This window comes from Snodgrassella sp. M0110 (genome assembly GCF_016101465.1).
GTDB lineage: Bacteria > Pseudomonadota > Gammaproteobacteria > Burkholderiales > Neisseriaceae > Snodgrassella > Snodgrassella alvi.
Genome location: NZ_JACFQM010000002.1, coordinates 1 through 115,343, shown reverse-complemented (window position 1 = coordinate 115,343; position 115,343 = coordinate 1). Strand labels below are relative to the sequence as shown.

Sequence of the window (115,343 nt, the reverse complement as noted above, 5' to 3'; positions counted from 1 at the left end):
ATTTACACGATAAATACCAGATTCGTGTATAAGTATTTTCATATGGGACTTTCTCAATATTATTAATAACAATACTATTTTTATTCGAAAGACAATACAAATTTAACAAATATTAACCAGTTATCTGGTTAAATTATAAATTTGTATAATCGGGAAATAGTGATATAAAAAGCTGATTTGAATGGGAATAGGATTAATCTAATTAGAGCAGGATTTATTATTACTGATAATGTAAAAATCTATATTAGCGTTTATATATTCGGGAATTCTTCGTGATTTAAAATGCACAGAATTGGCTTTTATATGGCTGATGCAATGAATAAAGTAGTAATATGGTTCGATTTTTAAATAAAAATATGCTGGCAGATATTATTTTCTTTATTCATATTCTTCGCATTAATAACTTTTTATTCAGAAATATTAGATTGCTTTGCCGTAATCTTTTAGTATTTCTCTTCTTTCTTTTGCTAAAGTTTCCAGAATAGTGATAAAAAAGTCTTCAAAGTCATAATGCTCATAACTGTCATGATATGGTTTACCGAATTTCATATAAAAATATATATCTTCTTTAATTATTCGGTTTTCAGTAAATCTTATGCAGAACTTAAAATATGTTCCTGAACGACGAAAGCTTTTTATATGATCAATAAATGTAATTGATTTAAGATAAGATATGTCTATTTTTTTGTCTTCTATATAAATTGCTTTTGGTGTGAAATAAACCTGTTTAAAATTTTTTCTTTTAGTTTTAAAACGCTTCCAGCCAAAAAGTGTACATATTGCTGCAAGTAAAATTATTAATGTGCTAATAACTTGATCTTTAATTAATATGTCTAATAGTTGGCCTTTAAATAATAGTATATTTAATAGAAATATAAAACAAATATAAGCCCCCGTACCTACAAAAAACAATTCATGAAATGCATAGAGTCTTGAACAGCAACTCCATTCTTGCATGATTTTTAAATATTCGGATCGATCATTCATAAAATTTGAATATACAGTTTTTTAAATTAGATATGGAATGTTAATAATGCCTGCTCATCTTAATACAGCAATATAAATATAATTTTAACATAATTTAACTTTTTTGTCTCTAGTTAAATTCAGATGGTTTGTATGCTGAAATTGGCTGGTAAACTATACTTTATAAAGTACGGATTTAAATATGATTAATTTGATTTGACTTATATGAAATATGATTAATTTGATTTGACTTATATGAAATATGATTTTTTCTGAAGTTCTTTGGCTGTTTTATTTTAACTGAAGAGACGAGCTACTTTTATTAGCTTAGTTTTAATTTTTATTCAAACGGGAAATTAATGAATTCTATTTCCCGTTTAAATATTTTAAATTTTGCCAGGATTTAGCGTGTCTGTTTAAGCAGGCGTTGTTTTTCACGGTTCCAGTCTTTTTCTTTGCTGCTTTGGCGCTTGTCATGCTGTTTTTTACCTTTGGCCAATCCCATATCAATTTTTACATAACCATGGCTGTAATGCATGTTAACAGGCACAAGGGTATAACCACTGCGTTCTACTTTGCCTATCAGTTTGTTGATTTCTGATTGTTTCAGTAATAGTTTTCGCTGCCGTACCGGATCGGGTTTTACATGATTGGATGCAGTGGGTAGTGCAGTAATATGACTGCCAATCAGGTAAAAAGCACCTTTTTTCCATTGAATATAGCTTTCTTTGATTTGAACTCTTCCTGCACGAATAGCCTTTACTTCCCAGCCTTCAAGAACAATTCCGGCTTCTATCTGTTCTTCGATAAAGTAATCGTGAAATGCTTTTTTATTGTTGATAATGCTCATTTTAGATATCTGCTACATAATATTTTTGTGTCTATTTTAGCAGAAAGATTTATTATGAAAAGAGATTGAAGTAATAATAATGTGAATTAACTGCAAAAATTAAAAAAACCGATTGGTTAAATCGGTTTTTTATCTGCTTTAATTTTCAATTTCCTGTTTATGTGTTTCTGGTAGCAGTAGTACTGCAATCATACTCAGTATACAGGCGGCAATCAGAAACCAACCTATATATACTGTACCCTGTAAACCATATGTTTCAACCATCCATGCGGCAGCAAACGGGGTCAGTGATCCGCCCAGAATACCTCCAAAGCTAAAGGAGATAGCTGCACCGGTATATCTTACGTTGGTAGGGAATATTTCAGGTAAGAAAGCCGCTAAAGGTGTCCACAAGATACCCATTATAAACAGTGCAGAGGATAAGAAAATGGTAGTTGTAATGGCACTGGCTGAATTGATTAAGTCGCCAAAAAAGAAACCGATTATGATTGTGGCTATACCACCAATCAGAAATACCGGGCGACGGCCGATTCTGTCTGAAAGCCATGCAGATATCGGGGAGCCGATTGCCATAAATACAATGGCACCCATGAGAATAGATAAGTAATCAATTTTATTAAATAATGCTGTACTTTGCCACTCATGCTTTGTAGTAGCATATTGCAAAGAAAATACGGTTGTTAAAAAGAATAGGGTAAAACACGACGTGGCGGCCAAAGAGCCTAAAATAAGCTGATTGTAATGTTTGCGTACAGTGTCAGTCAGAGGGATTTTTACAGCACTCTGTCTGGCAACCATAGTACGAAAAGCATTACTTTCAATAATGGACATGCGAACATACATACCCAGACCAACCAGAACAATGCTCAGTAAAAATGGGATACGCCAGCCCCACGACATCATTTGTGCTTCATCAAGATTTTTGGATAAAACAATGAAAATCAGGCTGGCAGTGATGAATCCGATAGGAGGCCCGATTTGCGGAAACATGGCAAAAAGAGCACGTTTACCTCTGGGCGCATTTTCGGTAGCCAGTAAAGCGGCTCCGCCCCATTCACCACCTAAGCCAAGACCCTGACAAAAGCGCAGGACGCATAAACAAACCGGTGCAATAATACCTGCCTGCTGATATGTCGGCAGAACACCGATCAGGGTTGTACTGATACCCATTATCAGTAATGATGCTATCAGGGTAGTTTTACGGCCAACTTTATCGCCAAAATGTCCGAATAGTCCGGCACCAATAGGGCGGGCAACAAAGGCTATTCCAAAAGTAAGAAATGAGGACATGATAGCAATTGCCCGATCTTCGGTTGGAAAAAACAGGTCGCTTAATACGAGTGCAGCAGCAAGCCCGTATATGTAGAAATCGTAAAACTCTACGGCTGTACCTACGAGGCTGGCAATCGCTACTTTGGTAGGGGAGTTCTGAGTAATTTTGTTTGCAGATTCAGACTGCTGAGCGGGTGGAGTAGTCATATTCTTTCTTGAATTCGGGGTTTAAAAAAAGCTTGTATATGAAAATGCATACACAAGCTTTTTGCTTTGTTACAAACAGACTTAAGCAGCTATATTAGTTTTTATCCTGATCAACCAGTTTGTTTTTAGCAATCCATGGCATCATGCTGCGTAATTGGTTACCAATGATTTCGATCGGATGATCAGCATTCTGGCGGCGGCGGGCAGTCATAGACGGATAGTTGGTTGCACCTTCTACGATAAATGATTTGGCATAGTCACCATTCTGAATGCGTTTTAATGCCTCACGCATAGCCTGACGTGAATGTTCATTTACGACTTGCGGGCCGGTGAAGTATTCGCCGTATTCGGCATTATTAGAAATAGAGTAGTTCATATTTGCAATACCGCCTTCGTAAATTAAATCTACGATCAGTTTCATTTCATGCAAACATTCAAAATAAGCCATTTCCGGAGCATAGCCTGCTTCTACCAGTGTTTCAAAACCGGTTTTGATTAATTCAACCAGCCCGCCGCACAATACGGCTTGTTCGCCGAAGAGGTCGGTTTCAGTTTCTTCTTTGAAGGTTGTCTGAATCACGCCGCCTTTGGTACCGCCATTGGCTGCAGCATAGGATAAAGCGATGTCGCGGGCACGACCGGTTGCATCCTGATGTACTGCAATCAGGCTGGGTACACCACCACCTTTCAGGAATTCACTGCGTACTGTGTGACCGGGGCCTTTGGGTGCAATCATCACTACGTCAAGATTTTTGGCCGGAATAATCTGGTTGTAATGAATATTAAAACCATGAGCAAAAGCTACTGTGGCATTGTCTTTCAGATTAGGCGCGATTTCATTCTGATAAACTGTCGGCTGAAATTCGTCAGGTGTCAGAATCATCACTACATCGGCTGCTTTTGTGGCTTCTGCAACTTCCCGTACGTCATGACCGGCATTTACTGCTTTATGCCAGGAATTACCGCTTTTGCGCAGCCCGACGATTACGTTTACACCTGAATCTTTCAGGTTGGCAGCGTGAGCATGTCCTTGTGAGCCATAACCGATGATGGCTACGGTTTTGCCTTTGATTAATGAGAGATCTGCGTCTTTATCGTAATAAACTTGCATTGCTATTCCTTCAATTTAATGTGTTGATTTTTAAAATCAGGGTTTTAATATGTTTTTAGGTCGGATAATGCTTTAAAAATGTCCGGCTTAAATACGTAACATGCGTTCGCCGCGACCTATGCCTGCTGCACCGGTACGTACGGTTTCCAGAATAAGTGTTTTGCCCACGGTATCCAGAAAGGCATCTAGTTTGCTGCTGGTGCCGGTGATTTCTACTGTATAGGTTTTGTCGGTTACATCAATGATGTGTCCGCGGAAGATATCGGTCAGACGCAGTATTTCATCGCGATCCTTGCCGGTAGCACGCAGCTTAACCAGCATTAATTCACGTTCAACGTAGTTGCTATCGTTCAGATCGATAACTTTGATAACTTCTATCAGTTTATTAAGCTGCTTGGTTATCTGTTCCATTACTTTGTTATCGCCGCTGGTGACAATTGTCATTCGTGACAGGGTTTTGTCTTCTGTTGGAGATACGGACAGGGAATCGATATTGTAAGCACGGGCTGAAAACAGACCAACAATACGGCTCATAGCTCCGGCCTGATTTTCCATCAGAATGGATAAAATGTGTCTCATGATGTGCTCCGGCTATCCTTCTCTCATATGTGGCGGTAATACCATTTCATCCAGACCTTTACCATTGCCTACCATGGGATAGACATTTTGAGTACGGTCGGTAATGAAATCCATGAATACCAGTCTGTCTTTGAGTGCAATGGCTTCTTTCAGTGCACCTTCGATGTCGGCTGCTTTTTCTACTCTGATGCCAACATGCCCGTAGGCTTCAGCCAGTTTGACAAAGTCAGGCAATGATTCCATATAGGTTTCAGAATAGCGGTTGTCATAATAGAGTTCCTGCCACTGACGAACCATGCCAAGGAAGCCGTTATTAAGATTGATCACTTTAATCGGCAGACGATACTGATAACAGGTGGAAAGTTCCTGGATATTCATTTGTATAGAACCTTCACCGGTAATACAGAATACGTCTTCTTCCGGTTTAGCCAGTTTAGCACCCATAGCATAAGGTAATCCGACGCCCATTGTGCCCAGCCCGCCGGAGTTGAGCCACTGGCGCGGGCGTACGAATGGATAGTATTGTGCTGTAAACATCTGGTGCTGACCAACATCCGAAGTGATGAGGGCATTGTTGTCGGTCAGTTTTGCCAGTGTCTGGATTACTTGCTGAGGTTTGATAATTTCATCTGAACTTTCAAACCAGAGGCTGTTACGGCTGCGCCAGTTTTCGATGTTTTTCCACCATCTGTCCAGTGCATTACTGTTAAAGTTCAGATTCTGCTTCTGCCACAGGGCCAGTAAATCAGCCAGAACGTTTTTAACATCACCAACAATGGGTACATCTACTTTTACACGTTTGGCAATGCTGGACGGGTCGATATCAATATGGATGATTTTTTTGCCATCGTCAGTGAATTTATCGGGTACAGAAATAACACGATCATCAAAACGTGCACCGACAGTAAGTACCACGTCAGCATTTTGTAAAGCAATATTAGCTTCGTAGCTGCCATGCATACCTACCATGCCAAGAAATTGACGGTTAGTGGCAGGAAATGCGCCTAATCCCATCAGCGTAGAGACGCAGGGTGTACCGGTAGACTGAATAAAATCGGTAAGAATGTTGCTGGCATTGCCCAGGATTACGCCTCCGCCGTACAGTACAATTGGTCGTTTAGCTGCAGCCATCACTTGTGCTGCTTTTTTTATCTGACCTGTATGTCCCTGCGTAACGGGCTGGTAGGAGCGGATATTGATGTCTTCCTGCGGATAGCTGAATTTCGCCATTGCCTGGGTCACATCTTTAGGTACATCAATCACTACGACACCGGGTCGGCCGGTACGCGCAATCTGAAAGGCTTTTTTAACTGTTTCTGCCAGCTCGCTTACGTGGGTAACCAAAAAATTATGTTTTACACACGGGCGGCTAATGCCGACGGTATCGACTTCCTGAAAGGCATCAGTACCGATAGCAGGTGAGCCAACCTGACCGGATATGACCACGAGCGGGACAGAATCGGAATTGGCGGTGGCTATGCCGGTTATGGCATTGGTAGCACCCGGACCTGATGTTACCAGAGCGACTCCGATTTTTTCTCCGTTGCTGGCGCGTGAGTATGCATCAGCAGCATGAACTGCAGCCTGCTCATGACGGACAAGTATGTGGCGGAATTTTTTTAATTGAAAGATGGCGTCGTAAATTTCGAGAACTGCTCCGCCGGGATATCCGAAAACATATTCTACATTCTCGGCTTTGAGACTCTGCACGAGTATTTGTGCACCTGAAAGTTGCATATCAACCTCTTATGTTCTAGTAGTCCGACTGATACATTGCCAATGCATCTTCATCCGGTAAGATTAATAAGTGTAAACGGCGGTTTAGGGTACGCGAATATACTTATTGTGATGATCTGTTGGCTCTGCATCCGGTAGTCGGAATAGCAGGTTTGGGTTAGCTAAATGAGTGTTTACGATAAAACAGGTATAGATGTTAAGCAAGTGCTAATTTTGAAAAGAATACTAGTTACATGATTCTATTAATTTATTTTATGCTAAAAATTTATTATTTGGCACAATATTATACTTATTTTAGACAAATTTAACATTATAAATGATTAAATTTGTCTAAATTTATAAATAATATATGTTTTTGTAAATTTATTAGTTTTGGACTTATTGTCCAGTTAATGTATGACAATATGAGCTCCTGCAGCTTGTGCCAGTTGCATAAGTGTTGCACTGTCCATATAGGCATGAGCGAGGCGGGAAATATTGGCCACAATGGGCAAATGAGTAATCTGTCTGGCTTTAACAATGGCTTCTACATCAAGCCGATAAGGAGCGTTTCTCTCCAGGCTTAATGTGCCTGCTTCACCCAGCATCAGATGATGATTACCTTTTAAGGCAATATGCTCAGCTGCAATCAGCCATTCATCTACCTGATGATGTTTGTCTTTACAGAGTACAACCGGAATATTTAGACAGCCTACTTCGTTAAGGAGGGTGCGATTAGACATTAACTCTCCGCCCAGATAGATAATATCTGCTTCTGCCTGTAAAGCTGGTTCTAGCTGGCGCACATCCCTGATACGCAGCCAGACGGGTTTGTTGTCTGCATGTGCTTGCTTAATTTGTTGTTGCATGCTGATATTGGTTTGCGGCACTGTCGAATAGGGTGAAAATGCCTGATAAAAAGGATCGATAAAGACATTAGCTCTTTCCGGAAGCCGGGTGCCGCTCATGCTGTCGACTATATGAAAATGGTTGCCGCCAAAGTTCTGTCCTCGTACGGTAATGACTGTATCCTCCGGCTGACTTTCACGGCTGATGATGCGCCAGTCTTGTAGTATGCGCATGGCTTTTTCAACGCCGGCAAGTGCTTCAAGTTCGCGTGGCTCGAAGACTCTTTCATCACCAACAGCTCCGATGATGGTGCGTTCTGCGCCACGGGATAAATGTTCGTGCAATCCGCGTCCACGGATAAAACTGATGACATTGCTGATCTGTGTTTCGGTTGCCTGACGCTGCATTACGATAATCATATCCAAATTCCTTGAAAACAGTATTCTGATTGTCAGAAAAAAACAGAATGCTGACAAGTGGCAATTATTTGTTCAACATTCAGAATTTGCTTGGCGCAATTTTCGCAAATATGTAACAGTAATAGTAAACTATTGTTATTGATGAAATGAATGGATATTTTATGTGTTAAATTATGTGAGCAGGATATGGCGAGTTTCGTGATGCGGAACCAATAAAACAGTTTGTTCAGGGAAAAATAAATGAAAACAAAAAAACTGTTGTTTGTGTTGGTGGTACTGGTATTAGCCGGACTGGCGGTGTGGATTAATATGCGCAGCCATACTGATTTACCTGATGGTTTTACCGGCGGTAATGGCCGTATGGAACTCAAGCGGCTGGATGTGGCTACTTTATATGCTGGTCGTGTCATTGAGATGAAAGTGGATGAAGGTGATGTAGTTGCTAAAGATCAGGTTCTAGCTGAGCTTTCATCTGATCAGACCAGTAGCAGGCTGGATGCTGCCCGTGCAGATAAACAGCGTGCACAGGAAAATGTCTCTAAAGCAGAAGCAGAAATTGCCGCTCAGCAGCAGATACATAAGGTTGCTCAGATGGATTTGGATAATGCGCGTCAGCTTAAATCAGATGAGCTGGTATCCTCACCTGAATTACGCCGGAGACTGGCTGAACGTGATGCTGCAATAGCCAGAGTTAAATCTGCTCAGGCAGCCCGCGCTGAAGCTCTGGCAGCAGTACAACAGGCTCAGGCTCAGATTAATGCTACTTCTTCTGCTAATAACGATATGCTGATACGTGCGCCTAAAGCCGGGCGTGTAGAGTATCGTATTGCCGAGGCCGGTAATGTACTGGGTGAAGGTAATAAAGTTGTGTCATTACTTGATCCATCTGATGTAACGCTGTCGGTGTATTTACCCACAGATACTATCGGTAAATTGAAGCTTGGGGATGAAGCAAGGATTATTCTGGACGGAATGAATGCAGTCTGGCCGGCTAAGGTGGATTTTATTGATTCCAATGCTCAGTTTACGCCTAAATTTGTAGAAACTCAGAATGAACGGCAAAAGCTGATGTATAAGGTTAAGCTAAAAATTCCGCCTGAGATTGCATTAAAATACAGTGGACTGCTTAAGGGCGGGCTGACAGGTAACGGATATATCCGTTTTGATAACAATAAAACATGGCCGCAGCAATGGCAGGTAAATTTACCCAGTATAAAACAATCTGCCAAAGGTGCCTGATATGGATAGTACGGCCAAAGCGCAGGCTGTAACAGGAGAGGAATGGGCTGTAGATTTACGCCATGTTTTTCATCAGTACCGTCAGACGAAGGCACTGCAGGATGTATCATTGCAAATCAGGCGCTGTGCAACGGTAGGTCTGATTGGTCCGGACGGGGTGGGTAAGTCTACTTTGCTGTCTCTGATAGCCGGTGTAAAAATTATTCAGCAGGGCGAGGTACTGGTATTTGGCGACAGTATGGCGGACAAGCATAGCCGGCAGTCGCTAAGCCACCGGATTGCGTTTATGCCGCAAGGGCTTGGTCAGAATCTTTATCCAACATTGTCGGTTAATGAAAACGTAGATTTTCATGCTCGTTTATTCGGTTTGCGCGGACGTATGCGTCACGAACGCATTGCGCGTTTGTTGCGGGCAACAGGATTATCACCTTTTGCTAACCGGCCGGCCGGTAAGCTTTCCGGAGGCATGAAACAGAAATTAAGTTTATGCTGTGCACTAGTGCACAACCCGGAATTACTGATTCTGGATGAACCAACTACTGGGGTGGATCCGTTATCGCGCCGACAGTTCTGGCAGTTGATTGATGAATTGCGGGCAGAAAATCCAGATATGACGGTGATTGTGGCCACGGCGTATTTTGATGAAGCAAAGCGCTTTGAATATCTGCTGGCAATGGATAATGGTCGTCTAATTGTCAATGCGCCCACTCAGCAGGTTTTAGATGATACCCATACGGATACGCTGGAACAGGCTTATGTAAAACTTTTGCCCGAAAATAAACAGAATAAATCGGGCAGTCTGCAACTAACGCCGTTTGTTCCGGATAAAGACTCTCCTCCGGCGATTGAGGCAAAAGATTTAACCAAACGGTTTGGTGATTTTATTGCTGTCAATAATGTTAGTTTCAGAATTGAGCGAGGCGAAATTTTTGGTTTTCTTGGTTCAAATGGCTGTGGTAAATCAACAACCATGAAAATGCTGACGGGGCTGTTGGATGCCAGCTCCGGTTCTGCTGAGCTGTTAGGTCATACGGTTAATGCCAATGATATGACGACACGGATGAAAATCGGTTATATGTCGCAGTCGTTTTCTTTATATGAAGAGTTAACGGTACGACAGAATCTGGTACTTTCAGCCCGATTATACCGTATGGATGCTGCCCAGATTGATTCTGCTGTTCAGCAGTCTTTGCAGGAATTTGATCTGCTTGAATTTGCAGATATTCAGCCCAGTGAAATGCCGCTGGGTATCAGGCAGCGTTTGCAGCTGGCAGCAGCCTGTCTGCATCATCCTCAGGTATTGATTCTGGATGAGCCTACATCCGGGGTTGATCCGGTAGCCAGAGATATGTTCTGGCATCATCTGCTAAATTTGTCGCGAAATCATCGCACTACTATTTTTGTCTCTACGCATTTTATGAATGAAGCGGAGCGTTGTGAACGGATATCATTCATGCATCAGGGGCGGGTGCTGGCTATCGGGACACCAGAAGAACTGTGTGAAAGTAAAGATACAGATGATCTTGAAACCGCATTTATTGATTATTTGCAGGAAGCTTTAGATAAAAATCAGCCTAAATCTCCGATATCTACTTCGAATACAGGAGAAAACGCAAACACCGCGCAAGAAAGCGGATTTGGACAATCTTCGGGTAAAACAACGGATGTTGATAGCCTGGCTTACTGGCTACAGACTATATGGACATTTGCCGTACGCGAAGGCAAGGAATTACTGCGAGATAAGATTCGTTTATTCTTTGCTCTGTTCGGACCGGTGGTGTTAATGATGATGGCTGCATGGTCAGTATCGTTTGATGTTGAGCATGTGAAATTTGCGGTAATAGACCGGGACCAGACGGTAGAAAGCCGCGCTTTGATTGAGCAATTTCAAGGTTCACGATATTTTACTTTTACCGGTAATCTTCACAGTGCTGCCGAAATTGATAATACGCTTAAGGTTTCCAATGCCAGAATGGTAATTGATATCCCGCCGCATTTTGGTCGTGATCTGATGCGTGGCAATCAGCCGGAAGTGGGCTTTTATGTTGATGGCACGATGCCGTTTATGGCAGAAAATATTAAGAGTTTTATTTTATCGATACTAAATAACTATACAGCGATGAAATGGACTGAAACAGGTTTGCCGATATCTCTTAAACCGGCTGCTCAGATTGCGCCACGCTATGTTTATAATCAGGATTTTAAAAGTATCTTTGCAATTACTCCCGGTATGATTATGATGGCAATGATGCTGATACCGGTAATGATGACGGCTCTTGGGGTAGTCAGAGAGCGGGAAATCGGTTCAATTACTAATTTGTATACTTCTCCTGCATCAGTAAGACAGTTTCTGATTGGTAAACAGCTTCCTTATGTTTTTGTTTCTTTTCTCAGCTATCTGATTCTTGTATGGCTCGCCGTAGTGGCATTGGGTGTGCCGGTGCGTGGTAGTTTTCTGGCAATGAGTCTTGGTGCGCTGGCATTAATATTTGCAGCGACAGCTTTCGGCTTATTAATTTCCAGTTTTGTAAAATCGCAGGTGGCCGCCATTTTCGGTTCGGCAATCTTATCATTAATTCCGGCGCTGAATTTTTCCGGTCTGCTGTATCCGTTGTCTACACTCAGCGGGTTCAATTATTGGTTTGGCTGGAGTTTTCCGACTGCATGGTATCAGTTAATCAGTTTAGGCGGTTTTACTAAAGGCTTAGGCTTTCTGGACTTTATTAACTATTATTTGGTATTGATGGTATTTTGTCTGGTATACGTTTTTCTGGCCGGCTGCTTGCTGAAGAAGCAGGAGGTATAGATGCTGCAATGGTTTAAAAATGTATGGGTGCTGAGTGTAAAGGAACTCAAAAGTCTGCTGAGTGATGTGGTTTTAATTGCATTAATGGTGGTCGTGCTGTCTTTAGCCATTTACTCAGTTGCAACCAGTATTACTACCGAAGTGCGCCATGCTTCAGTTGCCATTATGGATGCTGACCACAGTGTCTTGTCATATCGGATTCGTGATTCTTTGCTGGAACCTTATTTTAAACCGCCGGTAGAAGTAAAGCGTGAAGAAATTGATGCGGCTATGGATAAAAGCAATTATGTCTTTGTACTGGATATTCCGGCCAATTTTGAACGCGATGTGGTGGCAGGACGTTCTCCTACCATTCAGGTGCTGGCTGATGCGACGTCAGTAACTCAGGCCGGTATAGGTTTTAATTATTTAAGCCAGATAATTGATGCACAGACGCGTTCTTTTTTACATCAGCAGTCTGCAGTGAAGTTATCTCCGGTAACGCCGGTGTTTAATATACAGTTTAATCCTAACGGCGAATCCTCATGGTTTATCGCTACGATGAATGTGGTATCTAATCTGACTTTATTGGCGATTATTCTGGTCGGAGCAGCGGTAATCCGAGAACGGGAGCACGGTACGATAGAACAGTTGCTGGTTATGCCGGTACGACCCAGTGAAATTGTGATGGCCAAGATTTTTGCTAATGGCGCGGTTATCTCAATTGCTTCTCTGCTTTCTTTATGGCTGGTTATTCAGGGCTGGCTGCATATCCCGATAAACGGCTCAATATTTTTATTTAGTATGGGCATGTTTATTTATTTGTTTTCTGTGGCGTCTCTGGGTATCTGGTTTGCAACGCTGGCTCCGACTATGCCGCAGTTCGGTTTGTTATGTTTGCCGATTTATGTGGTAATGCGTTTGCTTTCCGGTTCTGAATCACCATTGGAAAGTATGCCGGCATTTTTTCAGTATATAACTTGGTTTTCACCAGAAACTCAATTTACCCAGTTTAGTCAGGATGTGCTCTTTCGCAATGCCGGTCTGGATATTGTCTGGCCAAAAATTATGATGATGAGCATAATGGGTGTGTTGTTTCTGGCTCTGGCGCTATCGCGATTTCGTGGCATGCTGGCACAGCATTCCTGATGCTTACACCGGATTTTAGGGAAGTATGGTGATGAATAAAACATGGTTGTCTGTATTACTGGCTTTAGGATTGGTGGCAGGTTGCAGCAGAACTGATATTCAGGTGAAATCTACTGTCGGTATGCCACAGCAGTTTGATCAGAATGCGGCAGCACGCGGCTCAGCTGATATCAGCCGCTGGTGGCAAAGCTGGCCGGATCCGGTAATGAATGATTTAATCGAAACCGGATTAAAAAATAACCGGAATCTGGCTAAAATGAAAGCAAATATGCTTGCAGCTCGAGCCAGTGCTGCTATGGCTGAGTCTGATTTAGGACCGCAGGCAGGTGTGGAAAGTAGCGGAGGATTACATCGTTACAATGGTGATAATTCACTTAAAGATTTAAATTTACCGGCAATTGGTAATGCAAAGGATTACTTGCAGGCAACTGGTTCGCCTCTGGGTAATAATCGCCGGCATGTTCATGGTAATACGGTTCAGGCAGGTTTTACTGCCAGCTGGGAGCCGGATGTATTCGGACAAAAACGCAGTGATGCTGATGAAATGCATTATCTGAGCCTGAGCGAAACAGAACGCTGGCATGGTGCGCAGATGATGCTTAGCAGTGAAATTGCCGATAATTATCTGAAAATGCGTGCGATGCAGCAACGGGTAAAAGTAGGAGAGCACAGTGTTGCTACTCTTAAGCAATTGCAGCGATATACGGAAGGGCGTTTTCGTGCAGGTCAGGCATCCGCTTATGATGTAAAAGAAGTTGCAGCAAAACTTTCAGCTATGCAGGCAAAAATTGCTACTTATCAGGCACAGGCTGATGTTTATCAGCGCAATATAGCAGTATTGACCGGTCAGCCTTCGCAAGGATTTGTGGTTGCGCCTGCGTCTTTGGATATTCTTCAGCATTTACCTTCTGCTCCGGCGGGACAGGTTCCACTGGATCTCATTACCCGGAGACCGGATATCCGTACCCAGGAAAATCTGGTGAAAGCGATGAGTGCCGGTTTAGCCAGTGCTAAAGCTGACCGTCTGCCACGATTTTCGCTTAATTTTTTATGGCAGACCGGACAAATACATTTAGACAGCAGTACTTCATATTTAAAAAATACGGCCGGTTTGCTGAATGCAAGTATGACTATTCCTGTGTTTACTGCAGGCAGAATCAAACATAATATTGAGCGGGCTGATGCTCAGTTACAGGCAGCTATTGCCGGATATGACCAGATGATTTTACAGGCTCTGGCTGAAGTAGATAGTGCATATCAGATGCAGTTTAGTCTGAATAAACAAAACCGGTTAATGCATCAGGCTCAAATGCAGGCTGCCAGTCAGGCCGGAGCGGCTGAAAAACTGTTTCGCTATGGCGATATGACCCTGGACCGCAGTTTACGGGCACGCCTGAATGCCGAGGATCTGGATGATCAGCAAATTCAGGGCAAGCTGGAAGAGGCGCGTAATCTGGTTAATCTGTATAAGGCATTGGGTGGTGGCTGGCAGATTAATGATGAAAACTGATTTAAGATAATCAAGCTGAAAATTATGTTATCGTTTAATTTTCTGTTTCTATGAATGAATGGCAGTAATGGTACATTGATAAATTACCTGATAAATAGCAATTATTAATTAATCAATTTATATCAGGTATCCTGATATTTTCTGCTCCGGGAGCTGTAATGCCGCTAAGTATTACGAGATCTGTTAGATGGTACCTGCTGACACTGATTGCTGTATTGGGCCTGAATGCCTGTTCTACCTTGCAATATCAGCCTATAGACACAATTGATCATATTGATGAAAAGCAAGGTTATCGTTTACAACGTGCATTGTTAAACAATAATGCGAATAAAAGAGACGATGTAATCGGTATTGTGATGCTTTCCGGTGGCGGAACCCGTGCAGCTGCGTTTGGTTATGGGGTTTTGGAATCTCTGAAAAAGCAGCAAGTAAAAATAGACGGTAAACAGGTAAGTCTGCTTGATACGGTTGATGTGGTTTATGGTATATCCGGAGGCTCAGTTTTAGCTACTTATTTTGGATTACACGGAGCCGATACAATACCGAAATTTGAGCAAAATTTTCTCAATTTAAATTTGCAGAAAATGTTAGTTGGTCAGGTTTTTTCGATGGCTAACTGGTCGCGGCTGGCTTCACCTGAATTTGGGCGTGGTGATTTATTACAGGAACAGCTGGATTTACATTTATATCACGGTGCCACTTATGCAGATTTAAATAATAAACGTAAGGGGCCGTTTGTAGTAATTAGTGCTACAGATATGAGTTTAGGTAGCCGGCTGGATTTTACGCAGGAGTATTTTGATTTACTCTGCATTGATTTAACTAAATTACCCATTTCCCGTGCCGTAGCGGCATCTAGTGCTGTGCCACTGGTTTTTGCACCAGTAACTCTAAATAATAATGGCGGTAATTGCCATTATCGGTTACCGGATAATCTGGTTGATAGTAATAATGCTGATGCTACCGGCACGACAGCTTTCCGTGCTCAGACACGCTCAGCTTATCGCAATAACCTCAAGCAGTACCAGGATAGTCAGAAAAGACCTTATATTCATTTGCTGGATGGTGGATTAACGGACAATCTGGGATTACGCAGTTTACTGGATGCTACTGAGCTATATAGTAATAAAACTTTGTATGACCGGCTGGAATCAGCGAATATTCATAAAATTATTATTATTAATGTCAATGCTCAGACACAGCGCAAAAATGAAATTGACCGTAGCGCCAGTGTTCCCGGTACAACTGAAGTGGTGAGGGCATTAACCAGTATCCCGATTGAAAAATATTCAGAAGATACTCAGAATCAGTTTCAGAAATATGTAGACTGGTGGAATGAAAATCGCAGTGAGGGTACACCGCGTGTTTATTATGTAAGTGTGAATTTACTGGATTTACCTTCTTCCCCTTTAAGGGATAAAGTAATTCATATACCAACAACGTTTTATCTGGCACGCAGTGAAGTAAATAACCTGCGCAAAGCTGCAAAACAGTTGTTAGCTCAATCTGCAGAGTATCATCGGCTGATTAAGGATATCGGTGTATCTTCACCTGAAAGTGAAGTAAATACATTTTCTTTATATGATGATGAGACTGATGATGCTGATACAGACTCAACAGATCCTGCAGATTCTACTCAAGATCCGGATGTTGAAGATAATCCACAAAATAATTTAAATAATGCAGTTAATTTTATCAATACCGAATCAATGCCTTTATTTCGCTGAATATTTTATAGCTGAGCCTCGACAGGTATATTTATCTGTATGTAAGTTTGAAAAAAAGCCTGAATAAATTTATTCAGGCTTTTTCTATAATTTTTTTTAAAGATAAGCTGTTTTAATAAATAAGCTTTTCTAATTGCTTTATATTTGATTTATAAATAGTTTTAAAAAATATTGATACAAATACAGCTTAAATAAAATTTTAATCTTTAAATGCAAACTGTTTGTATTCAGTTTTCAGGTATAAAAATATTTATGTAAATGTTGTGTAACAAAATGGATTAATTAGTCATTTTTTTGATTAGATATTTTAATTAGTAATTTATGTTAATTTCAATATCATTTTTATTTTAAAAAAAAGGGGAGTTTGTTGTGAAATGGCTACAGAATTTTTAATAATCGGCTAAGTTGTTAAACAGGATTCTTATTATCATTTCAATATGTTAGAAATTATCACTTGCATTAAAAAAATATTTATTTAGCTTAATAATTAAATATTCAATATGAATAAATATATTCAGTTAAAAATAAATTACTTCAATGATGGTTTGAATAAGCTAATATCAGGATATATTTCAATATTTATTCATATTGAATTTTTTATTATTGTATTTGTTTATGTATTAATAAAAAAATCTAAACATAATCTTAACTTTTCTCTTTTAAATCAGAGGAAAAACACCCTAAAAGCTGCTTATTACACTAGTGTGAAATTAATCTTACATAGTAATTAAACGTGGTTAATTGGATTAATTAAATGCCAATGTTGTTAACAAAATACCAAAATTATCATTAATTTTCGAACATATGAATATTTAGACAAAAATTAAAAGCGCATAAGCGCACACTAGCCTTCGTTCTTTCAGGAGAAGGTAGACATATGTTGAATTGGGTATTGACTAATATTAAGGAATCACCGGTTATTCTGATGTTTCTGTCGTTAAGTCTGGGATATTTGCTGGGCAATATACGCTTCGGTAAGTTCCAGCTTGGCGGGGTTGCCGGTTCCCTGCTGGTGGCAGTGGTCTTAAGCCTGCTCAATGTTCACATTGATTCTGGCCTTAAGGCATTGCTGTTTACTTTATTTATTTACGCTGTGGGTTATGAAAGTGGTCCTCAGTTTTTCCGTTCACTGGGTGTAAAAACTCTGCGTGAAATCTTTCTGGCATTGTTTATCGCCATTACCGGCTTTATTACGGTAATGATTATGGCACGCCTGTTCCATCTGGATAAAGGTCTGGCCGCTGGTCTGGCTGCCGGAGGTTTAACTCAGTCAGCAATTCTGGGTACGGCTGCTGATGCTCTGACACATATGGGTCTGCCTGCCGATCAGTTACAGCAGTTACAGGCTAATGTAGCTATTGGTTATGCGGTGACATATATCTTTGGTTCTCTGGGCGCAATCATAATTTGTATGAATGTGTTACCGAAAATCATGGGTCGGGATATTCGCGATGATGCGGTAGCTGCAGAAGCTGAACAACTGAAAGGTGCTATGGCACTGGAAGGTAATCAGGGGATGGCAATTACGCAGATGGTGGGACGTATCTATGTGGTTGAACATGATATTCAGAAATCTATTAAAGATATTGAATTAGAAAATCTGGGTATTACGATCGAACGCATTAAACGTCACGGTAATCTGATTGACTGCACTCCGTCTACGATTCTGAAACCGGAAGACATCATCCTGATTGTTGGTCGTCGTGAAGCTGTTACTTCTGTCAGCACTTTATTCGGCCGCGAACTAGATGCCGAGCCGGGTCTGGAAGTCATTGTTGATACTAAAAATGTGGTTTTCCGCAATCCTGAGTATGCGAATAAAACCATGGCTGAAATTCGTTCCAAAGTTCATATGAGCGATAAAGATTTTGAAATTCAGCATGGTATCTATCTGATTGAACTGCATCGCAATGGTGAAAAACTGGATCTGACACCTGAGACAGAGTTCAAACTGGGCGATGTAATGACCATTTACGGTTCTACCAGTGATATTAACCGTGTCGTACACATCATCGGTGCACCTATTACGGTTAATAGTAAAACCGACTGGGCTTATCACGGTCTGGGCGTAGTACTTGGTCTGATTATCGGCTGGGTAGTAATTCGTATCGGCAATATTCCGATTACGCTTGGTGCCGGTGGTGGTGCATTGTTATCTGGTCTTTTCTTTGGCTGGCTGCGTGCCCGTAAACAGACATTCGGCAATATGCCTGCTGCGGCTTCTCAGTTTATGAAGGACTTCGGTCTGGCCGGCTTCGTATCTGTTGTGGGTTTGCAATCAGGTTTACAGGCAATTACCACTATTAAAGAACATGGTCTGACTCTGTTCCTGATCGGTGTGGTGGTTACTCTGGTTCCGATGATTCTGGCTATTTTCTTTGGTCGCTATGTGCTTCGTTATGACAATGCAGCTGTATTTGCAGGTGCCTTGGCTGGTTCACGCAGTGCCAATCCTGCATTTGGTGAAGTTCTGGATAAAGCAGGCAATGCAATTCCGACTACTCCATTTGCCGTTACATATGCATTAGCCAATGTGTTCCTGACATTGTTAGGTCCGTTGATTGTGGCTCTTGTTTGATATGTGCTTTAACTTCTTGAGGAAACTATTATGACTTCAAAACATGATTTTGAAAAATATGCTAATTTAAGCCCGTTTGAGTTGAAAAATCACTTGATTGATCTGGCACAGAGCCGCAACGATCGGATGATGCTGAATGCCGGCCGTGGTAACCCTAATTTTCTGGCTACTTTACCACGCAATGCCTTTTTTGAATTAGGTTTGTTTGCTGCGGAAGAGTCTGAAATTTCTTTCTCTTTCCTGGATCAGAATATCGGTGGTATGCCGTTTAAAGATGATCTGATGGCACGCTTTGACGACTTTATCCGTCGTAACCGCCACAAACCAGGTGTTGATTTTCTGAGCAAAGCCATGTCCTATGTACGTGACCAGCTTGGCTACAATCAGCATCAGTTCCTGCTGGAAATGACCGAAGGTATTCTGGGTTGCAATTATCCTGTACCTGACCGTATGCTGCGCTTGTCTGAAGAAATCGTTAAAACCTATATTCTGGAAGAAATGGGTGCTAAAACGATGTCTAATGACGATATCGATCTGTTTGCAACTGAAGGTGGTACTGCTGCTATGGCATACATTTTCAGTTCTCTGAAACAGAATGGTCTGATTCGTCATGGCGATAAAATTGCTCTGGGCGCACCAATTTTCACACCCTATCTGGAAATTCCTGAACTGAACGATTATGAACTGGAAGAAGTTCTAATCAATGCTGATCCGAAACTGGACTGGCAGTATCCTGAAAGCGAATTGCGCAAACTGGAAGATCCTTCAATCAAAGCATTCTATCTGGTTAACCCATCCAATCCGCCTTCAGTGAAAATGGACGACCGCAGTCTGCAGATTATTGCTGACATTGTGAAAAAACGTCCTGATCTGATTATTCTGACTGATGACGTATACGGTACATTTGCTGAGAACTTTGAATCTCTGTTTACTCTGTGCCCGTACAACACTATTTTAGTGTACTCTTTCTCTAAATACTTCGGTGCTACCGGTTGGCGCTTGGGTGTGATTGCCATGGCCAAAGAAAATGTACTGGACAAGAAAATTGCTGAGCTGCCTGAAGAAGAACGTCAGGTATTGCACAAACGTTATCTGTCTATTACTCCGGAACCGGAAAAATTGAAACTGATCGACCGTATGGTTGCTGACAGCCGTGCTGTTGCTCTGAACCACACAGCCGGTTTGTCTACACCACAGCAGGTGCAGATGGTACTGTTCTCTCTGGCCGAAATGATGGATACCAAGAAACAGTATAAAGATGCTCTGATGGCTCTGATTCGCAACCGCAGTGCTGCCATGTACAAACAGCTGGGTATTAAACATGAGTTTAATGAAAACAGTGTGGATTACTACACTCTGGTTGATATGGAAGATACTGCACGTCAGCTGTATGGTGATGAGTTTGCTGAATGGGTTGTTAAAACCAAAAATCCGAATGAACTGCTGTTCAGAATTGCGGATGAATCCGGCGTAGTATTGTTACCGGGTAAAGGTTTTGCCGTACGTCACCCATCCGGTCGTGTTTCATTAGCCAATCTGAATGAATATCAGTACAAAGCTATTGGTGCATCTCTGCATAAACTGGCTTGTGAATATCATGAAGAATTTAAAGCCAGCAAGTAATTAATTTTACCCTAGCTTAAATCAGCGCCGCACTGTTTGTGCGGCGCTATTATATTTGCTTTGGCTATATAGTAAATCAAAAATCTGATAAATGGAAATCCTTTTATAATTGGATATCTACCGGAAAAAACCGTATAGTTTAACCGGTTCATTCTGATTTTATTGTATATGGAGGAGAATAAAATTGCGGGTACATTTTATTATTCATCAGGATTATGAAGAAGCTGCAGCTTGTGAAGAATGGGCAATCAGTAGAGATTATCAGATTTCGCATTCACGCGTTTATCTTGGCGACAAATTACCCGAATCTGCAGCTGGTTTCGATATGCTGATTATTATGGGGGGGCCGCAATCACCAGTTACGACAATTGAGGAATGCCCTTATTTTGATACTAACGCAGAGCAAAGTCTGATTCTCAGTGCCATTAATAATGGTAAGGCTGTGCTTGGTATTTGTTTAGGTGCCCAATTAATCGGGCAGGCTTTAAACGGAATGTATAAACACAGTCCTAATAAAGAAATTGGTTATTTTCCAATTTATCTAACTCATGCAGGTATGGCGGATGAACTTATCTCTCATTTTGATAAAGAAATGCTAGTGGCACATTGGCATGGTGATATGCCGGGTCTGACCGAACAGGCACAAGTGCTTGCCTATAGTAAAGGTTGTCCGCATCAGATTATCCGTTATGCACCGTTGGTATACGGTTTTCAGTGTCATCTGGAGCTGAATGCAAAAGCTATTGATAAATTAATTGCAGCTTCTGCATCTGAATTAGAGAAAGCAGCTGATTATCCTTTTATTCAGTCAGCAGAGGAAATCAGATATTTTGATTATTCTGTTATGAACCAGCAGCTTTTTATTTTTATGGATAAACTGATGCGGCTATATCAAAATAATATTGAATAGCTTAGCAGGAAGGTATGATTTAACGGTGAAAGAATCGGGAAACAGCTATTTCAGCCTGAGCTTTAAGTGCCGGTGTGATGGCTTTTTGCAGTTGTCTGCATACCATGGTAATAACCGCAATATCATCAGTAAATCCTATTGGTCCGAGTAAATCCGGAATCAGATCTATAGGACTGAGAAAATAGAGCAGGGCACCCAATATCAGCATTTTACTGCGTAGCGGTGTTTCTGCTGATTTAAAAAGCAGATATAAGGTGTATAGCTGCACCATTACGGGTTTACCCAGAATTAAGGCATTTTTACTAAGCTTTGTGAAAAAGCTTTTTTCATTGAACTGATTATGTCCGATATTGACATTTTTATGTAACCAACTCATCGCTATATGCTTTCATTTGCAGATTATATCTGTATGGTTTATTTTAAAGCAGCGGGTGAAAGAACGACTTTTAGCCGTGCCTGATGGCGCTGTTGATAAAAACGGACATCAAACCACCAAAAAGCTGATTTTTTCACTGACCAGAATTGCTGCGGTAACCAGATGCCGTTGAGCAAATAAGCGCAGAACTGACCTATCCATGGTTGATGACCTACCCATATCTGTGTAGAAGAAGCAGCGTTCTGTTGTTGCAGAAAAGTAGCGAGATTAAGCGGATGGCTGTTAGGATTCAGTAATTTATTAATAGTCAAAGGCTGTTTAAGAAATTCTGCAGTTTGCTGTGCTCTTACTGCTTCTGAGCAGAAAACTTGAAAGTTATTCGGTAAATGCTGATGCAACCATTGAGCACTGGACTTTGCCTGCTGCTGCCCTTTAATTGTTAATCTTCGTGCCATATCATTGCGGCTGTCTTCAGCCTCGGCATGACGCCATAAAATTAAATCCATATCTTACTCCTTTGGATTATGGTTTCAGAGTGCAGTTAGCTGTTATGCTTATGCTACAATTATTTGGTTTGCCGACTTCTTTCTGATAGTAGTAGCATCAGTAGTGTTCTGGCAATGTGGCAGAGGCTATCTTTGTATTTTTTAATCATGCATTAACATTGAAAGACAGGTGTGAATCGATTTTTTGTAGAAAGGAAACTGCAAGATAAAAAAAACGGGCAGTTGGCTGAGCGCTTTCAAGTCTATACACAGTTAATGCGTATAGACCGGCCGATTGGTACGTTATTGCTGTTATGGCCAACCTGGTGGGCTTTATGGATTGCTGCAGACGGATATCCGGACTGGTTAATCGTGCTGCTGTTTACAATCGGCACTTTTTTAATGCGTAGTGCCGGTTGCGTGATTAATGATTATGCAGACCGCGATTTTGACGGTGCTGTTGATCGTACCTGTCAGCGACCTTTTGCTTTAAAAAAGGTAAGTAAAAAAGAAGCGCTCATACTGACATTACTATTGTGTATTTTATCTGCATTCTGTTTGCTGCCTATGAATCGGCTTACCTGGCTGATGAGTATTCCCGCACTATTTCTAGCCATGACATATCCGTTTACTAAACGTTTTTTTCCATTACCGCAGTTATATCTTGGTCTGGCATTTTCGTTTGGGATACCTATGGCGTTTGCAGCGATAACTAATCATGTGCCGATGATTGCGTGGATTTTGCTGGCCGCCAATACATTGTGGACTTTAGCTTATGACACTATATACGCCATGGCAGATAAAGAAGATGATTTAAAAATCGGCATTCATACATCTGCAATTACTTTTGGTAATCACGATATTACTGCTGTTATGTTGTGTCATGCAGGGTTTGATCTGCTGATGATTCTGGCTGGCTGGCAGATTCACGCCACTATCTGGTACTGGCTGGCACTGGTAATTGTATCTGTTTTGCAGTATTGTCAGTGGCTCAATATTCGTACGAGAGACCGCAAAATATGCTTTACCATGTTTGTTCGTAATAACCGGATTGGTCTTATCCTGTTTATTGGATTACTTCTGCATTACTGGATAGGCAAATCATGAACGATGAAAGCATTATCAGGTAGAAATAAGAGATAATTTTGTAATTTGATTGTATTGAAATAAATTGCATCTGAATCAGCAAAGTAAATTAGTCCCCTTTTCGGATTAGCCGGCTGTACAGTGCAGTTTGATAGGAATTGAATATGAGCATGAGTTTAATTGGGGATATTTTACCGGTTTCACATGTGGTTCTTGATTTAAATGTAAGTAGTAAGAAACGTCTGTTTGAAGAAGCCGGTCAATTATTATCCGAAGAGGCAGGTTTGTCGCAGGAAGATGTTTTTAATTGTTTGTTTGCACGCGAAAAGCTGGGCTCAACCGCACTAGGTAAGGGTGTGGCCATTCCGCACGGGCGTACCGGTGCAGTGAAGGATACGGTAGGTGCGTTTTTCCGTCTGCAGACACCCATCGCATTTGATGCTCCGGATGAGCAACCCGTCAGTCTGGTATTTATACTATTGGTACCGGAAAATGCATCAACCAAGCATTTGAATGTTTTATCGGAACTGGCCGGAAAATTTTCACAAAAATCTGTACGCAATGCATTATTGTCTGCTACCAGTGCCGAAAGTGTGCGTGAAATACTGATAGCAGAACAGGTATAAGGAAACATTACTATGCCCAGTATTTCGGTACGGCGCTTATATCATGACAATCAGACAAAACTGAAACTTGCATGGTCTGCCGGCACAGCCGGTGCGGATAACCGTATCAGTATTGACGCCGATAAGCCGGTACTGGCGCTGGTAGGACATCTGAATTTTATTCATCCCAATCAGGTACAGGTAATCGGGATTGCAGAAGTCGAGTATCTGAATAAAATTGAAGCGGGTGAAATCAAAACCACGCTTAATGAATTGTTCGATTTGACTATGTCACTGATCATAGTCGCAAATGATTTACCTGTGCCCTATATGCTGCGTGATTATTGTCATACGCATAATGTTCCTTTGCTGACATCCAAAACAGAAAGCCCTTTTCTGATGGATGTTTTGCGAATTTATCTGCAGAGGGTGCTGGCAGCTTCTACAGTTAAATACGGCGTATTTCTGGATGTATTTGAAGTTGGTGTGCTGATAACCGGTCAGTCAGGTCTGGGTAAAAGCGAACTGGCACTGGAACTAATATCACGCGGACATGGCTTGGTGGCAGATGATGCGGTGGAGTTATACCGTATCGGGCCGGAAACACTTGAAGGCCGCTGTCCGGCTATGCTGAAAGATTTTCTTGAAGTGCGCGGTCTTGGTGTTTTGAATATACGGGCAATTTTCGGTGAAACTGCTGTACGACCCAAAAAGCAGTTACAGTTGATAATCAATCTGGTATTGGCCGATGATACCCATATGCAAAGGATTGACCGTCTGAGTATAAAAAGTGAAACTGAAAGCATTCTCAATGTATCTATTCGCAGTGTTACTCTGCCGGTAGCAGTGGGTCGAAATCTGGCTGTATTGGTAGAAGCTGCTGTCAGTAACTTTATTTTACAAATGCGTGGTCAGGACAGTACCAAGCAATTTCTGGATCGTCATAATTCAATGCTGAAAGAGGATGCGGTGAATCATGAGGATAGTATTGATTAGCGGATTATCCGGTTCCGGAAAATCCATTGCTTTACGTTTACTGGAAGATGTTGGCTTTGTCTGTGTTGATAATTTACCAGTAAAGCTGTTGCCTGGTCTAATTGAACACTATGCAGCCAGTCATGTAGCGCAACTTGGCGTAAGCGTAGATATCCGTTCACGCTTCAACCCTGCAGATCTATTGGAACTGGTCACACAGTTACGTACTCTGGGACATCAGGTAGATTTGCTGTTTTTAACTTCTTCAGTAGCCGTTTTACTGCGCCGGTTTTCAGAAACACGCCGCAGCCATCCATTGGCACGGGAACATAAAACATTAAGTGAGAGTGTTTCTGCTGAACAGCAATACATGTCCACTTTGCAAAGCTATGCTTATGTAATAGATACTTCATTACTGAATGTACCGCAATTGCGCCGTCAGATTCAGCAATGGTTGCACTTGCCGGTAGCGCCAATGCGTGTTGTTCTGGAGTCTTTTGGTTATAAATTTGGTGTACCTGCCGGTCTTGATTTCGTTTTTGATGTGCGTTTTTTACCTAATCCCTATTACGATTTCCACTTACGTCCGTATAGTGGTCTGGATGAACCTGTAAAGACATTTTTTTCCGGACAGCCAGTTATGGCAGAAATGATAGATGATTTATCCGGTTTTCTATTGCGCTGGTTACCGCACATGGAAAAAGAAAGTCGCAGTTATGTTAATATTGGCATCGGCTGTACTGGTGGTCAGCATCGTTCTGTCTATATTGTAGAAGCACTGGCAAACAGGTTAAATGCTTATTCAGTATTGATTCGGCACAGACAGTTAGAATTAAGTAATCATTCTGAAAAAACGGTATAATACGCATTATGCGTTATTCAGGCAGCCTGATGTCAGGCTGCCTGAATGTTTTCAGTTTTGATATTTTTGATTTCAGACAAGGACAGTTTATGGCTATTCAGTGGTATCCCGGGCATATGAACAAAGCCAAAAAAGTCATTGCCGAACGGATAAAGAGCGTGGATATGGTAATTGAAGTACTGGATGCCCGCCTGCCTGCTTCCAGTGCCAATCCTTTGCTGGCAAAACTGTCCGGGAATAAACCAAAATTAAAAATTCTGAACAAGCAGGACTTAGCTGATCCCGAGCGCACAGAGTTGTGGCTGGCTGATTACCGTTCCCAGCCCAATACGAATGTCTTGGCACTGGATGCATCAGAAAAGCAGGCTGCTAACAGAATTATTGCGGCCAGCCGTGCACTGGTTCCTAATCGCCACGGTTTGGACAGACCACTGAGAGTGCTTATTTGCGGTATTCCCAATGTAGGTAAATCTACCTTAATTAATGGCATGCTGGGTAAACGCAGTGCTAAAACCGGTAATGAACCGGGTATTACTAAGGCTGAACAGCGACTGATACTGGCTGATGATTTCTGGTTATACGACACGCCCGGAATGTTATGGCCGAAAATTATAGTTGAGGAGGCCGGTTATAATTTAGCTGCCAGTGGTGCCGTGGGTCGCAATGCCCTGGATGAAGAGGTGGTAGCACTGGAATTACTGGATTATCTGCGCCGGCATTATTTACCATTACTACAGCAACGCTATCAGGCTGACCTGAGCGAAAGCCCGCACTGGCTTGATGATCAATGGTTAGAATGGGTAGGTAAAAAGCGTGGTGCATTATTAAGTGGCGGGCGCATTGATTACCAGAAAGCTGCTGAACGCCTGCTGACTGATTTTCGTGACGGACTAATCGGTCGTATTACATTGGAAACGCCCAATCAGTGGGCAGTTTGGTTGAAAAAAGGTCAGCAGCATGAAGCACAGCTTAAGGCAGAACGGGCAGCCAGAAAAGCTGCGCGCAAAGGTTAATCTTTATAGATTATTTAAAACGGATTTCAATTTAAGTATAGAAATATATGACTATGAATCAATCTGTTTCTATCGATGCATTAATTGAAGCTGCATTGCTGACCCAAAGTGAGGCATTAAGTGAAAAAACTTTGTCTGCTCTTACTGAACCACCTTTATCATCAGATGAGTTAACCAGCATACTGGAAGCACTGCAAATACGCTGGCAAGAAAGGGCACTTAATCTGGTGCATAGTGCCGAGGGCTGGCGCTTTCAGGTTATTCATGCTGCCTATCCCCGTTTGGCCAGTCTGGATGTTCAGCGCACCCCCCGTTATTCCCGGGCTGTACTGGAAACACTGGCCATCATTGCCTACCAGCAGCCGGTAACGCGAAGTGATATTGAGGCTATCCGTGGTGTTGCTGTCTCAAGTAATGTTTTACAAACATTACAGGATCGAGGCTGGATAGAAATTATCGGACAGCGTGATAGCCTGGGAAGACCAAATTTATGGGCTACCACAGCTGGCTTTCTGAGTGATTTGCAGCTGGAAGATTTAAGCCAGTTACCACCATTAACTGAATTGGGTGAGCTTGTCTTACCTGATTTAAATGAACCTGCCGTAGATCAGTCTACCGCAGAAGAACTGTCTGAAGACAGATAGGAGTATATGAATGAATCAAGCTAAGAAAAAATTAACTAAACGTCAGATACGCGACGGAGTAGCCAGTAAAAGCAATAAACATGTTTCCGGGCGGCACTCTGGCAATAAGACCAAATCAGCTCTCAGACAGCAAAATAATACTGGTGGTAAAGCGGATAGTTCTGTAATTACAGCTAATCCAAAAACGAAAGTTCAGCGTGCCAAAAAACTGGTGCAGCGTACGCCTAATCAAGAAATTCAGCAACGGGCACGGATGCTGAAAGACCAGCGTATCAGTCTGGAAAAAATGGAGCCTGTGAGACTGCAAAAAGCTCTTGCCGCTTCTGGTGCCGGTTCAAGACGGGAAATGGAACAGTGGATTAGCCAGGGGCTGGTACGTATTAACGGTAAAGTGGCTCAATTGGGAGACAAAATCACGCCGGATGATGAAGTCAGTGTGCGCGGTTCTGCTATTAATATTAAATGGCCGGATCGTTTGCCGCGCATTATGGTTTATTACAAACAAGAAGGTGAAATTGTCAGCCGTGATGATCCCCAGGGAAGAGTCAGTGTATTTGACCGCTTGCCTCAAACTGCCAGCAGTCGCTGGGTAGCCATTGGTCGTCTGGATATCAATACATGTGGGCTATTGATATTAACCACTTCCGGCGAACTAGTTAACCGGTTTGCTCATCCGAGTTTTGAAGTAGAACGCGAATATGCTGTCCGTGTTCTGGGTGAACTGAGTGAAGAACAGAAACAGAGTTTGCTCAATGGTGTTGAACTGGAAGATGGTATTGCTCAGGCTCAGCATCTGTGGGAACAGGGTGGTGAAGGAGCGAATAAATGGTATAACATCATCATTAAAGAGGGTCGCAATCGTGAGGTAAGACGTTTGTTTGAAAGTCAGGGGTTGACTGTAAGCCGTCTGGTTCGCGTGCGATTTGGACCAATTGCTTTACCTAATAGACTGAAACGTGGTCAGTATTACGAACTGAATGAATTTGAAGTAGCCAATATTATGAAATGGGCTGGTTTATATCAGTCTGAGTCTTCAAAGAAACGGTAAATATAGAGCTTTTTTAGTTGATATATCGCTCAATTATATGTTATATCTAATTAATCAGTGTATATTTTTTTTTACATTAAATTGAATATGGGTTGATTTGTGTCAATAAATAGTGTCTTTTTTTACACAACCTGATTAAATGCTTTGTGTTCTTTTGCTAATCGGCGCAATATATATTGCAAATTAATTATTGCATTATTTGCTTGGTTGTCCACATTCAAGAAAATGGAGTCATAATGATTTCACCAATGAAAGTGCCTGAAATTGAACATCGCACATTTGAATTGACACATTACGATGGTATAAAACGCACGGTATATTGTACTGATGTAGAAACAGAGTTTCCTGACGGCTGTCTGATTACTTCAAGAACAGATCTGAAGGGAATTATCACTCATGCAAATGAAGTGTTTGTACACATGAGTGGTTGGTCGCGCGATGAACTGATGGGTGCCGAGCACTATATTTTACGCCATCCTGATATGCCCAAAGTAGCTTATAAAGATTTGTGGGATACTGTAGAGCAAGGAAAAAAATGGCATGGTTATGTAAAAAACCTGCGTAAAGATGGTGGTTTTTACTGGGTTTACGCTACGATAGTACCTAATATCCGTGATGGTGTTATTGAAGGCTATACCTCTGTACGACGTAAACCTTCCCGCAGTAAAGTATTAGAAATGCAGACATTATATGAAGGTCTCATGAAAGAAGAGCGGGGTAACTCATGACTATCAATTTTTTAATTGCCCCAGATTTTCCTCCTGAATACTATGCCGGATGGCATTTTCTTAATACTCGCCTGCAACGGCTGATTGATGCTCCAGTGCATTTATCTATGGCCAGCAATTCTGAAGAAGAACAGCAGGAAATTGACAATGATAATGTTGATATTATCTATGCCAATCCGTTCAATGCTTCCAAGCTTATTCGCGAACTTGGTTATTTGCCGGTAGTAAAGCCTGTCAATCGTTTTGATGAGATGGTTATTGCCAGTAGTGCTGACAGTGATATTAAGTCACTTGCAGATATCAAGCCCGGTATGTCAATTCTGTGTACCGAGAATTATGATGTTAAATTAATTGCTTTGCGACTGTTGGAAGCCGTAGATATAGAAGAAAAAGATTTAACATGGATTAAAAGTGAATCTTTTGCAGCTGTTGCACGCGGACTGATACAGAATCAGGGTAATATTGGTTTATTTATGTCCTCTGCTTATCATAAACTGACCTCTATTACACGTAGTCGCTTAAATCTGTTAATTGAAAGTAAAATCAATGATTTATATCATTTGATTTTATTGCATCCGCGTAATGCAGAAATGCTGGAAAACTTACAGAATGCATTCAGTACCATGCGTGATACTCCGGCTGGTGAAATGTTGCTGGAGGACTTGGGTTTAAATGACGGCTTTGAAGTATTGAAAAAAGAAGATGTTGAATTATTAATCGATCTGATTGAAACATTACGCGATTAAAGCTTTTAAAAGCAATTTTATTTTATAATTGTCGACGCAACTTGTTTATAAAACGAGTTGCGTTGTTTTTTGATTTAAGTAATTGTAATTTGTGTGAGCTGTATTATTTTGCAAACTAAAAGTACTGTACCAAAATTATTTTTGGCGCCTATGCAGGGTTTAATAGATGCGCCAATGCGCGATCTGCTAACACGCATTGGCGGATTTGATGTTTGTGTTACCGAATTTGTGCGCATAACTCATACCATTCATGGTCGCTCTATCTGGCTGAAATATATGCCTGAACTGGCAAATAATAATCAAACTCAGGCCGGTACTGCTGTGGCCGTACAGATATTAGGAAGCGATGCAGAAAATATGGCACTGAATGCTCAAAAAGTGGTTGAACTGGGGGCTACACATATTGATTTGAATTTTGGTTGCCCGGCTCCTACTGTTAACCAGCATCAGGGTGGTGCAGTTCTCCTGCAATATCCGGATAAAATTGAACAAATAGTAGCCAAAGTACGCAAAAGCCTGCCAGATAAATTTATGCTGAGTGCCAAAATGCGTCTGGGTTATGAAAATAAAGATCTGGCTCTAGATTGTGCACAGGCCATAGAACAGGGTGGTGCACAGCAGCTAACCGTACATGCACGTACAAAAAGCGAAGGATACCGGCCTCCCGCTCATTGGGAATGGATAGGGCGTATTAATCAGGTAGTTCGTATTCCGGTTATTGCCAATGGTGATGTATTTACACTGGTTGATTATCAGAAAATCCGTGCTGTTAGTAATTGTAAAGATGTTATGCTGGGGCGCGGGGCAATTCAATGTCCGGATCTGGCACGCCAAATTGCTGCCTATAATCATGGGCAAGTAATATCTGCACTATCATGGCAAGAAATTCTGCCGTGGATTAATGATTTTTTTAATAGTTGCTGTGATAAAGCTGCCGAGGGTTCTGCTTATCCGGTATCCAGACTAAAGCAATGGCTGGGCATGCTTAAATTAAATTACCCTGAAGCCGGAAAGTTATTTACCCAGCTGCGTACTTTAACAGCCGTTAATCAAATCAGTCAGGTTCTTAATCAGCAATTAGAAGAAAGCCAGAATATTGTATGAGTTATAAAATTATACAATCTGCCAGTAATAATGAGCTAAAGCATTTGTCCAGATTAATTGCTCAGTCTCATTACCGCCGTCAGCATCAGCTTGCTGTACTGGAAGGTGTTCATCTGATTGAAACATTCATTCAGGCAGGATATTTAATTCAGACATTATATTTACCGCAACAGCGTATTCATGACTCGGAAATTTCTGATTTACTCGCAACAATTCCGGCACATCAGGTTGTACTGGTTGCGAACAATCTACTGGATAAAATCAGTGATTTAGTTAATTCAAGAGAACCTGTAGCAATAGTGAAGCTACCGGAGGTTGTATCTGCATCAGATATTCAGGATGTTATTCTTTTAGAAAGAGTACAGGATCCCGGTAATACCGGTACCATTTTACGCAGTGCTCTGGCTGCCGGTGTTCATAATATTGTACTGAGCAAAGATAGTGTTGATGTCTGGTCGCCTAAAGTATTACGTGCAGCAATGGGCGCGCATGCCTATTTGAATATACAGACTGTTTCCGATTTAACAGCATGGTGTACAGATTATGCCTATCCGTTGTATGCTACGGCATTGAGTCCTGAGTCTCATAGTCTTTATACATTAAATCTGAACGAACCTGCCGGCTGGATATTCGGTAATGAAGGAAGCGGACTGAGTGCAAAAATGCTACAAGCTGCTTCCAGACGCGTAATTATTCCCATGACTGGTCAGACTGAATCACTTAACGTGGCTATGGCTGCAACTATTTGTTTATTTGAACAACAGCGGCAGCGGCTTTTGGTAAACACCCTACCAAACAATTAATATTTTTATTTTTCAGGTCTGATTTGCAGATACCGGAATGAAACTAGGGCAGTTATCAGCAGCAAACCCGGCGGACAAATGCTCTGTTTGATGTTATCCTGCTAATCTTGCAGAACGTAGATATATAAGATATTTCAAGCATGAATAAACGTATTGTAACGATTGTTGCTGCCTTAGTGGCGGTTGTATTACTGATTTTACTGGGTTTGCCATACTATCTGGGTATTAAAGCCCAGCAAAGTCTTGACGAACAGCGTGCTTTACTAGCCAAAAATTCTTTTCTACTGATTGAAAAGCAGAACTATGAACGCGGCTGGTTTAGCTCAACAGAGACTATGCAGATTCGCTTTAAACCCAGTTTTTTTGCCGGTGTACAGCAACAGTTACCGGATAATGTACGCACGGTACTGCAACAACCGATTACTTTGGTTAATCATGTACATCATGGATTATTTGCCGGCAGTATTCGTCCTGTACGGGCTCATGTAGAAACTGAGCTACAGTTCACGCCTCAGGCAAAACAGATTCTTGATCGTTTTTTTGGTCAGAATGCGCCACTACAGCTTGAAAATACTATTAATTTAAGTGGAAGCGGACAAATGCACGTTGTAATTCCGAAATTCAATTATGAAGAATTATCCGGAATTAAAATCAATTGGCAGGGGCTGGATTCTACAATTGATTATGCTAAAGATTTTAATAGTTATGATAGTCATACCGTCAGTCCTGGTCTGGATGTGATTCTGGCGACTAAAGGACATACGTCTTATCAGGATTTAAAGCTGAATAGCCATACAGAACATGGTAAAACATCACTGGCTTTAGGTAATAGTGATCTGAGTATCAAAAACATTACATTTATCTGGAATGATGTATCAGATAACAGTATCCGTTTAGATCAATTGGTTAATCTGGTAACCAATTTGCAGATAGGTGCATTTATTAGTCCGGCTGGTAGCAGTATTCCTGCCAAAATTAACATTCAGGATCTGAAACTGGCTACTTCTACTCAGGAAAAAGATCAGTGGATTAATAGCAATGGTAAATTTGGTTTTGCTAAATTAGAGTATGGCAATGATGTTTATGGTCCGCTGGATATTGATGCATCTGCCGAACATCTGGATGCAGCCAGTCTAGTAGCGATTAATAATAAAATTACTCAGTTATCCACTCAGAATCTGAATAATGAGCAACTTCGCGCAGCAATTGTATCTGCTGTACGTAATGAGGGGCAGGGATTGTTTACTCATGACCCGCTTATTAAACTGAACAGTTTTAAATTGCAAATGCCGCAGGGCTTAATAGATATACATGGCAGCCTTGGTTTCAAAAACCTGCTTGCCTCTGATATGCAGCAGTTTGGATTAATGCTGAACAAAACTGAATCAGAGATGGACTTTGCCATTCCTCAGGCAATAATGGAAAATTTTGCTATCAGTCAGGCTCGTGCCTTTTTTACTGTGGATGCCAGTGCTGGAGGTCCGGAAGCTCTTGAAGATATTGACCAGACAATCCGCTTGATGATTGATAGTGCAGTTAAATCCATGCAAACCAAAGGCTATATACAAGTCAACAATGGAGTTATTAAAACTCATCTGAAATTAATGGGTGGTAAGCTTTATCTGAATGGCAAAATGTGGAATAACGAATCAGAACCTGAGCCGGATTATGCTGAATTACCGGCAGCGTCTGAAACTGCTTCTGTATCTCAAGCTACCGCTAATCACTAACTACCATTAGTATAAAACCTCTTAATCTTGCTGATTAAGAGGTTTTTATTAATTTATATATCTAATCTTAGTATAGATAATTATTGACCTCTCAAAAATAAAGCATCCAAATCCTGCAAGCGAAGTTTTACCCATGTTGGGCGACCATGATTACACTGATTAGCACGTTCTGTAATTTCCATATCGCGCAGTAATGCATTCATCTCCGGTAAAGTTAATTTACGTCCCGCACGTACTGAACCGTGACAGGCTAAAGTGGAAAGAATGCGGTTTTCCCGTTCCCTGATGACTTCGCTACTGCCAATTTTCATTAAATCATCCAAAACTTCTTGTACCAGCATCTTAATATCGCTTTTTACCAACATAGCGGGTACGGTATGCACCACCAATTGCTGATGATTTTCAACCGAAATATCCAGACCATAATCTTGTAAAGTAGCGGCATATTCATTTGCCAGGGCAATTTCTTCATGGCTGGCATTAAAGCGGATTGGAATCAGTAATGTCTGACTATTTACTTTACCCGTTGCATCGCGCTGTTGCTTCATTTTTTCATAATTTACCCGTTCGGCACTAGCATGCATATCGACCAGAATAAGTGCGTCTTCTGCTTGTGCCAGAATATAGATATCAAGTAGCTGGGCAATAGCATATCCCAGTGGGGGAATTATCGTTTCATTTACCTGTACTGATTGATAAGTAGAATTTATACCGCGTACTTGCTCCAAGTTGGCCAGTTCATTATCAACTTCTGCTGATTGTGGGATACTGATTGTATTGTTTTCAAGTACTGGTTCTGATTTATATAATTCAGCATAAGTATTCAGAGCACTCTGTGATTCTTTTAAACTCAGATTGCGCTGAACTGGTGTATGGCTTCGCTGATATGGTGCCGGAGACTGTATTGCAGTATTGATTTTATTAGAACCAAATACTTGTTGAACTTCAGCCGGCTGTTTTTGCATAATATCTTTGAGTGCTGTTTCCGGCTGAGATACAGAGCTGGTATGGCTGGCATTCGTAGAAGCCAGACATTTATTCAAAGTATGAAATACAAGCTGATGTACAGCCTGACCTTGGCGGAAACGCACTTCAGTTTTGGTTGGATGGACATTTGCATCAACTTCGGTAGGAGGCAAGGTAAGAAACAGGATAAATGCAGGTGTTAAAGCCTGATGTAAAACATCGTTATATGCCTGTTTAACTGCATGCAGAATAATTTTATCCCGTACAAATCGTTGATTGACAAAAATATATTGCTGGCTGGTTTTGCCATGTGTAAAAGTAGGTTTACCAATAAGTCCGTGTAAACGCATTTCATTGAGTTTTTCATCAACACTCAGGCTGGCAGCGGTAAAATCTGTTCCCATAATGGCTGAGCAGCGCTCTTGCAGGGATTGCGCAGGCAATGAAAGTATATTTTTATTATTATGTTGTAAACTGAATGCTACTTCAGGATGAGCCAGTGCCAGACGTTCTACCATGGTACGGCAATGGGCAAACTCAGTTGCAGGAGATTTAAGAAACTGACGCCTTGCCGGTGTGTTGAAAAAAAGTTCAACTACATCAACAGTTGTTCCAATGGAATGTGCAGCTGGTTTAACATCACTGAGTTTGCCGTCTTCTGCATAAATCTGAGTTGCGTGATTATCCATATCTGTACGGCTGGTTAGAGTCAGGCGGCTGACTGAGGCAATACTGGCCAGACCTTCACCACGAAAACCCATGCTTACTACTTTTTCCAGATCTTCCAGAGAACTGATTTTACTTGTTGCATGGCGATGTAAAGCTAGCGGAATATCTGTCTTATCTATGCCCTGGCCATCATCAGTAACCGACAATCGTTTGATACCGCCGGCTTCCAGCTGAATATCAATATGGCTGGCTCCCGCATCCAGACTGTTTTCAATTATTTCTTTCAGTGCATTGGCCGGACGTTCAATCACTTCTCCGGCAGCTATCTGGTTAATTAAATGATCGGGTAATACATGTATCTGACTCATAACATGCCTGTAATATCGTTATTAACAGCAGAAAAGAATATTTAATTTTGCTTTGAAGCTGCAAATCTGTGGCGCAGTATTTCTATAACAGCCGGCAATAGAGAAACAGCAATGATAATAATCAGTGCCAGAGAAAGATTCTGTTTAATGAATGGCAGATTACCAAAAAAATATCCGGCATAAGAAAACAGCACAACCCAGAGGATAGCACCAATACAGTTATAGCGTATAAAATGACCATAATGCATATGTCCCATTCCGGCTACAAATGGTGCAAATGTACGCACTATTGGGACAAAACGGGCAATGATAATCGTTTTTCCGCCATGCTTTGCATAAAATTCCTGTGTTTTGTGTAAATAAATTTGTTTGAATATTTTTGAATGCGGATTTGCAAACAGATGGGCACCAAATTTTTTTCCGATTGAAAAATTTACGGCATCACCGATGATAGCGGCAGCCAGTAACAACACAACCATAAAATGCACATTCATTTCGCCTATAGCAGCGATTCCACCAGCTGCAAACAACAAGGAATCCCCAGGCAGAAACGGAGTAACTACTAATCCGGTTTCACAAAAAATCAAAGCAAACAGAATTACATAAATCCATATTCCATATTGAGTCACAATAAATTGCAGGTGCTGATCAATATGTAAAATGAAATCTATCAGAGTTGAGATTATATTCATGAAAGATAGCAAAGAAATAAATGGTGGTATTTTAACGCAAAGCATCCGGAAACAGCAGGTATATGCATGCTAAAATTAAAATCATAATCATCAGCCCTTCCTTTCAGGCTGATTCTGACTAATTTACACTGATGAATATGCTATGAGCCAATATGTATACTCAATGCTGCGCGTAAGTAAAACCGTGCCGCCACAAAAACAGATTATCAAGGATATTTCTTTATCTTTTTTTCCCGGTGCCAAAATTGGTTTGCTGGGACTTAATGGTGCTGGGAAATCCACTGTTTTAAAAATTATGGCCGGAGTAGATACCGAATTTGAAGGTGAAGCCATTCCAATGAGTGGTATCAAAATCGGCTATTTACCACAGGAGCCCCAGCTTGATGCTGATAAAACAGTAAGAGAAGAAGTGGAATCCGGTTTGGGGGATGTGGCTGGCGCACAGAAAAAACTGGAAGAAGTATATGCAGCTTATGCAGAGCCGGATGCTGATTTTGATGCGCTGGCTGAAGAGCAGGCACGGCTGGAAGCTATTATCGCGGCAGGGGCCGGAGATAATTTAGAACATCAGCTTGAAATTGCTGCTGATGCACTGCGGTTACCAGAATGGGATGCACGGATTGGTAATTTGTCCGGTGGGGAAAGACGCAGGGTTGCATTATGTAAATTGCTATTAAGTAAGCCGGATATGCTGTTACTGGATGAACCGACTAATCACCTTGATGCAGAATCAGTAGAATGGCTGGAACAGTTTCTGGTTCGTTTTCCGGGTACAGTAGTAGCTGTTACGCATGATCGCTATTTTCTGGATAATGCTGCAGAGTGGATTCTGGAATTAGACCGTGGGCATGGTATTCCATGGAAAGGTAACTATAGTTCATGGCTGGAACAAAAAGAAGCCCGACTTGAGAACGAAGCTAAAACCGAGGCCGCAAGAATTAAAGCCATGAAGCAAGAGCTTGAGTGGGTAAGACAGAATGCGCGCGGGCGTCAGGCTAAATCTAAAGCCCGTCTGGCGCGTTTTGAAGAAATGAGTAATTACGAATATCAGAAACGTAATGAAACTCAGGAAATATTTATTCCGGTAGCCGAGCGTCTAGGTAATGAGGTGATTGAGTTTGAGCGTGTCTGTAAAAGTTTTGGTGACAAATTACTCATTGATGATTTAAGTTTTAAAATTCCGCCTGGTGCCATTGTTGGTATTATCGGTCCAAACGGAGCCGGTAAATCTACATTATTCAAACTGATTACCGGACAGGAACAGCCGGATACGGGTGAGGTAAAGATTGGTCAGACAGTAAAATTATCAATTGTTGATCAAAGCCGTAACGGTCTGCATGATGATAAAAACGTGTTTGATGAAATTGCAGAAGGGCGTGATATTTTACAGGTAGGACAATTTGAAATTCCTGCGCGAGCCTATCTGGGCAGATTCAACTTTAAAGGCAGTGACCAGAGTAAAATTGTAGGAAAACTATCCGGAGGTGAGCGCGGACGTCTGCATCTGGCCAAAACTTTAATTTCCGGTGGTAATGTATTGCTGCTGGATGAACCATCAAATGATCTGGATGTGGAAACTCTGCGTGCACTTGAAGAGGCATTACTGGAATTTGCCGGCAGCGTACTCGTCGTTTCACATGATCGCTGGTTTCTTGACCGGATTGCCACACATATTCTGGCTGCTGAAGGTGAATCAAAATGGGTATTTTTTGATGGCAATTATCAGGAGTATGAAGCTGATAAAAAACGTCGTCTGGGAGAAGAAGGTGCAAAACCTAAACGTATTCGCTATAAACCGGTAATTCGCTAGTTTATCTGGCCGGACAGATTAATTTCAGATGCCATATATTTGTCCGGCTAATATTTCTCTTTTTAAAATAAATCTTCTTGATACAGAATTTTTCAATAATTATTCAATATTTGAAATACTTGAAAAAAACTGGTTTAGCACCATTTTAACATCCAATTTAATTGCATATTTCCAGGAAAGATTGAGGCATTACATGGCTGAAGTTTATGATTCTGCTCCGTTACAGCCAACCACGATGGCAATGTTGCCTTTGCGTGATGTTGTCGTTTACCCGCATATGGTATTGCCCCTTTTTGTAGGACGTGAAAAATCCATAGCGGCTCTGGATGCTGCCATGGAGCATGATGAACCGGTATTTTTGCTGGCACAGAAAAACGCAGATACTGATGAGCCACATGCTGAAGACATGTATGACATGGGCACAGTAGCCAGTATTCTGCAAGTGCTTAAATTACCTGATGGTACGGTTAAAGTACTTGTGGAAGGTCTGTACCGGGCTAAGGTACAGTATATTGATGAAAGCGGGCCGTATGTTGAGGCTCATATAGAAAAATGTACGGATGCCATTGAAGAGGATAAACACGATGATGAGGCATTACGTCGTACATTATTATCCCAGTTTGAACAGCTGGCAAAATTGAATAAAAAAATTCCGGCAGAAGTCATTACTACTATTAACGGTATCGATACTCTTAGCCGTCTGGCTGATACTATTGCTGCCCACTTGCAGCTGAAACTTGATCAGCGTCAGCAAATCCTTGCTATGACCAATGTGACTGCGCGTCTGGAACATTTACTTCATTTGCTTGAGTCTGAGCTGGATATCCTTCAGGTAGAAAAACGTATTCGCGGGCGAGTAAAGCGGCAAATGGAAAAATCGCAGCGCGAATATTATCTGAATGAGCAGGTAAAAGCGATTCAGAAAGAGCTGGGTGAAGAAGATGATGATCTGACTAATCTTGAAGCGCAGATTCGCCAGGCAGGTATGAGCAAAGAGGCAGAAGAAAAATGTCTGTCTGAATTCAAAAAATTGCGCATGATGCCTCCGATGTCGGCTGAATCAACAGTTGTTCGTAATTATATAGATACGCTGCTTGAATTACCGTGGAAAAAGAAATCTAAGGTAAGCAAAGATATTGTCAAAGCCGATATGATTCTGAATGCCGACCACTATGGTCTCGAAAAAGTTAAAGAACGCATTCTTGAATATCTTGTAGTACAAAAACGCATGAATCAGCTTAAGGGTCCTATTTTATGTCTGGTCGGCCCTCCAGGTGTAGGTAAAACATCACTGGGTGAATCCATTGCTAAAGCGACCGGACGAAAATATGTTCGTATGGCGTTAGGTGGTGTACATGATGAGAGTGAAATCCGCGGCCATCGTCGAACTTATATCGGCTCAATGCCCGGTAAAATTCTGCAAAACATGGCCAAGGTTGGTGTTAAAAACCCACTATTTTTACTCGATGAAATTGATAAATTAGGTAATGATTTCAGGGGTGATCCTGCTAGTGCTTTACTTGAAGTGCTTGATCCTGAACAAAACCATTCTTTTTCTGATCATTATGCAGAGGTTGAATTTGATTTATCAGATGTGATGTTTATTGCTACCTCTAATAGTATGAATATTCCGTCTCCGCTATTAGACCGTATGGAAATTATTCGTCTTTCCGGTTATACCGAAGACGAAAAAATCAATATTGCCATGAAATATCTGGTAGCCAAACAGATCAAGCAAAATGGTGTACGCGACGGTGAAATCTGCATTGAGGAATCAGCTGTACGCGATATTATCCGTTATTACACCCGTGAAGCCGGTGTACGTTCACTTGATCGTGAAATAGCCAAAATTTGCCGTAAAGTAGTAATGAAGCAAGCGGTTGCAGCAGAAAATACCAGTAAAGGTAAAAAAGCTAAAGCAAAACCAGAAACGATTGTAATTAATGCAGATAATTTACATGACTATCTTGGTGTCCGCCGCTTTGATTATGGAGTAGCGGAAAATGAAAACCGTATTGGTCAGGTAACAGGATTAGCCTGGACAGAAGTAGGTGGTGAACTTTTAACTATTGAAGCCAGCAAATTTCGTGGTAAAGGCAATATTCTGCGTACTGGGAAGCTGGGTGATGTGATGCAGGAATCTGTCAGCGCTGCGTGGAGTGTTGTTCGTTCACGGGCTGAAAGTCTGGGTATCGAGCCTGATTTTTATGAAAAAAATGATATTCATGTACATGTTCCTGAAGGTGCTACGCCGAAAGATGGTCCGAGTGCAGGTAGCGCTATTACTTTAGCTTTGGTTTCTGCTTTTACCGGTATACCGGTGCGTGCGGATGTAGCTATGACTGGTGAAATTACTCTGCGAGGAGAAATTCTGCCAATTGGCGGGCTGAAAGAAAAGCTGCTGGCTGCTTTACGTGGCGGAATAAAGCATGTGCTGATTCCGAAAGACAATGTTAAAGATCTGGAAGAAATTCCGGCAAACATCTGTGAACAGCTGACTATTCACCCGGTACAGTGGATAGATGAAGTACTTAATCTGGGGCTGGCTTATCCGCCCAGCCCGTGGCAGAGTACACCTGAAGAAAATTTGATGGCTAATTCAGCGTCTAAGTCAACTCCAAAAACTGTAAAACATTAAGTATGCAGCCATTCACCAACACTAATTGGTGAATGGCATTGTTTTTGGCATGATTTAACTCAATGTAGATGTGTCGGCGCTTGACATAAAGAATTTGGGCTTGTTATAAAGTAATCGTAATGTATTGTTCAGTTTTTGCCATAAAGGAAATGGGCGGAAACTGGAAATCATATGAACATAACAACAGAAAGGGACTTTATTGTGAATAAGTCTGAATTGATTGAAGCTATTGCTCAGGAAGCCGATTTATCTAAAGCTTCTGCAGCAAAGGCTCTGGACGGTATGATTAGCTCTGTTACTAAAGCACTGAAAAGTGGTGATACTGTAACTTTAGTGGGTTTCGGTACATTTTATGTGGGCGAACGTGCTGCACGTGCCGGACGTAACCCGAAAACTGGCGAGCCATTGCAAATCAAAGCAGCCAAAACTCCTAAGTTCCGTGCAGGTAAAGCACTGAAAGATGCTCTTTGATTTAAATTTTGCAATTAGACTGGGCGGGAATTCTCCCGCCTTTTTTATTGTTTGTCGTTTTTGTGCATTATGATTGTAATCACCATGGTTTAGCTTAACAAAAACCGCTACAATACTATTTATGTCTGTTTCAAAAAGTTAACTGGATCCCATGTTTCACATTGTAGAAAAATATAAAACCCCGGCTCAGATTATTCTGGGTGTAATTTGTCTGAGTTTTGTGTTTGCAGGCGGCTATTCACTGGCTGTTCCCGGTTCTGATTATGTCAGCAAAATAGGTGATATTAAAATCAAAGCAGATGATGTCAACGATTTCCAGCGGAGGTTACAGAATGCTTCTGGTAATCCGGTAAATAAACAGCTTGCTTATCAAACTCTGATTAACCAGGCTTATATTCAGCAGGGTGCCTATGATATGAATATTAGTGTGCCAATCAGCCAGATAAAACAGGTAATTGCATCTGATCCAAGTTTTCAGGAAAACGGAAAATTTGTTGAAGCCAAATATCGCGAGTTTTTACAACAGTCAGGAATGACAGAAGAAGCTCTGATAGACGGTATGCGTAAACAGTACGCTATGCAGACTATGTTAAATCTTATGAAGGCCGGTAATGTCGTGAGTGATGTGCAGGCCAGACAAATGATTAATTTATTGCAGGCTTCACGCCAATTACAGACAGTAACTTTTCCGGCAACAAATTTTGCCAGTCGGGTTGCTGTTGATGATAGTAAACTGAAAGCATATTACGAAGCGAATAAAAAGCAGTATTTTATGCCACAGGCAGTGAAGTATGAGTTTGTAGAACTCTCTGCTGCAGAGCTCGGAGCTAAAGAAAAAGTCAGTGAAGCTGAATTACAGGAAGCATATAATCAGATTCCGGCTTCTGCATCAGCACCAAAACCCTCATTGGAAAGTGTGAAAACACAATTAACTCAAGAGCTCCAGATTCGTAAAGGTGCTGCAACAATTGCGAAAATGAAAGAAACTGTCAGCGACCTGGCATTTAATAATCCTAAAACACTGCAGCCAATTAGTGACAAACTTGGTTTACAAATCCATAAGGCTGATCAGGAATGGGTAACACGCGATATGGCCACAGCCAATGGTATGCCTAAAGCGTTACAAGATGCATTGTTTGGAAATGAAGTGCTGATAAAGCGTAACAACTCTGAACCGGTTGATCTGGGTAATGGTACTTACTGGGTAGTACGCGCTGTAGATGTACGCACAGAACATCAGGCAACTTTTGCAGAAGTAAAAGCTCAGGTACAACAGGATTATGTTGCAGCAGAAGCTAAAAAGCTTGCTACAAATTCTGCTAAACAGGCTTTAGATAATCTGAATAAAGGTAATACCGCTAATCTGGAATGGTCGCCAAGTGCTGATCTGACTCCGCAGCAAGCCATGGCCATTATGTCTAAGGGTGATTTTCAGCTTTGGATGAAAGCTAAACCAGCAAATAATAAACCCGCATATATTTTAATTACTGAACAACAAAATCCTATATTAGTTAAAATAACTGCGATTAAACCACCTCAGGATATAAATAATGTTTTGCCTCAGGCTAAACAGATAATCAGCCAGAGCCTGGCACAGAATCTGGCTTTTTCTAATCTGCAATGGTTAAAAAACCGCTATAAACTCAAACAGGGTGCTCAAAAGTTGGATACAGTTGACGAGCAATAAATTTCTATTGACCTTATAAATTTTATAAGGTCAATATTTTTTGAAACATGTATTGTCTTGTATTCAATATGTATGGATTTACCGTTTGCAGTTGAAGGATTTTTGTGTTGTATACCAGTTATCATGCCATTACAGGTGAAACTCTATTTACCCGTGAAAGTCTGACCAGAGCTGAATTCGATTTACAGTATCAGCAGCTGACCAGTAAACAAAGTAATTTTGCCTGTGAAAATGTGCAAACACGTACTCATTATCTTTTAGAGTTTGCTCAGCGACTGGAACAAGCACAAACTGAACTGGCCTATCAGATTTGTATTGAAGTAGGGCGCTGTTTGCGTGAATGTGAAGCAGAAATCAGTAAGTCTATTGCTTTGATTCGTTATTATGCGCATTTAGCGCCCGAGCTGCTTGCCCATAAAACTATTGCCACGCAGGCAAGCCTGAGTCAGGTTCGCTTTGAGCCTTTAGGAACAGTATTGGCAGTAATGCCATGGAATTATCCGGTATGGCAGATTTTGCGCTTTGCTATTCCCGCTTTATGTACCGGAAATGCCTGTCTGGTAAAACCGGCACCTTCTGTAGGCAAAATTAGCCAGATGCTGTTTGAATTGATAGGGGATGATTTACCTTTACAACTTGTCTGGCTCAGTAATGATGATATTGAATATGCTATTGCTCAAACGCAGGCACTGGCTTTTACCGGTTCAACCCAAACCGGGCGATATCTGGCAGCACTGGCCGGCCGCCATTTACGCAAATGTGTTATGGAGCTGGGCGGAAGTAATGCGTTCATTGTATTAAATGATGCGGATATTGAGCAGGCTGCTGCAGATGCTTGTTATTCACGCTTTCGCGATGCAGGTCAGTCATGTAATGCAGCCAAACGTCTGATTATAAATAATGATATTGCTGATGAATTTTTGGCTGCTTTTATGCAACACTGCCGGAAACTACAAATGGGGGAGCCATGGCTGCTGTCCACAACTTTGGCACCACTGCATCGCAATGATTTACGTACATTGGTTCATGCGCAGGTTCAGGATGCACTAACCCAGGGTGCACAATGCTTACTTGGCGGTAAAATCCCGGAAAATGTACAAGGCTGGTTTTATCCGGCTACTATTCTGGATAAAGTCAATCCGGATTGTCGTGTATATCATGAAGAAGTATTTGGACCAGTAGCGATTATTTTGCGAGCCAATGATAATCATCATGCATTAACGCTGGCTAATGATAATCCTTTTGGTCTGGGAGCCAGTATTTATACGCAGAACACTTCACAGGCATGGAAATTCGCAGAACATTTAAATGTGGGTAGTGTATTTATTAACCGACATACCAGTAGTGATTTACGCCTGCCTTTTGGTGGAGTAAAAGATTCCGGATTCGGACGCGAATTGTCAGAATTTGGAATTTATGAGTTTGTTAATGTGAAAACCTACTGGCAAAAATAATTGATACATTCATATAATCAATCATTTATTTGAAAAAGAATGTAATATCTATAGATATAATTTTTATTGCATAAAATAATGAATCTACTTAGTAAAAAGGGACAGGAACTATGTATGTAGCCAGACGCTTTTACTGGTTCGTACTCGCCATAATACTTTTTTTGATTGTAATTACAGTTGTATGGCAGATAAAGTCCCAAGCGCATAAAGCTGTCAATACAGATATAAACCAACAGGTTGTGAATAAGAAGCAGCCAAAGGTTCAATATCATCAGAATTCTCACCAATCAAAAAACGATCAGGTTAATGAACAGATTCTTTCCGAACCTGAAAAAAACAAATATGCTGCTGAATATGCTTTACCCATAGATCAGTTACAACAGTTAATTCCGGCTATGAAAGAAGGCGTATTACAGCTATCGTATCCGGATGGTAAAAAGAAACTACAAGGCAACTATAAAAATGGTAAACCAGTCGGACAATGGCATAGCTGGTATCCAAATGGCCGGCTTGCGATTGAAATAAGCTGGAAAAATGGTTTACCGAATGGCAAAACACGCAGCTGGTATGAAAATGGCCATAAACGCGGAGAAATTTATTTCGTTAACGGAAAAGCAGAAGGGCGCTGGCAGCGCTGGTACGCTAACGGGCAGATAAAACAGGATATGACTGTACATCAAGGCGTGGTAAAAACGATGACTACGTGGGATAACAGCGGACATCTGATTTCTGATGTTGCAATTATAGATAATAAAGTCAACGGTGTTGTTCTAACCTGGTATGATTCAGGTGCCAAAAAAAGTGAATCTGTATTTGAAAAGAACGAACTAGTACGTAAAACCGAATGGGATGAAGATGGACTAATTGTTGACCTTGATGATAACTAATAATATATATTATTTAAAATAAATATCTTTATGTAATGCGCAGCGTGGATTAAAAGAAGCCTGACAAAACGGACACTGATATTGCTGATACTGTTTATAGGTTAAGAGGGTTTTGCAATTTCCACACATAACCGGTTGGCTATTTTCAGTTGTCATGGCTACAAATGTATGATCACACATCAAATCATGGCATTTAAAGCAGGCATAGTATTGTTTACACTGGGCACATTGAAGGGCAGCGATATCATTTTCATTATGATAGTGTACACAGCGACCGCAAGAATCGGTTTGAATTCCTAAAATCATTGTTTTCAACTTTCCAGATAATATTCATTATAGCTGAACATAACTGTTTTTGAAGATAACTGTCTTTATATTTCGAACGGATTAAAAATTTTATTTTATAAAAAAACCGAATCCCGTTTCAGGATTCGGTTTTGTGAATACATAATATGAAGAGTTACATACGTTCAATCAGAGCTTTACCGAAATCTGAGCAGGAGACTTCTTTTGCACCTTCCATCATACGGGCAAAATCATAGGTGACTATTTTGTCGGCAATGGCTTTTTCAATTGAGGTAATAACCAAATCCGCAGCTTCTTTCCAGCCTAAATGACGTAACATCATTTCGGCAGACAGAATAATAGATCCCGGATTAACTTTATCCTGACCGGCATATTTAGGTGCAGTACCATGTGTTGCTTCAAATACGGCATATTCATCAGAGATATTGGCTCCCGGGGCAATACCGATACCACCAACCTGAGCAGCCAAAGCATCTGAAATGTAGTCACCATTCAGATTCAGTGTCGTAATCACATCATATTCAGCCGGACGCAGCAAAATCTGCTGCAGGAATGCATCAGCAATACAATCTTTAATGACGATATTTTTACCGGTTTTCGGATTTTTAAATTCGCACCATGGTCCATCACCAATTAAAGTTGCGCCAAATTCATTTTTAGCCACTTCATAAGACCAGTCACGGAATCCACCTTCGGTAAATTTCATGATGTTACCTTTATGAACAATGGTAACACTGTCTCGGTCATTATCAATAGCATAACGTATAGCTGCGCGGGTCAGGCGTTGTGAACCCTCTTTAGAAACAGGCTTAATACCAATGCTGGATGTTTCAGGGAAGCGGATTTTGGTAACACCCATTTCACCTTGCAGGAAGTTAATAATTTTTTTAGCATCAGCTGTTTCTGCAAACCATTCAATACCTGCGTAAATATCTTCAGTGTTCTCACGGAAAATAACCATGTTAACTTTACTAGGATCTTTAAGCGGAGAAGGTACGCCTTTGAAATACTGCACAGGACGTACACACTGATATAAATCCAGTTGCTGACGAATGGCAACATTCAGTGAACGAATACCGCCGCCTACCGGTGTAGTCATCGGTCCTTTGATTGCTACTTTATATTCTTTAATGGCTTCCAGTGTTTCTTCCGGTAACCATACATTTTCACCATAAACTTTAGTGGCTTTTTCACCGGCATAAACTTCCATCCAGACAATTTTTCTGGAACCGTTATAGGCTTTCGCTACTGCTGCATCAATAACGTCTTTCATCACTGGCGTAATATCAACACCAATACCATCCCCTTCAATAAAAGGAATGATTGGATCATTCGGAATAGCTTGGCCAGAAACGATTTTATGACCTTCTGTCGGCACTTTAATGTGACTCATGGTAACTCCTGTGATGTTACTTTTTCTGATAAAGGGCTACTTACTCCCGCTTGCAGCCTGACAGCCTCATTATCCTTTATTTTGTTAACTTAAGCCAGAAAAATGTAGTGCGATGTAGTCGGAAATTGTTTTAGGGAGATATCATCAGAATGCATTTTCAGAAGTCCATAAATCAGGCTGATATTCATGCTGATAGAAATGGCTGATACCCAGACCAATCAGCCGGAATTGTTCGCCATTGTCCGGTAATCGTTTGAGTAAATCCTGCCCGGCAGCAATCAAAGCTGCAGCATCAGGTAAAGGAGAAGAGTAGGTCTGCGAACGTGTATGAATCTGAAAATCGGCAGTTTTTAATTTTAAAGTTACACAATTTCCCTGCAACTGTTTCTGCTGCATCGTTTCTACCAATGTTTGTGCCAGATCAGGCAGATGGCGTGCGATTTCAATCAGATTTTCATTTTTGATAAGTGTAATTTCCGTAGATATCTGTTGGCGGTTACGTTCAGGAGTAACTTCGCGGTCATCACGCCCCTGAGCTAGATCAAACAGCCGGTATCCCCAGCGACCAAAATGATGCACTAAAACAGATAAATTTACCTGACTTAAATCTCCGACTGTTTTCCAACCTAAGGCATTCATTTTCTGCTCTGTTACTTTACCGACTCCGGGAATTTTACCTAATGGTAATTTCTGCAAAAAATTCATCACTTGCGAAGGTGCAATAACAAACTGACCGTTTGGCTTGCGCCAGTCAGAAGCAATTTTAGCCAGAAATTTGTTAGGGGCAATACCGGCGGAGGCAGTCAAACCGGTTTCTGACAGAATTGATGCGCGTATTTCACTGGCAATATCTCGGGCATAAGGCAGATTGCCCTGATAATTAGTGACATCGAGATAAGCCTCATCCAAAGATAAGGGTTCAATTTGATGTGTATAGCGGCTAAAGATACTGTGAATATACTGTGATACTGCACGGTATTTATTGAAATCTGGAGTAATATAAATTGCCTGAGGGCATAATCGCTTAGCTGTAGATACAGCCATAGCAGAATGCAGTCCATATTTGCGAGCCGCATACGAGGCAGCACAAATTACTGACCTTGGTCCATCCCATGCTACAACAACAGGTTTGTTTTGAAGTTCGGGACGATCGCACAATTCTACTGACGCATAAAATGCGTCCATATCAATATGAATGATTTTCCGATCCGACATGTTTATACTTTATTATTTATTAATTATGCGGGATCAGACACCAGTAATATAAAAAAATAATACTGATGTCCAGACTAATAATGACGAATTAATGCAGGCTATAACCGTTAAGATACTTAATACGTTCATTAGTCATTAGTGTATCACATTCCAGCCGTATTAGTTCCGCCTGAGCGGGAGAACCAGCTTTAGCTGCTTTTGCCTGACACTGACTGGTTTTCTGGGCTATCCATTTCTGTTCTTCCTGCTGCAAGGTATTACGAACAGTATCGTTCAGATTATGCCATTTCGCATTAATAACACTATTGGCATTGCGGTTATTATCCCGTGCCTGCTGCAACTGATCAGCAGTTATATCGTTTTGGATAATGTGATTGTTATCAGCCTGATTATTATTCTCTGTTGCTAAAGAATGACCGTTAAGAATATCACTTGCTTTCTGAGCTTCTGGGCTGAGGCGATCTAATGGTAAAACCTGGGCATTGGGATTAGTGATCAGCTTGATAGCATCTGCACGATTGTACATATGCCCGGCAATCATGACTGTATCCTTGATACCATAGGGTAATAGTGCATTACCTAAAACAGTACTTAAGGTTTGAATACCTGTCTGATCAAATTTGCTGGCGGAATTGGTTACAGATGCTGCATTAGCATTTGTTTTGTCTGAAACAGGTGCATATTGGATAGGTTTAGTAAAAACATTATCATGCAGGGTAACTTCATTACCTTGCAACTGCTGATTGAGATGGGCAATAAAATCAGTTTTACCAAATAACAACGGTGCATTTGTCTGAATTTGCTGCCAAATATTAGTTGGAACGGTAATTTTTAGCTCACTGCTGCAAACAGGATTACCATTATTGTCTTTATCCAGCTTGCCATCAGACACGGCTACAGATAATTCATGGCTGGCATTGATTACTTTATCTGCATCTACAAACTGACGGCTGTCATTTTGAGCAAACTGATGAACATTATTATTGATACCTGTCTGCAGGGTTTGCTGAATCTGACTGCGAAGCTGCTCACTATTGCAGCTTAGCTTTGCTTTAGATGCTTCTGAATCATCCCTTGAACAGGCTGCCAAAGAAATAATGCTGATGATGCTGTATACAAGTATGCTTCTTTTCATGATTGTTTCCTATATTGATAATGGATAAAAGACAACTTGATTACAAATAATGCATCTTTATTATGCTGCGTATGTAATTATTAATCATTTGATTTTACTAAAAAATACAAAAAGCCTGAAATATCTCTCAGGCTTTGGAAACAATATGACTGATTTAACGCAAACTATCCAGTATAGAGTAAATCGGGCTTAAAATTGCTTCCCCCAAACGCAGAGAACGCTGGCCGTTCCAGCCAAAATCGTCATCCGGCCATTGATTATTATCTTTAAATGGCATTTCAAGTGTATAAGCTAAACAATTAAAGGTTTCGCCAATATATGCAGTAGCAATATTCAGATTGGCTTTACCCGGTTCATCTTTTTCATAACCATATTTATCCTGAAAATCCGGACTTGCTACCAGAAAGGCCTGTTTGAACATTTCCTGTAACGAATGCAGCCTGTCATCGAAGGAAGGAATTCCCTCATTACCTGAAAGAAATACATAAGGAATAGATTCATCGCCATGAATATCCAGGAATAAATCCACTCCTGTTTCATGCATTTTTTCACGTACCAGATAAACTTCCGGACTGTTTTGCACGCTGGGCTGTAACCATTCGCGATTGAGATTTGCTCCGGCAGCATTAGTACGCAGATTACCTAGTACGGATCCATCAGGGTTCATATTCGGAACAATATAAAATGTAGCCTGATCCAGCAAAGCACGTGCTGTCGGATCCTGATGATCTAATAACCGGCCTAACAGACCTTCAATAAACCATTCAGCCATAGTTTCGCCAGGATGCTGACGAGCAATCACCCAGATTTTCAAATCGCTGGCAACCTGATTGCCAATTGTCAGCAGATTAATATCGCGTCCCTGAATAGTGCTGCCTAAATCTTCTATCTGGCATAAGCCGCTGCTCTGGCTGTCACCTAGTAAATTCAGATGCTGTTCATATGAATAGGGTTCGAAGTAGGCATAGTACACACTATTGGATAACGGAGTATGAGAAATAGTTAATATGTCGTTTTCGAAAGTTGTAGGAACACGAAACCAGTTGATGCGATCATAAGAGCACATTGCCTGATAATCTTCCCAACCCTCCGGATAAGCAGATTCAGTTGTATTAATGAAGTTCAGGCGAATATTCTGATAGGCAACACCCTGTACACGGAAATAAAACCATTGCCGAAATTCGGCCGCATTGTCTTTAGGTAATTTGAGCTGGATATTAGCCGGATCACTGGCATCGACAATCTCAATATTACCACCATCAAACTGTGTGCTGATTTTTAGCATACAACTACTTTCATTGAAATAAACAACTGAGTTAAAGATATTGTAGTCTTTCTGGCAGTGACTTTCTATGTTTGTCAGACAAAATTTATGGCAGGATAATATAGTATCGCTTTGCAAAAAATAATTTCTGTACTGCTTAAAATTTATTTTATGAGTTTAAAATTTAATTTGAACATTAAAATATCTGCTTAAAGTGTGATTATTTAAAAATCTGTTAATTTATTAGCACTTTGCCCGGAGTAATAAATTTAATAAAAGCTTTTAAGCCCTAATGTTTGAAAATTAAAAGCTTTTCTGAATTATTATAAATTCTTGGGCGCACTACAGTACATTCCGCTAAAATAAGCAGTTATTTTCTGGTTTTCTGGTATTCATTTACCAGAATGTTGCTGTCTGAATTAATTTGAATTATTGGCTTACATGAACAATATACGCAATTTCTCTATTATCGCCCATATTGACCATGGGAAGTCGACACTGGCTGATCGTTTTATTCAGTATTGTGGCGGTCTTGAAAATCGGGAAATGAGTGCACAGGTACTCGATTCCATGGATATTGAAAAAGAGCGCGGTATTACAATTAAAGCTCAAACTGCAGCTTTACAGTATAAAGCCCGTGATGGGCAGGTTTATCAGCTTAATCTGATTGACACCCCGGGGCATGTGGACTTTTCCTATGAGGTATCCCGTTCTCTTTCTGCCTGTGAAGGTGCCTTACTGGTGGTAGACGCATCACAGGGGGTAGAAGCTCAGACCGTAGCCAATTGCTATACAGCTATTGACCTGGGGGTTGAGGTTTTGCCCGTTCTGAATAAGATTGATTTACCTTCAGCAGAGCCTGAGCGGGTCATAGAAGAAATAGAAGATATTATCGGAATTGAGGCCATTGATGCTGTACGCTGTTCTGCTAAAAGCGGCATCGGTATTGAGGATGTGCTGGAAGAGATTGTAAAAAAAGTACCGGCACCTAATGGTAAAAATGATGCACCTTTAAAAGCGTTAATTATTGATTCATGGTTTGATAATTACGTTGGTGTAGTTATGCTGATACGCATGGTCGACGGAACGGTACGTCTGAAAGATAAAGTTCGTTTCATGGCCACAGGAGCCGAAACACAGGTAGAACAATTAGGTATATTTACGCCTAAATCTGTGCAGAAGCAGGAATTAAAAGCCGGTGATGTAGGCTTTTTAATTACCGGTGTCAAAGAGCTTGGTTCGGCTAAAGTAGGTGATACGATTACCCAGGCGCGGGAGCCGGCCAGCGAACCTTTACCCGGTTTTAAAGAAGTGCAACCGCAGGTGTTTGCCGGTTTATATCCTGTTGAGAGTCACGATTACGATGCATTACGTGAAGCACTGGAAAAATTACAGCTCAATGATGCTGCACTGAAATTTGAACCGGAAGTTTCACAGGCACTGGGATTTGGTTTTCGCTGTGGTTTTCTTGGTCTGCTGCATCTGGAAATTGTCCAGGAAAGGCTTGAACGAGAATTTAATATGGATCTGATTACCACTGCTCCAACGGTGGTATATGAAATACTGATGAAAAGCGGAGAACGCTTAGAGATTGAAAACCCGTCTAAATTACCTGATATCGGTACACTTGAAGCAATTTATGAGCCTATTATCACGGCAACTATATTATTGCCGCAGGAATATGTCGGTGCGGTAATGACATTGTGTAATCAGAAACGCGGTGTTCAGAAAAATATGCAATACATGGGCCGGCAGGTAATGCTGACTTATGAAATGCCAATGAATGAAGTCGTGATGGATTTCTTTGATAAGCTGAAATCAACTTCACGCGGCTATGCTTCGCTTGATTATGAATTTCTCGAATTCAGGGCTGCAGATCTGGTTAAACTGGATATTTTGGTTAACAGTGAAAAAGTCGATGCGCTCAGTCTGATTGTTCACCGCAGTAATTCTGTTCATCGCGGCAGAGAGCTGGTAGCTAAAATGCGTGAGCTGATTCCGAGACAAATGTTTGATATTGCGGTTCAGGCGGCAATCGGCGGTAAAATTATTGCTCGTGAAAACGTAAAAGCACTGCGCAAAAATGTGCTGGCTAAATGTTATGGCGGCGATATTACCCGTAAGAAAAAATTATTGGAAAAACAAAAAGCCGGTAAAAAACGTATGAAACAGGTGGGTAATGTAGAAATTCCGCAATCTGCCTTTCTGGCGATTTTACAGGTTGGAGATTAATAAATGTCAAACACGATGATTATAGGCGCAGCAATCCTTCTGGTGCTGGGGATAGTTCTATTTTTGAAAAGCTCGAAAAAGCGTGAAGAAAATGGGGAATGGAGCGGAGCATTACAATGGGGGTATTTGCTGATTCTGGTTGGTGCGTTTGGTGTATTGTCATACAAAATGAGTTTTACCGCAGTTTTGCTGATTTTTGTATTGTTTACCGGAGTAGCCTGGATTATCCATCGTAGCCTGAAGAAAAAAAATCCGGGGCATGTAGATAACAATCATTTTACTGATTACATGAGTGGTTTTTTTCCGATTATTCTGGTGGTATTTATTCTGCGCACTTTTTTAGCTGAGCCTTTTCAGATTCCATCCAGCTCTATGCGTCCGGGTCTGATTACCGGTGATTTTATTCTGGTGAATAAATTTACTTACGGTATCCGTTTGCCAATTCTGAATAATGTACTTATTCCGGTAAACAAAGTAGAGCGTGGTGATGTAATTGTATTCAATTACCCCCGAGATACACGTATAAATTATATTAAACGGGTAATCGGTCTGCCGGGTGATGTTATTACATACAAGGATAAAATCCTGTCAATCAACGGTAAAGTAATCACTGATACTGATGAGCAGAAAATTTATAATTATTCCGAACAGGTTCCTCAGTATGGAAATATCAATATGCAGGCTCAGCAGGTAACCGAACAGCTTGGTAATAAATCGATTCAGATACTGAAAATGCCTCAGCAACCCCCAGTTATTCTGCAAGCAGTACATACTGATTTTCCAGATCGGGAATTGTGTAACTATGATACTGATGGCAGCGGGTTTAGTTGTACCGTTCCTGCAGGAAAATACTTCATGATGGGTGACAATCGCGACAATAGTGAAGATAGCCGTTACTGGGGATTTGTAGATGATAAGCTTGTTGTAGGTAAAGCCTTTCTGGTATGGCTGAATATGGGTGATATGAAACGAATCGGTACGAAGATTCAGTAATATCTGATACCGGGCGCAAGATTTTTTCTTGCGCTTTGTTTATATAATTATGGTTATTTATTATCAAAGACGGTTAAATGAGAAAAACTGATGTACGCCATGAAAATGCTTTGAAATATGTACAACAAAAGCTTGGCTATCAATTTAAGCAGTCTGATTTATTGCTGCAGGCTTTAACTCACCGCAGTTACAGTGCATTACACAATGAACGTTTTGAATTTGTTGGTGATTCGATTTTAAATTATTCTGTAGCTAAAATGCTGTTTAATGCATTTCCGCGCCTGACAGAGGGTGAACTTTCACGAATGCGGGCGAATCTGGTTAATCAGGAAACACTGGCTCAGATTGCAACTGAACTAAAAATCGGAGACGCTTTATTGCTGGGTACTGGTGAGTTAAAAAGCGGTGGCTTCCGGCGGCCATCTATACTGGCCGATGCTATGGAAGCATTATTTGCCGCAGTGAGCTTTGACGCAGATTTTAATACTGCTGAGACTGTGGTAAGACATTTATACGCAGACCGCATCCGTAATATTAATCCTCAGAACAGTGGAAAAGATGCAAAAACACGTCTGCAGGAAGCCTTGCAGGCACGACATATGCCATTGCCAAAATATCGGATTGTAGATCAGATTGGCGATGTTCATGATTTACAATTTGTAGTGCAATGTGATTTAGGAGAAACCGGCTTTCAGACTGAAGCAGCCGGACACAGCCGGCGTGAAGCAGAACAACAAACCGCACAAACAGCTCTTGTTTGGTTAGAAAAGCAGTTTCCGGCAGCTAAACCTAGAAAAAAATAAATAAGTTACAATACATTGAAGGTGCCATATTGTTATTACTTATTGTCTTACAATAAAGGGGAAATAATGGGAAAAACAAAATCAATTTCTGAAATACTGAATGAATTACCCGAGTGTGTTAGCCTGATTACGGATAAACCGGACTATCTTGATTGTCAGAAAAAAGAAATCGGTAAAAATATTACAGCTTTTGAAGCATATAAAATGATGACATCACGTCAGCCTGAATGGCTAAGAATATTATTTAAAATCAGAGATAATATAGTTAGACCTGCTGGCATACGTACTATAGAGGGATTTACTTATCTGGATGAAGAGAGGATTCAATCCGGTGAAACAAACGCAGCCCATTTCTTTACTATTACTGAAAATACTGCTGATAAACTTACTTTAGTGATTAAAGATTCTCATTTAGATGTTTGTCTTTGCCTGCGTATTACTGATAATACCCAGCAGCCGGATAAAAAAATGCTTTATCTGATCGCTTCAGTAAAAAATCATAATTTTTTGGGACGGTTATATATGATGCCGGTTAGTAAATTTCATCCGTTTATTGTAAATAAACTATTTGAAAACATTGTTTAATCACTCTGAGGTCTTTTGTTACTTAAAGTATTCACTCAGTGAGAATGACTCCGTTTCTCTGAAATCGGTCGAATAAAACTGTATATATTCAGGTAATTTAGTAGTTTATAATTGGTATCTGCAATGTGTTACTTAGCAGAATTCATTTTACCTGTTTTGAAATAATTCAGCTTATTATCAACCATTTTATGGTTATTTGTATCATTTAAGAAAGAATGTATGTCTGAAGTATCCAGTTACAATTATCCACCTCAGTCAGAAAATTTTCGCTGCGGGTTTGTTGCAATTGTTGGCCGGCCTAATGTGGGAAAATCCACATTAATGAACCACCTTATTGGTCAGAAAATCAGTATCACCAGTAAAAAAGCCCAGACTACTCGCCATAAAGTTAATGGTATTTATACCGATAATGAAGCACAGCTGATATTTGTAGATACCCCCGGTTTTCAGACTTATCACCGCAATGCACTTAATGACCGTCTCAATCAGAATGTCACTGAGGCAGTTGCCGGTGTGGATGTCATTGTATTTGTGATTGAAGCATTGCGCTTTTCGGATGCAGACAGAGAAGTACTGCAACAATTACCTGCACATATTCCGGTAGTGCTGGTAATTAATAAAGTCGATAAGGCTAAGGCAAAAGACCAAAGTGTACTGCAGAATTTTATTGATGAAGTACAGCAGGCATATAAATTCACTCAGGTTGCTCTGGTGAGTGCAAAGCACGGACTGGGCGTGGCTCAGCTTGTACATATTCTCAAGCCCATGCTGCCAATAGGTATTCCGCTTTATCCTGAAGATATGGTGACAGACAAATCAGCAAGATTTCTTGCTATGGAAATTGTGCGGGAGAAACTGTTTCGTTATCTTGGTGAAGAATTACCCTACGCCATGAACGTCGAAGTAGAACAGTTTACCGAAGAAGACGGACTATACCGGATTTATATTGCTGTTTTGGTGGATAAGGAAAGTCAGAAGGGTATTTTAATTGGTAAAGGCGGGGAAAAACTGAAAAAAATATCTACTGAAGCCAGACTGGATATGGAAAAATTATTTGAAACAAAAGTTTTTTTAAAGGTTTGGGTAAAAGTAAAATCCGGCTGGGCTGATGACATTCGCTTTTTGCGTGAATTAGGAATGTGAGGTAAGAGTCTGGCATTCCTAAACTTAATATGTATCAAATTTTATTCTGGTATCAGCATTACAGATATCTAAAATTATTATTTTTAGAAAAATGTAGTAAATAAATTTTATCAGCATAAAGATTAAAAATTGTTAATACTATATAAGGAAGGCTAATAATGAGTATTAGTGCTATCTCAATGTTTATAGGTTTAGTTTTTTTTATTATTCCTATAATTTATCTATTTTCTTTAATGCTTGAAAAAAAAACAGATTTGAAAGAAGATTTATTTAAAATAAGAGAAAATGGTGAATTAATATTATTTGAAAATAATTTAAACGAAGGTGAATTAATATTATTTGAAAATAATTTAAACGAAATAGTTGATGAATTGAAAAACAAAGGGCTAGCGCTTGAAATAATAGACAAAATCAAATCTGAGATAGAGAATTTAAATAAAAAAATTAATGGTTTTTCATATAATGTTGCTTATACATTAAAAACAATAGAGAAGTCACTTAAAGAACAAATTTCAAAATTACAAAAAACGTCATTAATAAATTTGTATATGGGTACAGTATTAACAAATTTTTCACTTGTATTTTTATTTGATAGTGTAAAGAATTCTACGATAAAAAATAACCTATATAATAATGAGACGCCGTTAGATTATATTTCGTATGTTTTAGTATTTTTTTTACCAAAAATCTCTTTAACAATATTTATTCAACTATTTGCTTTTTTCTTTTTACGTTTGTACAAAAGTAATCTTAATGATATTAAATATTATCAAAATGAGTTAGTAACCTTCTATTATAAAAAAACATCAATTCAAATGGCCTATATATCTAAAAATGAAAAATCTATCGAATTGTTGATCGCAGAACTATCAAAAATAGAAAAAAGCTCTTTAATACCTAAAGGGTATACATCGACAGAGATAGAAAATGAAAAATTAGCGATGTCATCAATAAAAGAAAATGAATCAATAATCAATTTATTAAAAGATTTTTTAAAAAGTAGATCATAATTATTGTTGTATGCAAGCAGTCTAATGACAGATAGTTTTGAGAAATACTTAGAGGGTTGGCGATGTAGACGCAAAATTTTGATTATCAAAGAAGGAAAGCTCGCTTATGAAAATTATATAGATGATCAAATCGCTGAAAGCCTTGGATTGCTGATAGACAAGACTGGTATATATTAATCTATATTATCAAAAATTTACATAATACATATGGTAAAAATTTAAATTGATAGTAAAACTATTGCACAGACCGAGTTAAAAAGTTGCACCACAAACATCGAATCCTAAATTTGCCTTTAATAAATCAATGTTTAAAGAGTTAATTAGGTTAAAGCTATGCCTGCTCATTCTGTTAATATATAATCTGATATGCTTAACGCTTATTTATCTTAGATGTAGCCATGGCTGCTATCTAATTATCAGATAGCACAAATTAATTTATGCTTCTCAATATTCTGGATTTTGTACATAAAAACATTCAGCAGACTGTACAGGCTGGCGATACAGTCATTGATGCTACTGCTGGTAACGGGCATGATACTTTGTTTCTGGCCTCTTGCGTCGGTGCCCAAGGTAAAGTAGTTGCATTTGATATACAGGCAAGTGCATTAGAAGCTACCAGTAACAGACTGGCAAAAGCCGGTTATAGTGAGCGGGTACAGTTAATTCAAGCCGGACATGAACATCTGAATGAGTATATTCAGAGTAAGGTTAGTACCATCATATTTAACCTTGGATACTTACCCGGCGGAGATAAAAACTGTACAACCCAAGCCAATACAACCCTTAAGGCGATGCAAAGCGGATTAAACCTTCTTACCGATAATGGTGTATTGGCTGCGGTTTTATATCCGGGTCATGAAGAGGGAAGAATTGAAGCGGAAACAATACAAACATGGGCGCGAAGCTTACCGCAACAACAGATAGCAGTGTTGAAATATGCTTTTATTAACCGGATAAATGATGCACCCTTTGCATTAATATTGCAAAAACATTCATAATTCATAGCTATAGAAATTGAAGGGAAATAGATGAAACGTAAGGAATTTATCAATCTGGCTGCAACAGTTTTACAGCGGTTGGATGCCATTTTGCCACCATTGGCTCAGGAACCTAACTGGACTGCAGTTGCTTACCGCTGGCATAAATTAGGTAATAAGGGTATTCTGGAAAATTTACCGCATCCGCATACTTTTTCTCTGGACTGTCTGGCAGCTGTTGATGAGCAGCGCCGACAACTGGTACGTAATACAGAACAGTTTCTTGCCGGCAGACCGGCAAATAATGTATTAATGACAGGAGCACGTGGTACCGGAAAATCATCATTGGTTAAGGCGTTACTGCATCAGTATGCAGATCAGGGATTGCGTCTGATTGAGGTTGATAAAAGTGATTTGTTAACATTACCTGCTTTACTTTCTTTACTAAGCGCTAGACCGGAAAAATACATTCTGTTCTGTGATGATTTATCTTTTGAAGACGGCGACGATGCTTACAAAGCATTAAAAACTACCCTTGATGGCGGATTATCTCAGCGATGTGACAATGTATTGGTATATGCTACATCCAATCGCCGGCATTTAATGCCTGAGTATATGGCAGACAATGTGGCTCATACAGGCAATGGCGGAGAAGTTCATCCTCAGGAAGCCGTCGAAGAAAAGGTATCTTTATCGGATCGTTTTGGTTTATGGCTAAGCTTTTACCCATTTGATCAGAATGCATATTTACAGGCTGTACAGAACTGGCTGGAAGAAGCTGGCCTGAATCTGGATGAAACAGCAAGACGTGCAGCATTAAATTGGAGCCAGAGCCGTGGTAGCCGCTCAGGAAGAGTAGCATGGCAGTTTGTATGCGACTGGGCAGGAAGAAATCCACAGGATAGAATTATATAACTAAATCAGTTGTTTATTCTGTATTCGGTTTTTTGATTAACTGCTGGGTAACTCGATCTTAACGGAAACAAATCATGTCTGTATTATTTAGCGAACGATTAATGATATTACTTCCCATATTGTTATGTATCGGAAGCATCGGTTTTATTATTTATTCTTTTTTTGCTAATAAAAAAAATCCAGTAAAGACACTATTTGGAAAATTAATGACTATCTGTATGATTGTTATCGGATTCGCGGGCATAGTTGCAGGTGTATCATTATTTTTTAGAAATTATCCTGTTGATCAGAAAATTAAAACTATAGATGTAAAAAATACGGCAGTAACAGTCTCTCCTCCTGTTAGCGGTGACAAAATTTATCTGCGAATATTCAAACAGGAGGGAATACTGGAAATATGGTATAAGCATAAAAATAACAATTATCAGCTATACAGGACATGGGATATCTGTACATACTCAGGCGGTCTGGGACCTAAAAAGGCCGAAGGTGATGGCAAAAGTCCGGAAGGATTTTACGCAACTGAGAAAAATCTATTAAAACCAAATAGTAATTATCATCTTGCTTTTAACATTGGCTACCCGAATGCCTATGACCGCGCCAATGGATACACAGGAAGCTTTATCATGATTCATGGAAACTGTGTGTCCATCGGTTGCTATGCTATGACTGACAAGGGAATAGAACAAATCTACGCTGTTGTTAATCAGGCTATAAACAGCGGACAGAAGCGAATACCCATTCATATTTTTCCATTCAGAATGACAGCATCAAATATGCAAAAATTTCAAAAGTCAGTTTATATGCCTTTCTGGAGCGAATTGAAGCCTGCTTATGATATTTTTCAGTCTGAGCACAGAGTAGCTGATATTACTGTGCACAATAAGCATTATGTTATTAAATAAACTGAAGCAGTAAGTAACTATCTGATATCGTGATATTTAAAATAAATATTGATTGTGTTTGCATATTTTATTGAACAAACAGTTATTTTTTAATTTACCCAAATGTAAAACGACTTCCGATATCAAATTTTAATATCAGAAGTCATTTTTATTGTTTAATAACAGACAATTTCTGCTCAATAATGATGTATAGGCTTATTTAACTATTTACTGATTTCTACAACCAAAACATTACCTTTATCTTTCAGGAAGTATTCATCCTCCTGAGGAGCTCGTAATGACAACATTTTATTGTCGCCAATTTCCATTGTATCCCCGGGATTCATAGTTGCTCCGCTCTGACGCAGATACAATAAAATATCACTAAACATATCGAAATAGTAAGAACCTTCATCATGGTTATTTGCTAATACAGCAAAATCAGGCAATCCAAATACATCAGCACCGTAAGTGCGCATCCAGACACCTTTAACGTCTTCTAAAATATATTTAACAAATCCGCAGAAAAATAGCGGTAAACAATCGCATAAACTCTTTGCACTGTCTTCATCACTAAGGAACTCATTTAAAACCTTTATAGGCAATGAGGAATGAGCGTCTTCATTAATAACTGCTAATGCGTTAAATTCTTCAAAACATGCCGCCAGACGGGATAAAGCTAAATATTGTTCTAATACAACTTCATCATGTCCTGTATAGTACAAAATTACATGACTATCATTTTTACGAACTTGATTTTTGACATCCTGACTATAATGTGCTGGCTCAACACACGTTTCCAATGCATCAGCAGGAAAAGGCGCATTGAATCCGATTAGTTTAACTACGTGTTTTCCCCAGCTTATTAAAGCAAAAACGCCTTGTTCAAGCTCTCCGACAGGGGTTTCGTATTTGACATTTGTTATTGAAGAATCCAGATATTTTAATTTATCTAATAATTTATCTTTATCAAAATTAAGAGAGCCTTTAAATACAACACTTAATCCTATTGATTGTTTATTATTTGTATTTTCACCTACCGTGGTATCTGTATCTTTAGATTTTTTACCAAATAAACGAGCAAACAGTGACATTTAAATTCCTATTCTTATTAAGTTAATTACCAGTCAAAAATTTATTTAACATATATACTAATTTAAATAATTTTATCTAATATTTCAATAAATAACTTTTTTAAATTAAGAATTTTGACTTTAAATCAACAAAGAATTAATTCCCGAATTCTTAGTAATAGTAATTTACGCAATAGAATAGAAATACAGTTGAAAAGTATATCTTAATTATCAAATAAATCAGACTGAATTTTCGGCGGAGCAACCTGTACGCTACGTTCACCGCAATCAAAGCGAATATTAAGATACTGGCCAGTTTTTAATTTGTTGGCATCGCGGATTACCTGCCCGCGCTGATTAGTGACCACGCTATAACCTCTGGCGAGAATCTGTAGAGGAGAGACTGCCTGTAACACAGATGTCTGTTGCTGCAGCCGTTGTTGTGCGCGCATAAAAATATTTTGCCAGATCTGATGTAATTGTTGTTTCCGGTATTCAAGTGCCTGTAGTGCATGAATAGTTTGCGGTCGTGTGTTTTCCAAACTGCGTTGTTGCTGTATTAGATTTTGCCGATGCTGCCTGATCTGACGCTGCATGCCAATTTGTAACAGACGTGCTAAATCCCTTAGTTGCTGCTGCTGTTGCTGCCAGTTTTGCTGCGGGTGCTTTAACTGACGAGCAAGCCAGTCCAGTTTTTGTGAAGCATCATAATAACGTTGTTCCAGTAATTGGTGTATACGCTTTTGCCATTGAATAACACTATGTCTTAATTGCGCCATATCAGGGCTAACCAGTTCTGCAGCTGCTGTCGGTGTTGGGGCGCGAACATCTGCGGCAAAATCGGTCAGGGTAAAGTCAGTTTCATGACCAACACCACTTACAGTGGGAATTGTACTGTCGGCTACCGTTCGTACGACGATTTCTTCATTATAAGACCACAAATCCTCAATGCTGCCGCCTCCACGGCAAATTATCAGTACATCAGCCAGTGCCTGCTGATTGGCACTGGTAATAGCAGCAGCAATCTGACGTTCACTCCCTGCACCCTGTACGGCTGTCGGGTAAACAATTACACGGATACCGCTATGGCGCCGGTGCAGGGTTGTCACAACATCGCGTAAAGCTGCTGCGGCCAGACTAGTCACTACACCGACCACTTTAGGATGAACAGGTAGCGGACGTTTGCGTTCCTTTGAAAATAAACCTTCGGCAGTTAACTGCTGTTTCAGCCGCTCATACGCTTCATATAACTGTCCTAACCCTTTGTAACGCACTGCATTAATGGTAATCTGAAATTCACCCCGTGCTTCGTAAATACTGATTTTTCCGGCTACTTCTATATGATCACCTTCCTGTAAGGGCTGGCTCAGCTGCTGTGCCATACCTTTAAACAGTACACATCTGACTTGTGCACGGGCATCTTTTAAAGAAAAATAGAAATGACCGCTGGCTGCACGGGTAAGATTAGAAACTTCACCACCAACCCATAAATCAATCAGATTGTCTTCAAGCAATTGACGGGCATAAGCATTGAGTTCAGATACACTTAAAGCAGCCGGAGCAAAGAAATCAGACATAATGGATACCATATTCAGAGCGGTTTTATTCTGTAGATATTATACGGCGTTTTTTTATCATAGTTCAGTTCTGCATATACAGCATGGTATAGTGCAGCTTTGTTATTAATAGGCAGAGTTATGGGCTGGTTAGCCGGTTTAATACAAAAGCACTGGCAGCATCCGCGTATAGCGCTGGTATTGTTACTGTGGCCGCTTGCACGATTATTTCAAAGTATTGCTTTGTTACGGCGCTGGCTGTACAAATCGGGCATTTTGCCGACTAAAAAACTGCCTTGTCCGGTAGTGGTAATCGGCAACATTCATGTTGGCGGTGTTGGTAAAACACCTTTAGTCGCTGCGCTGGTACAGACTTTACAGCAGCGGCAGATAAGGGTAGGTATCATCAGCCGCGGCTATGGGCGTTTAAGTAAAGAAACGGTTATTCTGAATGCCCAATCTACCGCGGCAGACGCCGGAGATGAACCATTAATGCTGTATCAGCAAACTCAGGCACCGGTTGCAGTTGCTTCTACTCGTGAAGCTGCCGGCAGAGCATTGTTAAATGCATATCCGGATTTGCAGCTTTTATTAAGTGATGATGGTTTACAACATTATGCACTTTGCCGGGATATGGAAGTTATAGTATTTCCGGCCGCAGATATCGGACAAAAATTGGATATATTGCCTAATGGCCCATTACGCGAACCAGTTGAGCGCTTACAGGGAGCAGATGCGGTAGTATTCAGTCAGGGTGATGCGAATTCTGTTCAGCAGGCACAGCAACTAAATTTAATAAAAACACAATGGTGTGGTTTCAGTCAATTGAACTATGGCGATTTCTATAGTTTAAATCAGCCGCAAAAGACTGCAAAAGCCCATGAGTTTTCAGAAAAAAAATGCGCGGCAATCGCAGCCATCGGACAACCGCAACGTTTTTTTCAAGCATTACAAATACTGGGTATTCATCTGAAAGAAACCATTGCGCTGAATGATCACGCAACCATTCAACCCGAAGACTGGCCTGATGCAGAAATAATATTTATTACAGAAAAAGATGCGGTCAAACTGAAAAAACCTTTGCAATATAATATTTGGGTCTTACCACTTTCAGCACAAATCTGCCCAGATTTAGCTGAATTGATTCAGTTAAAATTAGACTTACACCATTCTTAATAAAATAAATACGTTTCTGCAATGAAAAAGATGCCATGGACTCTGGCTGCTGGTAAAATTTCAATAAATTGTCAGTATATCGTTGGAAGACGATACAAACTGACTACGATTTCAGGTTCTGTATTAAGCAGCCTCTATATTGCCATTTTAATATATGGTAAAGTCATTCAAAGACGATATTTATAAATTATTAACTGGTATTACTGCATTCAAGAAACCTGCTAAATCAACAACCATAAACTTCGCTTGCCACTTTTGCGAAACTAAGGATTAAAAATGAATCAAAAATATCTGGATATACTGGTATGCCCCGAGTGTAAAGGAAAACTGCAATGGCATGCACAGCAGCAGGAACTGTGGTGTAAAGCATCACGGCTGGCTTATCCGGTAAAAGATGGTATTCCCTATATGCTGGTAAATGAAGCTCGTAATTTAACTGATGAAGAATGTACGGCGACACATGAGTAATTTTGTTGTTCTGATTCCGGCACGGCTATCCTCCAGTCGTTTACCCAATAAGGCTTTAGCTGATATACATGGTAAACCGATGGTAGTGAGGGTAGCTGAGCGTGCACTTGCCAGCAAAGCCGGAAGAGTAGTTGTGGCAACAGATCATGCTGATATTCAGACTGCATGTCAGGTTCATGGAATTGAAGCTGTTTTAACAGCTCCGGAGCATGAGAGCGGGACAACTCGTCTGGCTGAAGCAGCCGGCATTCTGAATCTCGCTGGAGAAGACTGTGTTGTAAATGTCCAGGGTGATGAACCTTTGATTGAACCTGAGCTGATTAATGCTGTAGCTGAACAATTACAGCAAAGTTCAGCACTAATGGCCACAGCAGCACATCTATTAACTGATTACACAGATTTTACAGATGCCAATTGTGTTAAAGTTGTGTTAAACAACAAAAATAATGCCTTGTACTTTAGCCGTGCGGCCATTCCATGGCCGCGTGAATTAATGCGCAGCGGCGCTGAGGTCATGCCGGCAGATATTCCGGTATATCGTCATATTGGTATTTATGGTTATCGGGTACAGTTTTTGCACCAATATGCAGATTTGACTCCATCACCATTAGAACAGGCTGAATCACTTGAGCAGCTGCGCGTACTGTGGCATGGTTACAATATTGCGGTACAAATTACACCGCATGCTCCTGCAGCGGGTGTGGATACAGCTGCCGATCTGGAGCGTGTACGCACGAACTGGACAGAAGTAAAAAAATAAATATTAGTAATAATATTAAATCAAATCACAGATATATTCAGGAGTTGAAATGAAAGTTTTATTATTAGGTGCACCGGGTGCCGGAAAAGGCACACAGGCACAGTTTATTACTGCTGCGTTTAACATACCGCAGATTTCTACCGGAGACATGCTGCGTGCAGCAGTAAAAGCCGGCACACCTTTGGGCATTGAAGCCAAAAAAATTATGGATGCGGGCGGGCTGGTTCGTGACGATATTATTATAGGTCTGGTAAAAGAGCGTATTGCCCAGCCGGATTGTGCTAATGGTTTCTTATTTGATGGTTTCCCGCGTACACTGGCTCAGGCTGAAGCAATGGAAAAAGCGGGTGTGCATCTGGATGCTGTAGTAGAGATTGCCGTACCCGATGATGTCATTATTGAACGCTTGTCCGGTCGCCGTGTCCATCTTGCTTCAGGCAGAACTTATCATCTGGTTTACAATCCGCCAAGAGTCAACAATATTGATGATGAAACTGGTGAACCACTGATTCAGCGTGATGATGATCAGGAAGAAACCATCAAAAAACGTTTACAGGTTTATCATGAGCAAACAGAAGTACTGATTGATTTTTATGGTAAACAGAATGATGCCAACGCACCGGATTATATCCGTGTAGACGGAACCCAACCGGTAGAAGCAGTAAAAACTCAGGTTCTGGCCGCCTTAAAACTTTGATGGCAGAATCCGGCTGTCTGTTCTCATGAGATTACAGACAGCTTTTTGTTGCATGACAAATGATAAACAGTTTTTCAGAATAAAGCCGGATTGTATATCCGGTTTCGGAGCATGGTATGAAAGTTACCAAAACCGTATTGACTGTATTACTTCTTGGTGTTTGTGCTTGTGCACTGGCACGCAGGGAAACTTTATATAACGAGCATTATATTGGGCCTGATGAAAATCAGCCTTGGGAAGAGCAGGCTGTACCTATGCCTGCGTATCCGGCCGGTAATGAGCAATGGGCAGATATTTATATCAGCCAGACATATCAGGGCCAGCCAAAATTAATGCTGAACAGTATTCAAATCAATACAGACCGTACTATCCATTATATTCTGAACCAGCAATCAGATCAGGGGATTAATAACCTTACTGCTGAAGCTATTCACTGCCCAACACGGCGCATGAAAGTGTTCGGATATGGGGACGATGTGAATAAACGCTGGATACAGCCGCGCAATAGTCAATGGAAAGTAATCGGTACCAGCCTGAATCAACTGGATAAAGTGCGTTCGGTGCTGTATCAGACTTTCTGCGAAGACGGATTACCCCGTAATCAGCAGGAATTAATGAAGCGTATTACCACACGTGCCATGCGCTAGTAGGATATATCGTGGAATGGTTAAGTGATTCTCATATCTGGTGGTTATTAATTATCGGATTCAGTGCCGGTTTAATGGATGCAGCTGTCGGTGGTGGCGGATTGTTACAGATTCCTGGGCTGTTTGGCGCATTGCCACAGAAAACCATCACACCGGTTGTTCTAGGGGTAAATAAATTTGCTTCTGCCTGTGGTACTTTGGTAGCAGCTGTGCAATATACTAGACGTATACCCGTTCCATGGGCAATGCTGTTACCTGCTGCCGTACTTGCATTTGCTTTTTCATATATGGGTGCTCATGTTGTGGAATATCTGCCCACAGCGTGGATGAAACCGTCCATTCTGGTTATTTTAATCATTATGGCGATTTATACCTTTTTGAAAAAGGATCTGGGTCAGGTTCAGCGCCAAAGCCGGCTGACCCGACGTGAGTATATTATCGGACTGTTAATGGGTGCCTTAATCGGTTTATATGACGGTATATTCGGTCCCGGTACAGGCAGCTTACTGGCTTTTATATTTGTTCGTTTTTTTGCCTTTGACTTTATTACCGCAACAGCATCTTCTAAAGTTATTAATCTCACAACAAATTTTGCCGCACTGATATTTTTTATTCCAAATCAGTATGTTGTTTGGCATTGGGCAATTCCACTGGCTATTGCCAATCTGAGCGGAGGAATCATCGGTGCCCGATTAGCAATGCGTGGCGGCAGCAAATTATTGCGTAAAGGTTTTATTATTCTTCTGTGTATTATGATTGGTAAATTTGGCTACGATTTACTGTAATTTATGATTGCAGCAGCATTGGTTTATACCGGGCTGCGCTTGCGCCGGAAAAAATCCTGTAGTAATTGAGTGGATTCATTAGCCAGAACGCCACCAATGATTGCAGTGTGTTTATTTAATTGCTGATTAGTAAATAAATTAATCACACTGCCGGCTGCCCCGGTTTTTGTTTCACAAGCTCCATAAATTACCCTTCTGATTCGTGCTTGTATTAATGCACTTGCACACATAGCGCACGGTTCCAGAGTAATATAAACATCACAATTTTCCAGACGGTAATTTCCCAATGCCTTACTGGCTGCCGTTAATGCCTGAATTTCTGCATGATGGCTAATATTACAATCAGCGATACAGCGATTGTAGCCATAACCAACCAGAGTGTTTTCACAGACAACAACAGCACCAACTGGCACTTCATTCAGTATAGAAGCCTGATGCGCTGCATCCAGAGCCTGATGCATCCATTGCTGCATAACTTTTTCAGACGGAAAGACAGCTACTGGCGGATGCAGTTTAAGCTGCTTGCGCCAGTAATCTTTCTCTTTAGATGTAAACGACTGAACTGAGCGATCTTCCACTAGAGCAATAAATTGCCACAAAAGACTGTCTGTACAGCCTGTACTGATGCTTTTAAATTGTAAAAACGCTGTTATCGCTCCGCGAAGATGTAAATCTTCTAAGCAATATATATTAAGTTGTTTAAGAAGAGCTATGGTTTTAGGTGCTAGCGGAGGCGTTGTTAACGGCGTGCTCATAAGTAATTTATCAATCATTATAAATCATTAAAAATACTAAAATACTCTAAAATTAACGCTAAAGTACCCACCTTAAGTTTCAGCTATAAGTTCAAATTTGTATAAAAAAAGTATACAAATAGATAAAATGATGCTATTATTGAGCCATATTTGAAATTCATTAAAAGGTGTTCAGAGCAAAACTTTATAAGGTACCTAAAGTTAGGATTTGAATCAAACTAATGAATGAAACAAAACAATTAAGCGTACTAGTTCTAGCACAATTGTGCTGTGTGAAGAGGGTGATGAAATTGAAGGTTTAGTTAATTCTATAGCATCCGGCACTTTAGACAGCTTGTCGTATGGAGTTTGTGTTCACCATACCTCATTAGTTCGTATGTTTACGACAGGGCAGAATTTAAGTTTGGGGATTATGTTATATGTGGGGCTCAAATTCCGCCTAGTACAACCAATGAAAATCTTAATCACCTGTTAAATCTGTATAAAACGACCGTAGTAAAGAAGGGGGGCACCGTTAACTTTAAATGGAGAGTTATCACTTTAGATACTCGTAACCCAAATGTGTATTTAATTGAAGCAATTTAATAACGAAAGGAGCTTATGTCTCGAATAATAGGTAGTGCATCATTTATTGAATCAGGTGGCAGACCTTCTCAAATACCTATTTCAATAGATATTTATAAATCAGCAGCAGGCAGTAATCTTTCTGTACCTGCATATCTACAGCGAAAATACGGTCATAAAGCTGATAAAAACTATGCTAACGGCAATGTTTTTTCACAAGTTATGGCATCCCTAAATATCCCTATTGATGCAAAGGGAAGAGATTTTCGAGGTATGGCACTTGGAGATGTTTTAGACGGAACATTTCAAGCATCAATAACTCAGCACGCAAAAACAGCTTGTACAATTTTAGCACCTGCTGCGATTTTGTCAATAGTAGAAGAAAATCCTGCCGAAGACCGTACTGACAAGCTTAGTAAGTTTGAAAAGTTGATTGCAATAGACAAATCTAATTCAAGTGACACTTTTGCAATGCCAATTTTTGATTTGTCAAATGCAGATAAACGACAAGCTTCTGCTATTGGTCAGTCAGCAATCTCTTATGTAGGGCGATTAACGATTTCTCGGAAATCACACACAATTCCAACTTTTTCTTATGGCTTAAAAGCCTCAGATGAGGCTTTAAAAGCATGCTCCATTGATGATATAGCAATTTGCCTAAGAGTTCTTCATAAGTCACTAGCTTTTAATTTAGTATGCCAACAGCTAAATTTTTTGATTAACGGTGATAGAGATATGGATCTCAAACCATTACCTGTTGTTCCTATCAATAAATATGATAGCGAAGCTGGTAATGGTGTGTTAACCCATAAAGCTTATATGAAGTGGTTATGGAATGATAGGGGAATCTATCAGGTAGATTATGTTCTGTGTAATGAAGATGATTACTTCAGAATTATCGAGCGTAAAGGTTGTCCTAATATAAGTTTAGAACAAATGGCTTACGCAACTAAACCTATCAATAAGAATATTTTTGAACCTCAAATATTTATTCTTAATGAAGGTGTTGTTCCGCCTGGTACTTTAGTAGGGATTGATTCACGGTATGCTATTGCACGACTTAAATACTCTCAGGCTAATTTTGACGCAGTTGAAGAGATGGTTATGCGTAATGGTAAAGCACTGCACTTTGACGAGAGACAAGTTTTATATCGTCATGATGATAAGGCATTTAAAGTAACTACTCTAAACTAATTTAACAGGCTGCTTCGGCAGCCTGCTGGAGAATTTAATGGCAAGATCACCTAAAAAATGTAAGGTCTGACTGAATATGTTGAAAAGATTGATGGCGTAGAGGAGACTAATACAGTAAAACAACCTGAAACCTCTGATAAAGCGGAGGAATCAGATACTAATCACCAAGAACTAAATAATTAGAAACCAACAAAGGATACTAAAATTAAAACTGACACAGAAAAAGTGATTTTAAAACTACCCGAGTTTATCCAAATTCGTGTAACTCATGGTTATGACTTACTCCATCCTTATTTATGCAAAAATCATAATAAAGGTTAATTTTTATTTTCCATTTTAGAATGTAATTTCCGTAAATCACTCAGACATCTTAAAAGAATCTTAAGTTCCTGCATGCTGACATTATTTTTTTCCAGCATTTCTAACATTTTCGTGGAAGATTTTGAATCAATAGGATTATCAAATACTTGGTTGAGTGGCTCCCAGCTCAGATTAAAGGATTTCGCTATAAGAAGCATAAGTTTCCGATTAGGTTGTCTGCTGTAAGATCTATCTGAACTTTCATATTTGACACCAGAACTTCTGGATAATCCTAAGATCTCCCAGAATTCTTCAGCAGATAAACCCAGAAGATTAACTCGAAGATTACAGATAAACGACTTCCATTGCTTAGAGTCTTGCGGGATAAGTAGATTTACACCTAAATCTTTAAGAGTCCGTTGAGCTCTCATAGCTAATATTGTGTTGTCTTTAGTTTTGTTTTTGTTAGTCATTATCACTTGTTCTTGGGAAAATTAATTAAAAATTTGATTTTATCGTATTAATTAGGAAATAAAAACCGAAGCTTATTACCTCAGTTTAATAGTTACAATGTAATCAGGGTATTAGCAATAGCTTAAGTCGTGTCTCCATGCGTTACGATAATTATCTGATAAAAACCTGTAGGAATAATAAAGTTCAAGGCTAGCATCTGCCGTTCTATATCACAGGCTGTGAAAATTTCACCTAGTAACATAAAACGCATGTAAGCAAAAACGTTTTAGTCAGTTTTATCTGAATCACTATACTTAATACATTCGCCGTACTACCTGAAAGAACCTTAGTATTGTGACCATCAATTTCCGCTCACCAGTAGGGCAGATTAGGCTACCACTCTTCAGGTTTTCAAGAAATACAAGTTTTGACAGTAACTCTTGCTTTTTGTTTATATGCACACTAAAGGTTGATTCAAGGAATTTTATATCTTGCAGTATAGATTTATCAATTCACTCAACTGTACAAACGAGCTTAAACAACACTGAGTTACTAAGCTTCGTTAATATTACCAGACATGCTATTTTGTGTTTGCTCGGAAATTGCCTGAACAATAGCTGCCCGGTGTATCTCATCACTATAATCCTCACATTGTTCCGGACTGATACCCAATTTAATAAATAAAGCATTATCTTTTTCAACTTGAGGATTGGATGTTGTAAGCAATTTATCTCCATAAAATATAGAGTTTGCTCCTGCTAAAAAAGCCAGTGCCTGCATTTGCTCATTCATTTGTTCACGCCCTGCGGATAATCGCACATGTGATTTAGGCATCATAATACGGGCCACTGCAAGCATTCTGATGAAATCAAACGGTTCAATATCCTGTTCATTCGCTAAAGGTGTGCCTTTAACCTTGACCAGATTGTTGATGGGAACACTTTCCGGATGTTCATCTAAATTAGCCAGTTGAATTAATAAACTGGCTCTGTCTTTTAAAGATTCACCCATTCCAAGAATTCCGCCTGAGCAAATTTTAATGCCTGCTTCTCGGACATAAGCCAATGTTTGCAAACGTTCCGCGTAGGTACGAGTGGTAATGATGTTTCCGTAAAATTCGGGTGAAGTATCTAAATTATGATTATAGAAATCTAATCCGGCCTCAGATAACGCATGAGCCTGATCCTGTGACAATTTGCCCAGAGTCATACAGGTTTCCATGCCCAGTGCTTTAACACCTTTTACCATCTCCAGAACATACGGCATATCTCTGGCAGTGGGATGCTTCCAGGCAGCACCCATACAGAAACGTGTTGAACCGATTGCTTTTGCAGCCTTGGCTTTTTCAATTACTTTTTGAACTTCAAGTAATTTTTCTTTTTCCAGACCAGTATCATAATGAACTGATTGCGGACAATATTTACAGTCTTCCGGACAAGCACCGGTTTTTATGGATAGTAAAGTTGATACTTGCACTTTATTGGCATCAAAAAATTGTCGGTGTATTGTTTGTGCTTGAAAAATTAGATCATTAAATGGCAGTTGAAATAATTCGATAACCTCTGGTAGCGACCAATCATGGCGAATAATGCTTAACGACATAAAAGTTTCCTTTAAATAACAGGCATAAAAATTACATCGCATGATAATACTTAACTTAATAAAGTCAATCTCTCCGTAAATCAAGTTGATATTTAAACAAATTAAAATCTGATTTTTTTACTGCATAAGTAAAGTGTATGATTACTATCTGGCTAGAAACTCAGATAATTTTTAAAAAAGGGAATTTAATATGCAATGTTGTGTAATTATTACTGGTCATAGTCGTGGGATAGGACGGGCTCTGACAGAATATTACCTGACCAAAGAAGTCAAAGTTGTCGGTCTATCACGGCATGGCTGGGATAATCCGCCGGAAAAATTACTGGAATATTCAATTGATTTATCTGATGCTGATGCTATGGCGACATTAATCCGGTCAGCCAGCTGGCAAAGTGGTCTTGAAAATAAAAATGAAATTATTCTGATAAACAACGCTGGTATGGTAGAGCCGAATTCAATAATAGGCCAGCAGGATTGTGATGCAATTATTAAAGCGGTAACTGTAAATATTACTGCACCATTACTATTAACTAATGCGGTGATTGCCGCTGCTCCGAAAGCTGAAATTCGCATTGCGCATATCAGTAGTGGTGCCGGACGACATCCGGTAGCAGGCTGGAGCGTATATGGAGCTACTAAGGCGGCACTGGATCAGCATGCAGCAGTAGTAGCGGCTGAACAACATCCGCATGTACGTATTGCCAGTATTGCTCCCGGCGTTGTTGATACCAATATGCAGCAAAATATCCGTTCTGCCGATGCTGATAAATTTCCCCTGGTACAAAATTTTATTGGCTTAAAGGATAAAAATCAGTTGCAAAGTGCTGAAGATACTGCAAAAAGAATTGCGGATATGATTGCTGCAGATGATTATGGCCGGCAAATTCTGCGCGATGTACGGGAACAGAACGGGGTTTGATATAATAAGCCCTTTTTGCTTTGGCTGATAACTATATGACCGGTATTACTTACCAGCAACAATTATCTGATAAACAGCACTATCTGGAGCAACTATTTGCAGACTGTGCTTTTCCGCCAATACAGATTTTCACTTCTCCGCCTTCTCATTACCGGATGCGTGCGGAATTTCGTATCTGGCATGAAGGAGATAGCTGTAGTTATGCTATGTTTACCCCGGGAGAAAAAGCCAGTTCCGGTAATGTATGTAAAATACGTGATTTTGCCATAGCTCATGAAAATATTAACTCATTGATGCCTGTTTTACTGGACAAAATACAGGCCAGAGAGGAGTTAAAAACACGCTTATTTCAAGTTGAATTTTTAACAACACTGGCTGGCGATACGCTGGTTACTCTGATTTATCATAAAAAACTGGATGATGTCTGGGCTCAGTCGGCTAAATCGCTGGCCACCGAACTGAACATTCAGATCTTGGGACGCAGCCGTGGGCAAAAGGTAGTTCTGGAACGCGATTATGTTATTGAACGCTTAAAAGTTCATAATGAAATCTTTGAGTATAAACAGTTTGAAGGTGGTTTTACTCAGCCGAATGCAGAAGTTTGTCAGTCGATGCTGGGTTGGGCTGTTGATGTTGCTCAATTGATCAATGGCGGAGATCTACTGGAGCTTTATTGTGGCAATGGTAATTTTACTTTGCCGCTGTCCCGCCAATTTCACAAAGTTCTGGCTACAGAAGTATCAAAAACTTCTGTACAGGCAGCGCATTGGAATATTGATAATAATCATATCAATAATATTGCATTAGCCCGACTTTCGGCAGAAGAATTTACAGAAGCATTTACAGGCATCCGAACTTTCCGGCGATTGGCCAGCGAGCAGATTAATCTGGCTGATTATCAGTTCAGTACGGTTTTTGTAGACCCTCCGAGAGCCGGTATTGATTATGACACTCTTAAGTTGTTACAGAAATTTGATAACATTATTTATGTATCCTGTAATCCGGTCACTTTGCACGAAAATCTGCAAACATTATTAGCTACTCATAGCGTTAAACAGGCCGCCATGTTTGATCAGTTTCCTTTCACACCGCATATTGAATCTGGTGTCTGGCTAAAGAGACGCTGATTAAATTTAATTTATAAATAGCACTTTGCCTAAATGATAAAAAAACTGCCTGATAAAATTTATCAGGCAGTTTTTTTATCAAAAGAACAAATTAATTTTTCTCTTCAGTCTGAACTTTTTGACGTAAACGCAGTCCAAGCTCACGCAATTGTTTTTCGTCAACATGATTTGGTGCATCTACCAGTAAATCCTGCGAACGCTGAGTTTTCGGGAATGCGATAACATCACGAATTGAGTCAGCACCAGCCATCAGGGTTACCAGTCGGTCCAGACCAAACGCCAGACCTCCATGCGGAGGAGCACCGAATTTCAGGTTGTTCAGCAGAAAACCGAATTTATTCTGTTGCTCTTCCGGAGTGATTTTCAGCGCAGCAAATACTTTCTCTTGAATATCTGCACGATGAATACGAATAGAGCCACCACCGATTTCCCAGCCATTTAGCACCATATCATAAGCACGGGCAATACACTGATCCGGTGCAGATACCAGTAAATCCTCATGACCGGCCTTAGGTGCAGTAAAAGGATGATGCATAGCAGACCAGCGATGTTCTTCTTCATCATATTCGAACATCGGGAAATCAACTACCCATAATGGACGCCATTCGTCAGCAAAATAGCCGTTAGCAGCACCATGCTCGTGACCAATTTTAACGCGCAGCGCGCCAATAGCTTCGTTAACCACTTTGGCTTTATCAGCACCGAAGAAAATGATATCGCCATTTTGTGCGCCAGTTTTCTCAATAATAGACTGTAAAGCACAATCAGAAAGGAATTTCACAATCGGGGATTGCAAACCGCTATCTTCTGTATTGTTTACTTTGCTAATGTCATTTACTTTGATATACGCCAGACCTTTTGCGCCATAGATACCAACAAATTCTGTATAGGTATCTATTTCCTTACGGCTCAGGCTGGCACCATTAGGGACACGTAAGGCAACAACACGGCCGTTTTTCATATCGGCAGCCGCACGAAATACTTTAAACTCTTCCGTTTTCATCAAATCGGTTAATTCGGTAAATTGCAGATTTACACGCAAATCCGGTTTATCCGAACCATACAGGAACATAGCCTCATGCCAGCTCATGCGCGGGAAAACAGGTAGGTCTACAGCCAGAGCTTCCTGAAAAACTAGCTTAACCATGTTTTCAGTGATATCCATGATTTCGTTTTCACTTAAAAACGAAGTTTCAAGGTCTATCTGAGTAAATTCCGGCTGACGGTCAGCACGCAGGTCTTCATCGCGGAAACATTTTACAATCTGGTAATAGCGGTCAAATCCTGCCACCATCAGTAGCTGTTTGAATAACTGCGGAGACTGCGGTAACGCAAAGAATTCACCCGGAAATACACGGCTGGGTACCAGATAGTCCCGTGCACCTTCCGGAGTAGAGCGGGTTAACATCGGTGTTTCGATGTCTATAAATCCCTGACTGTCCAGATAGCGGCGAACAGCCATAGCAACTCGATAGCGCAGTCGCAGATTATTTTGCATTACCGGGCGGCGCAAATCGATTACGCGGTTAGTCAGACGTACATTTTCACTGATGCTTTCGTCATCAATTAAAAATGGCGGGGTGGCAGCAGTATTGAGTATGTCAATTTCTTTTGCTAATAGTTCAATACCGCCGGAAATCATTTTATCGTTTTTGGTACCTTCAGGACGTGCACGTACACGACCGGTAATACTCAGTACATATTCGTTACGGGCAGAGTCAGCCAGAGTAAAAGCTTCAGGTGTATCCGGGTCAATCACTACCTGTACGATACCTTCCCGGTCGCGCAGGTCAATGAATATTACACCGCCGTGATCGCGGCGGCGATGTACCCAGCCTTTTACGGTAACAGTCTGGTCGAGATATTGCTCATTAATTAAGCCACAATAGTTGGTTCGCATTTTGATGCCTTTGTTACTATGATTACGGTTAATTGTGTCATTCAGGAATATCATTTCCGGCCAATCATGCATTAATGCGGTTTGGCTGGTTTGTGTAAAGAGAAAATAGCCTGTAATGACTGGTTGTGCGGTGGTTCATCCGGCTGCACCATACCCAGTGAAATAACATATTTCAGTGCATCATCCACGCTCATATCAATTTCGCGGACATCTTTACTGTTAACCATAATATAGTAACCACCTGTCGGATTAGGTGTAGTGGGCACATATACTGAAATATAATTATCTGACGAAGCTTCTTCAGAATGGTGCGGTAAAGCGGATGCTAGTTTATCCGGTATGTGACCTGATACGAATCCAATAGTCCAGATATCCGGCTGAGGAAAGGGTACCAATACGGGCGTTTTAAACGACTGCCGGGAATCTGACAATAGAGATTCAGAAACTTTTTTGACTCCGGAATAAATACTCTTTACGACAGGAATGCGTCCCCACAACGCATCCCAGGCAGCGAATATTCTGCGTCCGAGCATATTTGCTGCCAGTAAGCCAGTGAAAAATACGACAATAATAGCAAACAGCAAGCCTAAACCATGAATCTTGAATCCCAATATTGCCTGAGGTTGCCAGTGAGCAGGCAGAATGTTGACAAGCTGATCTGCCATGCCAATGATATAACTGATTACCCAGATTGTTACAATAATAGGTAACCATACCAGCACGCCAGTGAGCATGTATTTCTTTAATGATTTTTTCAGTTTTCCGCCCTCGGCAGGCTGTTGTGCCATAGTGTGATTAAGTCCTTTTAATTAAAGCTGGCTTAAAATTATCAAACTTTATATTATACCCATATTTGTTTGTTTTCACAGCGGCATTACTGAGATTAATTAAATTTAATTCAACAGTACAGATACTGAAAATTCAGATTGGAAAAATAACTGTATATTTTCAAAATAACATATTGGAATTTCATCTTAATCCGGATTTAATAATTTTAATAGAACTGAATAAAACCCGTTAATCGAGTATTAAATTTTTCATCTGCCTGATTTAATTTTATGCATGATTATCTGTCCTGTTATTATCAACTCAGAGTTTTATAAATCTAGTATTAAAAAAGCTTTAACGGCCAAAAAATTACAATAACATTTTTAAATTATTCAGTATAATGTGGTTATGGTAATTACAAATAAATATTTATCTAAAATTAACAGCAGCTTGTATGTCAAAAACTCTCGTAGTCAGTGGATGGTTACCGTGGTGGGTATTGGGTGTTTGCAGTTCTTATCTGCTGCCATCACCAGCGATTTTACCGTGGATATATGTTTTTTTTATTTTGTTAGTCTTAAGAGTGTTTACGCGCTGGCAGGTTTTTTTGTTTGGTTGTGCTTTGTGTGCCGGAATAATATTTGCATTATGGCGCACGGATAGTTTATTACAAAATCAATGGCCGCTTACTGATAAAGCAAATGTGCAAAATATTACGCTTACTGTAAGCGATATCCCGCAATATGAACAGCAACGCAGTCGCTTTGTGGCGCAAGTTAAATTACCAGATGGACGGCAGCAGCAATGGCTACTGACTGATTATTCAAAACAACAATGGCCGGCTGGCAGCCGATGGCAAATAAAAGCAAAAGTGCGAGCCATAATCGGTGAAGCTAATAAGGTTGGTTTCAATCGTGAAGCATGGTCACTGGCTAATCATATCAGCGCTCAGGCTACTGTGGTAAAAGGTAAGCGCAAAGCACTTCCGGCTGCGTCCGGCTGGAAGGAAAAGCTCACAAACTGGCGCGTCTGGTGCGGCGGCCGATGGGAAACACAATCTCAGATATATCCGCAGGGGGTAGCATTAATAAAAGCACTTACGGTTGGCGAACAGTCTGCATTACCGGCTGAGGCATGGCAGGTATTCCGTCCTTTGGGTTTAAATCATCTGGTCAGCATTTCCGGCTTACATGTAGGCATGTTAGCCATGCTGGCCGCATGGCTGTGCAGCAAATGCTTACAATATCTCCCTTTTCGGGTTTCACAACCATGGATACTGACACGTGGTGCAGCAGTAATTACTGCGATTGTATACAGTGCTCTGGCCGGATTTGCCGTGCCGACCCAGCGAAGTGTGCTAATGATTATCATTCTGGCACTGACGTGGCGGCGGGGGTATTTGCGAGCATTTCAAATTTGGTGGCTGACGATAGCACTTGTATTGCTGTTTGACCCTCTGGCCGTTCTTAGTGTTGGTTTCTGGCTTTCTTTTTTGTTAGTTGCAGTTCTGATGTGGGCAGGGGAAGGTGTAAATCATAAAATTAAATTGTTTCAGTTAGTGCAGGCACAGTGGGCTGCCGGGCTTGCTTCAGTCGTACTGGTAGCTTTCTGCTTTGGTTCAGTACCTGTCATATCGCCATTGGTAAATGCTCTGGCCATTCCTTGGTTCACACTGGTTCTGGTACCAATAGCATTATTATCAATGATTGTTCCGTTAGATTTCTTGCGTACTTTTGCTGCATATCTTACCGAAAAAACTATGCAGATACTGAACACAATAGCTGAATATGCGCCGGAATATTATCCAGCACATGCGCCATTAGCTCTGTGGTTACTGGCGATGCTTTCTGTTTTAATTTTATTACTGCCTCGAGGCTGGTATCTGCGTCCGCTATGCCTGCTTATCTTATTGTTAATGCTCAGCTACCGGCCGCCACGTCCTGCTCAGGGTGAAGCATTAGTTAGAGTATGGGACGTCGGGCAAGGTCTGGCTGTAAGTATTAGTACGGCTGGGCATGAATTATTATTTGATACGGGTACAGCATACGCTGCGCAATCAGTGTTATTACCTAATTTACGCGCAGCCGGTATCAGGCAACTTGATACGCTAGTACTCTCACATAATGATGCTGATCATGACGGCGGTGCTGTACTGATTAAAAAGCAGCTGCAACCTAAAAAAATCATCGCCGGACAAATCAACGCATATCAGTTTCCTGTCCATCCTTGTACAGCTGGAGCTAACTGGCAGTGGGACAATGTCTGGTTTGAATTTCTTAATCAGCCAGTAGCAACTAATAAAAAAGGAAAAAATGATTATAGCTGTGTTTTAAGAGTAGTCAGTGCTGATAAAGCCGTGTTGATAACCGGCGATTTAGGAAAAAAAGGCGAGCAGGCCTTGCTAAAAGCTTATGGAGATAAATTGTTTAGCCAGATTTTAGTTTTAGGTCATCATGGCAGCCGTTATTCAAGTGATGCAGCTTTTATCCGGACAGTTGCCCCTCAATTTGCCGTGGCCAGTGCAGGCTTTGCAAATCCTTACGGTCATCCGCATATTCAGGTGCAAGCGTTGCTGGCACAAGAAAATATTAATCTTTTACGAACAGACCAGATGGGAGGAATACAGTCAACGTTATCAGAACGAAATTTGAGCTGGCAGCCATTACAGGCTTATAAACCATACTGGCAACGAAAACCGATAAACCAAACATCACGGCTATAACAATTAAATGCCATAATGTCCTGGTGTATAATTATAAAATTCTGAAAGTAATCGGATAAAAGGAATCTGTATGTATTGGCGGAAAATTTGCTATTTAAGCATAGTCGTTTTAGCATTGGCTGCTTGTGCTACACCTGAGCAAAAAGCTGCCCGTCAGGCCGAGCGTGCAGCGGCAGAAAAGGCTGCACAGCAAAAACTGCAACTGGATCTGGCTGCACAGTGTGATACCCGGACTGCTGAATTAATGCAGCAACAAATGCAAAACCCGACATTTTTATCTGATCCTGCCAATGCCAAATTAGCAGAAGAATACCGGCAAAGAGTTAATTTGCCTATTTTTCAGAGTTGTTACAAGCTGGCATGGAATAATTATATTAACAAAATTAAATTGCAGCAGGCGCAGAACTGGGCAATGCAGCGCAGATGGGATGATGATATGGACTGGATGATGTTCCGTCCGCGCTGGTGCCGGGGTGTTCATAACGGACGCTCATACGTATATCGTTGCTGACATCAAGTTAATAAGCAATATAAAACAGGCAGGTATAAGCTGCCTGTTGTGCTATTAATCTATTTTACTGGCTTAATACATCTACACCTTTAGGCGGTGTAAATTTGAACTGATTGCGATTAAACTGCGGATGAGTATTAAGTTGACTGAAAGTAATCGTAGTCTGATTACCAAAACTGTCTTTTAGCTGCATATTGGCCAGATTGTTACCACGAAAGCCAATACGAATATTCTGATAGCCGGTATCGTTTCGTTTGGGAATGGCCCGAACATAATCAATACCATTACTGCTGCCATCATCTGACAATGTATAATTGGCATTCAAAGCTGATTTATTCGAAAGAATAGCTGCCGGGGAGTCGCCAATAGTCTGATTCTGAGAGCGCTTGGTTACCTGAGCCAAGTCCTGATCATATAACCAGACAGTTTTACCATCACCAACAATAGTTTGCTTATATGGCTGTGTATATTCCCAGCGGAAAAGTCCCGGGCGCTGAATGGAAAATGTTCCTGAAGTAGTTTGAGTACGCTTTTTACTGTGAACAGTCTGACTAAACTGACCAGAAATACCATCTGTATCGGAATTGAATTTTTGCAGAGTATCAAGACCTCCGGCATAGGCCAGAGTTAAATTGATAGTCATAAAGCCGGTTAGTATTGCTTTACTTAAAATTCGCATTAATTACTCCTTTGATGAACTACTAATGAATATTTTAGCTGTTCCTGAACAAAGATGAAACTAAATTAAGCTATTAATCTCTGTTTGAATAATCACCGAATTATTGTGTCATGATAAATAGCTAACAATAATCTTTAACAACAAGGAGTTTAAAAATATCTGACCAAAGTACTATCAATAATAATATATAGATTTTTCAAGTTTAAATAAAATTTCCAAGAAATTTCTGGAAATAAATATGCTGATGAAAAAGACTTAAGTGAAAAGCTCTTTCATTAGCAATATTGGTGGATTTAATATTTAGCTGCCTGCTCAAAATGGGCTAAATTCTGTTTAGCCTGTTGAAGCTTTGAAGTATTTTCGTTTAATTTATTTTGTAATTCAGCAATTTTTTCTGTATCTCCATTAGCCTGAGCCTTGGCCAGTTTACGCTGTGTTTCACTGATTTTGTTGTTCAATTTATTAATTTTCTGAGTGTATTTTTGTCGTAAATCATCATTTGAGCAATTTTGAATGATGTCTGCTTTTTGTGCATTCAGCCGGTTAATTTGCTTTTGATTATGGTTAGCCTGTGCATATTGCAATTGTTTTTCAATCTGTTGCTGTTTTTCTTTACAGGTTTGCCAATTATGATCAGCTAGCGCAGGAATTGAAACTGCTAAAGTCAAAGTTAAAAAAACAGTTTTTGTTGTGTGTGAATAATACATTTTTAATCCTTTTATATATTAATAAATTGATATTGTAATTCATAATAGCTGATTAAAACCATTAAAATGTTAAATCATATTAAATTGCGGTTTATTTAGCAGCGGCAGGACATGTATACTCAATCATAATTTTTCCATAACGTAACTTCTATATATGTCTATTGTCTTATTACTCGAATCTGCTTTATTGAGTTGCCAGCCTGAGGAAAAATGTACGCTAAGTTTAACAGCACAACAACTGTGCTTAGATACACCTGCGAATAGTCTGAGAAGGGATGAGACAGATGAAATAAAAGATTTTCGTCTGGCCGGACATCCGCCGAAACCTGAGTTAGTGCCTCCCTCCAGAGTTACAAACAGAAAATTAACTACTATAGAAGGTTATGCAGCTTTGTTGCATGCAGTTTGTCATATTGAATTTAATGCAATCAATTTGGCTTTAGACGTAGCCTACCGATTCAGATTATTACCGGAAGAGTTCACTCGCGATTGGGTACGAATTGCTGCTGAAGAAGCAAAACACTTTCAGCTCATGCGTCAGCGTTTGCAAGCAACCGGGTATGATTATGGAGACTTTTCTGCTCATAATCATTTATGGGATATGGCTTATAAAACTGCATTTGATCCATTATTGCGTATGGCTTTAGTACCCAGAGTACTGGAAGCACGAGGGTTGGATGTAACACCGGGAATGCGTAAGAAAATTGCTCAAAAAGGGGATGATGAAACTTGTGCTGTACTGGATATTATCTATCGGGAAGAAGTAGGGCATGTACGTGCGGGAAATTACTGGTATCAGTATTTATGTAAACAGCGCGGACTTGAGCCACTGACATTATTTCGTCGCTTACTCAGTCGTTATGATTTATTTATTTTTCGCGGCTATGTTAATCTGCAAGCACGAGAACAAGCCGGTTTTTCCAGTTTTGAACTGGAAATGCTGGAAAATTTTGAGCAAAACCGCCAGACAGATATACACAACTGGCGGCAGGCTTTACAAAATTAAAAACAGCATATAGACAGCTCTGACTATATGCTTATCTGTAAATTTATTTCATCGCACTGCATATGGCATTTACATTATAACGGAACATATCAATGTATGTAGCTGCCGGAGCACCTTTGCTCAGTGCATCAGAATAAAGACGACCAGATATTTTGGTTTGAGTCTCGCTGGCAATACGCTGAACCATCTTCGGATTTTTTATGTTTTCCATAAATATAGCTTTAATATGATCGCGCCGGATCTGGCTGATAATAGCAGCAACTTGACGGGCAGAAGGCTCTGCTTCGGTGCTCATACCTTGTGGCGCAATAAATTCAATCCTGTAACGTTTTGCCATATAACCGAAAGCATCATGTCCGGTTAACACTTTTCGTTTTTCTGCAGGCACTGCATTAAACATTTTGCTTGCCCAGTTATTCAATCCGGCAAGTTGTTGCTGATATGCAGTCAGACGCTGCTGATAATAGGCTTTACCTTGCGGATCCACACTAATCAGAGCATTAGCAATGTTGCGTGCATATATTTGCATGAGAATAGGGTCATTCCAGACATGCGGATCGGTATGCTGATGATGTCCGTGACCATCATCAGCCAGCATTAACGGTTTAATGTTCTGAGTAACAGTAAACAACGGTACTCGGCTTTGCTGAGCGGCACGTTGCAAAGCAAGAGGTTCAAGCCCAAGTCCATTAAGCAAAATCAGTTTAGCAGTACGCATGTCACGTAAATCTTTACTTACTAACTGATACATATGCGCATCCTGATCAGTACCAATCAGGCTTCGTACCTGTACTCGTTCACCGCCGATTTGCCGTGTAACATCTCCCAGAATACTAAAGCTTGTGATCACCGGTAATGGTGCTGCATGAATTATGCTGGCAAAACCAGTCAGAAATAAAGTTAACAGAAAGATAAACAGACCACGTTTCATCAATTAATATCCTAAAATAAGTTTACTGAAATTTTTTCAGGTAATACGATGATGGTGACGTTTATATAACCGCCATAAAATACCGTTTTCACAACCAATAAATAAAGACAGAATATAAACAAAACCACAACACAAAATAATTGCCGGACCTGAAGGCAGATCTATATAGTAAGAAAGCAGTAATCCGATAAATCCGCAAACTATGGCAATACCGGCAGCAATGGTCATCATACCGCCCATTGTTTTATGCCATAACCTTGCGCTGATAGCCGGTAACATCATCAAGCCTACAGACATCAAGGTACCTAAGGCTTGAAAACCAGCTACCAGATTCAAAACGACAAGTATTAAAAAGATAATATGCCAGAGTGTCCCTTTTCCGTTTACGGCACGCAGAAACAGCGGATCGATACTTTCCAGCATTAGCGGCCGGTAAATAACAGCCAGTACCAGCATGGTTATACTGCTGACTACCGCAACCAAAGTTAAGGCTGCGCGATCAACCGATAAAATTGAACCGAATAATAAATTCAGTAAATCGACGCTATTACCACCACGACTGACCAATACCACGCCTAAAGCCAGACAGGTAAGAAAAAAAGCTGCAAAGCTGGCATCTTCACGTACATCGGCAAAGCGGCTGGCCAGACCGGCCAGTAAAGCCATCAGTAAACCGGCAATAAAGCCACCTAAACTCATTGCAGGCAGACTGAGACCGGCAATCATATAACCAGCGGCAGCACCCGGTAAAATTGCATGGCCTAAAGCATCACCAACCAGACTCATGCGGCGCATCATCAGAAAAACCCCTACCGGTGCCGTCCCCAAAGCAAGAAATACAATAGAGCAGAGTGCATAACGCATAAAATCATAATCAGCAAAGGGTTCTGTAAGTAAATGGACAATATTCATCAGTTTTACCTGTCACACCACTGGTTTTGTTCATATTGCTGCATAGCTGCCGCTGCCTTTTGCAGATTATTTTCTGTTATTACTTTATCCGTTTTACCTGCTGCAATTTTTTCACGGGCAATTAATAGAGTATTGGGGAAATAGGCTTGTACTTGTTCATAATCGTGCAAAACGGTAATAACAGTACATTTTTGTTGCTGCTGATATGTCTTGAGTATATCCAGTAAAGCAAATGTGGTTGACGCATCGACAGCATTAAATGGTTCATCCAGTAATAATACACTTGCATTCTGAATCAGCATACGCGCCAGCAATATGCGTTGAAACTGTCCGTTAGAAAGCTGAGCAATACTGCGGTCTTTATATTGCAACATCCCTACCTGGTTAAGTACATTAAAAATTCGCTGATACATGGCTTTAGATATACTGGCAAAAAAACCGGTTTCATACCATAAACCCATTGCTACCAGTTCAAATACACTCATCGGCTGGCTACGATCAATATCCGACTGCTGAGGCAGATAAGCAATATCAGAGCGCTGCAATTTTCCCCAGCTAATTTGGCCGCTATCAGGGCGAACAAGATGCATAATGGCTTTAAGCAAAGTTGATTTACCCGCTCCGTTTGGACCAAATATAGCCCACATCTCATTCATATTAAAATCAATATTGATATGATGAATAGCCGGTCGATGTCTATAGCTCACAGTAACATTTTCAAGCTGAATACTCATGATCCGCACACCGCCCATGCATACATTAACCAGAGTAAAACCAGAATCAGGCTTACCCATGACAGACGTTTTATTGCTCCGCAAAGCAAGAGTGAAAACATACTGAGCCTTTAATAAGCAATTTTAATCAAGAATGTTACTATATAACATTACATAAATGATACCCTATAACATTATATATATGCAAAATGTTACTTAGTCTGTGCAGCAAATGTGAATGATTGGTGATGAGTGAGCATCCTGATGGGTAAACGATTCGGATGTAAAGCCTGCTGTAAGCGTACCGATAAAGGAGAGGGCAAACCAAGAATAGATGCAGCTATAGCTTCAGCGCATAGCGGAGCAGTAATCAATCCACGGCTGCCATGAGCGGTATTAATAAATGCTCCCGGCAGCCATGGACAGGGCTGGGTAAGCGGGTAGTTTTTATCCATACGCAACTGCGCATAATACTTGAACATAGCAGAAGTATCGCCGATTGGTCCGACAACCGGTAAATGATCATAAGCATCACAGCGTATGGCTGCATGTCCCTGCAAAGGGATATCAGAATCTAAGTTAGCTGCAAGATACGGCATCCATTGGCGTAATTGCTGCCAGTTTTCTTTTTCGTCTTCACTGGTTAAATCATCATTGGTTTGATTGGGATGAAAGGTAGCGCCAAAACACAATTTATCACGCCATTGCGGGGTAATATAACTATTTGCACTCAATGCGCAGTGTGGCTGTACAGCCTCCTGTTTTATACTGGCTGTAGTTGTCTGACCGCGTATTTTATGAAGCGGCCATCCGGCTACCGGATACAAAAAATTACTTTCGGCTCCGGCACAAATGACAATATGTGATGCATTAAGTGAAAATACCTCAAGCTGATTCTGACAATCTATCTGCCATAAATCCTTTTGCCGGCAAATGGCATTTACTTTCGTTGTTGTTAATACCTGAATCAGCGGGTGCCTGAGCATATTCTGAATCCAGCTGAGAGGATTAATTGCAGCGCCATAAGGCCACCATAAACCACTATGCGGCAAATCTATACCGGCAATCTGACTGGCTTCTTCCTGTGTAACAGCATGAAATAATTTACTTTGCGGATTTTGATTAGCCAACAGCATATTACGTTGCTGTTCTTTTGAATTGTAATTCAGATGGATAACACCACAATCCAGCCAACCCTGACCGGAAGGCAAACAGTTGCTGAGCAGTGCCCGGCTGTAGCCATAGCCAGCTAGTAGTAGCTCAGTCTGAACCGTAGCATGGGCAGAAATTTTTGCGTATAACAGACCAAGATGATTGCCTGAGGCTGCGCTGGCAATTGTATGCTGTTCTATGACTGTTACTGCTATACCACGCTTTGCCAGAGCAAAAGCAGTGGCAGCTCCGGCAATACCTGCGCCAATCACCACAACGGATTTAATCGGTAATAAATCCGGCAAGGTAAGCCATGGTTTATATCTGAATTCAGAATAAACGGGCGTCATACTTGTACAGATTATACCGGGATTAAACTGAACCCATTGTTCATATACATGCGGCTGAATAAGAATAAATTTACCTGCATGACGAAATGGATAACTAAATACCGGTTGGTGCTGCCAGAATATTTTGGCTTCAAGCCAGAGCTGTACAATAATCTGGCCAGCAGGTGATTGTGCAGTTAAAGACTCAGGCCAGTCTTGTGCAATTATTATGATTTCTGCCTGCTCATCACTGCCTATCTTCTCAGCCAGTTCATCTGGCTTCGGCCACCCGTGGAAAGTATAAACGCTCATGGCTGACGAGCAGAGGTATGAGTTTCGGAAGAAGAACTAGCTCCCTGATTCAGCCATAACCATTGCTGCTGTAATGTTTGCCGCAAACTGTCCTGTTTTTGTTGTGAAGTGTGTAAACCGGCAGTCAGTTTCTGATAATCAATTGTAAAGGAAGGGCGGCTAAAAGTGCCATTAATGCGTAATGGCAGTAAATTTTGCTGCTGAGCACGCCGAGTAGCAATCAGCACATTATAATCCATTTGCTGCTGTAGCCATTTAACACTACCCGTTCCTTTAATATCAAAGTTATCAGCATGCAATTCTATTCGTCCGTTTTTACTCTTACCGTTCTCTACCGGAATAAACAGCTTAATATTACGGAATGGCGTTTGGCTGGTTTCATTATAAGCAACGGTAGTCTGATTCTCGCTGTTTTGCAGAATATTATTGACATCAATCCCGTTCCAGAAACCCTGATGAATTTGTAATTTAGCATTACCAGTCAGACTCGACAGCCATTGCTGACGATTAATACCATTACCATGTAACTCAAAATCGGCATCTGCAGTTCCATCAAGGTTTTGCCAGCCAAATGTATCCTGAAGAAAAGATTTTATCTGCACATTATTTACATGTTGCTGAATTTTCCAGCTCAAAGGATTGGCATTACTAATCTGTAACATTCCCTGACTGTTTCCGCCATACATCTGAATACTGAATGGTTGCAGTGTAAAATTATGCGCATCAATTGAAAGATTGGTTTTCAGCTGATTCAGTTGCACTTTATGCGTCTGCAAAGAATCGATATTAAGTAGGGTATTAACAGAACGGTTTTTAAACCAGTTTTGCCACAACTTTTGCCAGTCAGACGGAAGTATACCGGTAGTATTATCTATATACGGGCGTAAATTTAGCTGAACAAGATGAATATTTCCATTCACTTTTCCTGAATTTTTATCACTTTGGTAATTTAAGTTAATATCCACAGGTTGATTATCGAACTGACCTTGTAATACTAACTGTGCATTACCGTTGTCATCTCCATGAAGACTGCCCGTCAGATCACTGATAAACCGCAAATAAGGCAGAGCATTAACAGCATCCTGATGGCTGTTAACCGATAAATTACTAATTTTCCAATGCCGCATATCCAGCCAGTTTAACTGACCGCTCACGGTTAAAGCAGTTTGATATAAATGACTTTGCCATCCACTATCAATCTGAAACTGTGATAAAGACCATTGATTCTGTATCCAGCTGGTATTACTGGCAGATAAAGTTGCATTAATCTCATTATCACCAATTTGTGCGGTAGCCACACCGTTCAATTGTGGTAATAATAGTTTAGCCCAACCAAGTTGCCAGTTCTGACCATTACCTGATATATGCAACTGATTATGCTGACTGTGCCATTGCCATTGGACAGCAGTTGTCTGAAAAAGCTGCTGCTGAGGCAGCCAGCGCGCATCAAAATGCCATTGGCCATTACTATCGCCCAAAGAAGGTAGCTTAGTTTTTACTTCCAGATTGACATCCTGCCACTGCATAACCGCATCAGGACGGTAAACAGCACTTAGCTGACATTGCATAGTCTGCATGTATTGGCCGCTGAGCGTCCCATCCAGTTTAAGCAAACTGTTATTACCAAGATTATGCCATTGTAAATTTAGCTGATTAATTTTCTGAATATTTTGTCCGTCATTGATACGGAAGCTGGCATTTTCCAAAATAAAGCGATTAATTTTCAATTGATTATTTTTTTGTTGTTGTTCCCATAAATCGCTCAAATTCCATTGCCCTTGACTATCTCTAACAAGATTAACGTGTGCATTTGTAAGCTGTAATTTTTCAATTGTCATGCGACCAAACAAACTTTGCCACCCTAAACCAATTTTCATATCATCAATATGAATATCGTCGGCTTTGCTTAATTTATTTTTAATACGTACATTGTGCAAAGTAACTGTCGGGCGTGGAAACATAGCACGGTTTATATCCTGGTCAAAAACAACCTGATGGCCACTATTTGCCATCATGGCATTTGCCCGTTTATTAATTTCTTCTGCATTAAATAAATAATGCAAAACGGCTATATCAATGGCCAGCAAAAGGATAATGCTCAGGCAGCTGAATACGATCAGCTTCAACCAGAATTTGCCTGAATGCAATAAGGAAATCATATTGAATTAAAATTGGATTATTCTCAAAAACTTTGTTCTAATTTATCATCAGAACAAAGAAACAAAATATATTTTTATATAAAACAAATTCAATCAATAAAAAAATATCCTACTGATTAAATTAGAAGCCAACAATCAGCTTAGTCAATCAAGTAGACGAATCTATTGAAAGACCAGAGATTGTAAGATAAAGATAAATGCCAGCCTGTTTAACAGACTGGCTGCAAAACTAATGATGCATATGATGATTATCTGAAGCAGAAGAACCGACACTGACAGGAACATTAAGCATTAACGGTTTGGCATAACGAAAAGTTAAACGCACAGGAATTGTTGTTCCTTTTACTAAAGGCTTTTTTAAACCCATTAACATAATATGCATTTTCCCCGGTTGAAGCTGGGTCACCTTACCGGCAGGTAAGGGCAAACCTTGCGGTAAAGGGCGCATTTTCATAACGCCATCTACTTCAGTTGTTTCATGCACTTCACCAGACATTGCCACCGGGCTGGATACACTCAGTAAAACATCATCTTTACCTGAATGATTATCCAAATCCATAAATACACCACTGGAAGACATTCCCGGCACACTGAACCGTGCCCATGCATGATTAGCAGCAATACCTTGTGCCAATACCAAACCTGCATATGAAGCCAATAAAGTCGAAAACAAAATTTTTTTCATAATTATCATCTTTATAAAAGCAGATATAAAATTTGTTGTACCCGAATGACCTTAACCGGAGCAATTTGCCATAAAAACATTATACAGCTAAATGCGGAGCAATAATTTGTAAAAGCTGGGCAAGAATTTTGGGATTTGCAGCAACAATATCCCCACTATCCAACCAAGTTTGTTCACCATGCATATCAGTAACAATACCGCCAGCTTCCTGCACAATCAGAGCACCACCGGCAATATCCCAGGGGTTCAGGTTAAACTCAAAATATCCGTCAACTCTGCCGCAGGCAACATTACATAAATCCAGAGCAGCAGAACCTTCTCTGCGACCACCGGCTGTTTTAGCCAGTACGTCTTTTAAAATTGCCAGATAAGTATCCATCATGCTTTGGTCAACAACTGGAAAACCTGTGGCTATCAGGCTGCGCAATAAGTCACTTCGATTGCTAACCCGAATACGTTTATCATTAAGCAAAGCACCCTGACCCCGGCTGGCAACATATAAATCATTCTGTTCCGGTGCATAAACCAGTGCTTCGGCTAAAGTACCTTTATGCAGCAAAGCCATAGAAATAGCGTACTGTTTATGTCCGTGTAAATAATTGGTTGTACCGTCCAGCGGATCAATAATCCATTGATATTCCGCATTAGTATTACCTAAATGACCAACCTCTTCACTCAAAACAGCATGATGAGGATAGACTTCCTGAATAGTGTTAACAATAATATGCTCAGCCTCACGGTCTACATCTGAAACAAAATCATTAGCAGCTTTGTTATCAATTTTAATGTTATTTAAATTGCTGCTGGCGCGATGCATCATTTGGCCGGCTTTACGTGCTGCTTTCCACGCAGTAGTTAATATAGGATTCATGCTAATTCTCGAGATAGGGCTTAAAAGCTAAAACAGATATACAATGGGTATTTTAAAGAACAAATGCCGCATAGAAACACTGCGGCAATATAAACAGAATATTGCCAATTATACGACAAAAAGTGTTTTTGCCAAAATTATGCTCTCATAGCAGATTGAGGGGTCTGATTTTGCTATAATACGCAGAATTTCTGCATTCAGCAGATGTCTGTATTAATCACTGATATGAATAAACCTGTTCTACCGGATTTTCTCAACAACATTACTATTGTACTTAGCCGAACCAGTCATCCTGCCAATATCGGATCTGCAGCAAGAGCCATGAAAACAATGGGTTTAACCAGACTTACTCTTGTTGCACCGAATTTGATGCAAACACCGATGACATCTGATCCTGCTAAATTCGATTATGCCAATCCAGCTGCATTTGTATTACCTGAAGAAAGCTTTATCCTGGCCTCAGGTGCTCGTGATGTACTGGAAAATGCACGGATTGTCGCTACACTGGATGATGCTCTTGCAGATACTATTTTATCTTGCGCCTTAACCAGCCGGCGGCGTGAGTTGTCCGCTCCGCTACATACTCCGCGGGAAATCATGCCCTCATTAATTTCGGCAGCCGGTACAGGTCAGCAAATAGCACTGGTATTTGGAAATGAAACTTTTGGATTAAGTATAGATGAAGTTCAAAGTTGCAATCGTCTGATTACTATTAATGGTAATCCGGATTATTTTTCTCTTAATTTGGCCCAGGCGGTACAAATTATATGTTATGAAATGTTCAGCCATGTTGATATCAGTATGACACATCTAAAACAAGAGCAGAATCTGGCTACTCATCAGCAAACAAGCGGTATGGTAGAACATTTACAACAGGTAATGAATTTGGCCGGCTTCTTTAACCGGCGCAATGAAAAAAGGCTGATGCGACGCATGGCTGCAATGTTCGACCGTGCACAGTTAAGCACAGAAGATATCGATGTCTTGCGCGGATTCTACAATACTGTTAGTCAGCAATTACAAAAAAATCAAAATTAGTATTATATTGTAAATATTTGTCTGCAAAAGAAAAGGGTGCCAGTATGAATTATTCTTCAGATCCGATTTGGTGGCGTTTAAAAAAAACGATCGTACGCGATCTGGCCAGTCTGTTAACGGCACCACCTCCATGGATATCATTTGCCGAGATACCAGTTTCAGTACTATTGGGAGATGAAGGATTCCGATTTTTACTTTCTCTGGATGAGCAGCCTGAAAGCCTGTATTTATTTCTGAAAAAACATGGCGGATATCAGAGCCGCCTGGGCATTTATGCAGAACGTTTACTCAGGTATTGGTTTTTACATGCTCCGCACAGCAGACTGATTGCACATAATGTGCAGGTTCAGCATAATCAGCAAACATTGGGGGCTTTCGATTTTATCGTACAGTTAAACGAAAGTATTTACCATCTGGAGTTAGCAACTAAATATTATGGCAGCCGGTCAAATCAACCTGAAAACTTTACCGGTCTGAATCCGACTGATCAGCTTATTAATAAAATACATAAAATCCAGCAGCAACTCAGGTTAAGCACGGAGCCTGCAGCTAAAAATATCCTGAAAGATTTATCTTTGGAGCATGAGCAATTGCAACATGCCAGCATTATTCGCGGTATGCTGTTTATGCTTGAACCGCAGCAACAATTGCCAGCACCATTAAATTCTTTGAGCTGGCAAGGTAATTATGTAGAAAACTGGGATGAATTTAAATGCTCAGAAAATAGTCGTTTTTACGTACTTGACCATTTATCTTTTCTGTCTCCTGCACGCATCAGTAGTAATGCTATAGTTACCTTCAATCTGATTAAGCAAATCCGCCAGGGTATGGTTGCAGTGGTTGAAGAGCGTGCAGATGGCTGCTGGCATGAGGTGCAGCGTATAATGAAAACAAATTGTAAAAACAACTAAACATGAACAGCAGTAAGTGTTTTTATCACTACATAGGTTTTTATAAGGGCTTATGGTACACTTGCCATTTAATTTTTGTCTGCATGAGTAAATGCCCGTGTGCGTACAGCCCAAAAGCAGTAGCTTAAGACAAATGAAACCAAAATCAGATCAACTGACATCTAAGGGTTTACGATGAGCGTAACAGTAGAAAAATTAGATAATTTAGAGCGTAAAATCATTTTAGCTCTGAACTGGGAAGACATCAGAGCAAAAGTCAACGCACGCATGAAAGTAGCACAGAAACGTGCCCGTGTTGATGGCTTTCGTCCCGGTAAAGCACCGCTGAGAATAATCGACTCTATGTACGGCTATGGTATTCGTGACGAAGTACTGAACGAAATGACCCATAAAGCGTTTGAAGATACCATTGTAGCTGAAAAACTAAAAGTTGCTGGTCTGAAAAGCCTGACTGCTTTGGAAGATGCCGATCAGGATGATGAAAAAGTTTATAAAATTGCCGTAGTATTTGAAGAGTTTCCAGAAATCAAAGTCGGTGATTTAAGTAATCAGGAAGTAACGAAGTTCAGCACAGAAATCGGTGATGCAGAAATAGATAAAACTGTTGATATTCTGCGCCAGCAGCGTACCCGTTTTAATCATGTTGAACGTGAGGCTCGTGAAGGCGATCGGGTTATTATTGATTTTGCCGGCAAAATTGACGGTGAAGCCTTTGCTGGCGGTACTGCTGAAAATTATCCGTTTATGCTGGGCAAAGGCCAGATGCTGCCGGATTTTGAAGCAGGTATTGCTGGCATGAAAGAAGATGATGTAAAAGAAGTTGCCGTTACTTTTCCGGAAGATTACCAAAGTAAAGAGCTGGCAGGAAAAACCGCAAATTTCACTATTACTCTGAAAAACGTTTCTGAAGCAGTTCTGCCGGAAGTAAATGAAGAATTTGCCAAGTCACTTGGTATTGAAGACGGTGATGTCGAAAAAATGCGTGCTGAAATCAAAAAAAATGTCAGCCGTGAAGTAAACCGTCGCGTTAGCGAAATGACTAAAGACAGTGCAATTAATGCATTACTGGCTGCAACACCGATCGAAGTACCTTCCTCACTGATTACAGAAGAAGCTAAAAGCATGGCAGCAAGAATGAAAGAAAATTTTGCTGCTCAAGGTATGGATCAGAAAGATCTGGAATTACCACTGGACATGTTTAACGAACAGGCCAGCCGTCGTGTTGCCATCAGCCTGATTATGGGTGAGTTAGTTCGTGAAGAAAAGCTTGAACCGACAGAAGAGCAGGTGCGTAACGTTATTAACGAATTTGCTGATAGCTATGAAGATCCGCAGGAAGTTATCGACTGGTACTACAGCGATAGAAAAAATCTTCAGGCACCTACTTCATTAGCCATTGAGCAGAATGTAGTTGATTATGTATTAGGCAAAGCAAAAGTGACTGATAAAGTACTGACTTTTGATGAAGTGATGGGTCAGCAGGCCCAAGCCTGAATGTAAAATACATAATCTGATATGACCAAGCACCGAAGTAGTAGTAAAGCTGCTTAGGTGCTTTTATTTCAACTGAGGAAAAATATGTCACATATTGAAAATCTGGGTCTGGTACCTATGGTAGTAGAGCAGAGCGGTCGCGGAGAACGTGCATACGACATTTATTCACGCCTGCTTAAAGAGCGCATTATTTTTATGGTAGGACCGGTGACTGATGAAACTGCCAATCTGGTGGTTGCCCAGTTATTATTTTTGGAAAGCGAGAATCCTGACAAGGATATTTCTCTTTACATTAATTCTCCGGGTGGCTCAGTTACAGCAGGCATGTCAATTTTTGATACGATGAATTTTATTAAGCCCGATGTAGCAACTTTGTGCCTGGGACAGGCAGCCAGTATGGGTGCCTTTTTACTTTCTGCGGGGGCTAAAGGTAAACGCTTTGCCCTGCCTAATAGTCGCGTCATGATTCACCAGCCGCTTATCAGTGGCGGATTAGGTGGTCAGGCTTCAGACATCGAAATCCACGCACGTGAGTTACTCAAACTGAAAAAACAGTTAAACGAGCACCTTGCCCGTCATACCGGACAAAAGCTTGAACAGATTGAAAAAGATACCGATCGTGATAATTTCATGTCAGCTGAAGAGGCTAAAAAATATGGTTTGATAGATGAAGTACTAGTTCACAGACCTAAATAAAATTTTAAGAAGCAAACAATTAGATAGTATATCTAATACATTAGAAAACGAAACCTTCAAACAAGGTTTCGTTTTTCATTATTGTACTTATGACATGTAAGCTAACAATATTTTTTATCTTAAACAAATAAATAGAATATTATTGTTTACGCTGATTACTTATACCCATCAGCATGGCTAAAATTACCATTACCGATAAAGTAGCTGTACCACCATAGCTTACCAATGGCAAAGGCACTCCTACCACAGGTAAAATCCCACTAACCATACCCATATTTACAAATGCATAGCAAAAAAGGGTCATGGTTAATGCTCCAGCCAGTGTTCGGCAATATAACGTTGGCGCTTTAAAGGTTATATAAAGTCCGCGCACGAGAATAAACGTATATACGGTTACCAGTAAAATATTTCCTATCAGGCCAAACTCTTCTCCAAACACCGCAAAAATGAAGTCTGTAGTTGATTCAGGAATATAATCTAAATGTGTTTGCGACCCTTCTAACCATCCTTTGCCCCATATTCCACCAGAGCCAATTGCTGTCATGGATTGAAGAATATGGTACCCGGCACCCAGCCGGTCTTTAGTTGGATCGAGTAAAGTCAATACGCGCATACGCTGATAATCATGCATACCGTAATTCCAGATCAATGGCAGCATGGCAACGAAACCAATAATTGATGAAATGATGACTTTCCACGGTAAACCGGCAAAAAATATCACGAACAGACCTGAAGCCATAATCAGAGTAGCGGTCCCCAAGTCCGGCTGTTTTAAAATCAGTGCTACCGGAATGAATATCAGTACGAAAGCAATAATATAATGATACCAGCGAATATTACTTTCATTTTTTTGAAAGTACCACGCAATCAGCATCGGTACAGCAATTTTCATAATTTCTGAAGGCTGAATACGGGCTACACCAATATTCAGCCATCGTGTTGAACCATTTACCGTAATTCCGGCAAAATGCACCCCAATTAATAGCAAAATCCCCAAACAATATGCAGGTAAAGCAAAATTACTTAATATCTGAGGAGGAGTACGCGCAATAACCCATAGTAAAATAAAACTTAGAATAGTATGCAGGGTTTTATTTTCAAGCTGACCAAAATCCTGACCATCGGCAGAATAAAGCAAAAATAAACTCATTACATAAATAATCAACATGGCATAAAAAAGCCATACATCCATCGGTGCCCAGAGCTTGATCCAGAGACGTTTAAACCATTTTTGTTCATTGATCATAGTTTATCTCACAGGCCTGGCTGAGGACGATAAGCACGCAATAACGGAGGTAAGTCAGTCTGACTATGCTCATTATGTTGTTTTGCATCCATCATGGCATTATTGGATAAATCATTCACCGGTAAATCAGCAGAATTAGTCGCTTCTTTTGCACTAGGGAGATTTTTTAATTTCAAAAGATAAAAATCAGCTAATTGACGAGCCAGAGGAGCCGCTGTAGCACCCCAACCATTGTTTTCAAGAATAACTGCAATCGCTATCTGTGGCTTATCTGCAGGCGCAAATGCAATAAACCATGCATGGTCTCTCAGCTGTACTTTTAATGCTGCCGCATTATAACGTGCACCTTGTTTAATCTGCACGACCTGGGCAGTACCGGTTTTGCCGCCCATAGTATAAGCTAGACCCGAACCCACTGCCGCAGCCGTACCGCCCGGTTTTAATACTTTTTGCATAGCATCTTTAACATATTCAAAATTGCCACGTTTGAAAGGGACAGTTCTAACCGGTTGCGGATCGATTAAAGTCATTTTTTTCGAATTATGGTCAAGTAATGCCTGAACTAAATGAGGGCGGTAAACAACACCATCATTACTGAGAATTGCTGTAGCAAAAGCCATCTGCAGAGGAGTATACGCATTATAGCCCTGACCGATGGCCATGCTCACACTATCAGCCGGCTGCCATACGCGTGCTTGAGGTTTAGAACGGGCAAATCTTTTTTCTTTCCAAGCGCGTGTTGGCAATACACCAGCATATTCATGATTTATATCAATACCCGTCTGCTTACCAAGATTAAACTCAGCTAAATAAGGTGACATACGATCCACCCCCATTTCATAGCCCAGACGGTAAAAAAATGTATCTGACGAAACCTGAATAGCTTTATTCAGATTGGCTGACCCATGACCCCCTCGCGCAGCATCCCTGAACTGATGGGTTGATCCGGGAATACTCCAAAACCCCGGAGCAGGTAAAACTGTACTCTGAGTCAGTTTGCCACTTTCCAAAGCAGCCATTGCCAGAAAAGGCTTAAATGTAGATCCGGGAGGATACATACCCTGAGTCGCACGATTTAATAGCGGGTGACGCCAGTCTTCATTCAGACTTTTCCACGTATCAGTATCGATTCCGTCAATAAACAGATTCGGGTTATAGCTGGGTTTGGATACCATGGCCAGAATTGCACCCGTTTGCGGATTAATTGCAACTAAAGCACCACGTTTATCACCCATCAACCGGTCTGCTTCTTGCTGTACACGGATATCGAGTCCCAGGCGAAGCGTTTGTCCGGGTACTGCCGGCACTGTTTTAATAGTACGAACAATATGTCCCTGCGCATCCTTTTCAACTTCACGATAACCCGGAATACCATGTAATTGCCGTTCATAGTATTCTTCCAGCCCCATTTTTCCTATATGAGTGCTACCACGATACAGTGTCGTCAGTTCTGCTTTGTCAAGAGCTGCCATATCGCGGTCGCTGATCCGGCCGATGTAGCCTACGATATGAGCAAGTAATTCGCCATAAGGATAATCGCGAAATGTTCGCGCATTAATCTCAACACCCGGAAAACGATAAAGCTCAGCAGCCAGACGGCTGGCTTCTTCCATTGTTAATTTAAGTTTTAAAGGCACTTTTTCATAAGAACGGTATTCTGCACGAAATTTATTAAACCGTTTCATATCGCTGGGGGTAATGTCCACATAGTTGCGCAAGGCATTAATTGTATCTTCGAGTTTACCCGGTATCTGATTAGGGGTTATCTCTAGAGAATAAGCCGGATAGTTATGTGCCAGTACCACGCCATTAACATCAACTATTTCTCCACGAATGGGTGGCGTAGGAATTAATGAGATACGATTATTAGTAGCAGCAATGACATACTCATCATATTTGATTACCTGCAAGTATACAAACCTGGCAATCAGCATAGAGAAACAAATAATAATCAAAGCAAAGGCTACTGCAATCCGTAAACCCAGATCGCCATTTTGCGCAGGTTTAGATACACGCTTTTTTTTAGTTCGGAATTGCAGTGCTTTCATAGACGTCTTGAATAGGCGAGATAAAGCATGAATTTAGATAAAAGAGGCCAGAGCAGAGCACTGATAAATGGTGAAACAAACAGATTCCAGCCACTAAACTGATGGGTCGAAAAGAAGTGTACAACCACTAAAATCAAAGTCATTAGCATCAAACACCCGAAAATAGTCAGAGCCTGGTAAGCATAAGAATAACCAAGCATTTGATGCCTGTTTTGTTCAATCAGATAGACAGCTGCCATCAAACCTAGAGCGTGCTGCCCGAACGGAGTACCAATCCCCACATCCATGAGCAGTCCTAAAACAAAAGCCATACCGATGCCAATGTTTTGTGGTCGATGCAAGCTCCAGTACAGTGTCATCATCGTAGTGAATGCAGGCAGCCAGCCAGCCAGAGGCTGAGGAAACGGAATCAGATCCAGAAATAATGCAATCACCAGACTTAAAATAATAAGTCTTTTTTTGGTGTGGCGGTGAAGGCTGTCAACTTCAGTCATGATTGGTAGAGGTAGATAATGGATGATTAGTAGCTGCTACATCTGCAGAATAATGAGCTGTTTGTGCATGCTTTTGTGGTATTACCAATACAAAATTGCTATTGCGCAACTGTGCGACAGGTTCGATTTGTACCCGATAATAGGGTGAACCATTACTACCTTGTGCCTGCATAACTGTAGCAATAGGAATTCCGGCCGGATAAATACTATCCATACCTGATGTAACCAGTAAATCATTACGCAACAAACTTGCATTAGCAGGAAAATAGCGCAAATCAAGACTACCTGAACGGCCATAAACCAGAGTGCGTACACCCGTGCGCATTACCATCGCCGGAATAACTGCATTACTATTGGTAATTAGTGTCACTTCAGAACTCAATGGCTGAACAGCTGTAATCTGACCAATCAGACCATGTTCATCACTTACGGCATCACCCTGACGAATCTGATGATTACTGCCTTTATCTATAATAAAACGGTCAGTCAGCGGATTAGTATCACTAGATACAATCTGTGCAACCTGCGCCTGAGGTAATGCGGCTTTCTGAAGCTGAGTCAGATGATCAAGACTGATTACTGATTTTAGCTGTGCATCACGCTGGCTGAGTTGTAATTTAAGCTGCGCATTTTGAGCCTTCAATAATTTGTTTTCATCGTTCAGATTCTGCTGTTTCTCAAAAAATACCATACCATTGGACACAGCATTAACCGGCTGCATAGCCAGCCACTGTAACGGGTACAAAGCGGTACCAATATAATTGCGGCTAATTTTAACCACATCATACCGATTATCAAGCAACAACAATGCGACTGCAAACAGTGACAGTACGATGAGTTTACTGGTACTGCGCAGACCATTATGTACAAAATTAAGTGAAGGCTCTGCCATTATTAACTTATGTCTAAAAAATACAATGCAGCGTTTACGGATTGGATACAAATACTGAATTCATTTTACCAATCATATCTAATGCATGACCAGAACCCCGTGCAACACAAGTTAACGGATCTTCGGCAATCATAACTGGTAAACCGGTTTCTTCTGAAAGCAGGCGATCCAGACCTTTAAGTAAAGCGCCGCCTCCGGTTAATACCAAACCACGGTCGGCAATATCTGCACCCAGCTCCGGAGGAGTCTGCTCCAAAGCATTTTTAACTGCCTGTACAATCTGATTGAGTGGTTCAGTCAGCGCTTCCAGAACTTCATTCGAACTGATTGTAAAAGCACGCGGAATACCCTCTGCCAGATTGCGGCCTTTTACTTCAATTTCTTTTACTTCCATACCGGGGAAAGCAGAACCGATATTTTTCTTAATTTCTTCAGCAGTAGATTCACCAATCAGCATGCCATAATTACGACGCACATAGTTAATAATGGCATCATCAAATGCATCACCACCTACGCGGATTGAGTGAGAATAAACCACACCAGATAAAGAAATCACACCAACTTCTGTTGTTCCGCCGCCAATATCCACGACCATTGAGCCAGTTGGTTCTTCAATAGGCAAACCAGCACCAATTGCTGCAGCCATAGGCTCTTCAATTAGATTTACAATCGATGCGCCGGCCGCCAGAGCTGAATCACGAATGGCTTTACGTTCTACCTGAGTTGAACCGCATGGAACACAAATAACGATTCGGGGAGCAGTAAATCGGCTGTTGTTTACCTTTTTGATAAACTGCTTGAGCATTTTTTCAGTGACATTAAAGTCAGCAATCACACCATCTTTCATAGGTCGTATCGCCTGAATGCTTCCCGGCGTACGTCCCAGCATTTTCTTTGCTGCTGTTCCCACTGCCAGCATGCCGTTTTTGGCATTTATGGTGTCATTTTGTACGGCCACTACAGACGGCTCGTTTAAAACAATACCCTTATTTTTAATAAAAATCAAAGTGTTAGCAGTACCAAGATCAATAGCCAGATCATTGGATAGATATTTGGAAAAAAAGCGAAACATGAGAATGTCCTAATGAACTTTTAAATTATAAGTATGGCAAAAACAGTTTTGCGGCGCACTGTACTCAGCAAATCAGTACGCCAAAGAATAGGGTTTTCGGTTATAATTCTACATTATGTAACAACCGAATCAGAACGCGCAATGATACCGCAGTTTGCCCGTTTTGCTAAATCAAATTTAAGGATTTTTGATGGCTTTAACATTAAGTGATGTAGATAAGCTCGCACGCCTCTCTCGCTTGAGTCTTTCAGAAGCAGAGCGAAATAACATGCTGACAGAGCTGAACCATGTATTCGATCTGGTCGAAAAAATGCAGGAAGTCAATACTGACGGGATTGAACCGATGGCACATCCGCATGAACTGGCCTTGCGTTTACGCGACGATGCAGTTACTGAAAAGGACCAGCATCATACAATCCAGTCATGTGCACCACTGGTAGACAGGGATTTATATCTTGTACCCAAGGTTATTGAATAACTCAACCCTTACCACAATGACTTGTTCATTCATATTTAAATTTATTGCAGGTAACTACAGACAATGTTGCCTGAAAGTTATATAACCACTATGCCAAAAAACTATACATTAAAACAGTGCAGTGAATTACTGCAATCAAAACAGGCTTCGGCTGTCGAATTGGCACAGGAGTATCTGGCTGCAATTGAAAGTGAAAATGCCAATCTTAATGCCTATATAACACTGGATAAAGAACGCACTATAGCTGAAGCCAAGGCAGCTGATGCACGTTTGGCGCAGGGTTCAGCAAATATATTAACTGGTGTACCCATAGCCTATAAAGATATATTCTGCCAGCAGGGATGGCGCAGTGCCTGTTCCAGTAAAATGTTGGATACTTTTACTGCACCTTATACAGCAACAGTAGTTCAGAATTTGCTTGATGCAGGTATGGTAACCCTAGGCAGAACCAATATGGATGAATTTGCCATGGGTTCAACAACTGAGTCTTCTTACTATGGTATAACTCACAATCCCTGGCAGCTTAATCATGTTCCGGGTGGTTCCTCAGGTGGTTCAGCAGCAGCCGTGGCTGCGCGGCTAGCACCGGTTGCGCTGGGTTCAGATACTGGCGGTTCCATTCGCCAGCCTGCCTCACACTGTGGTATTACTGGTCTGAAACCCACTTATGGTGTAGTTAGCCGTTTCGGTATGGTTGCTTATGCTTCCAGTTTTGATCAGGCCGGACCAATGGCTCAAACAGCAGAAGATTGCGCCTTGTTAATGAATAGTATGGCGAGTTTTGATGAGCGGGACTCTACCAGTATTGAGCGAAATAAAGAGGACTATACCCGCGATTTAAATCAATCATTACAAGGTTTAAAAGTAGGTCTGCCGCGCGAATTTTTTGGCGAAGGTCTGGACGCACAAGTACATTCATCAATTGATAGTGTTGTAGAAGTACTCAAAAAACTGGGTGCGGAAATTGTAGATATTACTTTACCACATACAGAACTATCCATTCCTGCCTATTATGTACTGGCTTCAGCTGAAGCCAGTACAAACCTATCACGCTACGACGGTGTTCGTTATGGACATCGCGCTGCTGAATTCGGTAATCTGGACGAAATGTACAGTAATACCCGTGCCGAAGGTTTCGGGTCTGAAGTAAAACGCCGCATTATGATAGGCACTTATGTTTTATCTCACGGTTACTATGATGCTTACTACCTGAAAGCACAAAAATTACGCAGAATGGTTGCAAACGATTTCCAGGCAGCATTAAAACAGTGCGATATTATTCTGGCTCCGGTTGCGCCTACTGCAGCACCATTATTAGAAAGCCATAATAGTGATCCTGTTGAAATGTATCTTTCAGATATTTACACCGTTTCTTTAAACCTTGCCGGTTTGCCGGGTATTTCTCTGCCTGCAGGATTTACCACAAACGGATTACCCGTAGGCGCTCAGCTTATCGGTAATTATTTCGCAGAAAGCCGTCTGCTAGGTATTGCACACCAGATTCAGCAACATAGTGACTGGCATACCAGAACTCCATTTGTACAATAATTGCCAGTATACGAATTGAAAGAAGATAGAATGAATTGGGAAACAGTAATCGGTCTGGAAATCCACGTTCAGTTAAACACGCGTTCCAAAATTTTTAGTGGATCATCTACTGCATTTGGCGCAGCACCCAATGCTCAGGCCAATGTTGTGGATTGCGCGCTGCCTGGTGCCTTACCAGTAATGAATCGTGATGTAGTAAACAAGGCCATTAAACTTGGATTGGCTTTAGGTGCGAATATTAACCGGAAAAATGTTTTTGACCGGAAAAACTACTTTTATCCGGACTTACCTAAAGGTTATCAAATTAGTCAGCTTGATTTGCCGATAGTTGAGCACGGAAAACTTGAAATCGTAGTTGGTAATGAAGTTAAAACCATTAATGTTACCAGAGCTCATATGGAAGAAGATGCCGGTAAATCCATCCATGATGAATTTGAACACTATACCGGAATCGATTTAAACCGGGCTGGTACTCCGTTACTGGAAGTGGTGTCAGAACCGGAAATGCGCTCAGCGGCAGATGCTGTTGCTTATGCTAAAACAATGCATAGCCTGGTAACCTGGTTAGGCATATGTGACGGTAATATGGCAGAAGGTTCTTTCCGTATTGATGCCAATGTTTCAGTACGCCCGAAAGGACAGGATGAGTTTGGCACCCGTTGTGAAATTAAAAATCTGAACTCATTCCGCTTTCTGGAACAAGCCATTAATTATGAAGTGGAACGACAAGTTGAATTAATTGAAGACGGCGGTAAAGTCATTCAGCAAACACGCTTGTTTGATCCGAACAAGGGTGAAACTCGCGCCATGCGCAGCAAAGAAGATGCTCATGATTATCGTTATTTTCCTGACCCTGATTTATTACCAGTGATCATTACCGATGCTATGCTGGATGCAGCTAAGTCAGGCATGCCTGAACTACCTAAAGAGATGGCCGGCCGTTTTATCGATCAATATGGTATTTCTGATTATGATGCACGATTATTAACTAGCAATCATATACAGGCAAACTGGTTTGAGCAGGCTGCAAAACTTCATGGTCACGGCAAACTGGTTGCTAACTGGATGCTTGGAGAACTTGCAGCTGCTCTGAATAAGGCCGGAATAGATATTTCTGAAAGCCCGATTAGTGCTGAACGTCTTGCCGGTTTAACAAATAGAATTGCGGATAATACCTTAAGCAATAAACTGGCTAAACAGGTATTTGAAACCATGTGGAACAGTGATCTTACTGCTGATGCCATTATCGAACGTGATGGTTTGAAACAGATGACGGATACAGGTGCCCTTGAAAAAATTATTGATGAAGTACTCGTCAATAATCAAAAATCTGTAGAAGAATTCAAATCCGGCAAGGAAAAAGCTTTTAATGCTCTAGTAGGGCAGGTAATGAAGGCTTCTCGAGGTAAAGCCAACCCTCAGCAAGTTCAGTCTTTACTTCATAGCAAACTGGCATAAGCAAGATAAGGTTCAAATATGAAAAAATGGCTGCTATTGACTACTCTGTTCGTATTAACAGGCTGCGGATTCCATCTGAAAGGAACTTCTGGATTCGATACACCCATGCCATATCATAGCTGGAAGATTGAAGGCGGTAATATGCAGCGGGCTCTGGAGGTTGTACTACGGCGTCAGCCTGATGTTATCGTAGATAATGAATATCCGGATGTAGTGGTAAAAGTCATTTCAGCAACACAAAATTCAGCTACTTCAGCCGTAGATTTATCCGGTGGAACCAGCGAATACCTGCTCACACTGAATGTGAATGTACAAGCCTATCGTAACAATCGGCCTTTAGGGGATCCGATTCAGGTTATCGTACACCGTTATATGAATTATTCTGATCACGAGGTACTGGCAAAAGAAGACGAACAACGTATGATTTGGCATGATATGCGCACAGATGCTGCTGAACAGATTGTACGCCGCCTGGCTTTTCTGCCTGTAATCAGTAAGGAATGAGTAATTTATCAGTCCAGCCTCTGTCTGCAGCATATCTGATTCACGGTGAAGAAGAATTATTGCGAATAGAGGCTCTAGACACTATCCGTTCAGCTGCACGCATTCAGCAATATAATGAACGCGAAGTTATCACCATAGAAACCGGTTTCGACTGGACATCACTTCTGTCCTCAGTCCATTCCGTTGGATTATTTGCTGATAAAAAATTACTGGAAATTCATATTCCCTCTGGTAAACCCAGCAAAGAAGGAGCTGCAGTATTACAACAATTGGCTGAACAATTGCCGGAAAGTACCTGCCTGCTTTTAATACTTCCTAAACTGGAACGATTACAAACACAGAGTAAATGGTTTTCAAGCTGGGCAAAAAATGCTCAGATATTTGAGGCAAAAGCAATTAATCAAAATGCATTACCCCAGTGGATAAAAAATCGGCTGGCGGCTCAGAATCTGAATATCGATAATGATGCACTTGCCCTGTTTGCAGAGAAAGTAGAAGGCAATCTTTTAGCCGCAAAGCAGGAAATCGATAAACTGGCTCTAATTCATCCGGCCGGACATACTGTCACTCTGGAGGAAGCACAGACAGCAGTAGCCAACGTAGCACGTTTTGATATCTTTCAATTGTCAGCAGCATGGATGAGCGGAAACTCAGAGCGCGTATTACGTTTACTGGAAGGTCTTGCATCGGAGGGAAATGAACCGGTACTATTATTATGGGTTATCAGTGAGGATATTCGTACTCTCATACGCTTACTTGCAGCATTAAAGCAAGGTAAATCAATCAGTGAAATGCGTCAGAGTCTGCGTTTATGGGGTGAAAAACAGACTTTAGCACCACAGGCTGCCAGACGTATCGGCATCAGACGTCTTCTTGAAGCTTTACAGATATGTGCGTATATCGACCGACAAATTAAAGGTGCAGAAGAAGGTAATGCATGGGCAGAAATCAAACACCTTTTTCTGTCTCTGACCATCTGAACATTATTCTGGTAACTCACCGTTAAACTATTGATCCAATAATGATGAAAACAGTTGAAAAAAGCGTTTTAGTACTACACAGTGCTGAACACATATTTGACCTGGTCAACACAGTTGAAGATTATCCTAAGTTTTTACCCTGGTGTAATCGTACGGATATTCTGAAACGGGATGAACAATCTCTGGAAGCAGTATTGTACATGGACTATATGAAAATACGTCAGTCATTTGCTACCAGAAATATCAATCAAAGACCAAATAAAATCCAGATGAGTTTGCTTAATGGTCCTTTTCGCAAACTTGAAGGCACCTGGCAATTTACTCCTATCGATGATCTGGGCTGTAAAATCGATTTTCGTCTGGAATATGAATTCTCCAATGCAGTACTTTCAGCACTAATAGGTCCAGTCTTTAACATTATCGCTACAACATTGGTTGATGCTTTTATTAAGGAAGCAGACAGACGCTATGATGACTGAAATTATTGTTGAAGCAGTATATGCCACCACTGATTATCAGCATCTCTGGCAGGGAAAAGTTCCGGCAGGAAGCAGTGCACGTCAGGTATTATTACAGTCAGATTTACCAGAAAAATTTCCACAAACTGATTTCTATGCAGCACCCATTGGTATATTCGGTAAAAAAGTTAATGATGATTATATATTATCCAATTGGGATCGAATTGAAGTTTACCGACCGTTACTGATTGATCCGAAAGAAAACCGGCGACGGCGTGCAAAGCAAAAAGAATAGTTTTCCAGTTAACTTTTAAACAGTTTGTAATTCCCGAGGAATATACATGTCTCATATCAGGCTAATAGTTGGCTTGGGCAATCCGGGCACAGAATATGAACATACACGGCATAATATAGGTTTTGATTTCGTTGATGAACTTGCCAGGTTATGGAAAATCAGCTTAAAAGAAGAAAAAAAATTTTTTGGACAAGTAGCAAAAGTTAACTTACCCGAAAATGAAATTTGGCTGCTTAAACCTTCCACATACATGAACAAATCAGGCACATCTGTGCAATCTATAGCCAAATTTTTCAAAATATCACCTGAGGAAATACTGGTAATTCATGATGAGCTAGATATTTCTTGCGGCCAGATCAGGTTTAAAAAAGGCGGAGGAAATGGCGGTCATAACGGACTAAAAGATATACAGGCCTGGCTGGGCACCGCAGATTTTTACCGGCTACGACTAGGTATTGGTCATCCGGGTGATCGTAATCTTGTTGTTCATTATGTATTGCATAAACCATTGGCTGAAGAAAAAGTTTTGATAGACGAAGCTTTACATAAATCTCTGAATGCTATACCCCTGCTGCTAAAAGGAGAATTCGGCAGGGCGCAGCAACAATTACACAGCAAGTAAAATTTGAAAGATCGTGTTATGAAATATCGTGACTTGCGGGAATTCATTGCTGTTCTTGAGCAGCAGCAATTATTAAAGCGAATTCAAACATCAGTTTCTCCTCATCTGGAAATAACAGAAATTGCTGACCGGGTATTACAAAAGCAGGGACCGGCATTATTATTTGAAAATACTATAAATCAGACAGGAACAACATACCAGTTTCCTGTTCTGGCTAATCTTTTTGGTACTCCGGAACGTGTTGCCATGGGAATGGGGGCAGACGATACCAGTCAATTACGTGAAATAGGTAAAACACTGGCTTACCTGAAAGAGCCGGATCCTCCTAAAGGATTCAAAGATGCCTTTTCCAAATTACCTTTACTCAAAGATTTATGGAGCATGGCTCCGCATATCGTCAAAAAAGCACCTTGTCAGGAAATTATTCTAGAAGGTGATAAAGTAGATTTAACACAATTGCCAATTCAAAAATGCTGGCCGGAAGATGCGGCTCCGCTAATTACCTGGGGCTTAACAGTTACACGCGGGCCAGAAAAAAAACGCCAGAATCTAGGTATTTACCGACAGCAACTACTGAAAAAAAACAAACTAATCATGCGCTGGCTTGCTCATCGTGGCGGTGCTCTGGATTTTCAGGCTTTTAAACAAAAATATCCAAACAAACCTTATCCTGTATCAGTCATACTGGGTTGTGATCCTGCTACCATCCTCGGAGCAGTCACACCGGTACCAGACAGTCTCAGTGAATATCAATTTGCCGGCTTATTAAGAGGATCTCGTACTGAGCTGGTTAAATGTATCGGAAATGATTTGCATGTTCCTGCCCGGGCAGAAATCGTTCTTGAAGGAGTTATTTATCCGGACGAGACTGCACTGGAAGGTCCTTATGGAGACCATACCGGTTATTATAATGAACAGGATGATTTTCCGGTATTTACCGTAGAACGCATTACCATGCGCGACAATGCCATTTATCACAGCACTTATACCGGTAAACCGCCTGATGAACCGGCAATTCTGGGAGTGGCACTGAATGAAGTGTTTATCCCGTTATTACAAAAACAATTTTCGGAAATTATTGATTTCTATCTGCCTCCGGAAGGTTGTTCATATCGCATGGCCGTTGTCAGCATAAAGAAACAATATGCCGGACATGCCAAAAGAGTAATGATGGGTTGTTGGAGCTATCTGCGTCAGTTTATGTATACTAAATATATTATTGTAGTAGATAATGACATTAATATAAGAGACTGGAAAGAAGTAATCTGGGCAATTACCACACGTATGGATCCAGTTCGGGATACAACACTAATCGATCATACACCGATTGATTATCTGGATTTTGCTAGCCCGATTAGCGGACTTGGCGGGAAAATGGGTTTGGATGCAACCAATAAATGGCCCGGAGAGACAAACCGTGAATGGGGTAAAGTAATACACAAGGATCCGGCAACCATAGCTAAAATTGATGCCATATGGCAAGATTTGGGTCTATAGCTATTTTCAGTCATTATGAATTTTACAGATTGAAGTTTAACAATATATACGGCATAAACATGGGAAGTAAATATATAAATCGTATCTGTACATGGTGCCTGAAACTGGGTCTTGTCTCTATTCTGGCGGCCTGCCAAAACCTGCCTTCACAGCAGGGGCGTAGTATTGAAACACATATTACTGCCGACACTCCGTCCTCTCTTGCCTATGCTAATGCTTCACTTGTATCCGAACATAAAGGTTTATCCGGTCTTTATCCGCTTGATGACGGACATGAAGCATTTGCCGCACGGATAGCTCTGGTTCGCGCCGCAGAACATAGTCTGGATGTACAGTACTATATCTGGCGTAACGATACGTCCGGTCAGCTACTTTTTCATGAGCTGGTATTAGCTGCACAGCGTGGTGTACACGTTCGCTTACTGCTTGATGACAACAATACTATTGGTCTTGATAATATATTAAAAGCAGTTAATCAAGAACCGAACATTGAAATCAGATTATTTAACCCTTTTATGCACCGGCACTGGCGCGCTTTAAGCTACATGACAGATTTTGCCCGCCTGAACCGGCGTATGCATAATAAATCTATCACAGCTGATAATCAGGCCACTATTCTAGGCGGACGGAATATTGGTGATGAATATTTTGATATGGGTAAAGGCACACTTTTTGTAGATTTAGATATTCTCGCCATAGGACCTATTGTTAATCAGGTTTCAAACAATTTTGACCGCTATTGGAACAGTGCTTCGTCATATCCTTTAAATGGTATAGTTCATCCCCGCCATATTAAATTACAGGCAAGCATGCCTATATTCAAACATCGCAGTTTCAATCATTTACGTGCCAATAGTTATGATAATGCATATAATCGTGACAATTTTGCCAACCGGTTACTAGACGGATCACTGGATTATCAATGGGCACATTTGATACTAGTGAGTGATAATCCTGATAAAGCTCTGCCCAAAAACAGGCGAAAAGCAGATGTCACCCAGCCTGATAATAATCTTTTAATTGAGCCGGATACAGAAAAACCACCGGTAATTAAATATCAAAAAGCCAGTTTAACTCTAAACGCACTTGCTGCATCTGTTGTTGAACCACAAAAAGATTTACTGGTTATCACTCCGTATTTTGTACCCACACAAACAGGTCTTGAATATCTGCAAAAATTACGAGAAGAGGGTGTGAAGATACGTATTCTCACCAACTCCTTAGCAGCAACCGATGTGGCAGCAGTACATTCTGGTTATTCTCACTATAGAACACCGCTGTTAAAAGAAGGAGTAGAAATTTATGAACTCAAAAATCAGGGCTTTTTAAAAGGACCTCGTGACCGTGCATTTACAGGTAATTCCGAATCAAGCTTGCATGCTAAAACTTTTACCATTGACGGACAACAACTATATATCGGTTCATTAAACTTTGATCCACGTTCGGCACGACTCAATACAGAAATGGGTGTCGTAATACAGTCTCCGGAAATGGCACAATTTATGAATCAAGCGATTAATGAAGCATTACCATATGTTACTTATCAGGTAAAACTAACACCACAAGGCAAGCTGGAATGGACAGAAACCAACGACAAAAATCAAACAAAGGTTTATCATCATGAACCGGATACCACATTTTGGCAGCGTGTCTGGGTAAAAATGCTCTCCTTACTCCCACTGGAAAGCTTACTTTAACCAGTTTTAGCCATCTCTCATTTGTTCACAACTTGATATTTCTTTTAAGAGGTATTGCCAATGCTTTTGTTTATAGATAATTACGATAGCTTTACCTTTAACATAGTGCAATACCTTGGCGAACTGGGCGAAAACGTAATTGTTAAACATAATGATGAAATTACACTGCAAGATATTAGTAGACTGGCCCCGGATAAAATTGTCATCGGTCCAGGTCCATGCACACCCAGAGAAGCTGGTATTTCTGTAGATACCATTAAACATTTTGCGCTCACAATACCGATACTAGGCATTTGTCTGGGACATCAGAGTATAGCTTATGCTTTTGGCGGAAATATAGTACGTGCCAAAAAAGTTATGCATGGTAAAATTTCACCTGTTTACCATCATAATAATTCCCTTTTCAATAACCTGCCTAATCCGGTGAATTGTACCCGATACCATAGTCTGGTTATAGAAAAGGAAACTTTACCCGATTGTCTCGAAATAACCGCTTGGACTGATGACAACGAAATTATGGGTATCAGACATAAAACTCTGCCTGTCGAAGGTGTTCAGTTTCATCCTGAAGGATTGCTTACCGAAAATGGTTATGCAATGTTGCACAATTTTCTACAACAGCATAACCAATAAAGTAAAATTTTTAAAAATAGTTATATTTTAGAAAGAATTATCATGATAACGCCGCAACAGGCACTTAATCGTTTACTGGACAACAATGAATTATTCTATGACGAAATGACAGATTTAATGCGCCAGATAATGAACGGAGAAGTGGCGCCTGAAGTCATAGCTGCTATTTTAATTGGATTACGTATTAAAGTAGAAAGCGTATCGGAAATCGCGGCTGCGGCAACCGTTATGCGCGAATTCTCAACAAAAGTACCTGTACAACAGCGAGAACATTTAGTCGATATCGTTGGGACGGGTGGAGACAATGCACATACATTCAACATATCTACAACCAGCACGTTTGTAGTTGCAGCAGCAGGAGCAAAAGTGGCCAAACATGGAGGACGTTCCGTATCTTCTTCAAGCGGCTCTGCTGACATCATTGAAGCCATGGGTGCTGCACTGGAATTAGCTCCTGAACAAGTAGGAGAGTGTATCGATCAGCTTGGTGTCGGATTTATGTATGCGCCAAATCATCATAACAGTATGCGTTATGTAGCTCCCGTACGTCGGGCATTAGGCGTACGTACAGTCTTTAATATACTAGGTCCATTAACCAATCCGGCAACAGCATCCAATCAGGTTTTAGGGGTATTCCATATTGATCTGGTCGGAATTTTATCTCGTGTGCTGAAACAGCTAGGCAGCAAACATGTTTTAGTTGTACATGGAAGTGACGGACTTGATGAAATTACACTTACTGGCACAACCCGTATAGCTGAATTAAAAAATGGCACTATCATGGAATATGATATCCATCCGGCTCAGTTTGACATGCCGATAATTGAAGACTTAAAACCTTTAAAAGTGGCCAATAGTGAAGAATCGCTGCATATCATGAATAGCGTATTAAACGGAGAAAAAGGACCTTGCCGTGATATAGTCGTGCTCAATGCAGCTGCTGCAATCTATGCGGCAGACATAACTTCTTCATTAGAAGAGGGTGTTGATTTAGCCATTACCGCCATAGATTCTGGTAAGGCAAAAGCGAAACAAACAGAATTTATCCAAAAAACACAACAATTGGCTAACCAGTCAAATAGCTAACATTAAATAAACCCGGCTTATAAGCTAAATAAAATTTGTATGCATTCATTTTAGCAGTGAATCGTTTACAATAATGGCTATAATCTATCACTAAACACACTATATTATTATGCTAGACATTCAATTACTCCGTCAGGATATCAACAGTATTGCGGAAAAATTACAGACTCGTGGTTTTAATCTGGATACCGAAACTTTCACCCGACTGGAACAACAGCGTAAACAATTACAAATACGCACAGAAGAGTTGCAATCTAAACGCAATAATCTTTCCAAGCAGATTGGTGCACTAAAAGGTCAGGGCAAACATGATGAAGCTAACCAGACAATGGCTGAAGTTGCGCAAATTAAGACCGAACTGGAAAAGGTTGATCAGGACTACCAAACCATACAAAATCAAATTAATAATTTGATCCTGACAATTCCGAATCTACCGCATAGTGACGTTCCTGTGGGCAAAGATGAGAATGACAACATCGAAATCCGCCGATTCGGTACGCCAAGACAATTTAATTTTGCAATTAAAGATCATGTTGATTTAGGTGAACCGTTAGGCTTAGATTTCAAAACCGGCTCAGAGCTATCCGGAGCAAGATTCTCATTAATGCGGGGTCCGATAGCTCGCCTGCATCGTGCACTGGCACAATTTATGCTTGATACCCATACTCAGCAGCATGGTTATACAGAATATTACACCCCTTATATTGTTAATCCTGAAATTCTGTTAGGTACCGGACAATTACCTAAGTTTGCTGAAGATATGTATAAAGTAAGCTGCGGAGGCGAAGAAAATACACAGGAGCAATATCTGATATCAACCGCAGAAATTACCCTGACTAATACCGTGCGTGAACGTATTCTGAGCAAAGATGAATTACCTAAAAAACTCACAGCACACTCACCATGTTTCCGTTCTGAGGCCGGTTCCTACGGTAAAGATACACGCGGACTGATTCGGCAGCATCAGTTTGACAAAGTAGAAATGGTGCAGATTCAGCGACCGGAAAATTCTTATGCTGCTCTGGAAGAAATGGTTGGTCACGCCGAAAAAATTCTTCAGCTTTTGGAATTACCATATCGGGTAATTGTTCTCTGTACAGGTGATATGGGATTTAGCGCCGCTAAAACCTATGATTTGGAGGTATGGGTACCTGCACAAAACACTTATCGGGAAATTTCCAGCTGCTCAAACTGCGAAGATTTCCAGGCACGGCGTATGCAAGCAAGATTTAAAGATAATGACGGCAAAAATCAGCTGGTACATACATTAAATGGTTCAGGCCTGGCAGTTGGTAGAGCTTTGGTAGCATTACTGGAAAATCATCAGAATGAGGATGGAAGCATTAATATTCCAGAGGCTTTACAGCCTTATCTCGGTGGATTGAGCGTATTACGCGCATAAATATCAACGATTTATTGAATCTTAATTTATCAAAATTTTACTAAGGGCTATATTTATACACCAGCGTATTAAATATTGCCCTTAAGTGTAAAGACGCGTATAATCAGCAATCCTATCGGGTCGTTAGCTCAGTTGGTAGAGCAGTGGACTCTTAATCCATTTGTCCAGGGTTCGATCCCCTGACGACCCACCACAAATTAACCTATTAAATTCAATATGTTATAGGGCTGTTTAGGTGTTAATGAATAGTCCGTTGAATTTCTGTTTTTGCCATTTTTTTGTCATGCAATTTGCATTAGGCTGTCAATCTTAGTTGCGTGTGTGTGTAAATGATCATTGTCCAGATGAGCGTACTTCTGCACCATTTCCAGCGATTGCCAGCCTCCCATTTCTTTTAGCTCATACAACGATACTCCATTTTGTACAAGCCAGCTTGCCCATGTGTGCCTTAAATCATGCCAGCGAAAATCTGTGATATTTGCAGCTCTTAATGCCTTATACCACGTTTTGTAGGTTAAACTGAGAACTGGTTTACCACGGGTTTGAACAAATACATACTCATTATGTTTGCCTAACTGACCTATTAGAATTTCCATCGCAGTTTCGTTCAATACTAAATCATAAGGTTCTCCCCCCTTCATTTCATCAGGATAGTATTGACATGTTTGGTTCCTCATATCAATCTGATTCCACTTTAAACTAAATATATTGCGCTGCCTTAATCCGGTTGCTAAGTTAAATCGAGCCATTGTAGCCATGTAAGGTGCCAACTCCTCCAAACATTTCAGCAGTCTTGACGCTTCTTCAACCCGTAACCAGCGCACACGTTTTTTAGGTTCTTTAAATAGCTTCAGATGAATTCCCTGATCTAACATATCCCATTCTTTAACGCATGCATTCAATATTGACCGTACTAAAGCAATATATCTGTTCTTAGTACTGTTAGAACATTTTCTTGCATTGATTATGGACATAATCAGATTTCGGTTTATTTCATGTAAATATAATCCTCTTAACTCCTGAAGATTCCTAAGACGACTTAAATCAGACTTCATACTTTTTTTAACATCGGCTTTTTCATTTATCCATTTCAGGACAGCATCGTCCCATAGATATTTAGGTTTTTCCCCCAGGCGTTCCTGTCGCCATAACTCATGTTTCACTTTGTCGTGGTATTCTTCAGCTAGTTTTTTGTCTTTAGTTTTAGTAGTTCGTCTAATTCTTTTGCCTTTCTCTGTTGTAATATCGATATACCAAATGCCGTTTGAGTGTTTGTGTAACATACTCGGTTCCTATGTTGCTGAACCGCCTGCGCGGTCAATTCTTCTTTATTGCAAATATAAATGTCAAGATTTGTTTTACGGATAACATAGCTTTTGCCAATTTTGGCTGCTCTAAGTTCTCCAGTTTTAATAGCGTCCCTGATAGTCTGCACTTTGCATTTACAGCGATTGGCAGCTTCTTCACATGTAAAGGTATCTTCCATTTTTATCCAATAAAAAACCAGCTATTGCTGGGACGTGTTCATTAATAATGCTTAATTAAAAAGCCAGCTAAAAGCTGGCTATGTCTTATCTGTATTATTTAAAACGGAATATCGTCATCGATATCATCTACAGGAGCAGTAGCTGAATCATCCATAACAATAGTAACTAACTTATTATTTTTTATTTGTAAATATTTTTTATTTATTATTTATTTTTATTAAATCATATCTATCTTCATAAGTTTTGATTTCAAAAATACCCAAATCTCGTGGTTCTGTATTGGTTATTTCCCCACCCAGACACCAACTCGATTGCCCGGATTCTTTAATTTGTAATTGTATATGTGTTTCATCAATTTTTTTAAAGGTACCGCTCGAATAATAAGCACAATCGTAACCACAAGAAATAGAGTTCTCTGAATAGAAAGTACCATCAGCCTTAAGAGATAAAATCCGCCTATAACTAGGACTAGAACTATCTGAATCCTGTATTACATCTTTATATATCACATATGAATCAACTTGATCATTTATAACGGTACTAATTCCCCGAGAGTCATTGCCATATTCCCAAAAATTACTTATTTCACCTTGTGCAAAACAGGTAATTGGAAACAATAATAAAAAAAGGATTTTTTTCATAGCTATTTTCTTTTCACAATAATAAAACTTATATATTTATA

104 protein-coding genes and 1 tRNA gene are annotated in these 115,343 nt (G+C 40.6%); 65 read left to right on the top strand and 40 right to left on the bottom strand.

Going from position 1 to position 115,343, the window contains the following annotated elements:
- Positions 1-420: 420 nt before the first annotated feature.
- The 7 genes from H3T84_RS03255 to H3T84_RS03225 form a co-directional block, all read right to left on the bottom strand.
- Complete coding sequence (locus tag H3T84_RS03255) at positions 421-987, bottom strand: hypothetical protein (RefSeq protein ID WP_198217902.1); 567 nt, start codon at positions 985-987, stop codon at positions 421-423.
- Positions 988-1,369: 382 nt separating this feature from the next.
- Positions 1,370-1,816, bottom strand: a complete 447-nt coding sequence (gene smpB, locus H3T84_RS03250; protein WP_078474876.1) for an SsrA-binding protein SmpB — start codon at positions 1,814-1,816, stop codon at positions 1,370-1,372.
- A gap of 138 nt (positions 1,817-1,954) precedes the next feature.
- Positions 1,955-3,295 carry an MFS transporter gene (locus H3T84_RS03245; RefSeq protein WP_198217900.1) on the bottom strand — a complete coding sequence of 447 codons (1,341 nt, stop codon included), beginning with the start codon at positions 3,293-3,295 and terminating at the stop codon, positions 1,955-1,957.
- 94 nt (positions 3,296-3,389) lie between these two features.
- Positions 3,390-4,406 carry a ketol-acid reductoisomerase gene (gene ilvC, locus H3T84_RS03240; RefSeq protein WP_084565153.1) on the bottom strand — a complete coding sequence of 339 codons (1,017 nt, stop codon included), beginning with the start codon at positions 4,404-4,406 and terminating at the stop codon, positions 3,390-3,392.
- 87 nt (positions 4,407-4,493) lie between these two features.
- Positions 4,494-4,985, bottom strand: coding sequence for an acetolactate synthase small subunit (gene ilvN, locus H3T84_RS03235; protein WP_025331818.1), 492 nt, complete (start codon positions 4,983-4,985; stop codon positions 4,494-4,496).
- Between the two features lie 12 nt (positions 4,986-4,997).
- Positions 4,998-6,722: a biosynthetic-type acetolactate synthase large subunit gene (ilvB, locus tag H3T84_RS03230; RefSeq protein ID WP_084551183.1), complete on the bottom strand. Its 1,725-nt coding sequence runs from the start codon at positions 6,720-6,722 to the stop codon at positions 4,998-5,000.
- Positions 6,723-7,111: 389 nt separating this feature from the next.
- A complete protein-coding gene (locus H3T84_RS03225; RefSeq protein WP_037476272.1) occupies positions 7,112-7,969 on the bottom strand; it encodes a chorismate mutase in 858 nt (285 codons plus the stop codon).
- A 240-nt stretch (positions 7,970-8,209) separates the two neighbouring features.
- Here H3T84_RS03225 and H3T84_RS03220 point away from each other — a divergent pair, with 240 nt between their 5' ends.
- The 8 genes from H3T84_RS03220 to H3T84_RS03185 all read left to right on the top strand — a co-directional run bounded on the left by H3T84_RS03220 (position 8,210) and on the right by H3T84_RS03185 (position 21,490).
- Positions 8,210-9,208: an HlyD family secretion protein gene (locus tag H3T84_RS03220; protein WP_198217898.1), complete on the top strand. Its 999-nt coding sequence runs from the start codon at positions 8,210-8,212 to the stop codon at positions 9,206-9,208.
- Position 9,209: 1 nt separating this feature from the next.
- Positions 9,210-12,014 (top strand): ribosome-associated ATPase/putative transporter RbbA, encoded by a 2,805-nt coding sequence (gene rbbA, locus H3T84_RS03215; protein ID WP_198217896.1) that lies wholly within the window; start codon positions 9,210-9,212, stop codon positions 12,012-12,014.
- Positions 12,015-13,142: an ABC transporter permease gene (locus H3T84_RS03210; protein ID WP_232346094.1), complete on the top strand. Its 1,128-nt coding sequence runs from the start codon at positions 12,015-12,017 to the stop codon at positions 13,140-13,142.
- 31 nt (positions 13,143-13,173) lie between these two features.
- A complete protein-coding gene (locus H3T84_RS03205) occupies positions 13,174-14,652 on the top strand; it encodes an efflux transporter outer membrane subunit (protein WP_198217893.1) in 1,479 nt (492 codons plus the stop codon).
- Between the two features lie 158 nt (positions 14,653-14,810).
- Complete coding sequence (locus tag H3T84_RS03200; RefSeq protein ID WP_174833435.1) at positions 14,811-16,379, top strand: patatin-like phospholipase family protein; 1,569 nt, start codon at positions 14,811-14,813, stop codon at positions 16,377-16,379.
- Positions 16,380-17,256: 877 nt separating this feature from the next.
- Positions 17,257-18,957, top strand: coding sequence for an aspartate-alanine antiporter (aspT, locus tag H3T84_RS03195; RefSeq protein ID WP_198217891.1), 1,701 nt, complete (start codon positions 17,257-17,259; stop codon positions 18,955-18,957).
- Positions 18,958-18,987: 30 nt separating this feature from the next.
- Positions 18,988-20,580, top strand: coding sequence for a bifunctional aspartate transaminase/aspartate 4-decarboxylase (locus tag H3T84_RS03190; protein WP_025330768.1), 1,593 nt, complete (start codon positions 18,988-18,990; stop codon positions 20,578-20,580).
- 184 nt (positions 20,581-20,764) lie between these two features.
- Positions 20,765-21,490: a homoserine O-succinyltransferase gene (locus tag H3T84_RS03185; protein WP_198217889.1), complete on the top strand. Its 726-nt coding sequence runs from the start codon at positions 20,765-20,767 to the stop codon at positions 21,488-21,490.
- A 19-nt stretch (positions 21,491-21,509) separates the two neighbouring features.
- On the opposite strand, the gene H3T84_RS03180 is transcribed toward H3T84_RS03185, so the two are convergent.
- Together H3T84_RS03180 and H3T84_RS03175 are read right to left on the bottom strand one after the other, a co-directional pair.
- Positions 21,510-21,866 carry a YkvA family protein gene (locus tag H3T84_RS03180; protein WP_084585902.1) on the bottom strand — a complete coding sequence of 119 codons (357 nt, stop codon included), beginning with the start codon at positions 21,864-21,866 and terminating at the stop codon, positions 21,510-21,512.
- A gap of 38 nt (positions 21,867-21,904) precedes the next feature.
- Positions 21,905-22,372: a histidine phosphatase family protein gene (locus H3T84_RS03175; RefSeq protein WP_037476280.1), complete on the bottom strand. Its 468-nt coding sequence runs from the start codon at positions 22,370-22,372 to the stop codon at positions 21,905-21,907.
- Positions 22,373-22,627: 255 nt separating this feature from the next.
- Between H3T84_RS03175 and ubiA the strand changes: the two genes are divergently transcribed.
- The 12 genes from ubiA (at position 22,628) to H3T84_RS03115 (ending at position 33,695) form a co-directional block, all read left to right on the top strand.
- A complete protein-coding gene (ubiA, locus tag H3T84_RS03170) occupies positions 22,628-23,458 on the top strand; it encodes a 4-hydroxybenzoate octaprenyltransferase (protein ID WP_078475652.1) in 831 nt (276 codons plus the stop codon).
- Between the two features lie 149 nt (positions 23,459-23,607).
- Positions 23,608-24,063, top strand: coding sequence for a PTS IIA-like nitrogen regulatory protein PtsN (gene ptsN / locus H3T84_RS03165; RefSeq protein WP_025330763.1), 456 nt, complete (start codon positions 23,608-23,610; stop codon positions 24,061-24,063).
- 12 nt (positions 24,064-24,075) lie between these two features.
- Positions 24,076-25,038, top strand: coding sequence for an HPr(Ser) kinase/phosphatase (gene hprK, locus H3T84_RS03160; RefSeq protein WP_025330762.1), 963 nt, complete (start codon positions 24,076-24,078; stop codon positions 25,036-25,038).
- On the top strand, positions 25,019-25,879 hold the full coding sequence (gene rapZ, locus H3T84_RS03155) for an RNase adapter RapZ (RefSeq protein WP_037476282.1): 861 nt from the start codon (positions 25,019-25,021) through the stop codon (positions 25,877-25,879). Before hprK ends, rapZ begins: the two co-directional genes overlap by 20 nt.
- 89 nt (positions 25,880-25,968) lie before the next feature.
- Positions 25,969-26,892 carry a ribosome biogenesis GTPase YlqF gene (gene ylqF / locus H3T84_RS03150; protein WP_078475651.1) on the top strand — a complete coding sequence of 308 codons (924 nt, stop codon included), beginning with the start codon at positions 25,969-25,971 and terminating at the stop codon, positions 26,890-26,892.
- A gap of 53 nt (positions 26,893-26,945) precedes the next feature.
- Entirely contained in the window at positions 26,946-27,536 is a 591-nt protein-coding gene (locus tag H3T84_RS03145) for an SMC-Scp complex subunit ScpB (protein ID WP_198218408.1), read from the top strand.
- A gap of 10 nt (positions 27,537-27,546) precedes the next feature.
- The gene (locus H3T84_RS03140) at positions 27,547-28,584 is read left to right on the top strand and encodes a pseudouridine synthase (protein WP_198217887.1); all 1,038 of its coding nucleotides are present in this window, start codon (positions 27,547-27,549) and stop codon (positions 28,582-28,584) included.
- Between the two features lie 236 nt (positions 28,585-28,820).
- Positions 28,821-29,312 (top strand): PAS domain-containing protein, encoded by a 492-nt coding sequence (locus H3T84_RS03135; RefSeq protein WP_232346093.1) that lies wholly within the window; start codon positions 28,821-28,823, stop codon positions 29,310-29,312.
- Positions 29,309-30,058: a PhnD/SsuA/transferrin family substrate-binding protein gene (locus H3T84_RS03130; protein ID WP_198217885.1), complete on the top strand. Its 750-nt coding sequence runs from the start codon at positions 29,309-29,311 to the stop codon at positions 30,056-30,058. The genes H3T84_RS03135 and H3T84_RS03130 overlap by 4 nt, the downstream gene beginning before the upstream one ends.
- 150 nt (positions 30,059-30,208) lie before the next feature.
- On the top strand, positions 30,209-31,162 hold the full coding sequence (locus tag H3T84_RS03125) for a tRNA-dihydrouridine synthase (protein ID WP_198217883.1): 954 nt from the start codon (positions 30,209-30,211) through the stop codon (positions 31,160-31,162).
- A complete protein-coding gene (locus tag H3T84_RS03120) occupies positions 31,159-31,965 on the top strand; it encodes an RNA methyltransferase (RefSeq protein ID WP_198217881.1) in 807 nt (268 codons plus the stop codon). Before H3T84_RS03125 ends, H3T84_RS03120 begins: the two co-directional genes overlap by 4 nt.
- A gap of 140 nt (positions 31,966-32,105) precedes the next feature.
- Positions 32,106-33,695, top strand: coding sequence for a YdgA family protein (locus tag H3T84_RS03115; RefSeq protein WP_198217879.1), 1,590 nt, complete (start codon positions 32,106-32,108; stop codon positions 33,693-33,695).
- Between the two features lie 80 nt (positions 33,696-33,775).
- Here the strand turns inward: H3T84_RS03115 and mutL are convergent, their stop codons facing one another.
- Together mutL and H3T84_RS03105 are read right to left on the bottom strand one after the other, a co-directional pair.
- Positions 33,776-35,698: a DNA mismatch repair endonuclease MutL gene (gene mutL / locus H3T84_RS03110; RefSeq protein WP_198217877.1), complete on the bottom strand. Its 1,923-nt coding sequence runs from the start codon at positions 35,696-35,698 to the stop codon at positions 33,776-33,778.
- Positions 35,699-35,739: 41 nt separating this feature from the next.
- On the bottom strand, positions 35,740-36,384 hold the full coding sequence (locus H3T84_RS03105) for a DedA family protein (RefSeq protein WP_084554406.1): 645 nt from the start codon (positions 36,382-36,384) through the stop codon (positions 35,740-35,742).
- Between the two features lie 148 nt (positions 36,385-36,532).
- On the opposite strand from H3T84_RS03105, the gene ettA reads away from it, so the two are divergent.
- The 6 genes from ettA to H3T84_RS03075 all read left to right on the top strand — a co-directional run bounded on the left by ettA (position 36,533) and on the right by H3T84_RS03075 (position 45,337).
- Complete coding sequence (gene ettA, locus H3T84_RS03100; protein WP_037476301.1) at positions 36,533-38,200, top strand: energy-dependent translational throttle protein EttA; 1,668 nt, start codon at positions 36,533-36,535, stop codon at positions 38,198-38,200.
- 193 nt (positions 38,201-38,393) lie between these two features.
- The gene (lon, locus tag H3T84_RS03095) at positions 38,394-40,838 is read left to right on the top strand and encodes an endopeptidase La (RefSeq protein ID WP_370523997.1); all 2,445 of its coding nucleotides are present in this window, start codon (positions 38,394-38,396) and stop codon (positions 40,836-40,838) included.
- A gap of 201 nt (positions 40,839-41,039) precedes the next feature.
- Positions 41,040-41,309: an HU family DNA-binding protein gene (locus tag H3T84_RS03090; protein ID WP_037476399.1), complete on the top strand. Its 270-nt coding sequence runs from the start codon at positions 41,040-41,042 to the stop codon at positions 41,307-41,309.
- Positions 41,310-41,460: 151 nt separating this feature from the next.
- A complete protein-coding gene (locus H3T84_RS03085; protein WP_198217875.1) occupies positions 41,461-42,996 on the top strand; it encodes a peptidylprolyl isomerase in 1,536 nt (511 codons plus the stop codon).
- 107 nt (positions 42,997-43,103) lie between these two features.
- A complete protein-coding gene (locus tag H3T84_RS03080; protein ID WP_198218406.1) occupies positions 43,104-44,450 on the top strand; it encodes an aldehyde dehydrogenase family protein in 1,347 nt (448 codons plus the stop codon).
- Between the two features lie 110 nt (positions 44,451-44,560).
- On the top strand, positions 44,561-45,337 hold the full coding sequence (locus H3T84_RS03075; protein WP_198217873.1) for a toxin-antitoxin system YwqK family antitoxin: 777 nt from the start codon (positions 44,561-44,563) through the stop codon (positions 45,335-45,337).
- A 9-nt stretch (positions 45,338-45,346) separates the two neighbouring features.
- On the opposite strand, the gene H3T84_RS03070 is transcribed toward H3T84_RS03075, so the two are convergent.
- The 5 genes from H3T84_RS03070 to H3T84_RS03050 form a co-directional block, all read right to left on the bottom strand.
- Complete coding sequence (locus tag H3T84_RS03070) at positions 45,347-45,643, bottom strand: CHY zinc finger protein (protein ID WP_038648860.1); 297 nt, start codon at positions 45,641-45,643, stop codon at positions 45,347-45,349.
- Positions 45,644-45,797: 154 nt separating this feature from the next.
- The gene (icd, locus tag H3T84_RS03065; protein WP_078475624.1) at positions 45,798-47,036 is read right to left on the bottom strand and encodes an NADP-dependent isocitrate dehydrogenase; all 1,239 of its coding nucleotides are present in this window, start codon (positions 47,034-47,036) and stop codon (positions 45,798-45,800) included.
- Between the two features lie 144 nt (positions 47,037-47,180).
- Positions 47,181-48,251 (bottom strand): DNA polymerase IV, encoded by a 1,071-nt coding sequence (gene dinB, locus H3T84_RS03060; protein WP_198217871.1) that lies wholly within the window; start codon positions 48,249-48,251, stop codon positions 47,181-47,183.
- Positions 48,252-48,339: 88 nt separating this feature from the next.
- On the bottom strand, positions 48,340-49,386 hold the full coding sequence (locus tag H3T84_RS03055) for a lysozyme inhibitor LprI family protein (protein ID WP_110414228.1): 1,047 nt from the start codon (positions 49,384-49,386) through the stop codon (positions 48,340-48,342).
- 154 nt (positions 49,387-49,540) lie between these two features.
- Positions 49,541-50,671: a M14-type cytosolic carboxypeptidase gene (locus H3T84_RS03050; RefSeq protein ID WP_198217864.1), complete on the bottom strand. Its 1,131-nt coding sequence runs from the start codon at positions 50,669-50,671 to the stop codon at positions 49,541-49,543.
- Positions 50,672-51,091: 420 nt separating this feature from the next.
- On the opposite strand from H3T84_RS03050, the gene lepA reads away from it, so the two are divergent.
- The 9 genes from lepA (at position 51,092) to H3T84_RS03005 (ending at position 60,213) form a co-directional block, all read left to right on the top strand.
- Positions 51,092-52,882, top strand: coding sequence for a translation elongation factor 4 (lepA, locus tag H3T84_RS03045; protein WP_078475620.1), 1,791 nt, complete (start codon positions 51,092-51,094; stop codon positions 52,880-52,882).
- A 3-nt stretch (positions 52,883-52,885) separates the two neighbouring features.
- Positions 52,886-53,875 carry a signal peptidase I gene (gene lepB / locus H3T84_RS03040; RefSeq protein WP_078475619.1) on the top strand — a complete coding sequence of 330 codons (990 nt, stop codon included), beginning with the start codon at positions 52,886-52,888 and terminating at the stop codon, positions 53,873-53,875.
- Between the two features lie 77 nt (positions 53,876-53,952).
- Positions 53,953-54,678: a ribonuclease III gene (rnc, locus tag H3T84_RS03035; RefSeq protein ID WP_078475618.1), complete on the top strand. Its 726-nt coding sequence runs from the start codon at positions 53,953-53,955 to the stop codon at positions 54,676-54,678.
- A 42-nt stretch (positions 54,679-54,720) separates the two neighbouring features.
- Positions 54,721-55,263, top strand: a complete 543-nt coding sequence (locus tag H3T84_RS03030; RefSeq protein WP_144235879.1) for a DUF2867 domain-containing protein — start codon at positions 54,721-54,723, stop codon at positions 55,261-55,263.
- 219 nt (positions 55,264-55,482) lie between these two features.
- Positions 55,483-56,406, top strand: coding sequence for a GTPase Era (era, locus tag H3T84_RS03025; protein WP_037394944.1), 924 nt, complete (start codon positions 55,483-55,485; stop codon positions 56,404-56,406).
- A gap of 158 nt (positions 56,407-56,564) precedes the next feature.
- Positions 56,565-57,416, top strand: coding sequence for a hypothetical protein (locus H3T84_RS03020; protein ID WP_078475616.1), 852 nt, complete (start codon positions 56,565-56,567; stop codon positions 57,414-57,416).
- Between the two features lie 437 nt (positions 57,417-57,853).
- Entirely contained in the window at positions 57,854-58,414 is a 561-nt protein-coding gene (locus H3T84_RS03015) for a class I SAM-dependent methyltransferase (protein WP_078475615.1), read from the top strand.
- Between the two features lie 30 nt (positions 58,415-58,444).
- A complete protein-coding gene (locus H3T84_RS03010; RefSeq protein WP_078475614.1) occupies positions 58,445-59,308 on the top strand; it encodes an ATP-binding protein in 864 nt (287 codons plus the stop codon).
- A gap of 74 nt (positions 59,309-59,382) precedes the next feature.
- Positions 59,383-60,213, top strand: a complete 831-nt coding sequence (locus H3T84_RS03005) for a murein L,D-transpeptidase family protein (protein WP_198217862.1) — start codon at positions 59,383-59,385, stop codon at positions 60,211-60,213.
- Positions 60,214-60,416: 203 nt separating this feature from the next.
- Here the strand turns inward: H3T84_RS03005 and H3T84_RS03000 are convergent, their stop codons facing one another.
- Positions 60,417-61,286 (bottom strand): DUF4261 domain-containing protein, encoded by an 870-nt coding sequence (locus H3T84_RS03000; RefSeq protein ID WP_198217860.1) that lies wholly within the window; start codon positions 61,284-61,286, stop codon positions 60,417-60,419.
- Between the two features lie 203 nt (positions 61,287-61,489).
- Positions 61,490-62,842, bottom strand: coding sequence for an exodeoxyribonuclease VII large subunit (gene xseA, locus H3T84_RS02995; protein ID WP_198217858.1), 1,353 nt, complete (start codon positions 62,840-62,842; stop codon positions 61,490-61,492).
- A 120-nt stretch (positions 62,843-62,962) separates the two neighbouring features.
- Here xseA and lpxK point away from each other — a divergent pair, with 120 nt between their 5' ends.
- The 6 genes from lpxK to H3T84_RS02965 all read left to right on the top strand — a co-directional run bounded on the left by lpxK (position 62,963) and on the right by H3T84_RS02965 (position 67,354).
- Positions 62,963-63,997, top strand: a complete 1,035-nt coding sequence (gene lpxK / locus H3T84_RS02990; protein ID WP_084587314.1) for a tetraacyldisaccharide 4'-kinase — start codon at positions 62,963-62,965, stop codon at positions 63,995-63,997.
- 276 nt (positions 63,998-64,273) lie between these two features.
- On the top strand, positions 64,274-64,465 hold the full coding sequence (locus tag H3T84_RS02985) for a Trm112 family protein (RefSeq protein ID WP_025330730.1): 192 nt from the start codon (positions 64,274-64,276) through the stop codon (positions 64,463-64,465).
- On the top strand, positions 64,458-65,225 hold the full coding sequence (gene kdsB / locus H3T84_RS02980; RefSeq protein WP_037394930.1) for a 3-deoxy-manno-octulosonate cytidylyltransferase: 768 nt from the start codon (positions 64,458-64,460) through the stop codon (positions 65,223-65,225). Before H3T84_RS02985 ends, kdsB begins: the two co-directional genes overlap by 8 nt.
- 49 nt (positions 65,226-65,274) lie before the next feature.
- Positions 65,275-65,922, top strand: a complete 648-nt coding sequence (gene adk / locus H3T84_RS02975) for an adenylate kinase (protein WP_037394928.1) — start codon at positions 65,275-65,277, stop codon at positions 65,920-65,922.
- 116 nt (positions 65,923-66,038) lie between these two features.
- Entirely contained in the window at positions 66,039-66,569 is a 531-nt protein-coding gene (locus H3T84_RS02970; RefSeq protein WP_037394925.1) for a CNP1-like family protein, read from the top strand.
- Between the two features lie 8 nt (positions 66,570-66,577).
- The gene (locus H3T84_RS02965) at positions 66,578-67,354 is read left to right on the top strand and encodes a TSUP family transporter (RefSeq protein WP_084587313.1); all 777 of its coding nucleotides are present in this window, start codon (positions 66,578-66,580) and stop codon (positions 67,352-67,354) included.
- Between the two features lie 23 nt (positions 67,355-67,377).
- Here the strand turns inward: H3T84_RS02965 and tadA are convergent, their stop codons facing one another.
- Positions 67,378-68,109, bottom strand: a complete 732-nt coding sequence (gene tadA, locus H3T84_RS02960) for a tRNA adenosine(34) deaminase TadA (protein WP_084587332.1) — start codon at positions 68,107-68,109, stop codon at positions 67,378-67,380.
- Between the two features lie 600 nt (positions 68,110-68,709).
- Here tadA and H3T84_RS02955 point away from each other — a divergent pair.
- Entirely contained in the window at positions 68,710-69,867 is a 1,158-nt protein-coding gene (locus H3T84_RS02955) for a hypothetical protein (protein ID WP_084587312.1), read from the top strand.
- A gap of 317 nt (positions 69,868-70,184) precedes the next feature.
- Here H3T84_RS02955 and H3T84_RS02950 read toward each other — a convergent pair whose 3' ends face one another.
- Together H3T84_RS02950 and bioB are read right to left on the bottom strand one after the other, a co-directional pair.
- Positions 70,185-70,640: a hypothetical protein gene (locus H3T84_RS02950; RefSeq protein ID WP_198217856.1), complete on the bottom strand. Its 456-nt coding sequence runs from the start codon at positions 70,638-70,640 to the stop codon at positions 70,185-70,187.
- Positions 70,641-71,172: 532 nt separating this feature from the next.
- A complete protein-coding gene (gene bioB / locus H3T84_RS02945) occupies positions 71,173-72,222 on the bottom strand; it encodes a biotin synthase BioB (RefSeq protein ID WP_198217854.1) in 1,050 nt (349 codons plus the stop codon).
- Between the two features lie 190 nt (positions 72,223-72,412).
- Here bioB and H3T84_RS02940 point away from each other — a divergent pair, with 190 nt between their 5' ends.
- Together H3T84_RS02940 and trmA are read left to right on the top strand one after the other, a co-directional pair.
- Positions 72,413-73,141 (top strand): SDR family NAD(P)-dependent oxidoreductase, encoded by a 729-nt coding sequence (locus tag H3T84_RS02940; protein WP_198217852.1) that lies wholly within the window; start codon positions 72,413-72,415, stop codon positions 73,139-73,141.
- A 35-nt stretch (positions 73,142-73,176) separates the two neighbouring features.
- On the top strand, positions 73,177-74,268 hold the full coding sequence (gene trmA / locus H3T84_RS02935) for a tRNA (uridine(54)-C5)-methyltransferase TrmA (RefSeq protein ID WP_198217840.1): 1,092 nt from the start codon (positions 73,177-73,179) through the stop codon (positions 74,266-74,268).
- 91 nt (positions 74,269-74,359) lie between these two features.
- Here the strand turns inward: trmA and aspS are convergent, their stop codons facing one another.
- Together aspS and H3T84_RS02925 are read right to left on the bottom strand one after the other, a co-directional pair.
- Entirely contained in the window at positions 74,360-76,168 is a 1,809-nt protein-coding gene (aspS, locus tag H3T84_RS02930; protein WP_198217838.1) for an aspartate--tRNA ligase, read from the bottom strand.
- Between the two features lie 71 nt (positions 76,169-76,239).
- Positions 76,240-76,956 (bottom strand): DUF502 domain-containing protein, encoded by a 717-nt coding sequence (locus H3T84_RS02925; protein ID WP_025330720.1) that lies wholly within the window; start codon positions 76,954-76,956, stop codon positions 76,240-76,242.
- A 434-nt stretch (positions 76,957-77,390) separates the two neighbouring features.
- On the opposite strand from H3T84_RS02925, the gene H3T84_RS02920 reads away from it, so the two are divergent.
- Together H3T84_RS02920 and H3T84_RS02915 are read left to right on the top strand one after the other, a co-directional pair.
- Positions 77,391-79,658: a DNA internalization-related competence protein ComEC/Rec2 gene (locus H3T84_RS02920; RefSeq protein WP_198217836.1), complete on the top strand. Its 2,268-nt coding sequence runs from the start codon at positions 77,391-77,393 to the stop codon at positions 79,656-79,658.
- A 70-nt stretch (positions 79,659-79,728) separates the two neighbouring features.
- On the top strand, positions 79,729-80,169 hold the full coding sequence (locus tag H3T84_RS02915) for a hypothetical protein (RefSeq protein WP_174833403.1): 441 nt from the start codon (positions 79,729-79,731) through the stop codon (positions 80,167-80,169).
- Positions 80,170-80,233: 64 nt separating this feature from the next.
- On the opposite strand, the gene lolA is transcribed toward H3T84_RS02915, so the two are convergent.
- Entirely contained in the window at positions 80,234-80,848 is a 615-nt protein-coding gene (gene lolA, locus H3T84_RS02910) for an outer membrane lipoprotein chaperone LolA (RefSeq protein WP_037476355.1), read from the bottom strand.
- Between the two features lie 293 nt (positions 80,849-81,141).
- A complete protein-coding gene (locus H3T84_RS02905; RefSeq protein ID WP_198217835.1) occupies positions 81,142-81,555 on the bottom strand; it encodes a DUF1090 domain-containing protein in 414 nt (137 codons plus the stop codon).
- 154 nt (positions 81,556-81,709) lie between these two features.
- On the opposite strand from H3T84_RS02905, the gene H3T84_RS02900 reads away from it, so the two are divergent.
- Positions 81,710-82,561 carry a ferritin-like domain-containing protein gene (locus H3T84_RS02900; RefSeq protein ID WP_198217833.1) on the top strand — a complete coding sequence of 284 codons (852 nt, stop codon included), beginning with the start codon at positions 81,710-81,712 and terminating at the stop codon, positions 82,559-82,561.
- A 43-nt stretch (positions 82,562-82,604) separates the two neighbouring features.
- On the opposite strand, the gene H3T84_RS02895 is transcribed toward H3T84_RS02900, so the two are convergent.
- From H3T84_RS02895 to H3T84_RS02865, 7 genes are all read right to left on the bottom strand, one after another.
- Positions 82,605-83,492: a metal ABC transporter substrate-binding protein gene (locus tag H3T84_RS02895; RefSeq protein ID WP_198217831.1), complete on the bottom strand. Its 888-nt coding sequence runs from the start codon at positions 83,490-83,492 to the stop codon at positions 82,605-82,607.
- A 36-nt stretch (positions 83,493-83,528) separates the two neighbouring features.
- Positions 83,529-84,404 carry a metal ABC transporter permease gene (locus H3T84_RS02890; RefSeq protein WP_100125553.1) on the bottom strand — a complete coding sequence of 292 codons (876 nt, stop codon included), beginning with the start codon at positions 84,402-84,404 and terminating at the stop codon, positions 83,529-83,531.
- A gap of 5 nt (positions 84,405-84,409) precedes the next feature.
- On the bottom strand, positions 84,410-85,138 hold the full coding sequence (locus H3T84_RS02885) for a metal ABC transporter ATP-binding protein (RefSeq protein ID WP_099048801.1): 729 nt from the start codon (positions 85,136-85,138) through the stop codon (positions 84,410-84,412).
- Positions 85,139-85,329: 191 nt separating this feature from the next.
- On the bottom strand, positions 85,330-86,910 hold the full coding sequence (gene mnmC, locus H3T84_RS02880) for an FAD-dependent 5-carboxymethylaminomethyl-2-thiouridine(34) oxidoreductase MnmC (RefSeq protein WP_198217829.1): 1,581 nt from the start codon (positions 86,908-86,910) through the stop codon (positions 85,330-85,332).
- Positions 86,907-89,036, bottom strand: a complete 2,130-nt coding sequence (locus tag H3T84_RS02875) for an AsmA family protein (RefSeq protein WP_198217821.1) — start codon at positions 89,034-89,036, stop codon at positions 86,907-86,909. The genes mnmC and H3T84_RS02875 overlap by 4 nt, the downstream gene beginning before the upstream one ends.
- Positions 89,037-89,298: 262 nt before the next feature.
- On the bottom strand, positions 89,299-89,754 hold the full coding sequence (locus H3T84_RS02870) for a copper chaperone PCu(A)C (protein WP_157784901.1): 456 nt from the start codon (positions 89,752-89,754) through the stop codon (positions 89,299-89,301).
- Between the two features lie 79 nt (positions 89,755-89,833).
- The gene (locus H3T84_RS02865; RefSeq protein ID WP_198217813.1) at positions 89,834-90,625 is read right to left on the bottom strand and encodes an inositol monophosphatase family protein; all 792 of its coding nucleotides are present in this window, start codon (positions 90,623-90,625) and stop codon (positions 89,834-89,836) included.
- A gap of 204 nt (positions 90,626-90,829) precedes the next feature.
- Here H3T84_RS02865 and H3T84_RS02860 point away from each other — a divergent pair, with 204 nt between their 5' ends.
- The 4 genes from H3T84_RS02860 (at position 90,830) to clpP (ending at position 94,764) form a co-directional block, all read left to right on the top strand.
- The gene (locus H3T84_RS02860; protein WP_232346092.1) at positions 90,830-91,663 is read left to right on the top strand and encodes an RNA methyltransferase; all 834 of its coding nucleotides are present in this window, start codon (positions 90,830-90,832) and stop codon (positions 91,661-91,663) included.
- 44 nt (positions 91,664-91,707) lie between these two features.
- Positions 91,708-92,574: a DUF1853 family protein gene (locus H3T84_RS02855; RefSeq protein WP_198217812.1), complete on the top strand. Its 867-nt coding sequence runs from the start codon at positions 91,708-91,710 to the stop codon at positions 92,572-92,574.
- A gap of 174 nt (positions 92,575-92,748) precedes the next feature.
- Complete coding sequence (gene tig / locus H3T84_RS02850; protein WP_041880161.1) at positions 92,749-94,068, top strand: trigger factor; 1,320 nt, start codon at positions 92,749-92,751, stop codon at positions 94,066-94,068.
- 84 nt (positions 94,069-94,152) lie between these two features.
- Positions 94,153-94,764 carry an ATP-dependent Clp endopeptidase proteolytic subunit ClpP gene (gene clpP, locus H3T84_RS02845; protein WP_025330704.1) on the top strand — a complete coding sequence of 204 codons (612 nt, stop codon included), beginning with the start codon at positions 94,153-94,155 and terminating at the stop codon, positions 94,762-94,764.
- A gap of 139 nt (positions 94,765-94,903) precedes the next feature.
- On the opposite strand, the gene rodA is transcribed toward clpP, so the two are convergent.
- The 5 genes from rodA to H3T84_RS02820 are packed head-to-tail and all read right to left on the bottom strand — an operon-like array spanning position 94,904 to position 100,516.
- A complete protein-coding gene (gene rodA / locus H3T84_RS02840) occupies positions 94,904-96,010 on the bottom strand; it encodes a rod shape-determining protein RodA (RefSeq protein ID WP_037476374.1) in 1,107 nt (368 codons plus the stop codon).
- A gap of 8 nt (positions 96,011-96,018) precedes the next feature.
- Positions 96,019-98,058: a penicillin-binding protein 2 gene (gene mrdA, locus H3T84_RS02835; protein ID WP_078475591.1), complete on the bottom strand. Its 2,040-nt coding sequence runs from the start codon at positions 98,056-98,058 to the stop codon at positions 96,019-96,021.
- Positions 98,055-98,552, bottom strand: a complete 498-nt coding sequence (gene mreD, locus H3T84_RS02830; protein WP_198217811.1) for a rod shape-determining protein MreD — start codon at positions 98,550-98,552, stop codon at positions 98,055-98,057. Before mreD ends, mrdA begins: the two co-directional genes overlap by 4 nt.
- Positions 98,545-99,444: a rod shape-determining protein MreC gene (mreC, locus tag H3T84_RS02825; RefSeq protein WP_174833392.1), complete on the bottom strand. Its 900-nt coding sequence runs from the start codon at positions 99,442-99,444 to the stop codon at positions 98,545-98,547. Before mreC ends, mreD begins: the two co-directional genes overlap by 8 nt.
- Before the next feature lie 34 nt (positions 99,445-99,478).
- Complete coding sequence (locus H3T84_RS02820) at positions 99,479-100,516, bottom strand: rod shape-determining protein (RefSeq protein ID WP_025330699.1); 1,038 nt, start codon at positions 100,514-100,516, stop codon at positions 99,479-99,481.
- Between the two features lie 190 nt (positions 100,517-100,706).
- Here H3T84_RS02820 and gatC point away from each other — a divergent pair, with 190 nt between their 5' ends.
- The 14 genes from gatC to H3T84_RS02750 all read left to right on the top strand — a co-directional run bounded on the left by gatC (position 100,707) and on the right by H3T84_RS02750 (position 113,367).
- Positions 100,707-100,994 (top strand): Asp-tRNA(Asn)/Glu-tRNA(Gln) amidotransferase subunit GatC, encoded by a 288-nt coding sequence (gene gatC, locus H3T84_RS02815; RefSeq protein ID WP_174833391.1) that lies wholly within the window; start codon positions 100,707-100,709, stop codon positions 100,992-100,994.
- A gap of 63 nt (positions 100,995-101,057) precedes the next feature.
- A complete protein-coding gene (gene gatA / locus H3T84_RS02810) occupies positions 101,058-102,542 on the top strand; it encodes an Asp-tRNA(Asn)/Glu-tRNA(Gln) amidotransferase subunit GatA (RefSeq protein WP_232346091.1) in 1,485 nt (494 codons plus the stop codon).
- Between the two features lie 15 nt (positions 102,543-102,557).
- The gene (gene gatB, locus H3T84_RS02805) at positions 102,558-104,000 is read left to right on the top strand and encodes an Asp-tRNA(Asn)/Glu-tRNA(Gln) amidotransferase subunit GatB (RefSeq protein WP_255518357.1); all 1,443 of its coding nucleotides are present in this window, start codon (positions 102,558-102,560) and stop codon (positions 103,998-104,000) included.
- 18 nt (positions 104,001-104,018) lie between these two features.
- On the top strand, positions 104,019-104,504 hold the full coding sequence (gene lptE, locus H3T84_RS02800; RefSeq protein ID WP_198217809.1) for an LPS assembly lipoprotein LptE: 486 nt from the start codon (positions 104,019-104,021) through the stop codon (positions 104,502-104,504).
- Positions 104,501-105,484 carry a DNA polymerase III subunit delta gene (holA, locus tag H3T84_RS02795; protein ID WP_174833390.1) on the top strand — a complete coding sequence of 328 codons (984 nt, stop codon included), beginning with the start codon at positions 104,501-104,503 and terminating at the stop codon, positions 105,482-105,484. Before lptE ends, holA begins: the two co-directional genes overlap by 4 nt.
- Before the next feature lie 44 nt (positions 105,485-105,528).
- Complete coding sequence (locus H3T84_RS02790) at positions 105,529-105,963, top strand: type II toxin-antitoxin system RatA family toxin (RefSeq protein WP_037393303.1); 435 nt, start codon at positions 105,529-105,531, stop codon at positions 105,961-105,963.
- Positions 105,953-106,237, top strand: a complete 285-nt coding sequence (locus H3T84_RS02785) for an RnfH family protein (RefSeq protein ID WP_306181055.1) — start codon at positions 105,953-105,955, stop codon at positions 106,235-106,237. The genes H3T84_RS02790 and H3T84_RS02785 overlap by 11 nt, the downstream gene beginning before the upstream one ends.
- 46 nt (positions 106,238-106,283) lie before the next feature.
- Positions 106,284-106,859: an aminoacyl-tRNA hydrolase gene (gene pth, locus H3T84_RS02780; protein WP_198217808.1), complete on the top strand. Its 576-nt coding sequence runs from the start codon at positions 106,284-106,286 to the stop codon at positions 106,857-106,859.
- 18 nt (positions 106,860-106,877) lie between these two features.
- A complete protein-coding gene (ubiD, locus tag H3T84_RS02775; protein WP_198217806.1) occupies positions 106,878-108,356 on the top strand; it encodes a 4-hydroxy-3-polyprenylbenzoate decarboxylase in 1,479 nt (492 codons plus the stop codon).
- Positions 108,357-108,415: 59 nt separating this feature from the next.
- Positions 108,416-110,053, top strand: a complete 1,638-nt coding sequence (locus H3T84_RS02770; RefSeq protein WP_198217804.1) for a phospholipase D family protein — start codon at positions 108,416-108,418, stop codon at positions 110,051-110,053.
- Positions 110,054-110,113: 60 nt separating this feature from the next.
- Positions 110,114-110,686: an aminodeoxychorismate/anthranilate synthase component II gene (locus H3T84_RS02765; protein ID WP_041880188.1), complete on the top strand. Its 573-nt coding sequence runs from the start codon at positions 110,114-110,116 to the stop codon at positions 110,684-110,686.
- A gap of 42 nt (positions 110,687-110,728) precedes the next feature.
- Positions 110,729-111,772, top strand: a complete 1,044-nt coding sequence (gene trpD, locus H3T84_RS02760) for an anthranilate phosphoribosyltransferase (RefSeq protein WP_198217802.1) — start codon at positions 110,729-110,731, stop codon at positions 111,770-111,772.
- Between the two features lie 109 nt (positions 111,773-111,881).
- The gene (gene serS / locus H3T84_RS02755) at positions 111,882-113,174 is read left to right on the top strand and encodes a serine--tRNA ligase (protein WP_198217800.1); all 1,293 of its coding nucleotides are present in this window, start codon (positions 111,882-111,884) and stop codon (positions 113,172-113,174) included.
- A 117-nt stretch (positions 113,175-113,291) separates the two neighbouring features.
- A tRNA-Lys gene (locus H3T84_RS02750) sits at positions 113,292-113,367 on the top strand.
- 88 nt (positions 113,368-113,455) lie between these two features.
- Here H3T84_RS02750 and H3T84_RS02745 read toward each other — a convergent pair.
- From H3T84_RS02745 to H3T84_RS02735, 3 genes are all read right to left on the bottom strand, one after another.
- Positions 113,456-114,457 (bottom strand): site-specific integrase, encoded by a 1,002-nt coding sequence (locus tag H3T84_RS02745; RefSeq protein WP_198217798.1) that lies wholly within the window; start codon positions 114,455-114,457, stop codon positions 113,456-113,458.
- The gene (locus H3T84_RS12405; protein ID WP_198217795.1) at positions 114,358-114,660 is read right to left on the bottom strand and encodes a helix-turn-helix domain-containing protein; all 303 of its coding nucleotides are present in this window, start codon (positions 114,658-114,660) and stop codon (positions 114,358-114,360) included. Before H3T84_RS12405 ends, H3T84_RS02745 begins: the two co-directional genes overlap by 100 nt.
- Before the next feature lie 198 nt (positions 114,661-114,858).
- The gene (locus H3T84_RS02735; protein WP_198217793.1) at positions 114,859-115,302 is read right to left on the bottom strand and encodes a hypothetical protein; all 444 of its coding nucleotides are present in this window, start codon (positions 115,300-115,302) and stop codon (positions 114,859-114,861) included.
- Positions 115,303-115,343: the final 41 nt, after the last annotated feature.

Excerpts from the sequence above, each read along its gene's own strand:
- H3T84_RS03190 (WP_025330768.1), top strand. The coding sequence starts at position 18,988 with ATGACTTCAAAACATGATTTTGAAAAATATGCTAATTTAAGCCCGTTT.
- ilvC (WP_084565153.1), bottom strand. The coding sequence starts at position 4,406 with ATGCAAGTTTATTACGATAAAGACGCAGATCTCTCATTAATCAAAGGC.
- H3T84_RS02900 (WP_198217833.1), top strand. The coding sequence starts at position 81,710 with ATGTCTATTGTCTTATTACTCGAATCTGCTTTATTGAGTTGCCAGCCT.
- H3T84_RS02970 (WP_037394925.1), top strand. The coding sequence starts at position 66,039 with ATGAAAGTTACCAAAACCGTATTGACTGTATTACTTCTTGGTGTTTGT.
- gatA (WP_232346091.1), top strand. The coding sequence starts at position 101,058 with ATGTTGCCTGAAAGTTATATAACCACTATGCCAAAAAACTATACATTA.
- H3T84_RS03175 (WP_037476280.1), bottom strand. The coding sequence starts at position 22,372 with ATGGATTTAATTTTATGGCGTCATGCCGAGGCTGAAGACAGCCGCAAT.
- H3T84_RS12405 (WP_198217795.1), bottom strand. The coding sequence starts at position 114,660 with ATGGAAGATACCTTTACATGTGAAGAAGCTGCCAATCGCTGTAAATGC.
- H3T84_RS02890 (WP_100125553.1), bottom strand. The coding sequence starts at position 84,404 with ATGAATATTGTCCATTTACTTACAGAACCCTTTGCTGATTATGATTTT.
- ubiA (WP_078475652.1), top strand. The coding sequence starts at position 22,628 with ATGCGTATAGACCGGCCGATTGGTACGTTATTGCTGTTATGGCCAACC.
- H3T84_RS02860 (WP_232346092.1), top strand. The coding sequence starts at position 90,830 with ATGTCTGTATTAATCACTGATATGAATAAACCTGTTCTACCGGATTTT.
- tig (WP_041880161.1), top strand. The coding sequence starts at position 92,749 with ATGAGCGTAACAGTAGAAAAATTAGATAATTTAGAGCGTAAAATCATT.
- H3T84_RS03020 (WP_078475616.1), top strand. The coding sequence starts at position 56,565 with ATGAGTATTAGTGCTATCTCAATGTTTATAGGTTTAGTTTTTTTTATT.
- rodA (WP_037476374.1), bottom strand. The coding sequence starts at position 96,010 with ATGATCAATGAACAAAAATGGTTTAAACGTCTCTGGATCAAGCTCTGG.
- H3T84_RS02950 (WP_198217856.1), bottom strand. The coding sequence starts at position 70,640 with ATGACTAACAAAAACAAAACTAAAGACAACACAATATTAGCTATGAGA.
- H3T84_RS02735 (WP_198217793.1), bottom strand. The coding sequence starts at position 115,302 with ATGAAAAAAATCCTTTTTTTATTATTGTTTCCAATTACCTGTTTTGCA.
- H3T84_RS02865 (WP_198217813.1), bottom strand. The coding sequence starts at position 90,625 with ATGAATCCTATATTAACTACTGCGTGGAAAGCAGCACGTAAAGCCGGC.
- H3T84_RS02870 (WP_157784901.1), bottom strand. The coding sequence starts at position 89,754 with ATGAAAAAAATTTTGTTTTCGACTTTATTGGCTTCATATGCAGGTTTG.
- lptE (WP_198217809.1), top strand. The coding sequence starts at position 104,019 with ATGAAAAAATGGCTGCTATTGACTACTCTGTTCGTATTAACAGGCTGC.
- H3T84_RS03115 (WP_198217879.1), top strand. The coding sequence starts at position 32,106 with ATGAATAAACGTATTGTAACGATTGTTGCTGCCTTAGTGGCGGTTGTA.
- ylqF (WP_078475651.1), top strand. The coding sequence starts at position 25,969 with ATGGCTATTCAGTGGTATCCCGGGCATATGAACAAAGCCAAAAAAGTC.
- H3T84_RS03050 (WP_198217864.1), bottom strand. The coding sequence starts at position 50,671 with ATGCTAAAAATCAGCACACAGTTTGATGGTGGTAATATTGAGATTGTC.
- H3T84_RS02915 (WP_174833403.1), top strand. The coding sequence starts at position 79,729 with ATGTATTGGCGGAAAATTTGCTATTTAAGCATAGTCGTTTTAGCATTG.
- H3T84_RS02790 (WP_037393303.1), top strand. The coding sequence starts at position 105,529 with ATGAAAACAGTTGAAAAAAGCGTTTTAGTACTACACAGTGCTGAACAC.
- H3T84_RS03210 (WP_232346094.1), top strand. The coding sequence starts at position 12,015 with ATGCTGCAATGGTTTAAAAATGTATGGGTGCTGAGTGTAAAGGAACTC.
- lepA (WP_078475620.1), top strand. The coding sequence starts at position 51,092 with ATGAACAATATACGCAATTTCTCTATTATCGCCCATATTGACCATGGG.
- hprK (WP_025330762.1), top strand. The coding sequence starts at position 24,076 with ATGCCCAGTATTTCGGTACGGCGCTTATATCATGACAATCAGACAAAA.
- H3T84_RS02905 (WP_198217835.1), bottom strand. The coding sequence starts at position 81,555 with ATGTATTATTCACACACAACAAAAACTGTTTTTTTAACTTTGACTTTA.
- lepB (WP_078475619.1), top strand. The coding sequence starts at position 52,886 with ATGTCAAACACGATGATTATAGGCGCAGCAATCCTTCTGGTGCTGGGG.
- H3T84_RS03205 (WP_198217893.1), top strand. The coding sequence starts at position 13,174 with ATGAATAAAACATGGTTGTCTGTATTACTGGCTTTAGGATTGGTGGCA.
- kdsB (WP_037394930.1), top strand. The coding sequence starts at position 64,458 with ATGAGTAATTTTGTTGTTCTGATTCCGGCACGGCTATCCTCCAGTCGT.
- lolA (WP_037476355.1), bottom strand. The coding sequence starts at position 80,848 with ATGCGAATTTTAAGTAAAGCAATACTAACCGGCTTTATGACTATCAAT.
- aspS (WP_198217838.1), bottom strand. The coding sequence starts at position 76,168 with ATGCGAACCAACTATTGTGGCTTAATTAATGAGCAATATCTCGACCAG.
- H3T84_RS02745 (WP_198217798.1), bottom strand. The coding sequence starts at position 114,457 with ATGTTACACAAACACTCAAACGGCATTTGGTATATCGATATTACAACA.
- H3T84_RS03120 (WP_198217881.1), top strand. The coding sequence starts at position 31,159 with ATGAGTTATAAAATTATACAATCTGCCAGTAATAATGAGCTAAAGCAT.
- H3T84_RS03140 (WP_198217887.1), top strand. The coding sequence starts at position 27,547 with ATGAATCAAGCTAAGAAAAAATTAACTAAACGTCAGATACGCGACGGA.
- icd (WP_078475624.1), bottom strand. The coding sequence starts at position 47,036 with ATGAGTCACATTAAAGTGCCGACAGAAGGTCATAAAATCGTTTCTGGC.
- clpP (WP_025330704.1), top strand. The coding sequence starts at position 94,153 with ATGTCACATATTGAAAATCTGGGTCTGGTACCTATGGTAGTAGAGCAG.
- ilvB (WP_084551183.1), bottom strand. The coding sequence starts at position 6,722 with ATGCAACTTTCAGGTGCACAAATACTCGTGCAGAGTCTCAAAGCCGAG.
- H3T84_RS03055 (WP_110414228.1), bottom strand. The coding sequence starts at position 49,386 with ATGAAAAGAAGCATACTTGTATACAGCATCATCAGCATTATTTCTTTG.
- H3T84_RS02985 (WP_025330730.1), top strand. The coding sequence starts at position 64,274 with ATGAATCAAAAATATCTGGATATACTGGTATGCCCCGAGTGTAAAGGA.
- H3T84_RS02855 (WP_198217812.1), top strand. The coding sequence starts at position 91,708 with ATGAATTATTCTTCAGATCCGATTTGGTGGCGTTTAAAAAAAACGATC.
- mnmC (WP_198217829.1), bottom strand. The coding sequence starts at position 86,910 with ATGAGCGTTTATACTTTCCACGGGTGGCCGAAGCCAGATGAACTGGCT.
- smpB (WP_078474876.1), bottom strand. The coding sequence starts at position 1,816 with ATGAGCATTATCAACAATAAAAAAGCATTTCACGATTACTTTATCGAA.
- H3T84_RS03075 (WP_198217873.1), top strand. The coding sequence starts at position 44,561 with ATGTATGTAGCCAGACGCTTTTACTGGTTCGTACTCGCCATAATACTT.
- H3T84_RS03200 (WP_174833435.1), top strand. The coding sequence starts at position 14,811 with ATGCCGCTAAGTATTACGAGATCTGTTAGATGGTACCTGCTGACACTG.
- H3T84_RS03145 (WP_198218408.1), top strand. The coding sequence starts at position 26,946 with ATGAATCAATCTGTTTCTATCGATGCATTAATTGAAGCTGCATTGCTG.
- ettA (WP_037476301.1), top strand. The coding sequence starts at position 36,533 with ATGAGCCAATATGTATACTCAATGCTGCGCGTAAGTAAAACCGTGCCG.
- H3T84_RS03180 (WP_084585902.1), bottom strand. The coding sequence starts at position 21,866 with ATGAGTTGGTTACATAAAAATGTCAATATCGGACATAATCAGTTCAAT.
- xseA (WP_198217858.1), bottom strand. The coding sequence starts at position 62,842 with ATGTCTGATTTCTTTGCTCCGGCTGCTTTAAGTGTATCTGAACTCAAT.
- ptsN (WP_025330763.1), top strand. The coding sequence starts at position 23,608 with ATGAGTTTAATTGGGGATATTTTACCGGTTTCACATGTGGTTCTTGAT.
- H3T84_RS03220 (WP_198217898.1), top strand. The coding sequence starts at position 8,210 with ATGAAAACAAAAAAACTGTTGTTTGTGTTGGTGGTACTGGTATTAGCC.
- H3T84_RS03000 (WP_198217860.1), bottom strand. The coding sequence starts at position 61,286 with ATGTCACTGTTTGCTCGTTTATTTGGTAAAAAATCTAAAGATACAGAT.
- era (WP_037394944.1), top strand. The coding sequence starts at position 55,483 with ATGTCTGAAGTATCCAGTTACAATTATCCACCTCAGTCAGAAAATTTT.
- mreC (WP_174833392.1), bottom strand. The coding sequence starts at position 99,444 with ATGGCAGAGCCTTCACTTAATTTTGTACATAATGGTCTGCGCAGTACC.
- lon (WP_370523997.1), top strand. The coding sequence starts at position 38,394 with ATGGCTGAAGTTTATGATTCTGCTCCGTTACAGCCAACCACGATGGCA.
- H3T84_RS03125 (WP_198217883.1), top strand. The coding sequence starts at position 30,209 with ATGCAGGGTTTAATAGATGCGCCAATGCGCGATCTGCTAACACGCATT.
- dinB (WP_198217871.1), bottom strand. The coding sequence starts at position 48,251 with ATGTCGGATCGGAAAATCATTCATATTGATATGGACGCATTTTATGCG.
- mreD (WP_198217811.1), bottom strand. The coding sequence starts at position 98,552 with ATGACTGAAGTTGACAGCCTTCACCGCCACACCAAAAAAAGACTTATT.
- gatC (WP_174833391.1), top strand. The coding sequence starts at position 100,707 with ATGGCTTTAACATTAAGTGATGTAGATAAGCTCGCACGCCTCTCTCGC.
- ilvN (WP_025331818.1), bottom strand. The coding sequence starts at position 4,985 with ATGAGACACATTTTATCCATTCTGATGGAAAATCAGGCCGGAGCTATG.
- H3T84_RS03225 (WP_037476272.1), bottom strand. The coding sequence starts at position 7,969 with ATGATTATCGTAATGCAGCGTCAGGCAACCGAAACACAGATCAGCAAT.
- mutL (WP_198217877.1), bottom strand. The coding sequence starts at position 35,698 with ATGAGTCAGATACATGTATTACCCGATCATTTAATTAACCAGATAGCT.
- ubiD (WP_198217806.1), top strand. The coding sequence starts at position 106,878 with ATGAAATATCGTGACTTGCGGGAATTCATTGCTGTTCTTGAGCAGCAG.
- H3T84_RS03130 (WP_198217885.1), top strand. The coding sequence starts at position 29,309 with ATGACTATCAATTTTTTAATTGCCCCAGATTTTCCTCCTGAATACTAT.
- H3T84_RS03005 (WP_198217862.1), top strand. The coding sequence starts at position 59,383 with ATGTCTGTATTATTTAGCGAACGATTAATGATATTACTTCCCATATTG.
- H3T84_RS02770 (WP_198217804.1), top strand. The coding sequence starts at position 108,416 with ATGGGAAGTAAATATATAAATCGTATCTGTACATGGTGCCTGAAACTG.
- H3T84_RS03070 (WP_038648860.1), bottom strand. The coding sequence starts at position 45,643 with ATGATTTTAGGAATTCAAACCGATTCTTGCGGTCGCTGTGTACACTAT.
- rbbA (WP_198217896.1), top strand. The coding sequence starts at position 9,210 with ATGGATAGTACGGCCAAAGCGCAGGCTGTAACAGGAGAGGAATGGGCT.
- H3T84_RS02885 (WP_099048801.1), bottom strand. The coding sequence starts at position 85,138 with ATGAGTATTCAGCTTGAAAATGTTACTGTGAGCTATAGACATCGACCG.
- trpD (WP_198217802.1), top strand. The coding sequence starts at position 110,729 with ATGATAACGCCGCAACAGGCACTTAATCGTTTACTGGACAACAATGAA.
- H3T84_RS03255 (WP_198217902.1), bottom strand. The coding sequence starts at position 987 with ATGAATGATCGATCCGAATATTTAAAAATCATGCAAGAATGGAGTTGC.
- H3T84_RS03085 (WP_198217875.1), top strand. The coding sequence starts at position 41,461 with ATGTTTCACATTGTAGAAAAATATAAAACCCCGGCTCAGATTATTCTG.
- H3T84_RS02925 (WP_025330720.1), bottom strand. The coding sequence starts at position 76,956 with ATGGCACAACAGCCTGCCGAGGGCGGAAAACTGAAAAAATCATTAAAG.
- H3T84_RS03015 (WP_078475615.1), top strand. The coding sequence starts at position 57,854 with ATGCTTCTCAATATTCTGGATTTTGTACATAAAAACATTCAGCAGACT.
- H3T84_RS02820 (WP_025330699.1), bottom strand. The coding sequence starts at position 100,516 with ATGTTTCGCTTTTTTTCCAAATATCTATCCAATGATCTGGCTATTGAT.
- H3T84_RS02895 (WP_198217831.1), bottom strand. The coding sequence starts at position 83,492 with ATGAAACGTGGTCTGTTTATCTTTCTGTTAACTTTATTTCTGACTGGT.
- H3T84_RS03245 (WP_198217900.1), bottom strand. The coding sequence starts at position 3,295 with ATGACTACTCCACCCGCTCAGCAGTCTGAATCTGCAAACAAAATTACT.
- H3T84_RS02940 (WP_198217852.1), top strand. The coding sequence starts at position 72,413 with ATGCAATGTTGTGTAATTATTACTGGTCATAGTCGTGGGATAGGACGG.
- rnc (WP_078475618.1), top strand. The coding sequence starts at position 53,953 with ATGAGAAAAACTGATGTACGCCATGAAAATGCTTTGAAATATGTACAA.
- mrdA (WP_078475591.1), bottom strand. The coding sequence starts at position 98,058 with ATGAAAGCACTGCAATTCCGAACTAAAAAAAAGCGTGTATCTAAACCT.
- aspT (WP_198217891.1), top strand. The coding sequence starts at position 17,257 with ATGTTGAATTGGGTATTGACTAATATTAAGGAATCACCGGTTATTCTG.
- H3T84_RS02955 (WP_084587312.1), top strand. The coding sequence starts at position 68,710 with ATGTCTCGAATAATAGGTAGTGCATCATTTATTGAATCAGGTGGCAGA.
- serS (WP_198217800.1), top strand. The coding sequence starts at position 111,882 with ATGCTAGACATTCAATTACTCCGTCAGGATATCAACAGTATTGCGGAA.
- rapZ (WP_037476282.1), top strand. The coding sequence starts at position 25,019 with ATGAGGATAGTATTGATTAGCGGATTATCCGGTTCCGGAAAATCCATT.
- holA (WP_174833390.1), top strand. The coding sequence starts at position 104,501 with ATGAGTAATTTATCAGTCCAGCCTCTGTCTGCAGCATATCTGATTCAC.
- H3T84_RS03010 (WP_078475614.1), top strand. The coding sequence starts at position 58,445 with ATGAAACGTAAGGAATTTATCAATCTGGCTGCAACAGTTTTACAGCGG.
- adk (WP_037394928.1), top strand. The coding sequence starts at position 65,275 with ATGAAAGTTTTATTATTAGGTGCACCGGGTGCCGGAAAAGGCACACAG.
- bioB (WP_198217854.1), bottom strand. The coding sequence starts at position 72,222 with ATGTCGTTAAGCATTATTCGCCATGATTGGTCGCTACCAGAGGTTATC.
- pth (WP_198217808.1), top strand. The coding sequence starts at position 106,284 with ATGTCTCATATCAGGCTAATAGTTGGCTTGGGCAATCCGGGCACAGAA.
- trmA (WP_198217840.1), top strand. The coding sequence starts at position 73,177 with ATGACCGGTATTACTTACCAGCAACAATTATCTGATAAACAGCACTAT.
- tadA (WP_084587332.1), bottom strand. The coding sequence starts at position 68,109 with ATGAGCACGCCGTTAACAACGCCTCCGCTAGCACCTAAAACCATAGCT.
- H3T84_RS02920 (WP_198217836.1), top strand. The coding sequence starts at position 77,391 with ATGTCAAAAACTCTCGTAGTCAGTGGATGGTTACCGTGGTGGGTATTG.
- H3T84_RS02785 (WP_306181055.1), top strand. The coding sequence starts at position 105,953 with ATGATGACTGAAATTATTGTTGAAGCAGTATATGCCACCACTGATTAT.
- H3T84_RS03135 (WP_232346093.1), top strand. The coding sequence starts at position 28,821 with ATGATTTCACCAATGAAAGTGCCTGAAATTGAACATCGCACATTTGAA.
- lpxK (WP_084587314.1), top strand. The coding sequence starts at position 62,963 with ATGGGCTGGTTAGCCGGTTTAATACAAAAGCACTGGCAGCATCCGCGT.
- H3T84_RS02765 (WP_041880188.1), top strand. The coding sequence starts at position 110,114 with ATGCTTTTGTTTATAGATAATTACGATAGCTTTACCTTTAACATAGTG.